Below are 115,343 nucleotides of genomic sequence, written 5' to 3' on the forward strand. Positions count from 1 at the left end.
CGACCCTGGCCCGCCGCCGCGGAATGACGCGATGCCGCTGCTGTTCCAGCCGTTCGTCCCGGGGCTGGTCCAGCGCCCGCCGACATGGGAGTGGTAGCGGTTGTAGCCGCCGGACGGGGTGTCCACGGTGATCCGGCTGCCCGCCCCGTCCGGTAGGACACCGACCACGAGCTTGGGGTAGCGCATGAAAATGCCGCCGAGGGCGCCCAAGGCCACCATGTCGTCCACCCGGTCGATCGCCTTGTGCTTCTTGTTGATCTCAGCGGCGACGGCCGGCGGCGCCTTCGGCGACCGGTAGGTGTCCAGCCCGATCCGCGAGTACTTCTTGGATATCCACTTCTGTGGCGAACCGTCGTCCTTCAGGACGGCCACCAGCACGATCGCGGCGATCACCGCGGCCGAGATGCCGCCGATCACCCAGAACTTCTTGCTCACGACGGCCTCACCAGCCGGCTCCGCGTCATCACGATCTCCCGCGTCTGGGGATAGGCGTGCCAGGTCCGCCAGCCGATCCCGATGTCGGTGTCCTCCACTGCCAGTGCGGTCACGGCGTGCCGGGAGCCGGGGAAGTCCCCGGTCAGGGCGTCGCCGCGGTCCGCCAGCCGCGCGCACACCACCTCGACGGCCCGGCCGAACGCCGCGGCGTCCCCGTGGACGGCCGTCGTGGCGGTGAACTCATAGACCCAGGCGGGGTGCGCCCCGTCCGCCGGGAGGTCGGTGAACGCCCGGCCGGGCAACGGCTCGGCGGCGCCGGGCAGGCACGCCACCGTCTCACTGAGCGGCCCGGCGATGACCTGGTGCGACGCGCCGAGCAGGCGCAGCTGCACGGTCAGGCCCGCACGCTCGACCGGCAGGACGGCGAGGGCGTCCAGCGGCGGCAGTCCGAGCGCGAACGACAGCGCGTCGGCGCGGGCGTCCAGGTAGGGGGTGTCGAGGGTGGTCCGCAAGATCAGCTGCCCGGGTAGATCGTAAGGGTGCCGGTGGGGACGCGCTCCCCGAGCCCGGCCTCCCATTGCCCGCCGCCGTACTGCTCGAACGACAGGTAGCGCCCGCGCGGGCCCTCGTAGTCGACGTACTCGACCCGGCCCTGGAGACCGACGCCGGTCGTCCCCTCGCTGGTGTAGTCGGCCGTGCCGTGCTCGTCGCGGCGGTACTCCACCCCGTCCACGACGATCGTCTTCTCGCCGGGGGTGAGGTCGCCGATGTCGTGGCCGGTCCACCAGACGACCTCCAGGTCCGGGTCCTCCTCGACGGAGAGCCACACCTTGGTGCCCTCGATGGTGTCGGCGTCCAAGAGGTGCTCGCTCCAGGTGAAGCCGCCCTCGCGAAGCCGCACCGAGCCGCGCACGAAGTAGCGGGTGCCGAGGTACTCGACCATGTCGCCCGCCTTGAGCGTCCGGGGGTCACCGGCCACCTCGTCCTCCGCCGCGAACGGGTCGCGCGGCGCCGCCGGGGCCGGGCCGCCGGGGGGCGTGGACTGACGACGGCGCAGCAGCACCACGATGAGCACGATCAAGGCGACCAAGATCAGCGCCAGCAGAATCACGATCGCGGTTCCACCCACGGGCACCTCCGTCTTTTCGCCGGCAATAGGGCACGGACCTGCGGGATCATATCGATTCTGACCCGTCGAACCCATACCGCCGTCAGACGTCACAAAGACACCACTCGTTCCATAACGAATGGCCCCGTATCCGGGGACGCGCGGGTCGGAAACGCCCGGTGGCCGTGGCCTGCGGATCAGAGGCGTTCGACGGCGGCGGCGACGCGCTCGTCCGTGGCGGTGAAGGCGACGCGGACGTGCCGGGCGCCGGCCGGGCCGTAGAACTCGCCGGGCCCGGCGAGGACGCCCAGGGAGGCCAGGTGCGCGACGGTGTCCCAGCACGGTTCGTCCCGGGTGGCCCACAGGTAGAGGGACGCCTCGGAGTGGTCGACGCGGAACCCGTGCCCCTCGAACGCGGCGCGCAGTGCCGCGCGACGGCGCCCGTACCGCTCCCGCTGCTCGTCCACATGCGCGTCGTCGTCGAACGCGACGGCCATCGCGGCCTGCACCGGCGCCGGGACGATCATCCCGGCGTGCTTGCGGACCTCCAGCAGACGCTTCACGAGCGCGAGATCGCCGGTGAGGAAGCCGGCGCGGTAGCCCGCCATGTTGGAGCGCTTGGACAGCGAATTGATCGCCAGCAGCCCCTCGTGGGACCCCTCGCACACGTCCGGGTGCAGGACCGAGACCGGCGGGTTGTCCGGATCCCAGCCGAACTCCAGGTAGCACTCGTCGCTGATCACGATCGAGCCGCGCTCACGCGCCCACGCGACGACCTTGCGCAGGTGCTCGGCGGGCAGCACCTTGCCGGTCGGGTTGGACGGCGAGTTCACCCAGACGATCTTCGGCGTGACCGGGCCGAGAGAGAGCAGGCCGTCGGTGCGGACCGGCTGCGCGCCGGCGAGCCGGACGCCCACGTCATAGGTCGGATAGGCGAGCTCGGGGAAGACGACGCGGTCGTCCGGCCCGGCGCCGAGCAGCGTCGGCAGCCACGCCACCAGCTCTTTCGTGCCGATCACCGGGAGCACCGCGTCCGGGTCGGCGCCCGTCACGCCCGCGCGGCGCCGCAGCCAGCCCGCGACGGACTCGCGCAGCCGGGGAGTCCCGTACGTCGCGGGGTAGCCGGGCGCGTCGGCGGCTCCGGCCAGCGCGGCCCTGATCGGCTCGGGTGTGGGGTCCACGGGGGTTCCCACCGACAGATCGACGATGCCGCCCGCGTGCTCCGAGGCGCGCCGCTTGTACGGCTCCAGCCGATCCCACGGAAAGTCCGGCAGGGTGAACACGAGCCACTCCTCGAAGACAACGGTAGGAAAACGAGCACGAGGCCGTGGCCCCCACGAACGCGGGAGACCACGGCCCGACCGTACGAACCCCAGATGAAGGGCTTACGGGACCGCGCCAGGGCGCGGTATCCCGCAGGCCTGCCTCTCAGTCGTCCTGGCTCTGTGGGGGCAGCGCGGCGACGATCGGGTGGTCCTTGTCGATCTTGCCGACCTTGGAGGCGCCACCGGGCGAGCCGAGGTCGTCGAAGAACTCCACGTTGGCCTTGTAGAAGTCCTTCCACTGCTCAGGCGTGTCGTCCTCGTAGTAGATCGCCTCTACCGGGCAGACCGGCTCGCACGCACCACAGTCGACGCACTCATCCGGGTGGATGTAGAGCATGCGCTTGCCTTCGTAGATGCAGTCGACCGGGCACTCCTCGATGCATGCCTTGTCGAGCAGGTCCACGCAGGGCTGCGCAATGACGTAGGTCACGTCAATGACTCCTCTCGGGTTACCGGCCCCGCCGCACGTCACGGCTCACCGCAAGCTCGCTGTGAATAGTATGGCCACCAGAGCGCAGTCGATTCGACACGGGGGTCCCTCACATGCCTGGCCGCTTTGCCGCGCGGCTGGTGGTCTCCATCAGTGGCGCGGACGTGGGTCAGCGGGTCTCGCTGCGCCGCCGTCTGCCAACGGGAGAGTACAGCGACGTGGTCGGCGTCCTCGAATCCTGGTCCGGCGGGACGCTGCGCGTGCGGCGCCGCGACGGCGAGGTGGTCGAGGTCCCCGAGGGCATCGTCGTCGCGGGCAAGGTCGTCCCGCCGCAGCCCCCACCGCGCCGCAGGCCGCGTACCGGCGAGCCCGGCTGACCGCCACGCCCCTGTGGCGCGCCGGAGACCGTCCGCTATCTGCCTGACGGGGCGGGTACCCCCGGCGCGAGCGGGCCGGGGGCGGGAGAGCCCGGCAGCGGCGAACCCGGTCCGGGTACTTCGGGAACGGGCGACCCCGGCGCGGGAGACCCGGGTTCAGGCGATTCCGGGCCGGACGACGACGAAGGCGACGCTCCGGGAGCTCGCGGAGGCGCCGGCGGCTTGGGGACGACGGCCTCGGTATAGGTCTGGCCCGGCTTGAGCGGCTTGCCCTGGAACATCTCCGAGACGGTGACGAACGTGAACCCGCGCTTCCGCAACCCGTCCAGCACTTTCGGGACGGAGTCGACGGTCGGCTTGTGGATATCGTGGAACAGCACGATGCCGCCGCGCCTGGGCGCGGTGATCCCGACCCGGGTGTCGCGGCTGACGCTGCGGTAGCGCCAGTCCAGCGTGTCCACGCTCCAGAGGATCATGGGGAGCCCGGCGGCGCGCCCGACCTTCGCGTTCGTGGATCCGTACGGCGGGCGCAGCAGCGTGGGCCGCACCCCGCCGGACGCCGCCGCGATGGCGTGCTGCGTGCGCTGCACCTGCGACCGCACCTCGGCCGGCGACAGCGCCGTGAGGTTCGGGTGCGACCAGCTGTGGTTGGCGAGTTCGTGACCGTCCAGCGCCATCTTCCGCACGACCCCGGGGAAGCCGTGCACGTTCTGGCCCAGCATGAAGAACGTGGCGCGCGCGCGGGCCACCCGCAGCGTGTTCAGCAGCCGGTCGGTGTACGGCCCGGGGCCGTCGTCGAACGTGAGGGCGACGCACCTGATCTTGTCGCAGTCGATGCGCCGCGGAGGCGGCGGCTTGGACACCGCCTTGCGGGGCTGCCCGGCGGCAGCCTTGTCGCCCGCCGTCCGCGCCTTCTTCTCCGGTGTGTGGCCGCATCCCGTGACGAGTAGGAGACCGGCCCCGGCCATGGCGAGTACGCCAAATCTGATAGATCGCACCACGCACCCCCGAAACGTGTTGCCTCGGGCGCCTTCATACCCTCCGCCACTCTGGTAACACACGTCACCAAGGTCCAGAAACGCCAAGATCATCACCTTGACCCGCGGCACGGGGGCACTGCTTCATAATGCTTCCCCACACCGGGCCCGGTCTCACCGGCCCCGGGTCACCGGAGGGGCCAGTCGGGGACGGACGGGGGCAGGTCCCTGCTGACGCGCATGGGGAAGTCAGGGGCGCGCTTCTCCAGGAAGGACGTGACGCCCTCGGCGGCGTCGGGGGCACCGCCGAGCGCGGCCATGAGGCGCGAGTCGGCGGCGTGGGCGTCCCACGGGGACGGGGCGGACAGACCCGACCACATGAGGCGCCGGATGGCGGCGACCGCGACCGGGGAGGTGTTGCCGGCGATCTCGCGGGCGAGGTCGTAGGCGGCGGGGAGGAGGCCGTCCGGCGGGTAGAGGCGGGAGACCAGACGCCCGGCGAGGGCCTCCCGCGCGTCGAAGACACGGCCGGTCGCGGCCCACTCCATGGCCTGCGCGATGCCGACCAGGCGGGGCAGGAACCAGCTCGACGCGGCCTCGGTGACGATGCCGCGGCGGGCGAACACGAAGCCGAACCTGGCCGTCTCGCTGGCGAGCCGCACGTCCATCGGGAGGGTCATGGTGACGCCGATGCCGACCGCGGCGCCGTTGAACGCGCCGATCACCGGCTTGAGACAGCGGGCGATGCGCAGCGCGACGGTCCCGCCGCCATCGCGCGGGGTGCCGTCGTCCAGGAAGTTGGCCTCCCCCGCGAACATGGCCCTGGATCGCGTGTTGTCGAAGGTTCCCCCACCGCCGCTGAGGTCGGCCCCGGCGCAGAACGCGCGGCCCGCGCCGGTGACGACGACCGCCCGCACCTCGTCGTCCGCGTCGATCGTGTCGAAGGCCCGGAGCATCTCGTCGCGCATGGTGAACGTGTAGGCGTTCATCTTCTGCGGCCGGTTCAGGGTGACCGTGGCGACCCCGTCCTGAACCCCGTACTCGATCTGGGTGTACGACACGTGCGGCCCTTCTCGCGCGCAGCTGACTCGAACCTGATTCGAGAACGGCGGGTGCCGGACGGCCGGGGGCGCCGGACGGGGCGCGAGGATCAGGCTCGGGCCTCGGGGAAGAGGCGGACGAGAACGTCGCGGCGCCACTCGCCGACGTCGCGACCGGGCGGCGGCCCGGGAGTCAGCGTGCCATCGGCGGCAGGCGTGAGACGGATCACCACGTCCGGCGCCAGGACAAGTTCACCGGGGATCTCCCCGGCGGCCGCCAGGCGTTCCGCCAGCGCCGCGAGGACACGCGCCCATCCCTGCCCCAGATAGGGCGGGAGCCCGTCGGCGCGTAGTTCGGGCAGGCCGCGTGCGGACAGGCCACCGGTGCGCAGGATCAGCCCGCCCGGACCCTCCGCGCCCAAGATCCGGACCTCGCCAGTGATGCCCGCCATCGACAACGCCGCCTCCGCCCGCTCATTGTCCGATAAATTATGACAGTGAATTGGGCCGTGACGACGTACGACTCCGCCTTCGGGTACGTCTCCGCACACGGCGCGCCCTTGGTCGACCTGCTCGATCCGCAGCCCGGCGAGCGTGTCATCGACCTCGGGTGCGGCACCGGGACGTTCAGCGCGGAGATCGCCGAGCGGGGCGCCGAGGTGCTGGGCATCGACGGCAACCCGGACATGGTCGCGCAGGCGACCGCCACGCATCCCGGGCTGTCGTTCATCCTCGGTGACGCGCACGACTTCACCATCAGCGAGTCGTTCGACGCGGTCGCCTCCAACGCGGCGCTGCACTGGATGACCCGCGACCCCGACCAGGTGATCGGCCAGGTGCACGCGGCGCTGCGGCCCGGCGGACGGTTCGTCGGGGAGCTGGGCGGCGCCGGCAACTGCGCCGAGCTGATCGCCGCGATGCAGACGGCGTGGCGCGTGTTCGGCCTCGGTGAGCCCGAGCTGCCCTGGTACTTCCCCAGCCCCGCCGAGTACGCGACCAAGCTGGAGGAGGGCGGGTTCACGCTGCGCCTGCTGGAGCACGCCGACCGGCCGACCCGCATGACGGAGGGCCCGGGCGGCGCCGCCGACTGGGTCCGCGCCTACGCCGGCCGCGCGCTATCCGACGTCCCACCGGAGCTGGTCGAGCCGCTGCTGGACCGGGTGAACGACCTGGCCGCGCCGGCGCTGCGCCGCGAGTCGGGCTGGGTCGCCGACTACGTGCGGCTGCGGTTCGCGGCCGTCCGGAAGCCGGACGGCGCGGCCCCGATGCCGGTCGGCCCGATGCTGCCGGACCTGCCGCTCGGTTGACCGCGGTCGCCCATGGGCGACCGCTCCACCAGGCCGTCGCTCCGTTGAGCGCCCGACGCGCGCCTGCGGCGCCCGAGGTCATTTGGCGGACGCCCTAGTGTGGGGCTCATGCTGCGCTTGCACGACCCTCGGACCGGACGGCTTGAGGCGTTGCCGGGCGGCCGCGTGCTGCACGTCCACGTGCTGGACGGGGCCGGCCTCCGCACGCTGATCGTCGCCGACCTGCTGAGGCGGGTCGCGGGACGGGCCGGGCGGCACGTCCGGATCACGGCGTCCGCGGACCTCGGAGACGGCGGCCGGCAGCGGTTCGGGGAGTACAACGTCCAGCCGTTCGAGGTGGCCGAAGCGGAATCACCGGATCTGTACGTGTCCGGCGAGCGCGATCCGCGGGTGGACGGATTCTGCCTGACCGTGCCGCACGAGACGGGCGACCGGCGGCCGGCCGGCGCGACCGAGGCCCCGGGCGCGCGGCTCGCGATGCTTGAGGTGCCCTACCAGGAGGCGCTGGTGCTGTCGGAGGCGCGGCTCGTCCGCGCCCGTGACCGCCTGGACGGATGGCGGGCCGAGGTGGCCGCCTGGGCGGCGAGCCCGGGGCGCCCGCTGGACCGCGGGTACGCGGCCAAGGCCGAGGCGGCGCTGGCCAACGATCTCGACAGCCCGTCCGCGCTGGCCGTGCTGGAGGAACTGGCGCACGACCCGGACGTGCCGCCCGGCGCGAAGCTGGAGACGTTCATCCACCTCGACCTGCTCTTCGGCCTCGACCTGGTGGCCGCGATCGGACGCCCTGACCGGCAGGGGTGACCGCCGATCACGGCCGGCGGTCACGACCGGCGGTCAGCGCTCGCCGATCTCGGTGAGCGTGCCGTCCACGAGCAGATCGGCGATCGAACGCCGGAACACGTACGCGGTGCCGCCGCCCGGCTGGTCGAACCAGGGCACCGCCGTCCCCGTCAGTGCCTCCACCGGCCTCTGCACCCGGTAGGAGTGGTACGGGCGATTGCGCCAGTCCGGCGGGAGCGATCGCTGCTCGAACGGTGTGCGCGCCGCGTAGACGACGTTTCCGCCAGGGCCTCCGTAGCGGTCCACCGTCGTTCCCTCTGCGAGTTCCGTGGCGCGACGGTCGCGCAGGAGGCTGAGTGGAGGTTCGCCTTCGAGCGGCTCGATCGCACCGGTCTGATTCGGGCCGGTCTGGCGCGAATCCAGAAGCACGCTGCCGAGAAGGTACGCGGCGGCCTGATCGGCGTTGTCGAAGCCGATCGTCTTGCCGCGCTCACCGTCCCGCGTCTGGAACACCGTCCACTTCGGCCCGTCTTCCAGGACCGACCAGGCGCCCTCGGCGGTCGCCAGGATCCGGTAGGCGGCGGGATCCACCTTCAGGTCGCGCAGACGATTTCGGAGGTCGGCGAAACGGTCAGGCTCACGCACGGGAGGCGGTCCGGGCGACGGGCGGGTTTCGGCCGCGGGCCGCGGATCCGCGCGCACACGTTCAGGAGCGTCCCGTCCGGTCACCGAGGCGCTCGCGGCGTCCATCGCGTCGTCGTCGACGGCCGGGACCTCGAAGCCCTGGGCGCGGATGTGCGCGACCAGTTCGGGCTCCGGCGGGATTCCGTGCTCGCGCAGGTAGTAGCCGACCGCGCCCGACCACACCCAGGTGCCGTCCGTGTGGAAGGTGAGCGGGACGCGGGCGCCACGCGCGGGATCGAGCTGGTCGGGCGCGCTCGACCGCGCGGCCAGCACGACGGGCGCCTGCCGCAGGTACCCGGCCACCCGCTCGGCCTCGCCCGGCGGGACGGGCGGGCGCGACACCGCCGGTCGGTCGCCGTCCGGGCCGGCGTGGTCGAACACGCGGGCCTTCCGTATCCCCGCCCGCGGCGCCCCCAGGGCGGCCCGCGGCGGTGGGGCGGATCCGAGCCGCCGCGTCATCCACTCGGGGACGTCGTCGAGCGGAAACCGTTCGAGGTCCAGCCGGACGTCCTCGGCGGACGGCTCACGGTTCCACTTCGGCTCACCGTCATAGGCGAAGCTCGCCCGGCAGCGCGCCTTCCCGTCCTCGTACAGCACCTCGAAATCGATCCGGGACCAGGTGGAGCCCTGGAACGCGTGCGTCCCCGCGCGAAGCCGGTCCAGGAGGCCGGCGATCTCGGCGGGCGGCGTCCAGACCGTCATGGAGCCGTCGGACTTGTAGAGCATCATCGGAGGGAACTCCACGTGCTCGCCCACGGCCTGGTAGTACCCGAAGACCTTCTGCCACAGCTGCGGCGCGCGGTCGGCGACCAGGATCGTGACCTTGTCGGACAGCAGCTCCATCTGCTCGATCGGGTTCATCGGCCCGGGGTCGGGCGCGGGACGCGGGACGGGGTCGCGGTCCTCCATCCGGTCACGCAGCCAGCCGGGCATGTGCGCGCCGTCGCGCGGCATGACGATCTGGTCGCGGCGCCAGGCGTCCGGCGGGATGGGCGGCTCCCATCCCGGATCGAAGTCGTAGTTGTAGAGGGGACGCGCGACATTGGGCTCGATGATGAACGTCATCGAGAACCAGGTGCCCTGCTCCGACAGGTAGTGGGCACGGCGCAGCTCCACGAGCATGGCCGTCAGCTCCTCCGGGATCTGCCCGGCCACCTGGATCTTCCCCTCGCCCGTCAGGACGGCCAGCGCGATGTCGCTGACCACCACGGTCGCCTTGACGTGCAGGTCCACGCGCCGCCATCCGGGCGCGGCCGTCCCCCGGACATAGCGGACGACGCGTCCCTCGATCTCCGCGATCCGCTCGTTCTGACCCGTCACCCGCAACCCCCTGACCTCCTGCGCCCCATCGGCGGCTGCCCGGCAGGGTATCCACCCGGAAACCCTGTTGCGGTCGAACCGGACGTTCGGCTCGGCTGAGCGGGTTCCACCAGGTGGAATCCCGCCCGAAGTGGGTTACCGTCACATCTGTGACGACCCGCGTCCCCGAGTCGCCCGCCCCGGCGACACCCGAGCCATCACGCCCACCGCGCCCTCGCCGCGCCCGCAGACTGGTGTCCGCGTTCCTCGCCGTCGTAGTGCTGCTGTGCGCGGCGGTCGGCGGCATCGGCTGGTACTTCGCGGGAATGGCGGCCCAGGTCGACCACTCGGCGGAGTACCCGCTCACGGTCACCGACGCCGCGCCCGGCACGGTGACCCTGCCCCGCGATCCGGACACCGAGCGTCCGGGCACGTGGGCGCTGGTCTGGAAGGGCGGGCGCGCCATGCTCGGCCCGATCGTGGGCGGCGACGGCGAGCACGTCGTCCGGCAGGTGACGTCGGTCCCCCAGGGACGCCTGGCGAAGGGCGCCAAGGTCGCCATCGACCACTGGCTGTACGACGGGGACCCGAAGACCGCACTCGGACTGGACTTCCAGGCCGTCACCTATCCGTCACAGGTCGGGCCCATGCCCGCCTGGCTGGTGCCCGGCGCGTCCCCCAAGAGCACATGGGTCATCGCCGTCCATGGACGGAACGCCGACAAGGCCGAGACGTTCCGCTCCATGAAGGCCGTGCACGCGACCGGCCTGCCCCTGCTGTCCATCGCGTACCGCAATGACGTGGGTGCGCCGAAGTCCGCCGACCACAAGAACCACCTGGGCGACACCGAGTGGAACGATCTTGCGTCCGCCATCGTCTACGCCCGCTCCCAAGGCGCCACCGGGGTCGTCCTGTACGGCTGGTCGATGGGCGGCGCGATGGCGCTGACGGTGCTCCGCAAGGACCCGTCGTTCGTCCGCGGCGTCGTTCTGGACTCGCCCGTCATGGACTGGAGCGCCACCCTCGACAAGCAGGGCGATGCCCGCCATCTGCCGCGCTTCATCACGGCGGTGGCGAAACGCGTCCTGAGCCACCGCATCGGCATCGATCTGCGCGACTTCGACCAGCGCCGGTACGCGCCCCGCCTGCGGACGCCGACGCTCATGTTCACCACGGCCGACGACGCCACCGTCGCCAACCGCCCGGCCTTCGCCTTCGCCAAGGCCGCCCCGCCCGGCATGGTCACCCACATCGCCGCGCAGGGCGACCACACCGAGGCGTGGAACACCGACCCGGCCGGCTATGAGCGCGCCCTCACGGCCTTCCTCAGCCGGGTCGGCCGGCCTTAGCCCCGTCGCGGCCCGGTCATCGGCGCCGGACCTCCAGGAGCGTCTTGCCCACGCTGCCGCGCGACTCGATCGCCGCGTGCGCGTCGGAGGCACCGTCCAAGGGGAAACGCTGCCCGATCACCGCGCGCAGCCGTCCGGCCGCCGCCTCGCCGAGCGCGCTGAGGGTGAACTCCCGCAACTCCTCCGGCGACGCCGTCGGCCGGACGAGGCGGACATCCCGTCCGGCCGCCGCCTCGTCCGGGATGTCGGCCCACTCCCCGCTCGCCAACCCGAAGCTGACCATCCGCCCACCCGGCCGCAGCAGCGTGAACGCCTCCCGCGCCACGTCTCCGCCGACACCGTCGAAGACCACGTCCACCTCTGCGACCGACTCGCTCCACCCGGGCTCCCGGTAGTCCACGACCTCGTCGGCACCGACCCCGCGCGCCACCTCCAGCTTCGGCCCGCTCCCCGCCGCCGCGACCACCACCGCGCCCGCCGCCTTCGCGAGCTGGACGAGCAGCGTCCCCACCCCGCCCGCCGCCGCCTCCACCAGGACCCGCTCACCGGGACCCGGTGCCGCCGCGCGCAGCATCATCGTCGCCGTCCGCCCATCGGCGAGCAGCGCCACCGCGTCGTCGAGGGCCAGACCGTCCGGCACCTCGAACAGCGCCGCCGCGTCCACCACCGCACGCTCCGCATACCCGCCCGAGCCACCGGTGCCGCTCACCACCCGCCGCCCGACCAACGCCGGATCGGCCCCCGCGCCGACCTCCGTCACCACGCCCCCGACCCCGTTCCCCAGGATCACCGGCAGTTGCGGCCTGAACGGTGCCGGCCCACCCGCCCGGACCTGTGTCTCCACGAACGTGATGTTGGCGAACTCCACGTCCACCAGTGCCTGCCCGTCCCCGACGACCGGATCGGGCGCGTCCCCCGGCACCAGCGCCTTGGGCCCGCCGAACTCCTTCAACCACACCGCACGCATGACGTCCTCCTTCCGTAGGCCGCCAGCCTGCAACCTCAAGCACAGTCGAGGTCAATCGATGCGCAACGAATCCCTTTTCTCGCCCCACCCGCCTCTGTAAGCTTTCGCGCGTATATATCGCCCGCTGTCGGTCGACGCTCAGGGATGACCATGCGCGCCCGGTTGGTACGTCCCCCCTCGCAGGGGATCCGCCGCGCCGCCCCGGTACCGGCGACGCTGCTGTTGCTGGCGCCGCTGCTCGCGGGGTGCGGCTCGTCCCACCCGTCCTCCGGCGCCCTGAAGCCCGAAGGCTCCTTCGACACCGGCGCGGCGGCCGCTCCCACGTCCACCGCCGTGGCCCCCTCGACACAGCCCGCCGAGCAGCTCTACAAGACGGTCCTGAATCGGTACCGCGAGTACCTGGCCGTCTACAAGCGCGTCTACGAGAAGAACGACCCCGCCGAACTCGCCACCGTCGCCGTCGACCCGCTCCTCGCCCAAGTGACGCAGGACGTCGAGAAGACCAAGGCCAAGGGCGAGATCTGGCGCTTCGCCAACACCCACAACCCTCGCATCTACGCCCGCTCGACCGACAGCACCAAGGTCTACGTCATCGACTGCGTGCACACCCTCAGCGGCTACCGCTTCTCGGCCAGGACGGGCAAGCGCACGGGCGGCGGCAACGGCGGCGCCTACGTCTACCGCAGCACCGTCCTCTATGACTCCGGCACCTGGAAGGTCGCCGACACCGTCCAGGACCGCCCATGCTGACGGCCCTCAGCAAAGGACACGCGATGCCTGCCCACACCCCCGCGCGACGCCGGAGCGCCGTGATCACGGCGACCGCCGTGGCGGTTCCCCTCATCACCTGCGTGCCGTTCGCCGCGCCCGCTCAGGCGGCCCCGTGCAGGAGCTCAAGCGATCTGATCTGCGCCCCGAGGAGCACCACGCCCGGCTCCGGCGGCGGCTCTGGCGGGCCGGCGACCGGAGGCGGAGGCTCCGGTCCCGTGGCGCCTCCCCCGCCCGAGGGGCTGAACGACAACGAGGCCGTCGGCGTCGTCCCCGTCAACGGCGGACCCCCACCCGCGGTCGCCCCGCCCAGCACCGCTGAGCTCGTGGAACAGGCCCTGAGCACGAAGGCGTTCCCCGTGCCCGTCGTCCACACCGCGCCGAACGGCAAGACCTACGTGCGCGTGCGGACGTCGCTGTGGGTCGACGGTTTCGCGCCCGTCCAGACCGAACCGGTCAGCGCGGGCGCCCAGACCGTGCAGGCGACGGCGCAGCCCGCCTCCGTCGAGTGGGACCTGGGCGAGAAGAAGGTGACCTGCGCCGACGGGGGCAGCAAGGACGGCAAGACCTGCCACTACGTCTACAAGCGGTCGTCCACTGGCCAGCCGGGTGGCTCATACAAGATCACGGCGACGGTCAGGTGGCACGTCAGCTGGACGTGTGCCGGCGCCGAATGCGACGCCGGCGGCGGCAACCTCGCAGACCGCACCGAGACCTCCCAGCCCGTCCCCCTGGTCGTGAGCGAGATCCAGACCAACACAGGCCAGTAGATGCCGCACGGCTGGAGCTTGCCGGGGTTCGTCGAGCCGGCGGAACGGGGCACGGACGCCCGCGTCTGAGTCCGGTCACCTGCGGTGGAGGGGGGACGGGTGACCGGGGCACGCTGCTATGATCGCCGCCATTGCGTGGGCGGATGCGGCGACGATCCTCGGAATTCTCGCCAGGCGGACAGGCGACCCGCACCTCCCCGGCTCCCCCGCGCCGCCGTCGTAGCCGACAACCGCATAGGAGACCGGTCACCCGCGGCGGTCCGCGCCGGCCTCTGTCCCGCCGCACGTCCACAGTGAGGTTCCCGGTGTTGCTAACCCCTCCCAAGGCCAGATGGCCGAAGGGCGAGTCCGCATGGGCCGCCATCAGGGGCAACCGGTCGTTCGCGGTGCTCCTGCTCGCCGGCGTCCTGCTCCGGCTGATCGCGATGCTGGGCTACCCTCCGGCGCTCTGGTTCAACGACAGCTACGACTTCCTGCGGATCGCCAACTCGCCGTTCCCGCACCCGCTGCGGTCGGAGGGGTACGGGCTCTTCCTGTGGATGCTCAAGCCGTTCCACAGTCTGTACCTGGTGACGGGGTTGCAGCACGCGGCGGTCGTCGGCCTGGCCGTGTTCGGGTACCGGACGCTCGTCCGGGACTTCCGGGTGCGGCGGCACTGGGCGGCGTTGGCGCTCGCGCCGCTGCTGCTGGACGGCTACCAGATCGAACTCGAACACCTCCTGCTGTCGGACACCCTGTTCACCGCCCTGGTGTTCGGGGCGGTACTGCTCCTCGCGCGGCCCGGGACGACGGGGTGGCGACGGGCCGGCCTCGCGGGGGTGCTGCTCGGGACGGCGGCGGTCACCCGGACCGTGGGGGTGCCGCTGATCGCGGTCGCCGTCCTGTACCTGCTCGTCCGACGGACGCGGTGGCCCGCGTACGCGGCGCTCGCGACCGCGTTCGTGGTGCCGCTCGGCGGGTACGCGGCGTGGTTCCACCACGACCACGGCCGCTTCGCGATGACCGGGGCGGACGGCATCTACCTGTGGGGGCGGGCGTCGGCGTTCGCGGACTGCGACAGGTTCGCGCCGCCTCCCGACCTCGCGGCGCTGTGCCCGTACGGCGCGCCCGGAGACCGGCCCGCCTCGTCCCACCAGATCTGGGAGGCCAACTCGCCGACCGGCTGGAAGGACGGGCATCCGTTCGACCCGGAGACCAACGACAAGGCCCAGCGGTTCGCGATGTGGGCGATCAAGAACCAGCCGCTCGACTACGCGCAGGTCGTCGCCTACGACTTCTTCGGCCGGACGTTCACCTGGGACCGCAGCCCGTATCCGCAGCCCGGAACCGAGAACAAGTACCGCTTCCCGGAACGTCCCGACCGGATGCGACCGCTCCCCGTGATCGGCGGCGGGGACCGGCTATCGGTGGTGCGGGAGTACGAGCACGGGTCCGGGCGGACGCGGGTCGTGAGCCCGTTCGCCGACATGATCCGCGGCTACCAGTCCGTCGTGAACGTGCGCGGGACGATGCTCGGCGCCGTCCTGCTGGTGGGGGCGGCCGGGATCCTGCTGCGGCGGGCGCGGCGGGGTGCCGGGCTGTTCTGGCTGACGGGGACGGCGCTGCTGGCCGTCCCGCCCCTCACCGCGGACTTCGACTACCGGTACCTGCTGCCCGCCCTGCCCTTCGCCTGCCTCGCCGCCGTCACCGCGTGGGGACGGCGGCCGGACGCGGGGCCAGAGCCCGAGCCGGTCGAACCCGGGCCCACCGAGCGCACGGCCGAGGTGCAGCCGGCGGTCCGCTGACCCGGGCCGGCGCGCGACGTCGTTGACGGGTCCGCGCCCCTCTCAGGATCCGAGACGGGCGGCGGCGACCTTCTTCGGGACGACCATGCGCCACGCCTCGATGACGAGTTCGCGCATCTCGGGTTCGTCGAGCGCGGCGGTCCAGGCGTGCACCCAGTTGAACCTCAGGTCGGACTCGCCCGGCAGGTGGAACACGGTGGGCTCGGAGGCGACGAGCGCGTCCCGCTCCTCCTTGGGGAACGCGAAGCCCATCACCGTCTCGTCCTGGGAGAACGCGACGTAGACGATGGAACCGACACGGAACTTCACCCGGTCCCTGATCAGATGCTCGGAGGTGCGGGGCAGGGTCAGCGCCAGCCCGCGCACCTGCTCGACCGTGATCATCATGTCCTCCTGTGGCCGAGGTCCGCCATGGCACGCTACCCGAATCAGGTGATCTTGGTACATTGACGACGGACAGGGGGTCGTGAGTGAGCGGACTGGGACGGACCTGGGGCACGCCGGGTTCCGGGACCACGGGCGGGGAGTAGCCGCACGGTGGACGACTGGCAGTGGCGCGCCTGGGTCGGCCATCCGGTGGGCCGCAAGCTCGGCGCCGCGTTCCTGGTGACCCCTACCCAGCTGGTGACCTGCGCGCACACCCTCAAGGGCCTGGACGAGGCGCGCGTCGGTTTCCCCGGGCTGCTGGAGGATCTGCGCGCCTCGGTCGTCCACCGCGGGAGCTGGAGCCGGCCGGGCGACCTCGGGGACGTCGCCGTCCTCGAACTGGACGAGCCCGTCCCGTACGGGCCCGCGCGGCTGGCCGACCCGGAGGACCTGCCCGCCCTGACGAGCGGCGGCCGCGCGTTCACCGCCTGCGGGTTCCCGAGCCGCAAGGACGACAGCGAACGCTACGCGGCGGTGACGACGAGCCCGCACCAGCGGATGCGGCGGGAGTGGTGGGAACTGCGGACCCTGCCCGGCCACTGGCTGGAGGAGGGCTTCAGCGGGTCGGCCGTCCACGACGAGGCCACCGGCGAGGTCATCGGCATGGTCACCAACGCCGAGCTCGGCGCCGACCGCCGCACCACCCTCGGCTGGATGCTGCCGATCTCCCGCATCCGGCTGTACTGGGAGGACCTGGACGACCTTCTGCCGCTCGGCTGGCTCACTCCCCCGGCGCGGCACGAGCTGCGGCGGCTGCTGGACGGCGTCCGGTTCACCGACCCGCTGGCCCGTGACCTCGACGACATCACCGGCCGTCCGCTGGTGGAGACACCCCGCTCGGCCTGGGACTCGATACGGCACATCGCCGAGGGCTGGCCGGCGGACCGGCTCGTCCGCTATCTCGGCACGCTCGGACGGCACCTGCCCGAGCCCCGGCGCCACCGCCTCACCGCCTGGACGGCACGCCACCTGCACGCCGCCGACCCGCCGCGCGCGCAACCCGCGCCCGAGCCGGCCTCGGTGATCGTCCGGTTGGAGCGGGTGACGTTCGGCAACGCCTTCGACGTCACCGTGCACACCTGGATCGACGGCGCCGAAGGCCCGTCCCAGCGGACCGAGCGCGTGCCGGAGCGGCGGGTGCGGACCGCGGTCGAGGCGAGCGTGGCCCGGTCCGTGCACGCCGTCGTCGGACGCGACTGGATGATCGAGTTCGCCGTCCCGGAGACCTGGCTCAGCAAGCCGTTCGAGGAGTGGTACGTCGACCGCGACCACAAGATCCCGATGCGCCGGTACCCGGTCGTCGTCCGGGACGTGGAGCGGCTGCGGCCCGACTCGATCCGCCGCGACCAGGCCCGGCAGCGCTGGCGGCTGCTGCACGAGCGCGGGCGCAGCGACCCGCAGCGGATCGGCTGCGACGACACGCGCAAGGGCACCGAGTTCCAGAACTGGCTGGAGGCCAACGACGACTTCTGCGTCCTCGTCTACGGGTGCCGCCCGGTCCGGAGCAGGCTCGCCGCCGCGCTCAACAACGGCGTCCCGGTGATGCTGTGGACGCGCACCGCCTGCGACGCGCCCGACCACCGCACCTGCCGGAACCACCGCCTCCTGGACGACCTGGCCGCCGCGGTCGAGCGCGAGCATCCCGGCGACCTGCCGAGGGTCGCGCTGACGCTCCGCAAGAAGGCCCTCGCCGCACCCCTGGACCAGCCGCACTGCGGGCGCGATCTCACCCTGCTGTGGGACGATCCGTCGCGGCTCCCCGACCCCCCGCTCGCCATGGAGGTATAGGTGCCCGACTGGCTGCTCTACACCGGGAGCCGTCGCCCGCACGACGGCGTCGACCGGCTGCCGCCTCCCCCGCCCTGGCGCGCGTTCGACGGCGGTCCCGTCCTGCCGGTGCCGCCCGGCCCGTCGGGGAACGCCCACCAGGCGACGACGTACCGCCCGTCCGACGACGCCGTCCAGCAGGTCAACGCTGCCCTGTACCTGCGCCGCCCGCTGCTGGTGACGGGCCCGCCCGGCACGGGCAAGTCCACCCTCGCCTACGCGGTCGCCCATGAGCTGGGCCTCGGGCCCGTCCTGCACTGGCCGATCACCAGCCGGACGACGCTCCGCGATGGCCTCTACCAGTACGACCCGCTGACCCGCCTGTACGCGGCCGGCCGCGAGAACGCCCCGACCGACGAGGACATCGGCCGCTACATCCGTCTCGGCCCGCTCGGCACCGCCCTGCTGCCCCACCGCCGTCCCCGCGTCCTGCTGGTCGACGAGATCGACAAGAGCGACATCGACCTGCCCAACGACCTTCTGACGATCTTCGAGAAGGGCGAGTACGAGATCCCCGAGCTGACCCGCCGCGCCGACCCGGCCGCCGAGGTGATGACCGCCGACGGCCCGCGCGTCGCGGTGACCGGCGGCGGCGTCCGCTGCCGCGCGTTCCCGCTCGTGGTGCTGACCAGCAACGGCGAGCGCGAGTTCCCCCCGGCGTTCCTGCGCCGCTGCGTCAGCGTCGAGCTGCGGCAGCCCGCGGGCGAGGCCGAGCTGTCGGCCATCGTCCGCGAGCATCTCGGCCCGCTCGCCGACCAGAGCGACGACCTCGTCCGCCGCTTCTTCGAGCGCTCCTCGTCCGGCACGCTGGCCACGGACCAGCTCCTCAACGCCGTCTACCTGTGCCGCCACGCCGACACCGACGACCGCCGCGCGCTGGCCGACCGCATCATGCCCTACCTGACCGGGCCCATCGATGACGATTGACCGGTTGCGGGACGTGCTCGGCGCCGTCGGGCCGCGTGCGCCGGACGCGCTGGAGATGAGCGAGATGCTGTGGCTGGCGTGCCACATCTCCCCCGCGGCAAGGACACCGGAAGCCGTCCTGCCAGCGCCTGCGCCGCCCACGGTGACACCCGAGGCCCCAGTCCCCCCACCCCCGGCACCGGCCGTCCCGGGACCGATGCCGGCCCCCGAGCCGCGGGCGGGGCTGCACCCGCGTCCCGCCGCCGGGGCCGAACCGGTCGGCACGGCCACCGAGGTCCTCGTCCCGACGGCGCCGATGCTGGCCGATCCGCTGGGCGTGCAGCGCGCACTGCGTCCGCTGAAGCGACGCGTCCCCTCCCGGCACCACCTGGAACTGGACGAGGACGCCACCGCCGCGCGCATCGCCGACACCGGCAACCGGACGCCCGTCCTCGTACCGGCGCCCGAACGGTGGCTGACACTCAGCCTCGTCGTGGACGGCGGCCCCACCATGGCCCTCTGGCGTCCTCTCGCCCGCGAACTGGCCGAGGCGCTCGTCCGGCAGGGCGCGTTCGGCGATGTGCACGTCCGCCACCTGAACGTCGCCGGGCGGATCTCCTCCGCCCCTGAGGCACCGCCCCGGGACCCGGGAACGCTCCTGGACGCGTCCGGTCGCCATGCCGTCCTCGTGCTCAGCGACTGCTCCGGCCCGCACTGGTGGGACGGCAGCGCGGCCCGCGCCGTCCGCCGCTGGGCGCTGGCCGGGCCGACCGCGATCCTCCAGCCGCTCCCCGAACGCCTCTGGCGCCGCACCGCGGCCCCGGCCACGCCCGGTCTCGCCGTCCTGCCGCGCCCCGGCGCCCCCAACACCGACCTGCGCTTCACCCCGTACGACGGCCTGCTCCCCGCGGGCGTCCCCGTCCCGGTGCTGGAGGTCGCTCCGCACTGGTTCGCCGCCTGGGCCCGCCTGGTGTCCGGCGCGGGCCCGCAGCCCGCCGCCGTCACCGCGCTGCCGTCCCGGCCGTCCGGCGCCGTGCCCGTCCACCGCGAGCGGGACCTGCCGATCGCCGAACGCGTCCGCCGCTTCCTTTCCACGGCCTCCCCGACCGCCGCCGAACTCGCCGCGCACGTCGCCGTGTCCGTCCCGTCCCTGCCGGTCATGCGCCTCATCCAGCACCGCGTCCTCGGCGGTTCCGGCCCGGGCCAGCTCGCCGAGGTCCTGCTGAGCGGGCTGCTCCGCCCGGCGGGCGGCGTCCACTACGAGTTCGTCCCGGGCGCCCGCGAGGCCCTCCTCGACACCCTCCCGCGCCCCGAGGCCCAGCACACCCGGCATGTCCTCGAAGCCGTCTCCGCCGAGATCGAGCGCCGCGCGGGGACGGCCGCCGAGACCTTCCGCGCCCTCCTGCCCACCGACGGCGGACCGGTGACGCTCACCGCCGGCACCGACCACTTCGCCCTGGTCACCACCAAGACCCGCGCCGCCCTCACCTCCACCGGCGCCGGCCCCCCGCACCTCCTCGACCTCTACGGCCAGACGGTCGAGGAACTGATCGGCGACGGCTGGGACCGCCCGCCGCACCCCACGCCCATCGGTGTGGACGAGGAGGGCGACACGGTCTGGGTCGACATCCTGCGCGGCGGCACGTCCGCTCCACACGGCCTCATCGTGGACGCCACGCACAGCGGCCGCTACAGGGTCATGGAGACGCTCGTCTTCAGCCTGGCGCTCAACCACTCACCGAACATGGTCAGGCTCGCGTTCATCGACCCCCACGGCCCTCACCCCTACTTCCGGTATCCGCTGGACGAACTGCCCCACGCCACGAACGCCCTGAGTGACCTCTCGGCGCTCCGGAGCGAGCGCGAGCACCGCCGGTCCGTCCTGCGCGAGGCGGGCACCCCCGACTGGGACCACTACCAGGCGGCCGTCGCCGGAGGGCTGGAGCTCGCCCCCCTTCCGGCGCTGGTGGTTTTCGTGGAGGCCAGCGGACGGCTGCCGCGTGTCAGCCGCGAACTGCACGAATTCACCCTCGGTCTCGGCGAGGAGGACACAGAGCTCGGCCTGAGATTCGTCTTCCTGTCCTCCGTCCGGACGGACATGCCGCCTCCGCGGTGGGAGTTCACGTTCCTCAGCGACGGCTACGCGCTGCTCAAGCACGAGGGCGTGAACGAACCGACCCGCTTCCGGCCGGCGCAGAGCCGGTCCGACGACCTCCGCACCCTCCAGCGCATGATGGCGGAGCGCTGGACGCGTGCACGCGAGCTCCCATCCCCGGTCTGCGTCATCGGGTCCGACGCCGGTGGGAACGACGTCACGCTGAACCCGCTCGACCCGTCCGCGAACATCCCGCACGGTCTGGTCGTGGGCGAACCCGCGGCCCGCCAACGCGTGGTGCGGACGATCGTCGAGGCACTCGCGGACGCCTACCCGTCGTCCGAGCTGGAGATCGTCTTCGCCGGCCTGGGCGAACACCCTCTCGGCGAGGGCATCGACCTCCCCCATCACCGGCTCAACTATGAAGAACTTCTCGGACGGCCGGATCGGCTCCGCGAGTTCACCGCCTTCCTGGAGGACGAGCTGAGGTTGCGCTCCCAGGTCCGGACGGTGCGGCTGCTCCTGGTCTTCGATGTCTCACTGACGTTCCCGTCCAGCAGACCGGAGGCGGTCGAGGCGGTCCTCGCGCTGGCGCAACGGGGCGAGCCCCTCGGCATCCACCTGCTTCTCGCCTCCACGACCGTCGAGAAGACCACGATCTGGAGCCGGTTCCTCCCGCTGTTGCGCTGGCGCATCGCCGCGAGCCGCCTGACGCCTGCCGAACACCTACAGGTCGTCGGCCAGGGTGCCCTCGCCTTCCCCGACGACCGCACGGCCTATCTGAGGATCCCGGGGAACGACCCGCGCCGGTTCGAGGTGACCGCGGAGCCCTCCGGAGAGGCGCGGTTCGCGGAGACGCCCGCCGAGGAGCAGGCGCCACCTGCCGAGCGGGCTCCCGGCGACGCGCCGGACGCTCTCGCGCTCACCACCCTGTGGTGGGACGTGGAGAACAACTCCGAACCCGAGTGGGTCAAGAACATCCTCCGCGGCCTGCTGTCAACGGAGGAGGAGATCATCCGGGGGCGGCGTTCGGCGGAACCGCGTCACCTCGTCTTCTACGGACCTCCCGCACCGGAGACGAGGCGGACGGCACAACTCTACGGGCAGATGCTCGCTGACCTCGGGGTCCTGACCCACGGGGCCGTGACCGACCTCTCGTGGCCGGTTCTCACCAGGCCCGGAGCCGGCGACGCGGTGTCGGAGATCGCCGACATCCTCGGGTTGGCGGGTGGCGGAATGCTCCTGATCTACGGTGCCGACGCCATCGCCCCGCCCCTCGTCGATCGGCTGATCCGGCTGATCGAACAGCACGGACACGACACGGTCGTCGTCCTCAGCGGTGAACGCGCCGGGCTGGACGAGCTCCTTTCCTCCGACCCCAGGCTCAATGCGCTCTTCCCCCGCGTCGTCGGCCTCGTCCCACCCCCCGCCGCTCCCGAGCCGGCCGGCCTTCCCGAGACGCTGCACGCGAGCGAGCTCCCGTCCGCCGGTCCACGCATCGCGATCGGAGTCGAGAACCACACCCATCGTCCTGTGCTCCTGGACTTCGATGTCGATCCCCATCTCCTGGTCATCGGCCACAGCGGTGCCGGGCGGGCCAACCTGATCCATCTGATCATCGAAGGGATCCTGGCACGGCGGACCGGGCCACCAGAGGTGTACGTCCTGGACCCCGACCGGTACCTGCGCGGCCTCGCCAACGAGTTCGGGCTCGACTCGCCGGTCCGGCGCGGCGTTCACTACACCTATTTCGCCACCGAGTTCAGAATGTTCCTGGAGCGGTGGCTCCGGCGGAGGCAGGCCAAGGAGAGCTTCTTCGTCTCGATCGACGCCCGGTCACCGGAGGACGACCCGCTCGCCGGCCTCGGCGACCTGGCGCTGCGGAACCTGCATCTCATCGTCGTCCGGCGCCCGACGGTTCCCGGGCGGGAACCCGACCCGGTGGTCACAGCGCTGCACGATTTCGGGGCACCGGCGCTGCTGATGGGACGCGCCCACGGGCAGGAGGCGGAACGCTATGCGGTCCGCCTTCCCGAGGATGCCGCACCGCCCGGCCGGGGCGTCCTGGTCCACCGCGAGACGCAGCGGCTGATCCAGGTCGCGCACGCCGCGCCACGCACGGGCGACTGACCCGTTTTGTATCGACCAGTCCATAACGTGCTACCGTGACGACATGGCAAGGCCGCGGAAGTTCGAGGAGGCGCGGGCCGTGGACGCCGCCATGCGGGCGTTCTGGACGGCCGGGTACGAGGCGACGTCCACGCAGGACCTCTGCGAGGCCACCGGCCTCGGGCGCAGCAGCATCTACAACACCTTCAAGAGCAAGCACGACCTGTTCGAGCGGGCTCTCGACCGCTACACCGACGAGCGGACGGCGGGGCTGCTCGAACTGCTGGACGGCGATCGGCCCGTCCGCGAGAGGCTGCGGACGCTGCTGGAGCAGACCGCCGACACCGAGACCGGCGACCCCGCCGGCTGCCTGGTCGTCAACGCGATCGTGGAGATGGCGCCGCGCGATCCGGAGATCGCCGAGCGGATCTCCAGGGACCAGGCGCGGCGGCTCGCGGCGCTGCGGGCGACGATCGAGTCCGGGATGCGGGCGGGCGAGATCGACGCGGGCAAGGACGCGCTCGCGCTCGCGCATTTCGTCGTCGCGACCGTGAGCGGGATGCGGGTCGCGGCCCGAGGAGGCGCGGACCGGGCGACGCTGTCGGCGATCGCGGAGACGGCGATGAGCGCGATCTGAGGTCCGGCGGGCGGCACCACGCCACTTTTTTTAAGCCACATTTTGAACTGATCCATCCAAAACAAGGAGGCGATGGCCGATGCCACGGGCCGTCTACGTGCTGGGGCTCGCGATCTTCGCGCAGGGCACCTCGGAGCTGATGCTCGCGGGACTGCTGCCGGAGATGGCCGCCGACCTCGGCGTGTCCGTCCCACGGGCCGGGCTGCTGATCTCGGCGTTCGCGATCGGGATGCTCGCGGGCGCGCCCGTCCTCGCCGTGCTGACGCTGCGGTGGCCGCGCCGGCGGTCGCTGCTGGTCTTCCTCGCGCTCTTCGCCCTCACGCATGTCGTCGGCGCGCTGACGCCCGGCTACGGGGTGCTGTTCGCCACCCGGGTCGCGGGCGCGTTCGTGTACGCGGGGTTCTGGGCGGTCGCCGCCGTCGTGGCGGTCGGCCTGGTCCCGGACGGCGCGCGCGGCAAGGCGATGGGGATCGTCGCGGGCGGCCTCACGCTGGCGACCATCGTCGGGCTCCCGGCGGGGACGGTCATCGGCCAGCACCTCGGCTGGCGTGCGGCGTTCTGGACGGTGGCGGCGATGTCGGCCCTCGCGATGGCCGGGGTGGCCGCGACGGTCCCGCCGGGCCGCCCCCAGGGCCGGGTTCCGCGCGTCCGGGACGAGCTGCGAGCCCTGACCCTGCCCCGGGTGTGGCTCACGTACGCGACGACGTCGCTGGCCACGGGGGCGCTGCTCGTCACCTTCAGCTATCTCGGCGCCATGCTCACCGGCACGACCGGCCTCGCGGAACGGTGGGTCCCGGCCGTGCTCGCGCTGTACGGGGTGGGCGCGCTCATCGGCATCGCGATCGGCGGACGGACGGCCGACACGCGCGCCCTCCCCACCCTCTACACCGGGATCGCCGGCCTGGCCGCCGTCTCGGCGGCGCTGGCCCTGACGGCGGGCTCAACGGTGCCGGTGATCGTCCTGGTGTTCCTGCTGGGCACGTTCGGGTTCGCGACCAACCCGACCCTGAACACGCGGGTCTTCACGCTGACGGACGGCGCCCCGACGCTCGCCGCCGCGGGGAACGTCGCGGCGTTCAACGTCGGCATCACGGCCGGCCCCTGGCTCGGCGGACTGGCCCTGGACGCCGGGGCCGGTTACCGCGCCACGGCATGGATCGGCGCCGCCCTGGCCGTCACCGCCCTCGCCCCCGTCGCGCTGGGACAGGTGGCGGGGCGCCGTCCCACGGCCGACGAGGCGGAGGGAGCGGGAGGGCACACCCGACTGCCTGCCGCGGCCGGTCAGTAGCAGGAGCGGGCGGGCAGGCCCCAGAGCGCCCGCTTGTGGGCGTGCTCGGCCACCGTCCAGATCCGGCGCTGTCCGCGGTAGCAGGACAGGTCCTCGGGACCGTGGGAGATCGTCTGCCTCCGAACGCCTCCCCAGTCGTCCCAGCCGCGGTAGGTCGACAGGAGCTGGCCGCGCTGCGTGCCGCGATTGTGCGTGAACCACCAGGAGCCGTGCGTCCGAACCCCACCCTGGATCTTGTTCTCGGGCAGGGCCGCGACCCAGTCGGCGCGGACGCGGTCGCTCCAGCCGGTCAGCTCGCTGAGCGGCCAGGTGACGACGCGGCCTCGCGGCGCCGATGGACGGCAGTACTCGCCGGCGATGAGCACCGGCCGGTAGGTCGTCCGATCGATGGAGAGCCAGGAGGTGCGCAGGGGCCCGGCGCCCCTGCACTTCGGACCGGCGCTGCCCCGGACGTAGTGCCAGCTTCCCGTCTGCGCCATGACGTAGCGGAAGCCGTGCCCGTAGTACTTCTTGCCGTGCAGGCCGATCCAGTCGTTGTTCTTCGTGGACCCCGCCTTGCTGGCGCCGAGGTCGTAGATCTGCCGCATGTCGAACTCGCGCACCCCCCGACGCGTGTCCGCGACGTACAGCTTGTTCCCGTACCAGGCGATCCCCCCGGCGTGGATGTCGATGTCGCCGTACGTCGCGCGCCCGCCCCGCGTCTCCGGCTCGACCAGCAGGACGTGCCGGTACGTGCGCCGGTCGGGGTTGACGAACGTGATCCGGGTGCTGCCCTTGTCGTGCCAGGACACCAGCATCGGCCGGCCGCCGCCGGTCCACCGCTCGCCCGCCACGGCGTCGGAGATTCCCGTCACGCCCTGCGGGACCCACGTGCGGGTGGCGGAGTCCTCGCGGTCCCAGCAGTAGACGAGGGAGTGGGGCGGGACGCCCGCCGCCTTGCCGCAGCCGCCGCCGAGCCTGCGCTGGCCCTGAGCGGTGATCAACGCGTCGACGCCGCTGCGCTGGAGCCTGCCGTCGAGCCCGCGGAGCGGCGCGCTCAGGTCGGGGCCCCGGCGCAGGTCGAGATCGGAGAGCCGGGGAGCGGCGATCGACCCGGCACCGGAGTACGCGCGAGCGGGCTCCGCGCGCAGGACGTCCGGGACTCCGGCGACCAGGGCGGCCACGGGGAATCCGGCCGCCAGGACCACCAGGCCCGGCCGGCGGACGCCGGTCGCTCTCAGCTGCGAGATCATCACGGTTCGCAACGTAGCCCAGGTCATGACCCCTGGACGGCGCCGACATCACCGTGGAAACGCAACGATAGTTTCGCTCGACCATTACGTCGCGCGTGTCAACCCGCCGCGTCGTCCACGCGTCTGCGACGTCGGCCGACGACGAGTCGTCGTCAAGGCACGTCCTTGACGACGACTCGCCGCGAACCGGCAGGTCAGGGAAGGCGGCAGGTGCTGGAGGCGGACTTGGACGGGTCGCTCTCCGAGGTGCCGGTCAGCCGGAGCTCGGCGTTCCGGCGGGCGTTCGGCGACGCCTTGACCCAGACGTCGACCGTCGTGGCGCCCTGCGCCGGAGCGGTGGCCAGTTCGTTCGGGAGCCAGGTCGTCCAGCCCTGGGCGGCCACGTCCGCCTTGAGGCGGAACACGTCGGAGCCGTAGTGGCCGGTCCCGCCCGTGCCCTGGTTGTGCAGCCGCACCGTGCACTTCGTCCAGCCGCCGTCCGACGGGCTCGCCTGGCCGGCGTCCAGCTTCACACCGCGGGTCTGCGAACCCGCACCGTCCAGGGAGCGAATCGCGACCGTGTACGACAGCACGCCCTTGCTGTCACGCTCAAGATTCAGGACGTAGAAGTGCAGCCGGTTCTCCTTGTCGACGTACTCGTACTGGCTGCCGGAGTTCGTGCCCGCGTGGTACAGCGCGTCGGACAGCTGCCGGTAGTCGCCGATCGTCATCTTCTGCGGCGTCCCGTCCGGACGGACGAAGTCCACCTTGTCGATGTCCTGCGGGTTGGCGTCCTTGACCCAGATGAACGGCGCGTTGTCCGCGTTCTTGGTCTTGGCGAGCAGGACGCCGGAGTCGGTGGTGAAGGAGTCGAAGCCCATCCGGTCGACCACCTCGACCGTGTAGTTGTCGTACTTCTGGCCCGCGGCACCGTCGCACATCGGGTCGCTGTTGGGGTTGCAGCCCGGGCTCTTGTCACCGCCCGTGCCGAACTTCAGGTTGATGCCCGCCAGCTCGTTGCGGCCCGGCGCGGCGGAGCGCGCCGCGATCTTCGCGACGAGCGTGCCGTCCTTCGGGAGCGTGCCGCGGTCGAGTTGGAGCACCTTGCTCGTGTCCACGATGCCGAGCTTGAGCTTGTTGCGCAGCATGTGCTGCGCGCCCATCGAGGCGCCGCCCGTCGCCGGGATCGTCCAGCGAGTGTGCGGGCCGCCAGGGCCGTTGAAGGTGCCGCGGCTCAGCATCTCCCACACCCCGCTGTAGTCCCGGCGCGCCGGGACGCTGTACGGGTTGTTGTAGTTGTCGCCGATGCCCAGGATGTGGCTGAACTCGTGGGCGAAGACGCCCATGCCCGAGCTCTCGGCCTGGATGGAGCTGCCGGAGACGGCGTCCGGCCAGAGGGTGGAGCCCGCCTGCCAGGACGTCCAGGGCACGTACCGGGTCTTCACCCAGTTGGGCAGCCTGGAGTCGCCGGAACCCCAGGGCGCGGTCACGTCCTGCTGGTTGGTGAACTTCATCTGGCCGAACTCCTGCCAGGTGGACGATTCGTCCTGCCCGGCACTGAGGTAGAAGACGAAGTCGTACTTCTTGGCCTCCGCCTCACCGACGGCGGCGACCCAGGCGGCCCGCGCGTCCCGGCGGAGGTCGCGCTGGCAGGTGTCGCCGCTGGGGCAGCCCGAACCGCCCTGCATACCGTCCACGCCGTACTCGTGGTCCTTGGCGGGCATCTTGTACGCGCCGAATCCGGTGAGGTCCACCCCGTACCGGCCGCCGGAGTCCTCCATCCAATATTCGTGGATTGTGTGACCGTTATTCAGTTTCCCGGGCTTGTTCAGGAAGTCCTGGTAGAACTTGGCGACCTCGGCGCGCGGCACGTCGCCGGTCACGGTGGGGTTGCCGAAAATCGTGGAGTTCTTTGGCTGTGTCACCACGAACGGCTGGTTGGAGTAGTCGACCAGGACGAGCGCGCCCTTGAAGTTCTTGACCGACCCCTTGCGGGACGGGTCGGACCAGTTCGTGTCGGGGATCGGCTTGTAGTCGTCCCACGTCATCGTGTCAGGGAGCTCGTAGTTCTGGGGGTCGATCGGACGCGGCGCGTCCTTCGGGAGCACCCGTGCCTGCTGGCTGCGCTGCCAGGGCTGCGTCTGCGGCCAGTGCCGCATCTGCCACGGGTTCGCTGTGGGTTTGGGAATCGGAGGTCTCGCCTGCGCGGCGGCCGGGCTGACCGCGAGTCCCGCGACCAGCGTCATTGCCGCCGCGGGCACCAACAGAGTCTTCTTGGCGCGCATGTCTCCCCTGTCTCAGTCGTTGCCCGAGAACGTAGAGACAAGGCGTTCTGCCGTTCAACGGCCGACTTATACGAGCTTGGGCGGATTGTGCTGGCATGTACCGCCCAGACGGGGAGAATCACCCCATTTCCGGGCGTCTTTAGGCCACGTTCCGACCAGCGACGACGATGCCGTCCTCGTCGCTGTAGAGCCACTCGCCAGGCCGGAACTCCACACCTCCGAACGAAACCGGGACGTCCACCTCCCCGGCCCCGTCCTTGGCGCTCTTGCGCGGGTTCGAGCCGAGCGCCTTCACACCGAGGTCCATCGTGCGCAGCGCCGCCACGTCCCGGACCACGCCGTGGATCACGACACCGGCCCAGCCGTGCGCCACCGCCGAGGCCGCGATCATGTCGCCCAGCAGCGCGGACGCCAGCGACCCCGCACCGTCCACGACCAGGACGCGACCGTCGCCGGAGGTGGTGAGCAACCGTTTGACGAGCCCGTTGTCGCGGAGGCAGCGCACGGTGGAGACCGGCCCGGCGAACGAGACGCGCCCCCCGTACTGCCGGAACTGCGTCTCGCAGCTGCGCAGCTCGTCCCCGAAGTCGTCGATGAGGTCAGCGGTGGCGAAGTCCATGGGCATGCAGCCTACGATCCGGTAACACGAAGCGGACGGGCACCCCGCGCACCGCCCGGACGTTAGGCTGCTTTACAAGATCCCGACCCAAGGGCTCGCCTGTCTCCCAGGAGGCCGCCCATGCAGTCCCCCGCCGCCCCGCCCGCGTACGAACCGCTCCGACCGGGCGATCCCGCGCTGATCGGCGGATACCGCGTGCTCGCCCGGCTCCGCGGGGGCACCCCCCGGACGTACCTGGCCACGACGCAGAGCGGGCGGCGGCTCGCGATCACGCGCCTGCCGTCGCAGCTCGCGGACGACCCTGGCCTGCGGAGCCGCTTCAAGGCGCGGATCTCCGCCGCGCGGCTGGTCCAGGGGCCCTACCTCGCCGCGGTGTTCGACGGACACGCCGACGAGACCGGCGCCTGGGCCGCGCTCGACTACGCGCCCGGTCCCACGCTGGAGCGAGCGGTGGCCGAGACCGGCCCGCTGACCGTGCAGGCGGTGCGGACGCTCATCGGCGCGCTCGCCGAGGCGATCCTGACCGTCCACGATGCCGGTCTCGCTCACGGCGACCTCGCGGCGCACACCGTGCACCTGTGCGAGGACGGACCGCGCGTCTCCGCACTCGGGTGGAGCGCGGTGGGAACCGAGCCCGTCCCGTCTGGTGACGTGCCGCTTCTCGGGGGCATCGCCCACTTCGCGGCGACCGGCCGGAGCCCTTTCCGCGGGGGGACGACCGACCTGACCGGGTGCCCTGACGAGCTGCGCGAGTTCGTCGGACGCTGCCTGGCGGGAGATCCGGACGATCAGCCCGGACTCCGCACCCTCCTCGCCGGGGTTGCGGAGGAGCCGCCCGCGCCGGGGTGGCTGCCGCCCGACATCGCCGCGCTCCTGCCCGCCTACCGGGCCGAACCGCCGAGCCGGGTCGTTCCACGAGGACCAGGCGAGCGGCGGCGTCCCGTCATCCTCCCCCCGACCGCGCCGCCGCCCTGGTTCGGCCCGGTGCAGGGAACGCCCGGCCGGCAGGGAGCCGCGGGACCGCGTCCGGTGGCGCCCGCCACCCGGCCGGACACGCGGCGTCCGTCACGCTGACATCCGGCGCGCTGACATCCGGCCCCCGCCGGGCGGGTGGCGTCAACCTGACGGCGCGTCGATGGGGCGGCCGATCAGGCGCGACAGCACGATCGCCGTCTTCGTCGCGGTGATGTTGTCCTCGCGCCGCAGCCGTTCGAGGGCCTGTTCGAGATGCTGGATGTCGCGGGCCCGCACGTGCACGAGGGCGCTGGCGTCACCGCTGATCGTGTACGCGGCGACGACCTCGGGGTGACCGCGGACGCTGGAGTAGATCTGCTCCGGGGACGTCGCGCCGGTGCAGAAGATCTCGATGAACGCCTCGGTCGTCCAGCCGAGCGCGGCGGGGTCCACCACCGCGGCGAAGCCGTTGATCACACCGTCCGAGCGGAGTCGGTCGACGCGCCGCTTGACCGCCGGGGCCGACAGCCCGACCCTGTCACCGATCTGCGCGTACGAGGCGCGGCCGTCCTCCAGGAGCCGCGCAACGATTCGACGGTCCAAGTCGTCAAGACGCAACAAATAACACCCCCCAAGTCGGCTTTCGTCATTGGTCGCCGGTTGATGCCGAACATACGCTGGGAAGCGGACCGGCGGCCACCCCGTTCCGGTTTCCTCCCCCTCGGCACCGGGCCGACGTCCGGTGTCCCAGCGATGCCCGGCCGGCGGCCGGGCCGAGCCGCGAAGGAGCGTCGTGACGCTGACCGACCAGCTGCGGGTGTTGTCCGAGGAGCACAGCGCGCACAACTACCACCCCCTTCCGATCGTGGTCGCCGATGCCGAGGGCGCGTGGCTGACCGATGTCGAGGGGCGCCGCTACCTGGACATGCTGGCCGCCTACTCCGCCGTCAACTTCGGGCACCGCAACCCCCGCCTCACCGAGGCCGCCCGGCGTCAACTCGACCGGGTGACGCTGGTCAGCCGGGCGTTCGACCACGACCAGTTCGGGCCGTTCGTCACCGAGCTCGCCGAGCTGTGCGGCAAGGACATGGTGCTGCCGATGAACAGCGGCGCCGAGGCCGTGGAGTCGGCGCTGAAGACCGCCCGCAAATGGGGATACGAGGTCCGCGGCGTCCCGGCCGACCAGGCGAACATCATCACCTTCGAGGGCAACTTCCACGGCCGGACGACCACGATCATCAGCTTCTCCACCGACCCGGACGCCAAGGACTCCTACGGCCCGTACACGCCGGGTTTCCGGACCGTCCCCTACGGTGACGTGGACGCGCTCAAAGCCGCCATGGACGGCTCCACCGTCGGCGTGCTGATCGAGCCGATCCAGGGCGAGGCAGGGGTGAACGTCCCGCCGAGCGGGTTCCTGCGGGCGGTGCGGGAACTGTGCACGGCCAACGGCTCCCTCATGATCGCGGACGAGATCCAGTCGGGGCTCGGCCGCACCGGCACCACGTTCGCGGTCGAGCACGAGGATGTCGTCCCCGACGTCTACATTCTCGGCAAGGCGCTCGGCGGCGGCATCATGCCGGTCTCCGCGGTCGTCGCCGACCGCGACATCCTCGGGGTGTTCAAGCCGGGCCAGCACGGCTCGACGTTCGGCGGCAACCCGCTGGCCTGCGCGATCGGTCGCGAGGTCGTCGCGATGCTGCGCACCGGCGAGTTCCAGGAACGTTCCCGGACGCTGGGCGCGCACATGCACGAGCGGCTCGGCGCGCTGCCCGGCGGAACGGTCCGCGAGGTGCGCGGGCGCGGGCTGTGGGCGGGCGTGGAGCTGACCGGCAAGGCACGCCCGGTCAGCGAGCGGCTGATGGAGCTCGGCGTGCTCGCCAAGGAGACGCACGAGACCACGATCCGGCTGGCACCGCCCCTGGTCATCAGCCGCGAAGACCTCGACTGGGCGCTGGACCGGTTGGAGATCGCCCTCGCCGGCTGACGCGTCCGCCCCGCCAGCAGGGACCCCTTCGGCAGGGACGCCGCCGGCCAATGACGCCCGGCGGCGTCCCCATATATCGCCATCAAACGGTGCGACACACTCGTTCCGGACTCAGCGGGTTCGCGCGGTCCAGCTCCGAGAATGTGTCGTATGTCACCCGAAACCACCGGGCCGCGGATCGCGGTGGTCATCACCACGATCGGCAGGCCCCGGCTGCTGGACCGCCTGCTGCTCTCGCTGGCCGGCCAGACCCGTCCCCCCGACGAGGTCGTGGTCGTCGACCAGGGCGACGAGCCCGGCACGGCGGCGGTCGTCGAGCGCCGTTCCGACCGGCTCGCGATCCGCCGCATCACCTCCCCACGCGGCGCGTCCGCGGGCCGCAATGCCGGCCTCGCCGCTCTCGGCCTCCTCCCCGCGCCCGCTGGCCACCGGCCCACCACGGCGGCACCCTCTGACGGTCCGCTCCAGACATCGAGCGGGAGCGGACCGGCCTCCACTGCCCTGCTGTCCCCCCCGGCGGAGATCGTGGCCTTTCCCGATGACGACACCTGGTACCCGCCGGACGCCTTGGCCCGGGCGGCACGCGCCCTCGCCGACGGCCCCGACGTCGTCTCCGGCAGGCTGCTCGCCAGCGACGGTGACCGGGCCCAATGGCGGTTCGCCGACGAGCCGCGCCCCATCGACGCCCGCACGGTCTGGTCACACGCGCGCATCGAGACCTGCTTCTTCCAAGCGCCGGTCCTGCGCACGACCGGCGGCTTCGACGAGGACCTCGGGGTCGGCTGCGGCACTCCCTGGCAATCGGGTGCGGAGACCGAACTCCTCCTGCGTGCGCTGAAGCGAGGACGGACGCTCACCTACGACCCGGACATCCGCGTGTACGAACACGACCCGGACGAGCCGCATGCTTCCGACCCCGTCCACCGGGCGAAGGCCAGGCACACGGCGCGCGGTGCCGGGCACGTCTACCGGCGGCACTATGGCGCCGCCACGTGCGCCAAGATCGTGGCTCGCCCCCTGGGCGCCGCCGTTCTGAGCCTGGCACGGGGCCGCATCCCGGACGCCCGCAGGCACCTGCACAAGGCCATCGGACGCGTCGAGGGCATGACCGGCATCCTGTTCAGGGCTCCGGGGCCGGTCGCCCCCCAGCCGAGAGGTTCCGCCCAAGGTGGCGGTTCTGCGTAAGCGGTCAACGGCAAACCCGGGGTTCGTCAAAGACTCGCCGCCGCCCTGCCTGGCGCGCCCTTCGGGAAAGCACGTGCGGGCAGGCTGAACGGATGTTGGAGAGCGGGAGAAGGCGCCGGGTCATGATCGGCTGCGGCGGGCTGGTGCTGGGCGTCCTGCTACTGCTGGGCGGCGGCGCCTACCTGCTGCAACGCGCCTACGACGGGCAGGTCAGGCGTATCGCGGGCGCGCTGCCCGGCACGGCGGGGCGACCGGCGTCGGGACGCGGCGAGAACTGGCTGCTGATCGGCTCCGACCGGCGCGCCGACCAGCCCTCGATGGGCGCCCGCGCGGACACGATCATGCTCGTCCACCTGTCCGGACGCGGCGACCGGGTGTCGGTGATCGCGATCCCCCGGGACGGCTGGGTCGCCGTCCCCGGACACGGCACCACGAAGATCAACGCCGCGTTCGCCTACGGTGGCCCCCCGCTGCTGATCCGGACGATCGAGCAGCTCACCGGCGTGCGCGTCGATCACTACGCGGCGTTGGACTTCGGCGGCTTCGTGAAGATGACGGACGCACTCGGCGGCGTGGACGTGACCGTGACCAAACGCACACACGATCCGATGCACGACCGCACCTGGCCCGCCGGGCACCAGCACCTGAACGGCGTGGAGGCGCTGGACTTCGTCCGGCAACGCTGGAACCTGCCCGCCGGCGACCTCGACCGCATCAAGCGCCAGCAGGCGTTCCTGCACGCCCTCGCCGACAAGGCCATGGACACCCGCAACCCGATCAAGCTCGACCGGTTCGTCCGCGCGACGACCCGCTCGGTGACCGTGGACGACTCGGTCTCGTCCGGCACGCTGCGCGGCCTCGCCGGGCGGTTGGCACAGATCTCGCTGATGGAGTATCTCACCGCCCCGGTCGACAAGCCCGCCATGAAGGACGGGCAGAGCGTGGTCCTCCTGGACGCCGGACGGCTACAGCAGCTGTTCACCGCCGTCCGTGACGACCGGATCGGCGACTACGTGGCCCGCAACGGGGCGGCCAACGCGGTGGAGACCGTCCGCTGACCTGTCCAAACATGTCGGACATCTAGGCGATGTTCTAACAGCGGTCTGAATGGATTAGTCTAAGTGGACTAATCGACGTCGACTAAGAGGCCGCTGTCATGTCCCGACCCCTCACGCCGCTCGCGCTGGCCGTCCTGCGCATGCTGTGCGACGGGCCCATGCACCCGTACGAGATGCAGCAACGCATCCGCGACCACGCCTACGACATCGCCGTAAAGATCACCCACGGCTCGCTCTACCACTCGGTGGAGCGGCTCGCGGCGGCCGGGCTCATCGAGCCGCTGGAGACGAGCCGTGAGGGCCGCCGGCCCGAGCGCACCGTCTACGCGGTCACGAGCGCCGGACGAGACGCCGCCCACGACCGGCTCGCCGAGCTGCTCGCCAAGCCCGTCGAGGAGTTCCCGCTGCTCGGTGCGGGTCTGGCCTTCCTCAACCTGCTGCCCGAGGCAGAGGTCGCCCGGCAGCTGCGGACCCGGGCGATCTTCCTGGAGGCGCAGCTCGCCGGGAACCGGACCGCCCACGAGTCACTCCGCAAACAGGGCGTGGAACGCTACAAGCTGATCGACCACGAATGGACGCTCGCGCGGGCGCGCGCCGAGCTGGACTTCGTCCGGAGCCTGGCCGACGACCTGGAGTCCGGGCTGCTCGCCTGGAAGGACGACGAGCACGGGCGTGCACACCACTCCCATGAGCACGGCACTGACCTGCACAGCACTGACCTGCACGGCACTGGCAAGGGGACCTCATGAGTAGATGGCGCGGAAACCCGTGGGCGATCCTGCTCACCCTCTCCCTCGGGTTCTTCATGACGTTGCTGGACCTGACGATCGTGAACATCGCGATCCCCAGCATGATCGACAAGTTGGACGCCTCGCTCGACGAGGTGCTGTGGGTCGTCAACGCCTACATCCTGGTGCTGGCGGTGCTGCTGATCACCGCCGGCCGGCTCGGCGACCTGTGGGGCAAGAAGAACCTGTTCATCGGCGGCGTGGCCCTGTTCACGCTGGCCAGCCTGGCATGCGGGATCTCCCAGGACCCGACGCAGCTCATCGCCGCGCGTGCCGTCCAGGGGCTCGGCGCCGCGCTGCTGATGCCGCAGACCATGTCGATCATCATCGGCGTGTTCCCGGCGGAGCGCCGCGGCGCCGCCCTCGGCGTCTGGGGCGCGGTGGCGGGCCTGTCCACCATCGCGGGCCCCACGGTCGGCGGCCTGCTCGTCACCACCCTCGACTGGCGGTGGATCTTCTTCGTGAACCTGCCGATCGGCATCCTGGTGCTGGTGATGGCCGTGCCGATCCTGCCCGGCCACACCCCGACCGTCCGGCACCGCTTCGACGTCCTCGGCGTGCTGCTGGCCTCGGCCGCGCTGTTCTGCCTGACGTTCGCCCTCACCGAGGGCCAGAAGTACGACTGGGACGAGGGCATCTGGGGGCTCATCGCCGCCGGCGTCGCGCTGTTCGTCATCTTCGGCGTCCACCAGCGCACCCAGCAGAAGGGCGAGCCGCTGGTGCCGTTCTCGCTGTTCAGGGACCGCAACTTCACGATCCTGAACCTGGTCGGCGCGGCGGTCTCGATCGGCATGATCGGGCTGATGCTGCCGATGACCATCTACATGCAGTCGGTGCTCGGCTACAGCGCCCTCAAGGCCGGTCTCGTCATGGCGCCGGCCTCGGCGGTGTCGATGTTCCTCGCACCCGTGGCCGGCAAGCTGTCGGACCGCATCGGCGGCAAGTTCATCCTGATGACCGGCCTCACCCTCTACGGCCTCGGCATGCTGTGGCTCATCGCCATCACCGGCGTCGGGACGGACTGGACCGCGTTCATGGCCCCCTTCGCCGTCTGCGGCCTCGGCATCGGCGGCGTGTTCGCCCCGATGGCCACCGAGGCGACCCGCAACGTCCCGGCGCACCTCGCGGGCGCCGCGTCCGGCGTCAACAACACGATCCGGCAGGTCGGCTCGGTGCTCGGCAGCGCGGCCGTCGGCGCCGTCCTGCAGAACCAGCTCGCGTCCTCGCTGAAGGACGAGGCGACCACCCGCTCGGCGGCCCTCCCGCCGAACGTGCGGGGCGGCTTCGTCGACGGCTTCGCCGGCGCCGCCAAGGGCGGCCTGGAGGTCGGCGCGGGCCAGACCGGCGCCCAGCAGCACCTCCCGCCCGGCGTTCCCCCGAACGTGGCGCACCGCGTCCAGGAGCTGGCCGGCCAGGTCTTCTCCCACGGCTTCGTCCACGCGATGAAGCCGACGATGGCGCTCCCCCTGGCCATCATCCTCATGGCCGCCGCCGCCTGCCTGGGCGTCAAGGGCTACCGCTCCGACACCCGCAGCAACTCCCAGCCAGAACCCGCCCCACTACCCGGCTGAGGCCCAGCCAGGCCCTACAGAGATCTGTATTCGCCCTTGTAGTAGATGAGGGGGGCGGCGTGGGGGGCGGGGGTTTCCAGAGCGAGGACCTCGCCCACCACGATGCTGTGGTCGCCGCCGTCGTGGACGGCGTGGGTGCGGCACTCCAGGGTGGCGATGGCGCCGGTGAAGGTGGCGGCGCCCGTGGCGGGGCCGCGGGTGTGGGGCCAGCCCTGGAGTTGCCCGTCCAGCGCGCGGCCGCGGGTGGCGAACCATTCGGAGGCGTCCCGCATGTCGTCGGGGAGGATGGAGACCGCCCAGCGGCCTGTGTCCAAGACCACATCGTGGAAACGCGCGACCTTCTCCGCGCAGAACAGGACGAGCAGCGGCTCCAGCGACACCGAGGTGAAGGCGTTGACCGTCATCGCGTGGTCTTCGCCGTCCACGACGGTCGTGACGATGGCCACACCGGTCGCGAATCTGCCGGCCACCTCCCGGAACAGCGCGGGGTCGATGTCGGGGCGGGCGGAGAGGGGGTCACTGGTCACAACGCGCTCACTCTACCCGCGCGCCTACCCGCGGGTACGCGCCGCCCTCCCCAGCAGCCATTGGCCGGGCGGCCCGGTCGCGGGGACGCGCACCACTCCGAGGACGGCGGCGACCATGCCCCCGATGATGTACACGTAGCCGGCGAGCGTCGCCTGCACGACGAGGTCGCCTTCGGGCCGCTGCATCGACATGACGAACACCACGATGCCCCAGACGACCGCGGGGATCGTCGCGCCGAGCCGTCCGCCCATGCCCCAGCCGGAGAGCCGCACCATCGCGAACACCAGCGCGACGAGGACGATCGCCACCGCGGGGACCCCGCCGGGCGTCCAGTCCTGCGCGAAGGAGCCGAGCAGGCCGACGACGCCGCCAAGGAGACCGAGCGCCGCGTAGGCGGCGCCGGACACGAACGCGTCCACGGTGCCCTCGCCGGCGCCGGGGGCGTCCTCGGCCGCGCCGGGCGGCGGCACCGGTGCCTCGTCGTCCTCTTCCACGGACGCCAGCGTATCCATCGGCTCAGTCACGCGCGTCCGACAACCCGGCGAACAGGTCGCGTTCCCGCCGTCCCGGGCCGACCGGCCCGAGCTCGCCGTCCTGGAGGATGAAGTACTCGGTGCCGAACGCCTGCTGGCCGAGGTTGTTCGACAGGGCGAAGAACGGCCCGACCCGCTCGGGGGCCACGACGATCTGGGTGCGGTGGGCGCGCAGCGCGTTGAGCTTGGCGGGCAGGTGGGCGCGGGCGTCCACGGCGGTGGTGACCTCGTCGTCGGCGACGCCGCTGCCCAGCTCGTCCAGCCCGGCGACGCGCGCGAACGGCAGCTTGGCCTCGCGCATCACCGCGATGGCGCGGGCGAGCACGATGCGCGGCGTGGCATAGGCGTAGAACTTGGCGGCGCGCCACGGCTGGGCACCGTCGTCGTGGGACGGGTCGGCCGCGAGCTCGAAGGCCCGCCGCGTGACGCGGTGCGCCTGGATGTGGTCGGGGTGCCCGTAGTTGCCCCGGTCGTCGTAGGTGACGATCACCTGCGGCCTGACCTCGCGGATGACCGCCGCGAGGTCGGGTGCGGCGGCGGCCGGATCCGCCTGCCAGAAGCAGCGCGGGTCGTCGTTGGTCGCGGCGCCCATCATGCCGGAGTCGCGCCAGCGGCCCGGCCCGCCGAGGAAGCGGTGATCACGGACGCCGAGCGCCGCGCACGCCGCCTCCAGCTCCCCGATCCGGTACGCGCCGAGCCTGTCCTCCTTGTCGGAGGCCAGGTGGCGCAGCTCGTCGGGGATGACCTCACCCTCCTCGCCCAGCGTGCAGGTGACGAGACAGACGTGGGCGCCCTCGGCGGCGTACTTGGCCATGGTCGCCCCGGTCCCGATGGACTCGTCGTCCGGATGGGCGTGGACGAACAGGATCCGCGGCTCCTTCATAGACAACGAGCCTACTCAGGACGAGAACCCCCGGCGTTCGCCGCCCTACTCGGACCGTCCTAATCGTCGCTGTTCGACCCACCGTCTCCGCCGCCACCACCACCGCCGCCACCGCCGGAGGTGGGGGTAGTCGCGGGTGTGGTCGGCGGAGTCGGCGTGTCCGTGGGCTCGCTGGTCGGCGTGGTGTCGGGAGTGGTGGGCTCGGTCGTCGGGGTCGTGGGCGACTGCGTGTCGGGCCTGCGGGTGCGGGACCGCGTCGGCTCCGGCTCCTGGGACTGTTCTTCGGACGGGGTCTCCGATGCCGATTCGGACTCGGAGACCGACGGGGAGACGGGCGTGGTCGGGTCGTTGTTGTTACGGTTCGCCATGAACAGGCCCACGACGAGCGCGAGTACCGCGATGGCGGCGACGGCGGCGATGATCGGCAGCTTGGACTTGCGCTCGGGCTCGAAGCCGTCGTAGCCGGTGCCGCGGGTACGGCCGCCGTACGGCGGCTGCTGGACCGGCGGCAGCGTCCCGGTGTACGCGGCGGGCGACACGCGCCGCGTCGCCCCGCCGGGCGCACCGGCTCCGGGCATCATCGCGGCCGCCCCGGCGCCCGCGGCGAGCGTCGAGCCCTCCGCCAGCATCGTGGTGGCCTGCGCCGGGTCGTCCATGCGGGTCTGCCCGGCACCGCCCGGCCCGCTGCCGATCAGGGCCATCATGAGCTGCTGCGCGGTCGGGCGCCGCTCGGGTTCCTTGACCAGGCACGCGGCGATGAGCCGGTGCAGGTCGGCCGGGACGCCCTCCAGCGACGGCGGCTCATGCATCACCCGGTTGATCACGGCGACGACGGTGTCGTCACCGAACGGCGGGCGGCCGGTCGCGGCGAACACCAGCGTGGTCGCCCACGCCCACACGTCCACCGCCTCGGTGAGCGTGGCGCCCGCCACCTGCTCGGGTGCCATGTAGGACGGGGTGCCGATCGCCTTGGTCGCTGCGGTCTGCCCGGTGTCCAGGGCCCGCGCGATACCGAAGTCGATCACTCGCGGCCCGTCCGGCGCCATGATCACGTTGTGCGGCTTGAAGTCGCGGTGCACGATCCCGGCCTGGTGGATCGCCACCATCGCGGTCGCGGTACCGATCGCGAGCCGGTCCAGCGGGGCTCCGGTGATCGGGCCGGCGTCGGTGACCTGCTTGTACAGCGACGGGCCCGGCACGTACTCGCTGGCGATGTAGGGCTGATCGCCCGCGACGTCGGCCTCCAGGACCTGCGCGGTGCAGAACCGCGCGACCTGCTTGGCCGCCTGCGCCTCGCGCACGAACCGGTTGCGCGCGGACGCGTCACCGGCCAGATCGGCGCGCAGCAGCTTGATCGCGGCCCGGTTCCCGGAGGCGTCGAGGCCCGCGTAGACGACCCCCTGGCCGCCCTCGCCGAGCCGTTCGACGATCTCGTACGAGCCAAGCCGCCGGGGATCTCCCGGCTGCAGCTCCGGCATGGACCACTCCTTTAGCACCCGCGACGACAACGTGGTTGGGGAGGCTTTGAGCTTACGCGAGCGCGGACCGGACCACGGGTCGTTCCCGCCCGCACGGCGACGACCCGTGATCATACGGGCACGCGCAAGCCGTGCGCCGTACATCCGGGGCGTTGCGGGGCTGGCAGACTCAGATGCCATGAGCATCAGCTATCCGCGGCAGAGCGCCCGCACCCGCCGGTTCACCCTCGGCGTCCCGCGCGCCTTCCAGATCGCGCCGGACGGGACGCGCGTGGCCTTCCTGCGCACGAGGGCGGGCGACGACCCGGTCACCTGCCTGTGGACGCTGGACACGGCCACCGGCGAGGAGCACCTCGTCGCCGACCCGTCCGCGCTGGACGTGCCGGGCGAGGAGAACCTGCCCGCCGAGGAGCGGGCACGGCGCGAGCGCGCCCGCGAACAGGCCGGCGGCATCGTCGGGTACGCGACCGACCGCGGGATGCGGCAGGCCGTTTTCACCCTGGGCGGGCGGCTGTACGTCGCCGACCTCGACTCGGGCCGGGTCCGGGACCTGCCCGCACAGTCACCGGTCTTCGACCCCCGTCCCGACCCGGCCGGGCGCCGCGTCGCCTACGTGTCGGGCCGGACGCTGCGGATCATCGAGATGGACGGCACCGGCGACCGGGAACTCGTCCGGCCCGAGACCGACCAGGTGTCCTACGGCCTCGCCGAGTTCGTCGCGGCCGAGGAGATGGGCCGCATGCGCGGCTACTGGTGGTCGCCGGACGGTGCGACGCTGCTGGCCGCGCGGGTCGATGAGACGCCCGTGCACCGCTGGCACATCGCCGACCCCGCCAACCCCGACCGGACGCCCGCCGAGATCGCCTACCCGGCGGCCGGCACGCCCAACGCGCTGGTCTCCCTGGTGCTGTTGAAGGTGGACGGCGGGCGGACCGCCGTCGCCTGGGACCGCGGCGAGTTCCCCTACGTGGTGACGTCCGTGTGGGACCGGCACGGCCTGATGATCGTCGTGCAGCCGCGCGACCAGCGGTCCCAGCGGGTGCTGAGAGTGGACCCGTCCAACGGCGAGACGGCGCAGCTGCACAACGAGCACGACCCGGTCTGGACGGACATCGTCCCCGGGATCCCCGCCCGGACGAACGGCGGCGACCTCGTCTGGATCACCGAGGACCGCGAGACCGACACCCGCCGGCTCACGATCGGCGGGAAACCGGTCACGCCCGGCGGCCTGCAGATCCGGTCGGTCCTCGCGGTGGAGGACGAGTCGGTCCTGTTCACCGCCTCCGAGGAGCCCACCGAGATCCACGTCTACTCCTACGACACGGGCGAGGTCTCGCGGCTCACCGAGGGGCAGGGCGTGTTCGGGGGCACCCGCTCCGGCGGCGTCACGGTGATCACCGGCTCCCGCCTCGACCAGACGGGCGCGCAGGCCGAGGTGCGCGGCCCGTCCGGCACGCACCCGGTCGCGTCCTTCGCTGAGACACCGGTGATCACACCGCGGGTGGAGCTGCTGCGCACGGGTGACCGCGAGATCCGCACCGCCGTGCTCCTGCCGGACGGCTGGGAGCCGGGCCACGGCCGCCTGCCCGTCCTGCTCGACCCGTACGGCGGGCCGCACGCGCAGCGGGTCCTCGCCGTACGGCGGATGTACTGCGAGGCGCAGTGGCTGGCCGACCAGGGCTTCGCCGTCGTGATCGCCGACGGCCGCGGTACCCCCGGGCGCGGCCCGGTATGGGAGCGCGCGGTGCGCGGCGACTTCGTGGGCCCCGTCCTGGAGGACCAGATCACCGCGCTGATCGAGGCGGCCCGCCTGCACCCCGATGCGTTCGACCTCGACCGCGTCGGCATCCGCGGCTGGTCGTTCGGGGGCTGGCTCGCGGGGCTGGCCGTCCTGCGCCGTCCGGACGTGTTCCACGCGGGCATCGCCGGCGCGCCCGTCACCGACTGGCGGCTGTACGACACGCACTACACCGAGCGGTACCTCGGCCACCCCGACGAGGAGCCGGAGGGCTACGCCGCCAACTCGCTGATCGAGATGGCCGGCGGCCTGGAGCGGCCGCTGATGATCATCCACGGGCTGGCCGACGACAACGTGGTCGCGGCACACACGCTGCGCCTGTCGTCGGCGCTCGTGGCGGCGGGACGCCCGCACACCGTCCTGCCCCTGTCGGGCGTGACCCACATGACCCCGCAGGAGGTGGTGGCCGAGAACCTGCTGCTGATGCAGGTCGACTACCTGAAGACGGCGCTCGCCCGCTGACCGCGGCGCGGGTCAGCGGCCGCCGTGCCAGGACGACCAGAGCGCGGCGTACGAGCCGTCCTCGGCGATCAGCTCGTCATGGGTGCCCAGCTCGGTGATCCGTCCGTCCTCCACCACGGCGACGCGGTCGGCGTCGTGGGCGGTGTGAAGGCGGTGGGCTATCGCCACGACGGTCCGGCCCTCCAGGACGGCGGCCAGCGAGCGCTCCAGGCGGCGGGCGGCGCGCGGGTCGAGCAACGACGTCGCCTCGTCCAGCACCAGCGTGTGCGGGTCGGCCAGGACCAGCCGGGCCAGCGCGAGTTGCTGCGCCTGCGCGGGCGACAGCGTCTCGCCGCCGGAGCCGACGACGGTGTCCAGGCCGGGACCGTCCCATTCGACCGCCTCCAGGACCTGCGTGATCTCGGCGTCGGACGCCCCGGGCCGGGCCATGACGAGGTTCTGGCGGAGCGTGCCGCGGAACACGTGGTGCTCCTGCGTGACCAGGGCGACGTGGCCGCGCAGCTCGTCCAGCGGCAGCCCGGTCAGCGGGACGGCCTCGCCGGCGCCGACCGTCACCGAGCCGGAGCGCGGGCCGTCCACCCCGGCGAGCAGCCGGCCGAGTGTGGACTTGCCCGCACCACTCGGCCCGACCATGGCCAGCCGCTCCCCCGGCCGCAGATCCAGGTCCACCCCGTGGAGCACGTCCAGGCCGGGACGGTAGGAGTAGCGTACGTCGCGTGCGGTGAGCCGTTCGCCGTCGGGTCGCCGGTCGTCCGGCCTCCGGTCGGGCGGGACATCGCCCACGCCGAGCAGCCGGGCCAGGGACGCGCCGCCGAGCTGGAGCTCGTCCAGCCAGGACAGCATCGTGTCCACCGGCTCGATGAGCTGCTGCGCGTACAGTGTCGCCGCGGTCACCTGCGCGAGAGACGCCATGCCGTTCATGTAGAGCAGGCCGCCGACCAGCAGCGTCGTCACGACGGGCAGCACGAACCCCATCTCGGCCACGGGGTACAGGACCATGCGCAGGCGCAGGGTGTACCGCTCGGCCTTGTAGGAGTTCCGGATATCGTCGTCGCCGCGCGCATGCCGGCGCTGTTCCAGGCCGAGGGCCTCGACCGTCCGGGCGCCCTGGACGGTCTCGGTCAGCCCGTCCGCGATCCGCGACCACGACGCGTTCTCCCGCAGGTAGCCGCCGTGGGCGCGGGGCAGGTACCAGCGCATCACCACCACCAGCATCGGGACGGCGACCAGCGCGGGCAGGGCGACCAGCGGGCCGTTGAGCAGCAGCGCGCCGACCGTGAACCCGCCCACCACGACGGCCACGAGCGTCTCGGGCATGGCGTAGCGGACGGACGTGCTCAGCGTGTCCACGTCCCGGGACGCGCGGGTGACCAGGTCACCGGTGCCCGCGCGCTCGACCCGCGACAGCGGCAGCGCCAGCACCCGGTCGACGAACTCCTCCCGCAGCTCGGCCAGCACCCGCTCGCCGAGCGACGCCGACGCGAGGTAGGCGTACCGGGCCAGCACCGCCTGGACGATCACGAACCCCGCGATGGCCAGGCCGGTCGTGTCGATGGCCGCGCTGCCGTCGCGGACGTTCTCGACGAGCTCGCCGAGCAGCCGCGGCGTCACCAGGCCCGTCACGGCGGCCAGCGCGTGCAGGGCCAGCACCGCGGCGAGGTACCGCGGATGCCGCAGGACGAGCCGCCGCGCGTACGCGCGCACCTGCGCGGGTGTCGCGACCGGCAGTGTCTCGGCGCTCACGTTCCCGTCTCCGCACTCACGATCTTCGTCCTCTCGGTGGCCTCTCCCCGCGTGACGGTGGCCGCGTAGCGTTGCTCGGTTGCCAGCAGTTCGCGATGCGTCCCTTCCGCGACGACACGGCCGCCCTGGACGAAGACCACGTGGTCGGCCTGGTCCAGAAGCAGCGGGCTCGTCGTGCACACCACGGTGGTGCGACCCGCGCGCGCTTGGCCGAGCCTCTCGGCGATCCGTGCCTCGGTATGGGCGTCGACCGCGCTGGTGGGCTCCACCAGGATGAGGACGTCGGGGTCCGCGGCGAGCGCGCGCGCCAAGCGCAGGCGCTGCTGCTGGCCGCCGGAGAACTCCCGTCCCGCCTCGGCGACGTAGGTGTCCAGTCCGGCGGACTCGATGACGTCCTCGGCGCAGGCGGCCCGGATCGCGGCGCGCAGCGCAGCCGGATCGCCATCCGGCTCGTCCGCCGGTGCGAGGCTCTCGGCGAGGGGACCGGAGAAGAGGCGGTCCTCGTTCACCGCGACCAGGATCCGCTTCCGGACGTCCGCGACCCTGTCCAGCGGCACGCCCCCGAAGTCCACCTCACCCTCGGTGTACCGCCCGAGCCGGTCGGCGACGGCCTGCGCGTCGCGCGGGTCGGCCGCCGCGATCGCGGTGACCCGATTCGGCCGCACGACCAGCCCGGACGCGATGTCGACCAGGTCCGCGGAGGCGGCCGGGCGGGCCGAGCCGGTGGCCGGCAACGCGGGATCGATCGCCAGCAGCTCGGTGACCCGTCCCGCCGCCACCAGCCCCTTGGTGATCTTGCCCGCGGCCTCGCCGAGGGTCTTCAGCGGCACGATCAGGAACACGGCGTAGCCGTAGAAGGTGACGAGCTGGCCGACACCGATCGTCCCGTCGGCGGCGAACCGGGCGCCGACCCAGGTGACCAGCGCGATCAGCAGGCCGGGCAGCAAAACCTCGGCTCCGTTCAACCGCGTCTCGGCCCGCGCCGCCGCCACGCCCGCCGCGCGGACCCGCTGCGAGTCGGCGTGGTAGCGGCGGGAGAACAGCGGCTCGCCGCCGATGCCGCGCAGCACCCGCAGTCCCGCGACCAGGTCGGTGGCGTGCGTGCTCAGCTCGCCGACCAGCTCGCGGTGCTCCATCTCGCGGTCGCGGTAGGGGCGCAACAGCGGCGCCGCGACGAGCAGGATCAGCGGGACGCCCACCAGCACGATCAGGCCCAGCGGCAGCGACGCCGTCAGCAGGATGCCCGCCACGACGACGATCGCGACCACGGCCCCCGAGCCGCGGGACACGATGTCCAGGGTCTCCCCGATGTGGGCGACGTCCGACAGGCCGATGCTGACCACCTCACCGGCGCTCAGCCGCTTCGGCAGCGTCCCGCCGAGCCGGGTGGCCTGCCGGGTGACGAGCTGGATCGTCCGGTAGGCGGCCGCCAGGAAGTTGAACACCGAGTAGCGGTGCCGGACGGCGCCGGTCACCGCCTGGACGAGCCCGAGGCCGAGCAGGACACCGGACCATGTCACCAGGGCGCCCTCGTCCCGGGCCACGACGCCGTCGCCGATGGCGCGGCCGATCGCGGCCGGCATCAGGGCCTGGCTGAGCATCCAGAGCACCCCGAGCGCCGCGCCGGCGGCGCAGGTGCGCCACTGGACGCGGACCAACCACAGCAGGTACCGAGCGGGTGATCTTCGATCGGGGCTGCCTGGATCTTTTTCCGGCAACGGTTTCACCGGACGAAGATACGCATCAGATCCGGCGAAGTTCGAACAGTTTTCCCGGAGCGGGCCAGAACGGTAAGACCTGTGGTCACGCCGTGCGCGGGACCTGTGCGACGTCTCCGGATGGCAGTCCCGGGGGGTGCGTCGGGCCGAGCGGAGGCGCTAAGGTCGGTCTGTACGGAGCGAAGCCTCACCGCTCCTTGAGCCGGGAACCTGGCGGCTAGGCAGACGCCGCTGCCCCGGCGCGGTCCGGTCCTCCCATTCCTGCGCGCTGGAATAAACCGGAACGGTCCGGCCGTTGCCAGTGCCGTTGCCATGCCGTCGCCAGCCCCGACTTCCGGAAGCCTTGTGAGCACAACGAGTCACCAGACGCATTCCCTCGCGCCAGGGGCAGAGGACATGATCGACCTGCTCCTCATCGACGACGACCCCGCCGACGTCCTCATGGTCGAGAAAATGCTCGCCGACAGCGGCCTGGACATCCAGATCACCGTTGCGAGCGACCTCACCGCCGCCCGGCGCAGGCTGACCCGACGCACCCAGTGCATCATCGTGGACCTGTCCACCCCCGGCATCGACCGGTTGGACGGGCTGCGGAACGTGCTGGCCCTGTCCGGACCCGCCGCCGTCGTCGTGCTGACCGGGCTGGACGACGCGCACCTCGGTGTGCGGGCGGTCGCCGCGGGCGCCGAGGACTACCTGGTCAAACAGGAGGTGGACGGCCCCCTGCTGGCCCGTGCCATCCGCTACTCCATCGAGCGCAAGCGCGCCGAGGAGACCGAACGGCGGCTGGTCGAAGCCCGCATCCTCGGCCGGGAGAACGCACGGCTGGAGCGCGGGCTGCTGCCCGTCCCGCTGATCGACGACCCGTCGCTGCGGCACCACACCCGCTACCGGCCCGGCCGGCGGCGGGCACTGCTCGGCGGCGACTTCTACGACACCGTGCAGACCGAGGGCGGCGCCATCCACCTGATGATCGGCGACGTGTGCGGCCACGGCCCGGACGAGGCGGCCCTCGGCGTCCAGCTCCGGATGGCGTGGCGGACGCTCGTGCTGGCCGGGCACACCGGCGAACAGCTGCTCGGTACCCTCGACACCGTCCTCGGCCACGAGCGGCGCAGCGAGGAGATCTTCACCACCCTCTGCATGATCACCATCGCGCCGTCGCGGCGGACGGCCCGGATGCACCTGGCCGGCCACCCGGCGCCGCTGCTGTTCCGGGAGCCTCCCGGCAACGGCGGCCCCGAGGTCGCGGCACTCCCCGAGTACGCGCACGGCCCGGCGCTCGGCCTGATGCCCGCCGCCGAATGGCCGACGACCGAGATCGACCTCGGCGATTCCTGGGGGCTGATGCTCTACACCGACGGCCTGATCGAGGGACGCGTCGGCGAGGGCTCCGCCCGGCTCGGCACCGACGGCCTGGTCGAACTCGCGCGCGGCGCCCGCCGCAAGGGCGCGACCGGCCGGTCCCTCATCGACGAACTGGTCACCGAGGTCGAGCGTCTCAACGGCGACGCCCTGACCGACGACCTCGCCGTCCTGCTGCTGTCGAGACGGCAGCGTTAATTTCAATCCCGACCCAAGGGACTCGCCTAGCGGCTCGCCCCTTGATCGTGCTTGGGCGAGCGCGTCATCGCTTCGCGATCTTCCCGGCGGGGGCTCGCCTTCGGCTTTGCCCCCGCCGGTCAGCCATCGCGCTCGCGTGACGGCTTAGGTCGTCGTGGACAACCTTCGACGCCTCCTTGTGGGGATCGACGTCTCCATGCGGGGGGCCAATGTCGGGTGCGTCACGGGATGGATGGGTTCCCTGGTCCGGTATGAGGTCACTCACCTTCGTGTTCGGTTCGTGACGGGTCATCGGGCCTGGTCGCTCGCTTCATAGCCAGAGGCTATCGAAACGAGTGCTCTGATGACTTGGAACTCTTTCCCCAGGCAGACGTACCGTGCGCGGTGTGGCTATAGCGATACCTGCGATCTACCGATCGACCGTCGGCAAGAAGGCCGTCATGGCCGTGACCGGCGGCATCCTCGTGCTGTACCTGGTCGCGCACATGATCGGGAACCTGAAGATCTTCCTGGGCGCGGAGGACTTCAACCACTACGCGCACTGGCTTCGGACGATCGGGGAGCCCGCGGTTCCGCACCGCACCGTCCTGACGCTCGTCGAGGTGGTGCTGGGGGTCTCGGTCATCCTGCACATGTGGTCGGCCGTGTCGCTCGCCCGCCGCGCCTCCGCCGCCCGTCCGGTGAAGTACAAGGCGAAGAAGAAGTCGCACGCGCAGGGCTATGCCACCCACACGATGCGGTACGGCGGCGTCATCATCGCGATCTACGTCGTCTGGCACCTGCTGGACCTCACCTTCTTCGTGGTGAACCCCAAGGGCTCCGACGCCACCCCGTATGACCGGATGGTCGCCGACTTCGACCCGTCCCGCTGGTACATCACGCTCTGGTACGTCGTCGCGCTCCTGCTCGTCGGTCTGCACCTCAGACACGGCATCTGGAGCGCGTTCCAGACGCTCGGGCTGCGCACTCCGCGCAGCGAGCGGGCCCTGCGGGGCCTCGCCGGGACCGTTGCCACCGTGGTGACGCTCGGCTTCATCTCCGTCCCCCTGTCCATCACGTTCGGGTGGGTGAGCTGAACATGACCGACGGCTTCTACAAGTCCGGCGAGCCGATCGCCGACACCAAGGCCCCCGCCGGTCCCATCGAGGACCGCTGGAAGACGCGCAAGTTCGAGGCCAAGCTCGTCAACCCGGCCAACAAGCGCAAGAAGAAGATCATCATCATCGGCACCGGGCTGGCGGGCGGTTCGGCCGGCGCGACCCTCGGCGAGGCCGGCTACCAGGTTCAGCAGTTCTGCTTCCAGGACAGCCCGCGCCGCGCCCATTCGATCGCCGCGCAGGGCGGCATCAACGCCGCCAAGAACTACCGCAACGACGGCGACAGCGTGCAGCGGCTGTTCTACGACACGGTCAAGGGCGGCGACTTCCGCGCCCGCGAGTCCAACGTGCACCGGCTCGCCGAGATCTCCACGCAGATCATCGACCAGTGCGTCGCGCAGGGCGTCCCGTTCGCCCGCGAGTACGGCGGCCTCCTCGACAACCGTTCCTTCGGCGGGACGCAGGTCTCCCGTACTTTCTACGCCCGCGGCCAGACCGGCCAGCAGCTCCTGCTCGGCGCCTACCAGGCCCTGATGCGGCAGGTGGAGGCCGGCAACGTCGAGCTGTACCCGCGGCACGAGATGCTCGACCTGATCATGGAGGACGGCCGGGCCCGCGGCGTCGTCGTCCGGAACCTGATCGACGGCGAGATCAAGCACTACACCGCGGACGCCGTCGTCCTGGCGTCCGGCGGCTACGGCAACGTGTACTTCCTGTCCACGAACGCGATGGGGTCGAACGTCACCGCGTCGTGGCGCGCGCACCGGCACGGTGCCCTGTTCGCCAACCCGTGCTACACCCAGATCCATCCGACCTGCATCCCGGTCAGCGGCGACCACCAGTCCAAGCTGACCCTGATGTCGGAGTCGCTGCGCAACGACGGCCGCGTGTGGGTGCCGAAGAAGGGCGGCGACGAGCGGCGCCCGTCCGACATCCCCGAGGACGAGCGCGACTACTACCTGGAGCGCATCTACCCGTCCTTCGGCAACCTCGTCCCCCGCGACATCGCCTCCCGCGCCGCCAAGAACGTCTGCGACGAGGGGCGCGGCGTCGGACCCGGCGGCCTCGGCGTCTACCTGGACTTCGCCGACGCGATCGGACGGCTCGGCCGCGACACGGTCGAGGCCAAGTACGGCAACCTCTTCGAGATGTACGAGCGCATCACCGGCGAGAACCCCTACGACACGCCGATGCGCATCTACCCCGCCGTCCACTACACGATGGGCGGGCTGTGGGTGGACTACGATCTCCAGTCCAACATCCCCGGCCTGTTCGTGATCGGCGAGGCGAACTTCTCCGACCACGGGGCGAACCGGCTCGGCGCGTCCGCGCTGATGCAGGGGCTCGCGGACGGCTACTTCGTCCTGCCGAACACCGTCGGCGACTACATCGCCCGCACCGAGCTCCCCCCGGTGACCAGCACCGCGATCACCGAGGCCGAGACCCGGGTCTCCGCGCAGATCGAGCGGCTCCTGTCCATCGACGGCGACCGCTCCGTCGACTCCTTCCACCGCGAACTCGGCCACCTCATGTGGGAGTACTGCGGCATGGAGCGTACCGAGGAGGGCCTGCGCAAGGCCCTCGACCTCATCCCCGCGCTGCGCGCCGAGTTCTGGGCGCGCGTCAAGGTGACCGGCAAGGGCGAGGAGCTCAACCAGCAGCTGGAGAAGGCCGGCCGCGTCGCCGACTTCCTGGAGCTGGGCGAGCTGATGGTCATCGACGCGCTGCACCGCACCGAGTCCTGCGGCGGTCACTTCCGCGCCGAGAGCCAGGACGAGGACGGCGAGGCCCAGCGCGACGACGTCAACTTCGGCTACGTCGCCGCCTGGGAATGGGCCGGGGAGGGCGCGCAGCCCGTCCTCCACAAGGAGGCCCTCGAGTTTGAACACGTCAAGCCGACTCAGAGGTCGTACAAGTAATCATGAAGCTCACACTGCGCGTCTGGCGCCAGAGCGGTCCCCGGGACAAGGGCGGGATGGTCGAGTACAAGCTCGCCGACATCTCCCCCGACGCCTCGTTCCTGGAGATGCTGGACGTCCTCAACGAGAAGCTCATCGCCGCGGGCGAGGAGCCGGTGGCCTTCGACCACGACTGCCGCGAGGGCATCTGCGGCATGTGCTCCCTCGTCATCAACGGCACCCCGCACGGCCCCGAGCGCGCGACCACCACCTGCCAGCTCCACATGCGCAAGTTCAAGGACGGCGAGGTCATCGACGTCGAGCCGTGGCGGGCCCGCGCGTTCCCGGTCGTCAAGGACCTGGTCGTGGACCGCTCGGCGTTCGACCGGATCATCCAGTCGGGCGGCTTCATCAGCGCCCCGACCGGCACCGCCCCGGAGGCGCACTCCACGCCCGTCCCGAAACCTGATGCCGACGCCGCCTTCGAGGCCGCCGAGTGCATCGGCTGCGGCGCGTGCGTCGCGGCCTGCCCGAACGGCTCCGCCGCCCTGTTCCTCGGCGCCAAGGTCACCCACCTCGGCCTGGTGCCCCAGGGCCAGCCGGAACGCTGGGACCGCGTCGTGTCCATGCTCGACACCCACGACGGTGAGGGCTTCGGCGGCTGCACCAACACCGGCGAGTGCACCGTCGCCTGCCCGAAGGGCATCCCGCTGGACGTCATCGGGCGCCTGAACCACGACTATCTGAAGGCCACCGCGGGCGGCAAGAAGAAGTAGTCCTCTCACGCCCGATCCCCGCCCGGTCATCGTCTTCCGGGCGGGGCCTTCTCCGGGTCAGCCGCTGAGGAAGCCTTCGTAGTTGCGTTGCTGAAGCTGGCTCTCGATCTGCTTGACGGTGTCGAGGCCGACGCCGACGACGATGAGGATGGCCGTTCCGCCGAAGGGGAACTGGTCGCCGACGTCCAGCAGCGCCAGGGACACCATGGGGATGAGGGCGACGAGACCGAGGTACACGGCGCCCGGCGTGGTGATCCGGGTGAGGACATGGTCCAGGTACTCGACGGTCGGCCGGCCCGGGCGGACACCCGGCACGAACCCGCCGTACTTCCTCATGTTGTCGGAGACCTCCGTGGGGTTGAACGTGATCGCCACGTAGAAGTACGTGAAGAAGACGATCAGGACGAAGAACACCGCCATGTGCCAGGGGTTGGCCTGCTGGAGATAGGGCTGCACTCTCTGGAGCCACTTCACGTCCGGCCACAGTTGCGTGGCCAGGACAGGCAGGTACAGCAGCGACGAGGCGAAGATGACGGGGATGATGCCCGCCTGGTTGACCTTCAGCGGGATGTAGGTGGACGTGCCGCCGTACATGCGGCGCCCCACCATCCTCTTGGCGTACTGGACGGGGATGCGGCGCTGGGCCTGCTCCACGAACACGACACCGGCCATGATGGCCAGGCCCACGATGATGACCAGCGTGAAGACGAAGCCGTGCTTGGTCTTGTAGATGCCCCACAGCTGGCCGGGGAAGACGGCGACCACCTGGGTGAAGATCAGGATGGACATGCCGTTGCCGACGCCGCGCTCGGTGACCAGTTCGCCCAGCCACATGGTGACGGCCGTGCCGGCGACCATGCAGACCACCATCGTGGCGATCGGGAGAATGCCCTCGTCATGGAGGACGTCCCCGGACGACCGGAACAGCTGACCGCTGGACGCCATGGCGACGATGCTGGCGGCCTGCAGGATCGCCAGCCCGACGGTCAGGTAGCGGGTGTACTGGGTGATCTTTGTGGTGCCGGACTGCCCCTCCTTCTTGAGCGCCTCCAGGCGCGGGATCACGACCGTCAGCAGTTGCAGGATGATGCTCGCGGTGATGTACGGGTAGACGCCGAGCGCGAACACCGAGAGCTTCAGCAGCGCGCCCCCGCTGAACAGGTCGAGCAGGCCGTAGAGCTCGTTGCCCTCCTTGGCCGCGTCCGACGCCTCCTTGACGGCCCGTACGTTCACGTTCGGCGCGGGCAGGTTCTGGCCCACGCGGAACACCACGACGATGAACAGGGTGAACAGCAGTTTCTTGCGCAGATCGGGCGTCCGTACGGTCCGCGCGAACGCGGTCAGCACGCCGCGTCCACGGCCGGTCGTTTCTGGGCAGGGCGATTCTGGGCAAGCGTCGGGAACGCTCGCCGCATGGCGATGCGGTTGATGACAAGCCTCCATACGGGTACGCCGCAGCGTCCGCAGGGCACTGCGGCGGATGACTGTGAGCGTCAGAAACCCGTGCTGGTGGGAGGCCCTCGTACCTGGACGGCCGACAGGTGAGCGGACGGCAACGCCATCGTGCGCGATGCGATGGCACCGGCCGGATACGTTCCTGGACGGGCAGCCGCGATCTCCGAGGGCAGGGCGGCGTGCTGGGCATGTGCCCCTGTTTGGAAGAACGGCTCGGTGTGGAAGAACGGCTTCGTGCCGGCGGACGGCCGGTACCGGTGCCACCGGTAGGCCGCGTCCGCCGTGGCGAAACGGTTCCAGACGGCCGTCGAGCGGCGGTCCCGGTTCGCGGCCGCCGTCCTGGCGGCGTCCCTGCTGCCTGCGCTGTTGGCCGCGGCGGCGGTGCCGGCGCGGATCACCTCGGCGACGCCGGAGCCGGGGACGATCGAGAGCGTCGCGGTGACGGCGAACCCGAAGAAGCCCGCCAGCAGCATCAGCAGACGCTGATGCCGGGAGGTGTGGCCGTTCACACCCACCCTCCCCTCGGCCGTCCCGTCCTACGAACCGTACATCGCGTCCGGGGCGAGATCACCATGAACGGCGCCATCCCGCCGTGTCGACCTTTTCCGTCTTCGGATGCGATGGCCAGATCCTCACGAAGGTTGACATCCAGCGCACTTTCTCCAGGCCGGCCCGTCCCGCAGAGTGACCGGGTGATCAGAATCTCTCACCTGCACAGGGCCTGGCCGGTGGCGGCGGTCGCGTTCATCGCGCTGGTCGGCGCGGCGGGGTTTCGGGCGACGCCCGGCGTTCTCATGGTGCCGCTCCAGGACGAGTTCGGCTGGTCGCGCGCCACGACGTCGGCGGCGGTGTCGGTCAACCTCGTCCTGTACGGGCTGACCGCGCCGTTCGCGGCGGCCCTGATGGACCGGTTCGGCGTCCGCCGGATCACCGCCGCGGCGCTGACGCTCGTGGCGGCGGGCAGCGGGCTGACCGTGTTCATGTCGGCGAGCTGGCAGCTCGTCCTGTGCTGGGGCGTGCTGGTGGGCCTCGGGACGGGCTCCATGGCGATGGTGTTCGCCGCGACCGTGGCGGGCCGCTGGTTCGTACGGCACCGCGGCCTCGTCATCGGCGTCCTGACCGCGGGCGGCGCCGCCGGACAGCTCGTCTTCCTCCCGGTGCTGGCGTGGCTCGTGGAGGCGCACGGCTGGCGGTCGGCCTCGCTCACGGTGGCGGCGGCCGCGCTGCTGGTGGTGCCGCTGGTCGTGCTGGTCCTGCGCGAGCGTCCATCGGACGTGGGGCTCCTGCCCTACGGCGCCACCACCGAGGAACCCGACCCGCCACGGACCGGTGACGCCGCCCGTACGGCCCTCCGCGCGCTCTCCGGGGCATGGCGGACGAAGGCGTTCTGGCTCCTTGCCGGCGGGTTCTTCATCTGCGGGGCCTCGACGAACGGCCTCGTCGGCACCCACTTCATTCCCGCCGCGCACGACCACGGCATGACCGAGACCACGGCCGCCGGCCTGCTTGCCCTGGTCGGTGTGTTCGACATCGTCGGGACGGTGGCGTCCGGATGGTTCACCGACCGGCTCGACAGCCGCGTCCTGCTCGGCTGGTACTACGCGCTGCGCGGCCTGTCGCTGCTCGTCCTGCCCGTACTGTTCGCCGACTCGCCGCATCCGAGCATGCTCGTCTTCGTCATCTTCTACGGCCTGGACTGGGTCGCGACGGTCCCGCCCACGATCGCGTTGGCACGTGAGGTGTTCGGGCCGTCCGCGGGCACGATCGTGTTCGGATGGATCTTCGCGTCCCACCAGCTGGGCGCCGCGGCCGCCGCGGCGGTGGCGGGACTCCTTCGCACGTCGCTCGGCTCGTACACGCTCGCGTGGTGGGGTGCGGGCGTGCTGTGCCTGTTCGCCGCGGGAATGTCGATGTCCATAGCGCGCAGCCCGGTGGCACGTGCGAAGGTGCCCGAGCCCGCCGGCACCTGATCGGCTCAGTCGTTGACGAGGTTCTCGACCCCGGCCGGAAGGCTGCCCGCGAGACCCGCCTCGATGAGGAACGTCTCCAAGGTGTCCTGGAAGGCGCGCGCCGCGTGGGTCAGTTCGACATCCTTGCGGTGGGCCAGCGCGATCGTCCGGAGGAGACCCGGGCCATGGTGGCCGCGCCTGGGATGCTCGTCGTCCTCGTCCAGGACGAGCGGGGTCCCGCGCAGGCCAGGCCGTCCGGCGAGCACCATGCTGGGGACGACCGCGACCCCGAGGCCCGCCTCGACGAACCGCAGCACGGCGTCCATCTCACCGCCCTCCACGGCGAACTTGGGCTCGAACCCGGCCGCTCTGCACGCGCTGATCGTCGCCTCACGCAGGTCGTACCCGGACCGGAACATCACCAGAGGACGGTTCCGCAGATCCTCGATCCGCAGGAACGACCGGCGCGGCATGTGCGCGGCCTTGGCCGGACGCTCGCTCGTCCCCGGACCGGCGGGTGAGGCGACCACCAGGTATTCGCGCAGTATCGGAGTGGTGTCCAGCGGCGGATCGCCGTGCAGCGGCAGGATCACCAGGGCCATGTCCAGGGACCCGCGGGTCAGCTCCCGGACGAGGTCGCGCGACCCGCCCTCCTCCACCAGCAGCTGGATGCCCGGGTAGGCGTCGTGGAAGCGGCGCAGGACGTCCGCGAGCAGGCCCGCGCAAAGGGACGGCGTCGCGCCGAGGCGCACCCGTCCCCGCCGGAGCCCGGCCAGCTCCTGCACCTCCACCCGCGCGGTATCGACGTCGGCGAGGATGCGCTTGGCCAGCGGCAACAACGCCTCGCCCGCGGGGGTCAGCGTGATGTTCCCCCGGGCGCGGCTGAACAGCGAGACGTTCAGCTCGGTCTCCAGAGCACGGATCTGCTTGGACAGTGACGGCTGTGCCACATGCAGCAGCTCGGCGGCCTGGGTGAAGTGGCGTACCTCCGCGACCGCGACGAAGTAGGCGAGCTGCTGCAACTGCATCCTGCACAGAGTACGGGTCACACTCCAGAGCGCTCGTAGGCGCCCGCCCCATCCCGGCTGTTCAGCCCCTTGCCCGGGTCACTTGGCGTGTCGCCGGAGGGCCTGAAGGTCGTGGACGATGACACGCCGCCGTCCCGTCTCGATCCACCCGTGGCGGCGGAGCGTGCGCAGCGCCTTGCTGACGGCCTCCCGCGAAGCCCCCACCCAGCCCGCCAGCTCCTCCTGCGACAGGTTCAGCGTAATGCGGACGCTCTGGCCGCCCGGGCCCATCCCCGCGGCGCCCGCCTCCCCGTTCGGGCCGCTGCCCGCCGTCCCGGCACGGCGCTCGTACGGCACGCCGAATCGCTCGGCCAGTTCGACAAGACGCTGCGCCACCCGGCCGGTCGCGTCGAACATCCCGAATTCGACCCGTTTGCGGTCAGCGTCACGCCATCGCTGACACAGCGTCCGCATGATGAGAATGGACACGCGGCCATGCGCCTGAAGGAACGCCATGAACTCCTCCGCCGTCACGGCGAGCGCCTGCGCGGGTTCCAGCGCCGCGACCGTCGCCGAACGGGGAAAACCGTCGATCGCGGCGACCTCCCCCAACAGCGCGCCTGGCCCGCGCACCGCCAGCAGGGCCTCACCCCCATGCTCGCGGTAGGAGAACGCCTTGACCCGCCCTTTCAGCAAGACGGCGACCCAACTCGACTGCTCCCCCTCGATGAACAGTGTCTCCCCCCGGTCGAAGTCACGGACGCGACCGCGTGATTCCAGCTCGACGCGTTCCGCCGCGGTGAGTTCGGCAAGGAACGAGCCCGGTTCAAGGGCGCTCATGCCCCCCACGCTAAAGGGAACGGGGTTCCATATGTCACCCAGTCAAGAATCACGAATGCGTCACGCGTTGTGTGCACTTCTCCCTATTCGGTGTCCTGGGGGTACGCGAGGGTTGGACCCGGCGTGTGCGGCCGGGAGGCCGCCCTACGGCCACGGCGTTCATTGGGGAACGGCGGTACGGCGGGCGGCGGTCCGGGGGCGCGCCGCCCGCTGTGTTGTCCCCCATGCCGTCCGCGGCGCTATGCGCCCTGGTCAACCCCACGAATGGGCTGGCCGACACCGTGCAGGTTCCCCTCGCTGTCACGGAACCACGCGGCCCGCTCGCCGCGTCCACCGGCGGACGGATAGTTCCCGGTGACCTCGGTGATCCCGTCCACGGTGCGCAGACCGGGAACGTCCACGTCGTCGAAGACCACCCCACGCTGCCGCAACTCGGCGACCACCGCATCGATGTCGTCGACCCGCCAAGCCATCTGGGTGTGCTCCCCGGACGGGCGGCCCGCCGACTGGAAGACCGAGAAGCCGCCGCTGCGGGTCTCGTAACGCAACCCGCCGGGACGGGTCTCCACCGGCTCCAGCCCGAGCTTCTCGGCGTAGAACCGTCTCGCCCGGTCGAGATCCTGCGCAGGCAACCTGCAGGAGACGGACGCGTCCGCGAGCGACCAGGCGGCCCGCTCCTGACCACCAGCCCGTTCGGCGCGCTCCCGGCGGGCCGCCCAGTAGGCGTCCGTCAACTCGATGATCTGGACGTGGTTGCCGTCCGGGTCGATCGCGGTCCCGAACCAGGCCCCCACCTGATCGCGGTACTCCAGCGGAGCCAGCCACGTCACGTCCATGCCGTCCAGGTGCCGTGCCACCGCGCGCGCATCGTCGACATGCACGTTCAGGATCACGCGCGACGGCTCCACCGCCTTGCCCGCCACGTCGTCCCGTCCGTCCACGAGTAGCCCGACCCCGCCCAGATGGAGGAACCCGTCCGTGTCGGCGGCCACCCCGAACGCCTCCTCGTACCAGGCGCGCAACTGGTCGGGCTCCGTACTGGCCAAGAGCACGCTGCCGATCTCGGGCACCGATCGCCCCGTCGTTCGTGTCACTGCTCCCCCTCGGGTCGTTGACGTCCCATCACCGTGCAGACCCTTCGTCCCCCCAGAACTCATCGCGCCCCACCCGCCAAACGACGAACACCCCCCGACGCAGCGCGTCGGGGGGTGTTCTGCCGAGCATCAGGCGGACGGGGTGTCCTGGCCCTTCTTCACGATGCCGAGCTTGCTGCCGAGCCAGATCACCGGGTCGTACCGGCGGCCCACCACCCGTTCCTTCATCGGGATCAGGGCATTGTCGGTGATCTTGATGTGCTCGGGGCAGACCTCGGTGCAGCACTTGGTGATGTTGCAGAAGCCGAGGCCGTGGTCCTGCTGGGCGATCTCACGCCGGTCGGCGGCGTCCGCCGGGTGCATCTCCAGCTCCGCGATCCGCATGAGGAAGCGCGGGCCCGCGAAGTCGGGCTTGTTCTCCTCGTGGTCGCGGATGACGTGACAGACGTTGTTGCACAGGAAGCACTCGATGCACTTGCGGAACTCCTGCGAGCGCTCGACGTCCACCTGCTGCATGCGGAAATCGCCCGGCTGCACGTCACCGGGGTCGAACGAGGGGATCTGCCGCGCCTTCTCGTAGTTGAAGGACACGTCCGTGACGAGGTCGCGGATGACCGGGAACGTCCGGACGGGCGTCACCGTGATGGTCTCGTCCGGCTCGAACGTCGACATCCGCGTCATGCACAGCAGCCGCGGCATCCCGTTGATCTCCGCCGAACACGATCCGCACTTGCCCGCCTTGCAGTTCCACCGGACGGCGAGGTCGGGCGCCTGCGTGGCCTGCAGCCGGTGGATGATGTCGAGAACGACCTCGCCCTCGTTCACCTCGACGGTGTAGTCCGTGAGCTCGCCGTCGCCGTCGTCGCCGCGCCAGACCCGGAACTTGGCCTCGTAGCTCATCGGTCGCCCTCCTGCTTCTGCTCCCCGGCCCCCGGCTTCCCGACGCCCGGCTCCGGCGCCGCGCCTCCGGGCAGTTCCGCGGCGGTGAGGTACTTCTTCAGCTCGTCGGTCTCGAACAACCCGATCAGGTCGTCCCGCATGGGCTCCAGGGGCTGCCGCCTGAGCTCGACCCGCGGGGAGGAGGGGTCACCGGTCAGCCGGCAGACGAGGTTGACCTTGCGCCAGTCCGGCGACATCCTCGGATGGTCGTCGCGGGTGTGGCCGCCGCGGCTCTCCTGCCGCTCCAGCGCCGCCTTGGCGATGGCCTCCGACACGAGGAGCATGTTGCGCAGGTCGAGCGCGAGGTGCCAGCCCGGGTGGTAGCCGCGGCCGTCGTTCACCGCGACCGGCTCGACGCCGACGTTGGCGACGCGGTCGCGGAGCTTGTCCAGCGACTCCAGGGCCTGCTCCAGCTCCTCCTCCTTGCGGATGATGCCGACCAGGTCGTTCATCGTCTGCTGAAGCTCGGCGTGGACCGCGTAGGGGTTCTCGCCGCCCTTGCGCTCGAACGGTGCGAGCGCCTCGCTCACCGCGGCCGCGACCGCCGCGTCCGACACGACGGGACGGTCGGGCAGCGCGTCGACGTACTCGGACGCGCCGAGACCGGCCCGCCGCCCGAAAACGAGCAGGTCGGTCAGCGAGTTGCCGCCGAGCCGGTTCGAGCCGTGCATGCCGCCCGCGACCTCGCCCGCGGCGAACAGGCCCGGCACCAGCGCCGCCGCGGTGTCGGGGTCGACCTCGACGCCGCCCATCACGTAGTGGCAGGTCGGGCCGACCTCCATGGCCTCCTTGGTGATGTCGACGTCCGCCAGCTCCTTGAACTGGTGGTGCATCGACGGCAGCCGCTGGACGATCTCGGCGGCGCCACCCGGCATCCGGTCGACGACGGTCAGGAACACCCCGCCGTGCGGCGATCCGCGTCCGGCCTTGACCTCGGAGTTGATCGCCCGCGCGACCTCGTCGCGGGGCAGCAGCTCAGGGGGCCGCTTGTTGTTGTCCGGGTCGTCGTACCAGCGGTCGCCCTCTTCCTCGGAGGTCGCGTACTGGGCCTTGAACACCTCGGGGATGTACTCGAACATGAACCGCTTGCCCTCGGAGTTCTTGAGGACGCCGCGGTCACCGCGCACCGACTCGGTCACCAGGATGCCCTTGACGGAGGGCGGCCAGACCATGCCCGTGGGGTGGAACTGCACGAACTCCATGTTCAGCAACGTCGCGCCGGCCAGCATGGCCAGCGAGTGCCCGTCGCCGGTGTACTCCCAGGAGTTCGACGTGACCTTGAACGCCTTGCCGATGCCGCCGGTCGCCAGCACCACCGCCGGCGCCTCGAACACCACGAACTTGCCGGTCTCGCGGACGTAGGCGAACGCGCCGCAGATGCGGTCGCCGTCCTTCAGCAGCCGCGTGACCGTCGTCTCCGCCCACACCTTGAGGCGGGCGTCGTAGTCGCCGTGGTCGCGGTGGTCCTCCTGCTGCAGGGCGACGATCTTCTGCTGCGCGGTGCGGATCAGCTCCAGGCCCGTCCGGTCGCCGACGTGCGCCAGCCGGGGGTACTCGTGCCCGCCGAAGTTGCGCTGGCTGATCTTGCCTTCCTTGGTGCGGTCGAACAGCGCGCCCCAGTGCTCCAGCTCCCAGACGCGGTCCGGCGCCTCCTTGGCGTGCAGCTCGGCCATCCGCCAGTTGTTCAGGAACTTGCCGCCGCGCATGGTGTCGCGGAAGTGCACCTGCCAGTTGTCGTTGGGGTTGACGTTCCCCATCGCCGCCGCGGCGCCGCCTTCGGCCATCACCGTGTGCGCCTTGCCGAACAGCGACTTGGAGATGACCGCCGTCTTCTTGCCCTGGAGGCGGGCCTCGATCGCCGCCCGCAGCCCGGCGCCGCCGGCGCCGATCACCACGACGTCGTAGGCGTGCCTCTCGATCTCAGTCATGATCCCTTGGCCTCAGTTGAAGATGCGCAGGTCGGAGATGGTGCCGCTGGCCACCAGCGCGACGTACAGGTCGGCCGCCACCAGCGATCCCAGCGTGATCAGGGCGTACGTGCCGTGCCGCTGGTTGATCTTGGACACCCATCCCCACATCCGGTACCGGACGGGGTGCTTGGAGAAGTTCTTCAACCGTCCGCCGACGATGTGCCGGCACGAGTGGCATGACAGCGTGTACAGCCAGAGCAGCACCACGTTCGCCACCAGGATGATGGTGCCGAGCCCGATGCCGAACCCACCGTCCTTGCCGTGGAAGGCGCGGACCGCGTCCCAGGTGTTGACGAGGGAGATGAGGAAGGCCGCCATCCAGAAGTAGCGGTGCAGGTTCTGGCCGATCAGCGGGAAGCGGCGCTCCCCGGTGTACTTGCTGTGCGGCTCCCGCACCGCGCACGCGCTGGGCGCCGCCCAGAACGACCTGTAGTACGCCTTGCGGTAGTAGTAGCAGGTCAGCCGGAACAGCAGCAGGAACGGCAGCGAGATCGCCGCGAACGGGATCCAGCCCCTCGTCCCGGCCGGGAGGAACGTCCCGAACTCCGCCGCGTCGCCCGTGTGCCCGTCCACCGTGACGTTGTTGCATATCTCGTTCAGGCAGGGCGAGTAGAACGGCGTCAGGTAGTGGTACTCCGGGACGTAGAAGGCGGATCCCCAGAACGCCCGGACGGTCGCGTACACCACCCACGCCGTGAAGATCACGAATGTGGTGATGGGGTAAAGGCGCCAATTATCCTTCCGGAGCGTACGTTCCTTGATCTGGGCGCGCGATTTGGCCGGCGCCTCCACAGTGCTCATCGATCGCTCTCCTGAGCTCGGGTCGTCGTGTCCCCGTACCACGGGTCCGAGCGCACCCATGCGGCCGTCGCGCCTCGGCCAGGGCCTGCCGCATGCGGGCGGTGACGCCTCGTGTGCGCTTCCAGCGAAGCGACCTTACGCCACCCGCCGGGCGCTGTGACATACATAACAAGCAGACCCGCATGTGACCCTGACCACAGACTTTAGACCCGAAACCATCCCCCGCACCGACCGGCTTCCATAACCAGTTGTTATGGCGGAACGGAATCGAGACGAGTGTTCCACGGCATGACCCTCGCCGTCTCTCCGCCCGCTCCTCACCAGTCACGCACAGTGATTTCCCGCGGCACCGCCGCAACGAACGCGAGCCACCCGGCCTCGCGATCGGAGCGAGGCCGGGTGGCGGTGGACGTCGGTTCAGTAGGCGTCGGGGTAGCCGACGTCGAGGTGGGCCGAGACCAGAGAGGTCCAGGTACTGCCGTCGGAGGTGTCGCAGCGAACCTGATCGCCAGGTACGCCGACGCGGCGGCAGAACGACACGGTGCCGTTGGTGTTGGTGAGCCAGGCGCGATCGGAGTCGTAGCCCCAGTCACCCGCGGGCGCGTTCGTGGTGGTCCAGCCACCGCCGGTCAGGACGTGGCACACCAACGTCTGCGAGGACGGGACACCGGATCGGGCGCACATCGCCGGCCCATCGTCGGTCGCCAGGTAGGCCCGGTTGTCGGGATAGCCGACGTCGAGGTGGGCGGACGTCAGCGACGTCCAGCCCGAACCGTCGAACGTGTCACAGCGAACCTGATCGCCGGGCATGCCGACGCGGCGGCAAAAGGCCACCGTGCCGTTGGTGTTGGCCACCCAAGCCCGGTCGAGGGCATAGCCCCAGTCGCCGCCGGGCGCGTTCGTGGTGGTCCAGCCACCACCGGTCAGGACGTGGCACACCAACGTCTGCGACGACTCGACGCCCGCACGCGCACACAACGCCGGACCATTACCCGTAGGCAAGAAGACGCGATTATCCGGATAACCCACATCCAGATGCGACGACGTCACCGAAGCCCAACCCGACCCATTGAACGTGTCACAACGAACCTGGTCACCCGGACTCCCCACACGACGACAGTAAGACACACTGCCATCAGCATTCGCGACCCACGAACGATCAGACTCATAACCCCAATCACCCGCCGGCGCGTTCGACGTGACCCACCCACCACCGGTCAGCACATGACACACCAACGTCTGCGACGACTGGACACCCGCACGCGCACACAACGCCGGACCCTGAGCGGTGCGCAGGTAAGCCCGGTCCCCGGACTCCGTGGTCGTCCGCACCTGGAGACTCGTCGGAGGGGCGACTCCGTGCTGGTTCCGTGTGATGACGGCATAGGTGTAGGTCTGGTTGGGCGAAGCCTGAGAGTCCAGGTAGCTCGTCCCCGTGACGTTGGCCAGGAGCACGCCGTTGCGCGTCACCTGATAGTCGGTCGCGTTCGCTCCGGCGCCCCAGCGAAGGCTCACGCGCGAGCCGTGCTGCAGCGCGGAGATGGCACCGGCCGAACCGGGGAGGGTGACTTCGATCGGTGTCGGTACGTCCCGAACATGGATGAACTCCGCCGAAGCGAACCTGCCGCTGGATCGCTCGATGCGCCGCCGCGATGAGTACCCGTAGGTGTCGGTGATGTAGGAGTCCTCCCCTATCTCGATGTACGCGGGGGTGACCACCTCGACGTACGCCACGTGGCCGTAGCCACCGTCCCACTGCGCGATGGCCCCCACCACAGGGTTGGTGTCGACGGTGATGCCGACGGCACGAGCCTTCTCGTCCCATTCGTGGGCGTTGCCGATCGCCCCCGACCATGGCTTGGACGCGCCGTTCGCCGACAGCCGGTATGCGGCGTAGCTGACGCAGTTATGGCCGGGTCCCCACGAACCCCATACGCTCTGCCCGCTGTAACCCGTGCCCGCCAGGCAGTTGTAGCCGCCCGACTGGCACAGGACCGTCTCTCCACTCGCGGCCAGCGCGCGACCAGGGACGGCCATACCCACGGCCGTTATGAAAAGGACGACGAGCAGGGCTCTCGCTAACAGTGAGCTCCCAGACGGTCCGCGCGATCCGGCGAGAGAAGCCGGGAGGCCGAGCGTGAAGATCGAATTCGAATGCTTTCCGGATACGCGCATCAAGCTCTCCCTCGCCGCGGTTTCCGCCTGACCGAGGCCAGTGTAAGAACAGATATCCGATAATTGGCAAGAAAACATTGATTTCGAGAAAGTCCAGGCTTGCGGCTGGCCGAGAGTGGCCCATTCAGCGACCCTCCGGACGGCTTCGCAGGTCGCCGCCGGAAGGTGATCTCCCTCAGAATCCTTCAGCCCGCAGAACGGAAGCCGGCCTCTATTCGGCCCAGTGCCTCAGCGGCGCAGAGCGCGGTAGGCGCCCGGTGCCGCTCCCCGTCCGGGCCTCGCGCGGAGGGTGATGGTGGCGGGCACGACCCGGTGACAATCAAGACGACGAATTCGGGGGCACGTGTCAACACAACGGGCTCACCGCGCATCCAACGATAGGGAGATCCCCCGGCAGAAGACGCTGACAGACGACGTGCCCTCGACAGGGCCAGCCCGAGACAGGACCGGATGAGCGACAAAGACCCCGGCCGCGACGACCTCGCGGGGGACACCGCCGCCGACGAGCCGACGGTCACCTCCGGCGACGAGCAGCCCGTCACCTCCGCCGCCCCGGAGGAGACGGTCATCGCCGCCGAGGAGGAGACGACCACCCGGCGCCCCCGGCGCCGCAAGATCCTGCGCCGCACCGCGGTCGGCATGACCGCCGTGGTGCTGCTCGCGGGCGCCGGAGCGGTCGGGCTCTACTACGACCTGGTCGGCGGCATCGACCAGAAACACGTCGGCGGGCAACTCGGCGCCAACCGCCCCAAGAAGCTCAACAAGAGCCTCAACGTCCTGCTCATCGGATCGGACACCCGCGAGGGCGACAACGCCCGGTACGGCGCGGCCGCCGGGATGTCCGGGGCCCGGTCCGACACGGCGATCCTGCTGCACCTGTCCCCGAACCGCGACCAGGCGGTGGGGATCAGCTTTCCCCGCGACTCGATGGTGAAGATCCCCCAGTGCGAGAAGGAGAAGGGCGGCACCGTCCCCGCGCAGTTCGGGATGCTGAACGCCGCGTTCGCCTACGCCGGTCCGACCTGCACCTGGAAGACGCTGGAGTCGCTGACCGGCATCCACATCGACCACTTCGTCCAGATCGACTTCTCCGGTTTCAAACGGATGGTGGACGCCCTGGGAGGCGTGGAGATCTGCCTCGACCGGCCCGTCGACGACCCTCGCGCGGAACTGCACCTGAAGGCGGGGAAGCAGACGGTCAAGGGTGAGGACGCCCTCGGGTACGTCCGCGCCCGCTACTCCCTCGGCAACGGCTCCGACCTCGAACGCATCGAGCGGCAGCAGAGGTTCATGGCGGCGGTCGTCGACAAGGCCACCAGCGGTTCGATGCTCACCGACCCGACCAAGTCCTACAAGTTCCTGAAGGCCGCGACGAAGTCGATGACGACCGACGACGAACTCGACCTGTCCACCATGCGCAAGCTCGCGGACGGCCTCAAGGGCATGAGCGCCGGCCAGGTCCGGTTCATCACGGTGCCGGTCGAGGGCTACGCACCCGACCCCAACCGCGTCCAGTGGGACATGGAGCGCGCCAAGCCGCTCTTCGCGGCGATCCAGCACGACAACGACCTGCCCGCCGAACCGGCCGCCCAGAAGCAGAAGCCCCTCGCCCCGGCCCAGGTCAAGGTGACGGTGGTGGACGCGGGGGGTGACACGAAGCTGATCGAACGGACCGTTCGGCAACTCGACCGGCGCGGCTTCGACGTCGCCGGAAAGGTCGAGAAGAAGCCCCCCGCGGCCGAGAGCCGCATCACCTACGCCCCCTCCGCCGAGGCACAGGCGTCCGCGCTGGCCCGGATCGTCCCGAACGCCCTCCTCGCCGCGGACGCCGGCGCACCGAAGGACGGCGTGCGGCTGACCATAGGCAAGAGCGGAATCCGGCTCGTCCCGCCCGCCCTCAAGATCACTGGAGGCGTCAAGGCCGGCGGGCGAAGCCCCTGTGCCTGACCGACCGCACCCGAGACGGCGCGCCGCAACGGCATCGCCGGCTGGCCGCGCCGGGCGCGGTCCAGGCTCTAGAGTCTTCCTGTAGGCGGCCCCACCCTGGAGACGGCGATGACGCACCCATCGGACCCCGGTCACCCACCGCGCCCTCCCAGGCTCGGCCCCCAGGGAGACCCGTACGTCCCTCAGCAACAGCCGGCCCCCGGCCCCCGGCCCCCGAGTTTCCATCCGGGACCGGGACCGGGACCTCAAGGTCAGCCCCGGGAGTGGGTCCCGGTAGAGCGAACGGACAAGGGACTCTTCGGCGCTCTACTCGATGCCAACTTCAACCACCTGGTGACCCTGAAACTCGCCAAGGTCTCTTATGTCCTCTCGTTGATGCTGATCAGCCTGCAGTGCCTCCTCTTCCTCGGCCTCGGGGCGTGGATCGCCACCTGGGACGACTTCTGGGCATGGGGGATCTTCCTGCTCATCGCCACACCGCTGGTCTGGCTGTCGGAACTGCTGCTCGTTCGCCTGTTCATGGAGGCGGTGGTCGTCCGGTTCAAGACGGCCGAGCATCTGCGGGTCATCAAGGACAAGATCTAGACGGGCGGGCAGGTGGGCGAATTCGACGGGACGGGGGACGGCGGAAAGACTCCCCCGCGCGAGACACGACGCGATCCCGGGGTGACACGGCGGGACCCGCCGGTGCCCGGGCCCCGACCGGCGCCTTCCGGCGGGACGGGGGACACCCGTCGCGACGGGGCGGCGGCGGCCGACCCGCTCATGCGGTTGCCGGCGGCGCTCGCCGAGCGGTACGAGGCGGTCGCGGAACTGCCGGTTCAGGGCGCGGAGTCCGATCTGCTCCTGGTGCGGGACGCGGGCGGCACGGACGAGTACGTGGCGAAGATCTTCCGCCGCGGGTACCGCGCCGACCGGGAGGTGTGGGAGAAGCTGCCCACGCTCGACTCCCCGCACGTCCTGCGGATCCTAGAGACCGGGCACGCGGACGGCCGGGACTACGAGGTCACCGCGTACGCGCCGGACGGCAACCTGCGGGCGTTGATGACCGGGCCGATGCCGGCGGCGCGGGTCGCCGAGATCGCGGCGCAGCTCGCGGCGGGTCTGGCGGCGCTGCACCGGGCGGGCATCGTGCACCGTGACCTCAAGCCCGAGAACGTGCTCGTCCTGACCACGGCGCCGCTGCGTCTGGTGATCGCCGACTTCGGGCTGAGCAAGGTGCTCGACCAGAGCGTGGTGTTCGCCTCGTCCTCGCGCACGCTGGCCTACGCCGCGCCGGAGTCGCTGTCCGGCCAGGTGTCGCCGGCGCGTGACTGGTGGTCGCTGGGCATGATCGTCCGGGAATTGGCGACGGGGCGGGCGCCGTTCCTCGGGCTCAGCGAGACCGTGGTGGTCGATCACCTCGCGACGCGGCCGGTGTCGGCGGACGATGTCGCCGATCCGCGGTTGCGGCTGCTGTGCCGGGGGCTGCTCGCGCGCGATCCGCGCCGGAGATGGACCGGCGAGCAGGTCACGGAGTGGCTGGACGGGGGGTCACCGCCGGTCGTCGAGGAGACCCAGGCGCCTCCCGGAACCGGGCTGCCGTTCAAGGGGCGCCGTTACGCGGACCGCGCCGAGTTGGCGCGCGCGCTGGTCGAGGAGTGGGAGCACGCGGCGCTCTACTTCTTCGGACGTGGGGAGTCCGGTGAGGCGTGGCGGAGCCTGCGGGAGTGGCTCGCGGACGTCGAGGACGACGGCCGGATCGAGCTGATCGACGGCCATTTGACCGCCCGGCTTTCACCCGATGTGAAGCTGCTGCATCTGGTGCGGTGGCTGGACCCGACGCTGCCCCCGCATTATCTGGGCTGGCGCGTGACCGCGGGGGATCTCCCGGGCCTCGCCGCGCTGGCGGCCGATCCCGGACATCCCGACCATCGCACCGCGTGCCTGTTGGGCCGGGAACTGTGGACGCACGATCTGTTGCGGATTCTGGCCGGGTTCGAGGACGGGCACGACCTGGCCCGGGTCGGTGACCAGTGGCGCGCCCACGTGGCGGCCTGGAACGACCTGGCCCGGTGGCTGCGGGGCCAGGAGGCCGCGCCGCCGGGGTTGGCTATGCGGCTACCCGACGCGGGTACGGACGGGCCGGGGACGCGGGTCGCAGGGCCGTCCGGTCCTGTCGATGAGCCGCCGGTCGTGCTTCTTACCCTGCTCGCTTTGGCGGCTCGTCCCGCCGAGACCCACAGGTTGCTCGCAGACGCGGCCGCCAGCGCGCGCGCCGCTGTCTCTGATCCCGTGCCATGGTTCGTCTGGTTGGCGGACGGGGCGGGCGACGATCCGCTGCGACTACTCGCCGTGGTCCGGGCCGCGCCTGAGGCCGTTCTGGAGACCGAGTCGCGGGCTCGGGACCGGTATGCCGCCGAGCAGCGTGACGAGGCGCTGCGCGCGCAGTGGGCGGAACGGGAGAGGCAACGGCTTGCGGGGCGCGGCGCGGCGATGACCCGCGCCGTTCTCTGGACGCTCCCGCTGCTGGCCGTGTGGCTGCTCGGAAGCGCGGTGGTCGACGCGCTGTTCGGTGGCGGGGGTGGCCAGCGGACCACGTCGGCCGGCTTTCACCTCCAAAAGACACCGTGGGTGTCGTTCAGCCTTCTCGCCGTTCCCTCCGTCCTCGCATGGGCGGTGCATTGCGGCACCGAAGTGCTGGTGGCACGCGCGCAGGGCAAGGACTATCTGCCCTTGGGGCCGTGGTCGTGGCTGTCCAAGGTGCTGGGTGCGGGTGGACGGGGCCTGTCCAAGGCGTCCCAGACGATGTCGGGGGCCGCACAGCGCACCGGACGGCGGGGCTGCGGCGTGGTCCTCCTCGCCGGGACGGTCCCGCTGCTGATCATTTTGTTGCTTCTCGGGGCCGTGACGTCCGTCGCCGCCCTGCTGTGGATCCTCCTGCTCGTCGCGGTTCCCGCCGCGCACGCCGTCGCCGCGGGGCTGCGGCTGCACCGGTGGCGGGAGGGCCGCGCCGCCGAGGGCCCGGGCATCCGTCCGGGAGACCTGACCGACCGCCCCGCACATCCGACCGACCGCCCCGGAGGGACAGTATGAGCAGCGGCGTCGAGGCCGACATCGCCCTGGACGCGGCCGTGATCCTCACCTTGGGGATGAACCGCGTCCTCGGCCGGGGCGCGGGCCTCGCCGGACGGGGCGCGGAGGCCCTTGCGGCCCTCGCCGCGGGACGGGCCGAGGCGCGGGCCACCGCCCTCGCCGAGGTGAGGACGCACGAGCGCGCGCTCCGCGAGACCGTCGAGCGCAACGCGCGCATCGCCGCGCTCGCCGAGACCCGAGCGAAGATCGGCGCTGACGTCGCGCTGCCCGCGCCGCTCCGGCCGGACGAGGAGTCCGCGGCGGAGCTCGCCGCCTGGTGCGCCGCGACCGATCCCGTCCTGGACGAGGCCGAGCGGCACCTGTCGGAGCACCTCGCGGCCCAGATCACCGCGCAGGTGTTCGCCGTCCCCGACGGCGGGTTGCAGACCGACACCGGCCACGGCGCATCACCCGCCCCACGCGTCCAAGACGATGTGCAAGGAACTTTGGAACGCCTCATGGCTCGTCTGCTGCCCGACGCGGCCGAGGAGGAGCGGCGTGCGGTCGCGGAGGCGGCCGGGCTCCTCGCGGGCACGGGAACCCCCGACGAGGCGGAGGGCGTCCTGCAGGAGGTGCGGCTGCGGATCCAGGCCGCCAACCGCCGAACCGAGGAGCATCGGGCGCAGGAGCGCAAAAGCGCGGCCGAGCGGGACGCCGCCGAGCAGGCCGAGGCCGAGCGCCGCTACGTCCTCGACTCGATCACCACGGCGTTCGAGGATCTGGGGTATGAGGTCCAGGCCGGGTTCGAGACGCTGACGGCCGACGGCGGCGCGCTCGTCCTGACCCGGGGGGGCTGGCCCGATCACAGCGTGAAGATGCGGGTCGACGACGCGGCCCATGTGCGGGCCTCGATGGTGCGCGAGAAGCCCGCCGAGAGCGAGGACGACCGGCGCGTGGACGTCGAGCGCGAACGGGAGTGGTGCGAGGCGTTCGAGGCCGCGCGGGAGCGGCTGGCCGCGGCCGGGATCAGCTCCGAGGTGGCCTGGCGGCTGGACCCCGGAGTGCGTGAACTGCCGGTTTCGGACGGTTCACGGCAGACTAGGGGGCGCGCCGGACGGCGCGAACGTCACCGGGAACGTGGCCAGTGACGGTTCGGGGGCCCTGCGGGGGCAGGGGCGGAACGGAGTGGAGCGAGCCTGATGAGCATTGATTCGCCGACCCTTGGCGGGCGGCTGCAGGGCTGGCCGCCGTTCATCCGCGAGCTGGACGCGACCTTGTCCGTGCACTCCCAGTACGTCCTGTCGGGCAACCTCTACGACAGCTTCCTCGCGCCGCCGCTGGAAGGCGGCGGCCCGGCCCGGTTGCTGCCGCTGCGCGGTCTGCTGTGGGAGACCCTGCGCTCCAGCGGCGCGTCCTGCATGATCGTGTACGACCCGGTGGACGGCCTGCAGGTCTACCCCGACACCGGCGACGAGATCGCGGACGAGGCGGTCCGGGCGGCCGACCAGCTGCTGGGCAAGCGCAAGCCGGACGAGAAGCCGTCGCTGGAGGGGCTGACACGGCAGCTGGCCGCGGTGGCGCGGCCCGCGGAGAACATCCGCGCCGCGTTCGTGATCGACTCGGCGTCCCGGATCGCGCGGACGCCCACCGACCTGGAACCGGCCGAGCGGGACTTCTTCCGGTTCTGCGCGAAGCTGTCGCGCAACGCCCGTCCGGTCCGGGTGGTGGGCGCACGGCCCAAGCCGCTCTACAACCCGATCCTGTGGCTGGTGGAGCGGCCGGGCGACCTTCCTCCGTGGCTGACCACCGACAACGAGAACATCCGCGAGATCACCATCCCGCGGCCGCACCTCGGCGACCGGCAGGAGACCGCCCGGTTGCTGGCCCGCGCGTTCGGTGTGAGCGACGTCGGCGGGGACGAGGCGGCCGCCGCGGCGTGCGACGCGTTCGCCGAGCAGGCGGACGGGCTGACCCTCCAGTCGATGATCGAGGTGACGCGGCTCGCCAAGGAGCGCAACGTCGACCTGGCCGACCTGCCCGACGCCGTCCGGACGTACAAGCTGGGCGTGCTCGACAACCCGTGGAGCCGCGGACATCTGCGGCGCCGCGTGCTGGAGGGCGAGAAGCGCGTCCCGGAGCGGGTGATCGGGCAGCCGCAGGCCGTCACCAAGACCCTGGACATCCTCAAGCGGGCGGTGCTCGGGCTGTCGGGCGCGCAGGCGATCCGGTCGGGCAGCAGGCCGCGGGGCGTGCTGTTCTTCGCCGGGCCGACCGGCACCGGTAAGACCGAGCTGGCGAAGGCGATCACCGAGCTGGTGTTCGGGGACGAGTCCGCCTACCTGCGCTTCGACATGAGCGAGTTCTCCGGCGAGGGCTCGGGCGACCGGCTGATCGGCTCGCCGCCCGGGTATGTGGGGCACGAGGCGGGCGGCGAGCTGACCAACGCCGTCCGCGAGGACCCGTTCCGGGTGATGCTGTTCGACGAGATCGAGAAGGCGCACCCGCGGATCCTCGACAAGTTCCTGCAGATCCTGGAGGACGGCCGGCTCACCGACGGGCGCGGCAACACCGTCCACTTCTCCGAGTCGATCCTGATCTTCACGTCGAACCTGGGAATGTACGTCCCGGGGCGGGACCTGACGACCCGCGACAGCGCCGCGTACGCGCCCGCCGCGCGGGTGCAGAACATCATGCCCGGGATGACCTACGACGAGGTCGAGCAGCGGATCAAGGGCGCCGTCGCCGATCACTTCACCGAGGTCCTCAACCGGCCCGAGCTGCTCAACCGGTTCGGCGACAACATCGTGGTGTTCGATTTCATCTCCGACGAGGCGGCGCACAAGATCTTCGACCTCCAGTTCGCGAACATCTGCAAGCGGGTCGCCGAGGAGCACCGGCTCATCCTGGCGGTGAAGGGCGACGCGCTGCAGACGCTCCGCGGGTGGTGCACGGACGAGCTGGACAAGGGCGGTCGGGGCATCGGCATGGCCCTGGAATCCCATTTCGTCAACCCGCTGGCACGCGCGCTGTTCGACCGGGAGCTCGTCCCGGACGAGAGGATCACCGTGTCCGGTATCCGCCGTGAGGGCAGCATCGTGCACCTGGACGTCCAGTGACCGGCGGTTCCGGGCGGGACGGCCCCGCGGAGCACCTGCTCCTCGCCAAGGCCCACTATCCGGTGACGACGCTCGGCCCGGGCACGCGCGCGGGGATCTGGACGCAGGGGTGCACGCTGCACTGCCACGGCTGCCTCTCGCGTGACACCTGGGACGCCGACCCGGGCAAGGCCGTCCCGGTCAAGGCCATCCTGGGCTGGCTGGAATCGCTCCCCGGGCCGGTCGACGGCGTGACGATCTCGGGCGGCGAACCGTTCCAGCAGCCGGCCGCGCTGGCGGCGCTGCTCCAAGGGATAGCCGCATGGCGGGACGGCCGCCAGCATGAGACGATTGGGTTGGACATATTGGTCTACAGCGGATATGTCTACTCTCGACTCTCGCGGACGGAAGCGATGCGGGAGATCCTGAACATGTGTGACGCCGTGATCACGGGGCCGTACGTCGACCGGCTCAACCCGGGGGGACGACACTCCGAGAGTGGCTCTCTACTCTGGAAGGGGTCTGCCAATCAGCGCGTCGTGCCGCTGTCCCCGCTGGGACGCGAACGGTACGGGGCACTGGCCGACATCGGAGACACTAGGGAAGATGCAGAGTCTGGAGTAGCGGCAGAGTCTGGAAAAGCGGCAGGGCCCCGAGTGCAGGTGTCCGTGGACGAGGGGCCGGAGGGAAGGCGGGTGTACTACATCGGGATCCCGCGAAGGGGTGACATGGATCACCTCACGTCGAGGCTCGAACGCGCCGGGGTGCGCGCGGGGGATGTGTCATGGCGACCTTGAACTGTCCTGTCTGTGACGAACCGTTCCAGCCGGGCGATCTGCTCTGCCTGAGCTGCGGGGCCAATCTGGCGCGCGCCGGGAGCGCTCACCAGCATGGCCAGGGCGGGTACGGCGACCAGCAGCAGCCACGGATCCCGACGGCCCCGCCACCTCAGCACGGTGCCCCCCAGCATGGTGCCCCCCAGCATGGCGGCCCTCAGCATGGTGGCCCCCAGCACGGGGCTCCCCCATATGGCGGCCCGCAGCACGGCGGTCCGCAATACGGCGGTCCCCAGCACGGTGCGCCTCAGCACGGCGGTCCCCAGCACGGCGCTCCGCAGGGCGGCGCTCAGCACGGCCAGCCGTACCAGCAGCAGCCCCAGCACGCCCCGGGCGACCCCTATCAGCAGGCTCCCCAGCAGCAGGCGCCGCAGGACCCGTACCAGCAGGCGCCTCAGCAGCAGGGCCCGCCACCGCAGGATCCATGGGGCGCACCGCAGCAGCAACAGCAGCAAGACCCGTGGGGTGCCCCCATGCCCCAGCAGTCGCAACAGCCTCCCGGCCCTCCGCAGCAGCAGGGCCCGCAGGACTACCGGCAGCAGGACTACGGGCAGCAGGATTACCGGCAGCAGGACTACGGGCAGCAGGACTACGGACAACAGGACTACGGACAACAGGGGCAGCACGGCGGCCAGCCACCGGCGCAGAACCAGCAGCCGTCCCCCGACCCGTGGGCCGCGCCGCCCCAACAGCAGCAGCAACAGCCCGACCAGTGGGGCGCACCACCCCAGCAGCAGCCGGATCAGTACCAGCAGCAGAACCAGTACGGCGCTCCGCAGCCCGGCCCTGTCGACCACGATTTCGGTGCGCCACCGCCCCCTCAGCGCGAGAGCCGTCCGGTGGTGCCGCCGCCGCATGGCCGTGAGGCGACGCTGCTGCCGGCGGACCACCAGAGCCCGTCCCGGTCACAGCCGCCGAGCGACAGCACGGCGTTCATGTGCCCGTACTGCGAGGCGGTCCTGACGAATCCGGGCGCCGCGCAGTGCGATTCGTGCCTGCGCGCGCTGCCGCAGAAGGGGACGCCGGTCCTGAAGGTGCAGTTCCCCACGGGTGAGCTGAAGATCTCGGTGGGGCAGCACCTCGTGCTCGGCCGGGACGCGGGCCAGTCCCCGGTGGCGGCGACGTTCACGCAGTACGACAACGTGTCCCGGCGGCACTCGACGCTCTGGCTCGATCCGTCCGGTACCGCCTGGGTCCGTGACGAGGGCTCCACCAACGGCACGTTCGTCAACGGCGAGCGGCTCCCCCGCGGCGTGGAGGCCCCCCTCCGCGACGGCGACCAGCTCCGGCTCGCCGCCGACGTCACGGGGACCGTCCAGCTCAACTGACGCGAAGCGAGAACGGCGGTGGCCCAGGGGAGCTCCCCTGGGCCACCGCCGTTTTCGGCCCGCACATAACTCACGGGCAGAGAGGCGGGGGCCGCCCTCAGGACGGCCCCCGCTCCCTTTCAGCGCTCGGTCGGCCGGGAAGGCTCGGCCGCCGCGGTCGGCCGCAGCGCTCGGTCCGCCGGAACGCTTGGTCTGGCTGGGCTGCGTCGGGCTGGTCTTGCCCTTCTTGAACCCGGCTAATCCGGCAAGTCAGCCGGCGCGCTTGGTGCGGGCGCGGGTGCGCTCGCGCTCCTTGGCGTCCAGGACGACCTTGCGGATGCGGACGGCGGCCGGGGTGACCTCGACGCACTCGTCCTCGCGGCAGAACTCCAGTGCCTCCTCCAGCGACAGCAGGCGCGCCGGGGTGAGCCGCTCCAACTCGTCGCCGGTCGAGGAGCGCATGTTCGTCAGCTTCTTCTCCTTGGTGATGTTGACGTCCATGTCGTCGGACCGGGAGTTCTCCCCGACGATCATGCCCTCGTACACCTCGGTGGTCGGCCCGACGAAGAACGTTCCGCGCTCCTGCAGGTTCGTGATCGCGTAGGCGGTGGCGGCGCCCGCGCGGTCGGCGACGAGGGAGCCGGACGGGCGGGTGCGCAGCTCGCCGAACCAGGGCTCGTAGTCCTCGAAGACGTGGTGGGCCATGCCGGTGCCGCGCGTCTCGGTCATGAACTCGGTACGGAACCCGATCAGGGCGCGCGCCGGGACGAGGAACTCCATCCGGATCCAGCCGGTGCCGTGGTTGGTCATGTGCTCCATACGGCCCTTGCGGACCGCCAGGAGCTGCGTGATCGCGCCCAGGTGCTCCTCGGGGATGTCGACGGTGAGACGTTCGACCGGCTCGTGCTTCTTCCCGTCGATCTGCTTGGCGACGACCTGCGGCTTGCCGACGGTGAGCTCGTAGCCCTCCCGGCGCATGTTCTCGACGAGGATCGCGAGGGCCAGCTCACCGCGGCCCTGCACCTCCCAGGTGTCGGGCCGCTCGGTCGGCAGGACGCGGATCGACACGTTGCCGACCAGCTCCCGGTCCAGACGGTCCTTGACCATCCGGGCGGTGACCTTGGTGCCCTTCTCGCGGCCCGCCATCGGCCCGGTGTTGGTGCCGATCGTCATCGAGATCGCGGGCTCGTCCACGGTGATCAGCGGCAGCGCGCGGGGGTCGTCCGGGTCGGCGATGGTGTCGCCGATCATGATGTCGGGGATGCCGGAGATGGCGATGATGTCGCCGGGGCCCGCCTCGTCGGCGGGCTTGCGGGCGAGCGCCTCGGTCATCAGCAGCTCGGTGATCTTCACCTTCTCGACACTGCCGTCATGCCGGCACCAGGCGACCTGCTGGCCCTTCTTGATCGTCCCGGCGTGCACCCGGCACAGCGCGATCCGGCCGAGGTAGCTGGAGGCGTCCAGGTTCGTGACGTGCGCCTGGAGCGCCGCGTCCGGGTCGTAGGACGGCGCCGGGATCGTCTCGGTGATGACCGTGAACAGGGGCTCCAGGTCCGCGCTGTCCGGCATCTCACCGTCGGCGGGCTTGTTCAGCGAGGCCCGCCCGGCGCGGCCGGACGCGTACACGATCGGGAAGTCGATCTGGCCCTCTTCGGCGTCGAGGTCCATGAACAGCTCGTACGTCTCGTCCACGACCTCGTCGATACGGGCGTCGGGACGGTCGGTCTTGTTGACGACGAGGATCACCGGCAGCCGCGCGGACAGCGCCTTGCGCAGGACGAACCGGGTCTGCGGCAGGGGACCTTCACTGGCGTCCACGAGCAGCACGACGCCGTCCACCATGGACAGCCCGCGCTCGACCTCGCCACCGAAGTCGGCGTGGCCGGGGGTGTCGATGATGTTGATGGTCAGGCCGTTGTGCCGGACGGCGGTGTTCTTGGCGAGAATGGTGATGCCCTTCTCGCGCTCCAGGTCGTTGGAATCCATGACGCGGTCGTCGACGTCCTGGTTCTCGCGGAAGGCACCGGACTGCCAGAGCATGGCGTCGACCAGCGTCGTCTTGCCGTGGTCGACATGGGCGACGATCGCGACGTTCCGGAGGTCGTCTCGCGTGGAGATGGGCATGCGGGCTCGCCTTGCGTGAGAGTTCGGGAGTCGCCGCAGACGCGCGGCAAGCCCCATTCTACTTGGCCGAGCGCCCGACCCCGCCCTAGCGGGACGTACCGCCCGTCACATGATTTTCGGATTGGCCAACTTTGCCCATCCTTTGTAATCTCCTCGAGATCCGGTCGTCCCGAGGCCCCACCCCCCGGGGCTTGCGGCCGGAGCGCCGAATCTCCGACCGCGGAGAACCGGGGACCCAAGATCCCCTGGGGTGAATCGACGCACGTCGTAGGGCGCCTCCTGGCCCGAACCCGTCAGCTAACCCGGTAGGCGCGCAGGGAGAGGAGAACACCGGCTTGGCCCCGGATTCCCACCGGCGGCGCCGCCGCGCCACCGCCGCCACCGTCATCCTGATCGCCCTCGGCACCACCGCGCCCATCGCCGCGCACGCCGCCCAGCCGTTCGGGGCACCCTCCCCGCAACCGCTGCCCACCTCGGAGAACGGCCTGCGCAAGAGCCTCGACGAGCTCAACACCGAGGCCGAGAAGCTCACGGAGAAGTACAACAAGTCCCGTGTCGACCTGGGCAGGGCCCGCAAGGCCGAGCAGGCCGCCGCACAGGCCGCCGCCGCCCTGGAGGCGCAGGCGGCGCCCGCCCGCGAGCGCCTCGGCCGGCTGGCCGCCGCGAACTACATGAGCGGCGGACCGGACGCGATCTTCGGTACGGGGGGCTCCACCGACGGCCTGTCCGACAGGGCCTACCTCGCGCAGAATCAGGCCGCGGCCGTCGCGGTACTGCAACGGCAGATCGACCAGGCGAACCAGGCCAAGCGTGCCGCCGCGGCCAGGACCGCCCAGGTCCAACAGGCAGCCGCTCAAGCGGAGACCGCCCGCAAGGCCGCCAAAGCGAAAGTGACGGAAGTCACCAGGCGGCTGGACAAGCTGACCACCACCCACATCAAGGACCCCCGCACCGGGCTCTCAGCGACGATCAAGGGTTCCGACCTGCCCGCCAAGATGGCCCGCAAGGCACTCACCAAGCTCGGCTCCCCCTATGTGTGGGCCGCCGCCGGCCCCAGCAGCTTCGACTGCTCCGGCCTGGTCGTCTGGGCCTACGCCCAGGTCGGCAAGCCGGGCCTGCCGCACTACACCGGCGATCTGCTCGCCCTGGGCCACCGCGTCTCACGCGGCTCGCTGCGCTCCGGCGACCTCGTGTACTTCGGCAGCAGCATCCACCACATGGGCATCTACCTCGGCGAGGGCAAGTTCCTGCACGCTCCCCAGACCGGTGATGTGGTGAAGATCTCCAAACTGTCCGAACGCTCCGACTTCGCCGGCGCCAACCGAATCGGCTAGGAAGCTGGCCGGGGGCTGGGCTTCGACCGGTGCGACCTGTTGGGCCGGGTCAGGGGTGCCAGGGGCGGGACTGACGTAGTTCGTCGATGACGGGGCGGTCTCCGGGGAGCCAGTCGACGTCGTCGAGCTCGTCCGGGGCGAGCCAGCGCAGGTCGAGGTGTTCGAGTGCGCGTGGCTCGCCCTGGACGATCTCAGCCGTCCACACCCTGAGGCACGCGCTCTCGCTCAGTCGCCAGTCGCCGCCGATGCGGCGGCCCAGGCGGACCTTGATCGCGAGTTCTTCATGGCACTCGCGGACGAGGGCGTCCTCGTCCGACTCCCCCGGATCCACCTTGCCGCCGGGCAGTTCCCAGCCGCCCGCCATGTGCGGCGGCTCGGCGCGCTGGGCGCTGAGCAGCCGGCCGTCCGAGATGATCGCGGCACCCACCACGACGAGGTCGATCGCCACCAGCTCCTTAACTCTCTTCCCGCATCATCGTTCACTCTGAGACGGTCGCGCGGGCCTGGCCGGTTCCGTTCGGCCGGGCCTCCGCCACGACGCGCGCCGCATCCCGGACGATCTCCTCCAGATGGTCGCCGTGCGCGCCGCGCCAGTAGACCTGCCCGCAGTCGGCGCAGCGGCCGTAGACGTCGTAGCTGCGGCGGGTGCCGATCTCCAGTTCCCGTTCGATGTCGCGTTTGTCGACCGGGACGAGCGGTCCGTTGCAGGCGGTGCACCGCGTCCACGGCTCCAGGGCGGGCGCGAAACGCTCCAGCAGGTCGCGGAGTTGGTCGTCGGGTCGCGAGCCCCGCACGTACGCGCCGAACCACAGCGCGCGGCGGCGGAGCAGGCCACGGTCCTGGGTGAGCAGCACGCGGCGCTCCGCGTTCGCCTGGACGACCAGCGCCGGGTCGTCCATGTCGTTGTGGTAGGCGGTGTCGAGCCCGAGGAGGCGCATCCGCCGCGCCAGGGTGCCGAGGTGGACGTCCAGCAAGAATCGGGGGGCGGCCTGCCCGGTTTCCAGTGGAACGGGCTGCGGGCGCGGGATCGCCGCCACCAGCACCTCGTCCCCGGCGGCGGGACGGGACGACGGCTCCACCGGCTCGCCGCGGATCGTCATCGGACCGGCCTCGGGCAGCGGCACGCCGAGCGACTCCACGAGGTGCCCCAGCGTCGAGGTCCCGTCGTAGGCCACCCGGCGTGCGGGCTCCCGCCGCGCGGCGGGCAGGAACATCAGCAGTTCGTCGGCGATCCGGATGTGTATCTCGGGCTCCACGCCGTCAGCATGACACGCGACCCCGCCGATGCCCTCCGGATTATCCGACCAGGCGCTCTGCCGAAGCCGCCAGGGACTCCAGGAGGGCTGGGACGTCCTGCCCGACGAGGACGCCGTCGCGCTTCACCGTGCGTCCGCCGACGAGGACGGTGTCGACGTTGCGGGTCTCGGCGTGCAGGACCACCGCGGCGATCGGGTCGTGCGCCGAAGCCATGCCCAGCGTGTCGGTGCGCAGGACGAGCAGGTCCGCCTGCTTGCCGGGCGTGAGCGACCCGGTGAGGTCTGCGAGCCCGGCGGTCTCGGCGCCGCCGATCGTCGCCGCCCGGAGCGCGTCGGACGTGCTGAACGCGAGGCCCGCGGAGTCCGGGCGTCCGCGTTCGAGGACGTAGGCGGCGCGCATGACGCTGAACATGTCGCCGGGGCCGCTCACCACGGTGTCGGCGCCGAGCCCGGTGGGGACGCCGGCCGCGAGGGCGCGCCCGGTGGCCGCCGGGCCGAGGTCGAGGGCCGCCTCGATGGCCGGCGTGGCCGAGACCGTCCCGCCGGTCCCGGCGATTCGCTTGAACTCCTCGCCGGTGTAGAAGTTCGCGTGGACGTACATGGTCGGATGGTCCATCAGCCCATGGCGCTCCAGGAAGGCCAGGCCCCGCGCGGCGCTCTCCGCACCGTGACCGCCCATGTGCGTGGTGATGGTCAGGTCGAGGTCGCGAGCCAGCCGCCACTCACGCAGCGCGCGCTCCCCGTCGGCGATCTCCGGGCCGAGCGCGCCCATCGCCATGGAGACGGTTCCGGTGGTGTCGAACAGTTCGCGGCGGACGCGGGTCGTCTCGGCGGCGAACGCGTCGAGATCGTCGCCGCCGAGGTAGCAGTAGCCGAACACTGCCCGGACGCCGGATGCGCGCAGTGCCGCGACACTCGCGTCCGTGTGGGCTGGTCCGAACTGGATGTGCGACCAGTCGACCAGGGTCGTGATGCCCGAGTCGAGACTTTCCAGCGCTCCGGCGAGGGTGCCGGTGTGCACGTCGTCGGGCGTGTAGCCAGGGGCGATCTCACCGAGGATGCGCTGAAGGTAGCCGCCGAGCGTGCCGTCGGGCAGCAGGGCGCGGATCCCGGCCTGCCAGGTGTGCCGGTGGGTGTCGACGAAGCCGGGCAGGACGATCCGGCCCGTCGCGTCGATCACCTCGGCGCCCGGCGGGACGGGCAGGCCGGAGCCGACGGCGGCGATACGTCCGTCCTCGACGAGCACGTCGGCCCGGTCGAGGACGGTGGGCTCCGGTGCGGTGTCGATGACCACGCCGTTGCGGAGAAGGGTCGATGTCATGCCTTAAAGGTTAGAGAGAAGCTTTTTGAAAAGCAACAAGGTGAGTGAGTATTCTCAGCGTGTGCAGGACGATGGCGGCAACCCTCGGGACGAGGTCGACGTGCTGGCGGCGGCATGGCGGCGGGACGGGGTCTCCGAACCCCTGATCGCGATGCTGGAGGTCGGCAAGCGGGCGCAACGGGTCGGACTGCTCCTCCAGCAGGCCCTACGCGGCGGCCTCGCCGAGTACGGCCTGACCTACGCCGAGCTGGAGGTGCTGACCATCCTGCGCCGCGCCGGGGAGCCGTACCGGCTGCGTCCGAGCGAGCTCACCAAGTCGGCACTGCTCACCTCGGGCGGGACGAGCAACGTCCTGCAACGGCTCCAGAAGGCCGGCTACGTCGAGCGCGAGGCCGACACCGGCGACGCGCGCAGCCGATTCGTCCAGCTCACGAGCGAGGGCCTGCGCATCAGCGAGCAGGCCGCGAAGATGGCCGGGCGGGTGCACGAGGAGGTCATGGCGGGGCTGCCGCCCGAGGTCGTGCGGGAGGCCGCCGACGCGCTCCGCGAGATACTCGTGGTGATCGGCCGGCGACGCTTCCTCTGACCCCCTGGTGACACTAGCCGCACATTCCGCTGAATTGCCGGTTCGGGGGCGTGACGGCCGGGGCCGTGCCGGGTGACACTCACTCCATGAACGCCCCCCGCTACTCCAGGTTCCGCCGCATACTCCTCCTCACACCCCTGCTCGTCGGCGGGCTCGTGGGCCCCGGCGCGCAGGCCGCCACCGTCCCCGCGCCGCCCGGCGTCGCCGCCGTCACCTCCGCGACCGGCGCCCACACCCGGGCGATCTCCCCGATCTGCGAGACACGGCTTCCCGATCAGGCCGACGACACCATCGCCCTGATCGACCAGGGCGGCCCCTACCCGTACCCACAGGACGGCACGGTCTTCCAGAACCGCGAGGGCCTGCTCCCGCAGCAGCCTCGCGGTTTCTACCACGAGTTCACGGTCAGGACCCCCGGCAGCCCGGACCGCGGCGCGCGCCGCATCATCACGTCCGGCAACGAAGGCCACGACGGGATGTACTGGACACCCGATCACTACCGCACGTTCTACGACATCGACTTCGGCTGCTGAGCCCTACTGGGCCGCCAGTTCTGAAAGCTTCTTCTGGAGGTCCTTGCGCGCCAGGGGACGCGTGGTCCCCACCCAGTCCGGGCGCTTGTACGGCTTCACACCGATGTTCGGCACGCATGTCGAGCAGCTCGCCACGACCATCTTCCCGCCGCCGATCACCATGCCCACATGGCCCGGGTTGTTGGACGAGGTGCCGGGTCCGGAGTTGAAGAACACCAGGTCGCCGGGCTGCTCCTTGCCCTTGTCGATCTTCACGCCGTACGGCCACTGCTCGAACGTGGTGCGCGGGATCGACATGCCGGCGGAGCGGTAGGCCGCCTGCAACAGGCTGGAGCAGTCCCACGCGTCCGGCCCGTTCGCGCCGAAGATGTACCGCTTGCCGCGCTGCGCCATCGCGAAGGCGATGATCTTCTGGACGAGCTCGCTCGCGTTCGCCGGGAGCTGGTTGTCCTGGCACTCGACCCCGTTGGACTGGACGACCTCGAAGTCGCCGCCGACATACTTCTTCGCCCAGTCCAGTACGAGGTTCACGTAGTCCCACGAGTGGTTGTACATGAAGATCGCGGTGCGCATCCGCCGCGGTGCGCCGTTGTGCTTGAGGTAGGCGGCGGCGGTGGGGACGGCGTCCGCGGGGTCGTAACGGTCCTTGTGCCCGTCCTTGTTGCCGTCCACCGCGAACGCCTTGAAGGTGGGAGCCAGGAACTGCATGGGGCCGCCCGCGCCGGCGTAGTTCTCGCCGTTCTTGACGCCCGGGAGGTTGGACGTGCCGTGCCCCGTCTCGACCTTGCCGATGCCCGCGAGGACGTTCCACGGGATCCCGTACTGGTCGCCCGCCTTCTTGTAGAGGTCCAGGTAGTTGGCGGGGATCGCCTTGGCGTCCGTCGCCGCGGCGGGCTGCGCGTTCGCCTGCGACACGTCCACGCAGCCACCGCCCACACCACCGCCGAACACGAACTGGCTGGCGCCGAACAGGACCGGAACGAAGATCATCGCTATGAAGAGCGCCGCCGCGACGCCGAGGCCCCCCGCGAGCATGAGCCGCCGGGGGGTCATCCCGGATCACCCGTGTCGCCCGCCTGGCCCGCGTCGGCGGGCTGGAAGGAGTAGACCTTCAACGAGCCGCCGTCCCGCGCGACCGTCACGGCGTACTGCTTGCTGTCGCCACTGCTCCTACCGCCCTTGGTGAGCTGCTGCTTGCCGGTCACCAGAAAGATGATCGAGTTGTCCTCGATATCGCGGACCCGGTCCAGCGTGGAGGACCCTTCCGCGACGATCTGCTGCTGCCGGCGCTCGTCCAGGATGCCGGGCGCCGCCGCGCCCCGGGCGAGCTCGCCGCGCAGCTCATCGGTGACGTATCCCGACAACCGTCCGATGTACGCCTGCGGGTTCTCGTCGAAGCGGTACGTCCCGTACGCGGCGACGAACCGCTGCGCCAGGTCGGCGGCCGTCGCGAACTCCTGCCGGGAGAACGGCAGCAGCCGGTACACATCGAAGTCACTCGGGTTCACGGCGCCGGGGATTCCCGCGGGAGGCGACGCCGGGCCGGTCGGGCCCGCGGTCGCCGACGCGGCGGCGCTCGGACGGTCGGCGGGCCCGTCCGAATCGTCGTCGGGCGCGGCGATCGTCAGATAGACGCCGACGAGCGCCAGCACCACCACGAGCCCGGCAAACAGGAGCTTGCGCTGCCGGTCGTTCAGGTTCATCACTCGTCCCGATCCGCCTCACCGGACCGGCCGTCCACCGGACGGAGCCAGAACGGGATCGGGGGTCCCTCCTGCGATCCGCGCCGCCCACCCCACAGCGGCGGGGGCTGCTGCCGTCCACCCGGCCCGGGACCCGCGGACGGGGCCTGCTCCCCGCCACCCGCGCCCCCACGCGGCCTCGGCACGTTGGACGCCGGGTCGGCCGCGGGCGCGCCGCCCCCGGAACCGCCGCCGGAACCGCCACCGGAACCGCCACCGGCGCCGCCGGAGTCCGAGCCGCCGCCCGAGAACCAGCCGCCACCGGAACCCTGGTCGCCACCGGAACCGCCACCGGCTCGTCCGCGTCCTCGCTCGGCAGAACCGGAGGACCGTCCGCCGCCGGCGAACCAGCCGCCACCGCCTCCCGATCCGTTACCGGACCCGTTGCCCCCGCCTTCGCCTCCGCCAGCGCCCCCAGAACCGCCAGAGCCACCGCTGGAGCCGTTGCCACCCGAGCCGCCTCCCGCTCCGGCGGACACGTCGCCGCTCCCGCCGCGTCCCGCCCAGGACGTGGGACGAACGGTGCCCGTGCCCGAACCCGCGCCGGACGATGGCTTGCCACCGCCGGCCGCCGCGGGAGCCGCACCGGCGCCACCGTTAGCGCGCGCGCCCGCGACACCAGCGGGACGCGCCGTCGCGGTGTCGCTCGCGTCCGGACGTGCCTCACCAAGGGCGCCCGCACGGGACGGCAGGTTCAGCGGAGGTGCACCCCGCCGGGAACGTCCCTGCGCGGCCGCGGCACCGGCCGTCCGCGGCTTGGCCGCGAGCACCGGCGCCTCCTCGGGCGAGGCACCCTCGCCCGCCCCGGCCACCGCGACACCCGCCCGCCGGTCGGCGGTCACACCGCTGCCCGGCACATCGGACTGCCCCCCCGCCGCGGCGGACTCGGACGTCGCCTCGCGCTTGGCCCAGCGACCGAGCCGGTACCCGGCCGTCCCGGGCACCACCGCGCCGGCGACCGCCGTCGTGCTGCGGCGCGCCTCGGCAACCGATTTGTCGAGCTGTGCCTCGCTCTTCTCACGCGCCCCGACCGCCGAGTACCCGACGGCGGAGAACAGGTGCTGGAACGGCTTGCGGTAGATGAACGCCGCGAACGTCACCAGCGCGATGAGCAGGATCTGCAGGCCCCAGGGCAATGTCTCGCCGAGGATCAGCCCGTACGCCCACAACAGCAGTGACAGCACCCCGATGAGCGCCGCCTGTTTCAGCAGCATCGACAGCAGCAACTCCAGCCATCGGATGGCGATCACCCGTCCGATGCCCGGATGTATCCCGATGCCGAGGAAGATCGGCCCGGCGACCAGCAGCAGCAGGAACGCGATCTTCACCACGATCAACGCGATCGCGATCACCATGATCAGCAGCCCGGCGACCAGCGCCGCGAACAGCCCCCCGAACGCCACCGCCAGCCTGTTCTGCCAGTTCTTGCCCTGGAAGAGCGAATAGCTCCCCGGATGGTTGTCCTTGATGTCCTTGGTGACGTCCTTGTAGGCGTCCGACTTCTTGCCGAGATCGACCTTCTGGCCGCCGTACGTCTCCGGCATGTCCACGGCCTGCGACCACAACAGCTTGTCCGCGTTGTCCTTGACGATCTTCGCATTGGGGTCGGTGGTCCCGAACTCGCCCTGCAGCCACGGCTTGCAGACCAGGGCCACCCACAGCCCGTTCGCGTTGCGCGTCGTCGCGTCCAGGTTCGCCGACGCGGCCGGATCCTGCTTCCCGGCGGGCGGCGGGACACAGGTGCCGCCCTTGGTGTCGCTCTGCGGCAGCGCCGCGTTGAACGCCGCGCTCGTCGCCTCCGACACCTTCGTCCCGAGCGTGGTGAAGTCCGCGGGCCGCGCGACCAGCCAGATCAGCGCCACCATCGCCGCGACCATCCAGATCACGCCCTCGGTGACCTTGCTCGCCCGCCTCCGGACGAGCCCCCACCAGGCGAGCCACATCGCGCCGAGGATGACCACCCATGACCAGTAGCGCGCGTTGAACGTCTTGCCCATGCCGCTGATGACGCCGTCGACGGTGTCCTTCAGCCAGCTCAGCAGCGACTCCGAGGCCGCCGCCTGGTAGACGCTGATCGTCGTCCGGTCGATCGCCCGGACGAGGGTGAACGTGGTGTTGGCGAGGGCGTTGCCCATCATCGCCATCGCGTCCGAGCAGCCCATGTCGACCGCGTACCAGCTCTGCCCGGCCGTCCCGTACCGGTCGTAGTAGGTCAGCTGCTCGACCGGCGTCTTGCGCAGCTTCTCGTCGGGGTAGTCGGGCGGCTTGATGAGCCCGTCCGTCCCCGACCCGTACTGCTCCGGCGACGGGCTGTCGGCCGGACGGCACGGGTCCGACCCGAACGGCCCGGCGCCCGCCATCGGCGACAGGCCGACCATGAACAGGGCCAGGACCATGACGAAGAGGACGGAGCGACGTCGGGCCCGGCGGGATCTGCGGGCTCGGCGGCGGGTGCCGGAGAGACTGCTGAGATCGAGCCCTTCACCGGGTGAGCGCTGCAGGCGCGCCATCCGGTCGCGGGGACCTCTCATCGACGGACCTCCTCGACCTCGGCCCCCGCGGTGGTGAGTTCGGACGGACCCGGATGAGGCCGGGTCGGGTTGGTGTCCAGCCAACGCTGCAGTTCCTCGGAGATCAGGTCGACGCCGATCCGTCCCGCCCGGCCGTCGAGGTCACGGAAGATGCATTCGCCGTTGCCGAGGTTGCGCAGCACGGCCTTGTGCTCGTCGGACGTCTCGACCCCCAGAAGAGACATGACGTTGCCGACCTCGACGCGTTCGGTGGAGCGGAAGGAGAAAACCGACGACAGGCAGTTGGTCACCTGTTCATTCAAGAGGTCGCCGGCGTTCTGCGAGACCAGGATCAACGCAGTGTTGCGGGATCGCCCCATACGCGACACTTCCGGCACCAGCTTGGCGCCTTCCGGTGTCGATGTGATGGCCCACGCCTCGTCCAGGAAGATCGCCTTGGGCAGCCGCCGGTCGAGCCCGTGCATGAGCCGCCGCGCGAACTGCGACACCAGGTACATCAGGGCGACGGAGAGCCGCTGCTCGTAGGAGTAGTCCTCGCGCGAGATCGCGACGTCCGGCAAGGTCAGGCCGCCGAGCGTGAACACCGTCGTCCAGCCGGCGCTGTCGATGCGCTCGCCGCCGGACGGGTCGAAGCACAGCCGCGCGAGCCGCATCTCCGACATCGAGCGCAGCACCGCGCCGAGGTTCTTGGACGCGGGGTCGGCGGCGGCCTCCAGGAAGTCGACGACCCGTCCGAGGGACGGCCGCTCGGCGTTGGCGACCGCACCGACCGCCTGGATCATCGCGGACTCGCGCTCCTCCGACATCCTCGGCAGCAGCAACCGCAGCGTCTCGGTGGCCATGGTCTTCTTGGCCGCGAGGTCGTCGCCGAACGAGAACGGGTCCAGCAGGCCGGGCGCCGCCGACCCGAGCGGCAGGATGCGCGCCCTGCGGCCCCGCGCCTTCAGCAGCTCCACCAGCGACTCGGCGTCGCCCTTGGGATCGATCGCGGCGACCGTGACGCCCCGCAACGCCATCTGGTAGATCAGCAGCAGCGCGAGCGTCGTCTTGCCTCCGCCCGGTTCACCCGTGATCGCCACCGCCGTCGGACGGTTGCGCGCCGCGGCGACCAGCGGGTCGAAGTGGACGATGGACCGGGCCCGCCCCAGCGTCTCGCCGATGTAGGGGCCGATCCAGCCCTCGGAGTTCTCGTCGGGACGGTCACCGAGGTCGACGGTCGCGACGGGCATCCCGCCGGCGATCGTGCGGAGCGGCTGCCGCTGCGCGTAGGCGTTCAACCGGATCCGGTCACCGGGCAGCGACTCCAGGAACAGGGAGAACTGGTCGCCGGTGGAGTTGACCACGTCGATGCCGATGTCGCGGTAGTGCTCCACCACCGCGTCCACCCGCTGGGCCAGCAGTTCCTCCGTGGGCGCGGACACGATCAGCCGGTGCCATCCGTACACGAACGGGAGCCGTTCCTTGGTGATGCCGTGCTCCAGCATCCGTGCCGCGTCGATCTGCTCCGCCAGGGCGATGGGCGCCTCCGCGCCCGCCTCCCGGATGTGCTGGTCCATGTCTCGCGCGTGCGCCAGTTTCCGCGAGACGTCCTTGGACGCCTTGGCGGGCGGGATCAGCTTCATCCGCGCGCTGATCTCTACGGGGAAGGGGAGCGCGTCGGCGTAGTGGAACCACGGCTCGCCGTCGGGGAACGGCATGACGTCGGGGAACCGCGCGAACGACAGGTACGCCACGTAGGACGCGGCCGTCGCACCGCCGCCCGCGCCCGTGAAGTTCGGCTGCTCCACCCGCAGGTACGAACGACCGTTGTGGATCGCGCCCTCCACCAGCGACTCGATCTCGCCCTTGCCCCACGTCCTGCGCGGCACGGCCGACGGCGGCGGATCGGCCAGCGACCCCGTCACCGCGTGCTGGAACAGCCACGCCACCTCGGTCGAGGTGGCGTGCCTGGCGTACAGGGCCGACGCCCCCAGGGCACGGCCGATGCGCTCGGCCTGCTCCGTCCAGCGGCCGATCTCCTTCTTGTCGACCGCGTCGTCGCTCACGCCGAGGACGTTCTCGCTGCGCTTGTAGAACCCGAGCAGCTGGGCCAGGACCCCGCCGGACAGGTGGGCTCCCATCCCGCGCGGCCCGAGCCGCACACCGAGGTAGACCTCCTTCGTCCAGAAGTCCTTGGCCCACACGTGCGCGTAGGTCTCCTCCAGGTACTCCCGCCACCCGGCTCCGGCGTCGGACGTACGGTCCAGTGCCAGCGCCCATTCCGCCGCCGGATACGTTCGGTGCGCGATCCGCAGATGCACCTCGGCGTCCTGCATGCGGATGCCGGCGAGCGCGATGGTGATGTTGGTCGCGAGCGCCTCGCGCTCCTCACCGGTGGTGAACTCGTACGACACCGTGGGCAGCCGGAAATACGCCCAGGCGGCGTTGTCGGTGAGCAGCACGCGGTCGTCGAAGTACCGCACCGCCAGCCGGCTGGACTTGCTCATGCCGTCCTCCCGACCACTGATTCTCCCGATGCGCGTTGGCCGGTGAAGGGTTGGCCGGGGAAGTGTTTGACTTCCGGATGGTCAGCAACGTCAGGCGCGGCGGCCAGGTATGCCTGCACCGTGCCGGTCCGCTCCGCTCGATGCCCGCGAGGGGCGTTCATCGGGTGGCCTCCTGCTCCTGCTGAAGCTCCTGGTAACGCTCGGGCACGACGGTGAAGCCGCCGGCGACCACACCGGCGAGGGCAAGATAGGCACGCCGCGTCGGCGCGCGCAACGACTTCAGCTCGTTGCGCGGCGCGCGGTCCATGCTGAGGTGATCGTCCCACGGGATGCGGACGAGGGCGCGGCAGCGGCCGCGAGCCACGGCCTCGGCCTGCTCGACGTCGTCCATGCTGCGGCGGCTGACCCCGTTGATGACCGTCACGGCACGGGACCGCAGTTCCTCGTACCCGTGCCCGTCCAGCCATTCGAACGTCATCGCCACCGCGCGCGGCGCGTCGGAGCTGGCGGGGGCGACCAGCACGATCTGGTCGGCGTACGGCAGCACCCGCGCGACCACGGCCGCCGCCGCGTCCAGCAGCGTCACCGAGTAGAAGCGGTCGATGGTGCGGATCGCCAGGGCGTAGTCCCGGTCGTCCAGCGCCTGTAGGGGGTTCTTGCCCGCCGCGACCACGTCGAGGCCCGACTTGGCCTGCGAGGTGTACCGGCGCATCGCGGTCAGGCTGCCCACCTGGTCCGCCCGGGTGATGAGCCCGGTCAGCGTCTCGTTGGTCTCGCTGCGCGTCCGCCGCGCCAGCGCGCCGGGCCCGGGGTTCACGTCGATCGCGACGACGGGCTCGCCGTTGTGCTGGGCGAACGTGTGGCCCAGCATGAGCGCCGTCACGGTCTGCCCGGCGCCGCCCGTGCAGCCCAGCACGACGATGTGGCGCGTGCCGTGGAACGGCTGCTGCAAGCGCATCTGGTACTCGGCGTCGATGTCCCCGTGCCCGCCTCCGACGGCCTGGATGAGCCGCCGCAGCCCGCCGGTCGTGACCTCGTGCTCGGGGTCCGGCGGCGTGATCGCGGGGCCGGACGGAGGCGGTGCGGGCGGTGGCGGGAGCGGTCGTGGCCGCACCGGTGACGCCGGGCCCGACCGCACCTCCCGTGGTGGTGCCGGCTCCTCCGCCGGAGGCGGAACCGGCATCCCTCGCACAGGCGTCCGCTGGGCCGGGGTGCCCTGTGGGGGGATTCCTTGCGGCGGCGGCCCGGGCGGGGGCACCGCCGGCTGAGGCGTCGCCTGCGGGTGTGTCGCCTGCTGGTGTGCCGCCTGCTGGTGTGCCGCCTGCTGGGGCGCTGCTTGCGACGGCACCCCCTGCGGGGAGGCCTGTTGCGGCGGCGTCGGCTGCGGGAGCACCGGCTCCGGCGCGGACGGGCGCCCCGCGACAGGGGTGGGACGTGCCGGATTGGACAGCCCCTTGGACCACGGCTTCGGCGGCTCCTTGCGGTGCGGCGCGGAAGGCTGTGCGGGGGGCTGGGCAGAGGGCTGTGAGGGGGGCAGGGCGGGGGCCTGCGGCTGTTCGGCGGGCGGCCGGGCCCCGAACGCCCCGGGGACCATCGGGACGTCCGGCCGTGTGACCGGCGCCGGCGTGGTCGGCCGCCGCTCCGCCGCTGGCGTGCTGGGCTGGCGCTCCGGCTGCGGCGTGCCGGGGCCGCGCTGCGGGCGGATCCGCCGCACCGACTCGTCCGGGACGATCGACGGCTGCGGGCGTGCGGGCGGCAGGGGATTTTCGGCCCCCGCCACCTTCCGGTCCCCCGGTTCTCCTCCTGCGCGCGGCGATGGAGATCGCGATGGCGACGGCGGGAGAGGCACCTCCCGCTGCTGAGCCGCTCCGCGAGCGGCCGGCGGGTCGACAGGCCAGGCCGCCTCCTCCTCGGTCTCGCTCTCGGCCTCCACGGGCTCCTGCGGGGCGGGACCTTCCTGCGCGGCAGTGGCGGCAGGGGTTGCCGCCGCGGGCGCTTGAGGCACGTCCTGACGCGGGCTCTCGGCCGTGCCCGCGGCGGCAGCGGCGGCCTGGGGCTCGGGCGTGTCCTCGGCAGGGACCGCGGACTCCGGCGGCGCCTCCTGACGCGCCCCCTCGCCGGCGGACGCGTCCTGTTCACCGGCCGACGGCGACGGGGACACGATCGGGACGCCCAGCGGTGGTGTGTTCTCACCGTCACCCGGGATGGAGTGCGGCTGGGGCTCGTCCTGACGCCGAGGCGCTTCCTGACGCTGCGCCTCGGCGGGAGCCGACGCGGGCTCGGGAGTCGGGGCGGAGGGTTCTTCCTCCCTCGCCGCTTCGGGCGTGGCAAGGACAGCGGATGGCCGTGGCGCATCCTGCGACGGCTCGGCGCTTTGGGATCCCGAGGGGGCCGAGGGGGCCGGGGGCTGCTGGGGAATGTCAGGGCGAGTGGGAGGCGGGGTGATGGCCTCCCAGAACTCGGGGGCAGCACCAGGGCGGCGGACGCCCGACGCAAGGGCACGCTTGCCGGAGCCCGGGGACTCCAGATGTGGCGTCGCGGGAGGACGTTCCAACTCCGGCTGCCCCACGATGACGTCGTCCTCGTGGGAGATGTCGCGGGTGGTGCGGCGCCAGGGCTTGGGCTGGCGGGCCGGGACGCGCCGCTCGGGACCCGCGACACGCTCCGGTCCTGCGACGCGGGGTTCGGGACTCACGACGCGGTGTTCGGGACCCGCGACACGGACGTCCGGGCTCGCGACCTGGACGTCGGCGTCGACGCTGGGGGTGTCGGCTGCCACGACGTGCAGCTCGACGCCCACGGCAGGGACGTCGGGGGGCGCGCTGCGCGCGACGGGCACCGCCGGAGCGCGGGCCGGGGCGGGGACCGCCGGAGCCGTCTGGGGGGCGCGCTGGGCCGCGTATTCGGCCAAGGGCTGGGGGGCGGAGGCCACGGCGGGGCCTGGAACGAGAACGGCGGGCACCCGCTCGTGGGCAGACACCGGCTCGGGGACGGGCACCGCCTCGGCGGCCCTGCGCTTGCGGCGGGACTTGATCGCGGCGCGTTCGGAGGCGGCGACGGGGGCCGGGGCCCCGGGCCGGCGCCACACGCGGGCGACGATGACGACCTCGCGGGGTTCGCGGATCGGGGTGAGGCGGCACCAGGTACGGGGCTCGGCGAAGTAGCGGCTCTGGGAGAGCAGTAGCTCGGTGAGGCGCTTGCCCTCGATGACCGGACGGGTGGCCAGCCAGGTGAGAACGCCCGGCGGGACGATGTAGAGGACGTGCCAGGGTGACTCGAAGGGGATCCCGGCGACCTTCAGCAGGACGATCCAGGGGACGAACACGCCCGCGAACACACCGATCTGGACCAACGGCAGTGGCATCGGGAGCCGCAGGTCGTACAGCTTGTAGAGCCGCTTCTCGATGCGCCAGATGTTCGTGTACGTGCGTAGATCCACGCCCCTACTCCCCTAACTGTGCAAGCACAGTGTCGACTTCCGGGCCCCGCCCGGGGGCCCTCCGACCTCGGTGTCCGCCGGTACGGAGATCAGGTGATGTCCACTCCCAGTGCCTTGGCTATGGCCTTGGCCGTCGTCTCGATGATGTTCGGTACGTAGAAGACCACTCCGATCCCGATCGCCAGCACGATGAACTGAACGAAGCGCGTGATCTCGCGCGTGAAGAGAAAGAAGATCGCCACAATGGAGACGATCACCAGGAAAAGGGGACCGAATATCTGGCGGAGCCAGTCCGCGAGCTGGTCGGTCTGGAGTTCGTCGTTCTCCGCGGGCGCCGCCAGGATCTCGTGCGGAATCGACGCCATGATGTGGTGCAGCATCGACTGGTTACCTTCCTTGGTCGGCGGGGGTTGATCTGTGTGGTCGGGTCACGTCGCGGCCTCTCATGATGCGTTCGGTTCCGTGGTGCCGCGAATGTCTCGGACGAGCCACTTCGTGCCCCTCTTCACCATGGCGAGCTGGTAGGTCTGCTCCAGCTGGCCGCCACCGCCCACGGTGAGCTGCCACACGACCGTGGCGGTGACGGTGCGCTCGCCCGCGGACCCCTTCGCCGCGACGACCTCCTTGACCTGGACGAACGTCACGGAGCCGGCCAGCCCGGTGATGGTCGTCCCGTCGGAGAACAGCGACAGGGCCGCCTGGTTGCCGGTCGCGTACTGCTGGAAGAAGGTGCCGAGGAAGGGCTGGAGTTCGGCTTCGAGGGCGGCGTCGCGGTCTTGGACGCCGCCTTGCGGCAGCTGCGCCTTCGTGGGCGGGGGAAGGAGGGCGGGACGGGCGGAGACGACCAGGGAACCGCCGCTGTCCGCGTAGACGGGAACGGCCAGGCGCAGCCATTTGTCGGCCGTGCGGGCGAGCAGCGTCACGGTGGCGTTGTTGGCGTCGCGCGCGTCGACACCGGCGACCTGGACGGACTGGACCTGCAGCGTTCCGACGCCGTCCCAGCCGAATTGGGCGTCGGCCCCGTCAGGGAGGAAGGTGCGCAATTGCGCTTCGCGGGCGGGCGCGTTCTTCTGGTCGTAGTTGAGGTAGACGTTGGCGAACTGGAGCGCGAACGCGCTGGCGGCACTGCTCGGGAACTGCGCGTTCTTCGCGGGCTTCGCACCGGTGCTGGGGGACGCGGTGTCCTTCGCGGTGAAGCGCTCGAACGGCGCGCGGATGCCGTTGACGAGGATGACGAGGATGACGGCCCAGAGGACGGCGCGCCCGACCCAGATCCACCAGCGTCCGCCGGAACCGCCCCAGCGCCCGCCGCCGCGCGAGCCGCCATCGCCGGAGCGTCCGCGCCGGCGGTCGCGCTCCACCATGTCCCACGGGTCGGCGGACGAGGCGAGCGCCCGGCCGGGCGCCGCCGTCTCCTCGACTGCGGCCGTGTCACGGCCGCGTGCAACGGCCGACCTGCGAGCCATCCTGCCTCCGCTCGCGCCTCGCCCCCGGTCGGCGCGGTCATGTGTGCCTGGTCCTGTGCCGGTGGCTGTTTCTGAACCCACCTCGGGCCCAGCGTAACCACGAGCGTCAATTGTTCCAGCGCATCGCAGCGAAGCACAGCCCCGGCACGCGGTTGTGGATAATGCAATCCACCTCAGCAGGAACAGGGAAGATTGCCAAACGGTGACGATCCCCTACCTGGGCCTCCGAACAGGGCGCGTTACGACGTTCCAGACAAGCAACCCGGATCAGAAGGTGCTTGGTGACGTGATGGCGAACACGACCGCAATCTCTTCCCGAAAGAAACCGGCAAAGTGTCTTCCATGGGACATATCACCGTGGAACCCAGCTCTTGGGCGCCATCCGGCACCACATGTAACACGCGTCACAGTCACCGCACAACCCTCGGCACGCCGATCCCCGAAAACGTCCGCCGCCGTCCCCTCGCATCCGTCACCGGCCCGACACGCAGCGCGTCGGCCATGACCGTGAGCGGAGCACGTCAGACGTTGAAGCGGAACTCCACCACGTCGCCGTCCTGCATGACGTAGTCCTTGCCCTCCATGCGGACCTTCCCGGCGGTGCGGGCGACCGCCATGGAGCCGGCGACGGTGAGGTCGTCGAACGAGACGACCTCGGCCTTGATGAAGCCGCGCTGGAAGTCGGTGTGGATGACGCCGGCGGCCTCGGGCGCGGTGGCGCCCTTGCGGATCGTCCAGGCCCGCGACTCCTTGGGGCCCGCGGTCAGGTACGTCTGGAGGCCGAGCGTGGCGAACCCGATCCGGACGAGCTGCGACAGGCCGGATTCCTCCTGGCCCATTCCCTGGAGCAATTCCAGAGCCTCGTCGTCGGGCAGCTCGATCAGCTCGGCCTCGATCTTGGCGTCCAGGAAGATCGCCTCGGCGGGTGCGACGAGGTCGCGGAGCCGGGCGCGGACGGTCTCGTCGGGCAGCTCCTCCTCGTCCAGGTTGAAGACGTAGAGGAACGGCTTGGCGGTGAGCAGGTGCAGCTCGCGCAGCAACGCCAGGTCGATCCCGGCACCCTCAGCGCCCGCGAAGAGCGTGACACCCTCGTTCAGCAGCTTCTGGGCGGCGTTGACGGCGTCGACGACGGCCAGCTTGTCCTTGTCCTTCTTGGTCCGGGCCTCCTTGTCGAGGCGTGGCAGCGCCTTCTCGATCGTCTGGAGGTCGGCCAGGATCAGCTCGGTGTTGATCGTCTCGATGTCGCGGGACGGGACGACGTCGCCGTCCACGTGGGTGACGTCGGCGTCCTCGAACACCCGGATGACCTGGCAGATCGCGCTGGTCTCCCGGATGTTGGCGAGGAACTTGTTGCCGAGTCCCTGGCCCTCGGACGCGCCCTTGACGATGCCGGCGATGTCCACGAACTCCATCGTCGCCGGAATGATCTTCTGCGAGCCGAAGATCTCCGCGAGCACCTCCAGCCGCGGATCGGGCACCCCGACCACGCCGACGTTGGGGTCGATGGTCGCGAACGGGTAGTTCGCGGCCAGCGCGTCGTTCTTGGTCAGCGCGTTGAACAGCGTGGACTTGCCGACATTGGGCAGCCCGACGATTCCGATGGAGAGGCTCACGGCCGCCAAGTTTATGGGCCCGGCGTGCCTACTCCCGACGGCGACCGGGTGAACCTTTCCCGCATGCCAGGGCGAAGCGGACGTACGCCTGGGAGCACTGGGGCCAATTGTCCGGTCCGGTGGTCGTTTCCGGCGCGTCGCGGTCACGGTTCGCGCGTCCGCTGTCACGATGAACGGATGGATCTCGCGCTGTTCGCCGGACTCCTCGTCGGCGCCGTCTTCGGCGCCGTCGCCGGGTACGCGCTGGCGACGGGCCGGCAGGGCGCGCTGATCGCCCGGGCCCGGGCGGCCGAGGAGAAGCTCGCCTACGCCGAGGGACGGATGGCCGAGCACTTCGAGACCCTGTCGGCCAAGGCACTGGACGCCAGCAACCAGCGCTTCCTGGAGCTGGCGGACACGCGGCTCAAGGCCGCCGGCGTCGAGGCCGCGGGCGAGCTCCAGCGGCGGCAGCAGGCCGTCGAGCATCTCGTCGCGCCCCTGCGCGAGACCCTCGCCAAGGTGGAGGAGCAGCTCCGCGAGGTCGAGACGGGCCGCCGCGAGTCGCACGCGATGCTGGCCAAGCAGGTCGACTTCGTCCGGCAGAGCTCCGACCAGCTGCGCCGCGAGACCCAGACGCTGGTCCGGGCGCTGCAACGGCCGGAGGCGCGGGGGCGGTGGGGCGAGCTGCAACTGCGCCGCGTCGTGGAGATCGCCGGGATGGCGCACCACTGCGACTTCGACGAGCAGGCCAGCGCGGTCACCGCGGACGGGACGGTACGTCCCGACATGGTCGTCCGGCTGGTGGGCGGCAAGAGCGTCGTGGTCGACTCCAAGGTGTCGCTGGCCGCCTACCTCCAGGCGGCCGAGAGCGGCGACCCCGTGCGGCTGGACGCGCACGCCCGCCACCTGCGCGACCACGTCGACCGTCTCGCGGCCAAGTCGTACTGGCAGGCGTTCAGCCCGGCGCCGGAGTTCGTCATCCTGTTCATCCCGGGTGAGGCGTTCCTGGCCCCCGCGCTGGACCGCGATCCTGCGCTGCTGGAGTACGCGATGCGCCGGCGGGTCCACATCGCCACCCCGACCACCCTGATCACGATGTTGCGGACGGCGTCGTACGCCTGGCAGCAGGCGGCCCTTTCGCGCAACGCCCGAGCGGTCTTCGAGCTGGGCAGAGAACTGTACGAACGGCTCGGGACGATGGGTCAGCACGTCGACGAACTGGGACGCGCGCTGACCGGCGCCATCAAGTCCTACAACCGGACGGTCGGTTCTCTGGAGACGCGTGTGCTCGTCAGCGCCCGCCGCCTGAACGAGCTGGGCGTCGTGGAGAACTCTCTGGACGGCCCCCAGCCCGTCGAGGAGAGCCCGCGCGCGCTCTCGGCCGCCGAGTTGACCGCGCATGAGAAGCCGCCTTATGACCAGCAGCCCCACGACCACCGACTCGACCACCGGGACCCGGAGGTGCCGGCCCCCGGCGCTCCGTTCGACGAGGAGCCCCTCGACGAGCACGACGATGATCATGACGGCGAACCGGTAGGTTTCGGCGGACGGGCCATCCCTGATCAGCTCGATCAGCGAGAGAGGTGGCAATGAGCAACTCGACGGTGGACGACGCGCCGGGCGGCGCGTCTCCGGCCCCAGGGGGTCAAGTGCGACGTCAGCGCGGTACGTCCTCGCGGGCGCGCTCGGACGCCGCGTCGGCGACCCGCGGCCCGATGACGCCCGTCACCCTCACCGGCCGCGGCGGGATCGTGGTGATGTTCGCCACCGGGCTCGTCTGCGCGCTGCTGTCACGCTGGTTCGGCGTCGGTCTGCTCGCGGGCGGCGGCTTCGCGGTCGGCTGCGCGCTCGCCGCGTTCGCGACCCGTCCCGCCGACCTGCTGACGCTGGCCGTCAGCCCGCCGCTGGTGTTCTTCGCGGCGACGTTCACCGCGGTGCTCCTCGACACGCTCGGGGACGGGTCGCTGCTGCGCGGCCTGACCGTCGGGGTCCTGACGGCGCTGGCCTCGACCGCGCCCTGGCTGTTCTTCGGCACGCTGCTGGTGCTGGTGATCGGTCTCTTCCGAGGGCTTCCGGCGAACGTGCGGGAGCTGCGCGGCAAGCTCGTCGGAGTCCGTCTCTTCGAGAAGGAGGAGAACGCGGACCCGGTCCAGTGGGACGACTCGCCGTCCTCGGCGCGCGCCCGCCGCCTCCCCCACGGGGACGTCGACTGACCGACCGGACCCGCGACCGGCGATCAGACCGGGGTGATACGCAGGTCCCTGCGCAGCTCGTGCGGGAGCGCGAAACGCATGCTCTCCTGCACGGACTCGATCTCCTCCGCCTCCCCGAAACCGCGCTCGGACAGCCACCCCAGCACGCCCTGGACCAGCTCGTCCGGGACGGAGGCGCCGCTGGTGACGCCGACCGTGGTGACGCCCTCCAGCCAGGCCGGGTCGATGTGCTCGGCGTAGTCGACCAGGTAGGCGGCGTCGGCGCCGTGCTCCATGGCGACCTCGACGAGCCGCACCGAGTTCGAGGAGTTGGTCGAGCCGACCACGATGACGAGCTGCGAGCGGGCCGCCATCTCCTTGACGGCCGTCTGCCGGTTCTGCGTGGCGTAGCAGATGTCGTCGGACGGCGGGTCCATGAGCTTGGGGAACCGTTCGCGGAGCTTCTCGACGGTGGCGATCGTCTCGTCCACCGACAGGGTGGTCTGGGACAGCCAGGCCACCTTCTCAGGGTCGCGGACGGTCACGTTGGCGACGTCCCCCGGGCCGTCCACCAGGTGGATATGGTCGGGGGCCTCGCCGGTGGTGCCGATGACCTCCTCGTGGCCCTCGTGACCGATCAGCAGGATGTCGTAGTCCTGCGCGGCGAACCGGACGGCCTCCTTGTGGACCTTGGTCACCAGCGGGCAGGTCGCATCGATCGTGCGCAGGTCAAGGCTGCGGGCCTCGTCGTGGACGACGGGGGCGACGCCGTGGGCCGAGAAGACCACGATCGACCCCTCGGGGACCTGCTCGGTCTCGTCCACGAAGATCGCCCCGCGCTCCTCCAGCGTCTTGACGACGTGGACGTTGTGCACGATCTGCTTGCGGACGTAGATCGGCGCACCGTACTTCTCCAGGGCGATCTCGACCGTCTGCACGGCGCGGTCGACGCCCGCGCAGTAACCACGCGGCTTGGCGAGCAGGACACGGCGCTGGCTGTGGGTCATGGGTCTATCGTACGAGCCGTCCCCTCCGCCCCGTGCAGCACGGGAGGAAGGCGTCCAGCCCGGCGGGCCTCGGTGCCGCGGGGCTGAAAGCTCTGGTGAAGCCCGCTGTGTGACCCACTCCACGCGGTTCCTGGACGGAATCCGATAACCCGGGGTGACCGAAATCGCGCCCATGGGGCAGAGTGAAGTTCGACGAGACGATGCCGTGCGACCCACTCCCGCGTCAGGACGGCAGGAAGAGGAAAGACGATGACGAGATCGCCACGCCGCCTCAAACAGCAGGTCCAGGACACGGTGGGCGAGCAGGTCCGCGACCTCCCGCTGCACGCCGTCCGGCTCGCCATGTTCGGCGTGGGCCGTGCCCTGCTGCTCAGCGACCGGGTGACCCGCGACTACAAGGAGATCACCGAGGGCGGCGGCGTACGGCCGGTGATCGGCCGGCTGCGCACCGACGTCCAGAACACGGCCGAGAGGCTCGCCGGCCGCGTGGTGGAGCGGGTCCGCGGCGGCGAGGAGCCCGAGCCGGCCCCGCGGCCGAGGCCGACCGTCACCCGGACGGCGCCGAAGCATGCCGGCGGGCACAAGGACGACGGCGGCCACAAGGACGACGGCGAGATCTCGATCGGCAAGCCCGCCGCCCGGCCCGCCGAGTCCGGGCACTCGCCCAAGCACGCCCGCCCCGCGCCGCAGAACGCCAAGCCCGTGGCCAAGCCCGCTCCGCAGCCCGAGGGGGACGAGCCCGCACCGGAGCGCGCGGCCCAGGCGAAGCCCGCCCCCGAACCGGCCCCCGAACCCGCGCCGGAGCCCAAGGCGGAGCCGCGGCCGAAGGTCACGGGCAAAGAGGCAGACAAGGCCGCGGACAAGACGGCGGACAAGGCCGCGTTCGAACCGAAGCCCGAGGTGAAGCCCGCTGCTCCGGCGGAGGCCGGGCAGGCCGCGAAGGACCTTCCGGTGCCGAACTATGACGCGGCCACCCTGCCGCAGCTGCGCGCGCGCCTGCGGGGACTGTCCGCCGACCAGGTGAAGCTGCTGCGCGAGTACGAGCGCAAGCACGCCTCCCGCCCCGACGTGATCAAGATGTACGAGAACCGCATCGCCAAGCTGAACGGCCTCAACTGAGCGCGGGCACGGCGGAACGTTCGCACGGCCAGAGGGGGAAACGGCCCCCGGAATTCCGGGGGCCGCCGCCGGGGTCAGGGCGAGCCGAAGAGCTTGTCGAGGGCGGGCAGCGCCGCGGCGACCGCCGCGCGCTCCTCGTCCGTCAGCTCGGCGAACCGTTCGGCCAGGAAGTCGATCCGCCGCTTGCGTCCGGCGGCCAACTGCTCGCGTCCCGTCTCGGTGAGCCGGACGGTGACGACGCGGGCGTCCGCCCTCTCCCGGCCGCGCTCGATGAGACCGTCGCGCTCCAGCCGGTTGATCTGGGCAGTCATGGTCGGCAGCCGGACCCCGTGCTCAAGAGCCAGCTCGGTCATCCGGCGCGGGCCCTGCTCCAGCGAACTGAGCACCAACAGCTGCTGCGAGGTGATCGGCTGGTCGGCGCTGGCCTGGCGCAGCATCAGCACGACGTGGCGCAGACGCCGGTTGAGCTGTTCGGCCAGATCGCGCTCGGAAACGGTCACGGTCGCTTCTCCTCATTATTTAGCCAGTCTAAGTTAGTGCGTCTAAGTGCTGGCATGGTCCCGGGTGTCTCCGGTCACATCCCGCGCCACACCGTAGGCTTCCCGGCATGGCTATGGAGACCACGGCCGAGTCCCCCGTCCCGGTGCGGACCGTCCTGCAGGCGGTGGGCGGCTGGATCGGCAAGCTGGGACGGATCTGGGTCGAGGGCCAGATCACCGATCTCAACGCGCGCGGCGGAACGGTCTACCTGACGCTGCGCGACCCGGTCGCGAACATGTCGGTGCGGGTTGTCGGGCCCCGAGCGGTGGTCGAGGCCGCGGGCCCGGCGGTGACCGACGGCGCCCGCGTGGTCGTACACGCCAAACCCGACTTCTGGATCAACCGGGGGACGTTCTCGCTGAGCGTGCTGGAGATCCGTCCGGTCGGCGTCGGCGAACTGCTGGCCCGGCTGGAGCGGCTCAAGCAGGTGCTGGCGTCCGAGGGCCTGTTCCGGCCCGAGCGCAAGCGGCCGCTGCCCTTCCTGCCGGGCAGGATCGGGCTGATCTGCGGGCGCGACTCCGACGCCGAGCACGACGTGCTGCAGAACGCGCGGCGCCGCTGGCCCGCGGTCGCCTTCCAGGTGGAGAACACCGCCGTCCAGGGCTCCTACGCGGTCGGCGAGGTGATGGAGGCGCTGCGCAGGCTCGACGCCGACCCCGAGATCGAAGTGATCATCATCGCGCGCGGCGGCGGCGCGATGGAGGACCTGCTGCCCTTCTCGGACGAGGCGCTCGTGCGCGCGGTCTCCGCGGCCCGCACCCCGGTGGTCAGCGCGATCGGCCACGAACAGGACAGCCCGATCCTGGACCTCGTCGCGGACGTGCGGGCCTCCACCCCGACGGATGCGGCGAAGAAGACCGTCCCGGACGTGCGCGAGCAGCTCCAGCTCGTCCGGCAGCTCCGTGACCGGGGCCGCCGCTGCCTGACGGGCGGCGTGGAGCGGGAGCTGGCCTGGCTGAAGGCGGTCCGGTCACGGCCCGCGCTGGCCGATCCCATCCGCGAGGTGGAACGCCAGTCCGAGCAGGTGCTCGCCCTCCGGGACCGGACGCGCCGCTGCCTGGCCGGAGCGCTCGATCGCGCGGGCGACGAGCTTTCCCACACCCGCGCCCGCCTCCTGGCCCTCTCCCCCGCCGCGACGTTGCAGCGCGGGTACGCGATCGTCCAGCGCGAGGACGAGTCGGTCGTGCGGGAGCCCGCCGAGGTCAAGGACGGCGAGCGGCTCCAGGTCAGGCTTGCCGGCGGCCGTCTCGGGGTGAGCGTGTCCGACCGTGAGACGTCCTGAAGGTTTTTCCGGGGAGCCCAGGGGGGTCGTCCCCCCAGGATGAGAGGGTGGTGCGGGTGGCCGAAGAGAAGCTGTCGTACGAGCAGGCACGGGACGAGCTGACCGACGTCGTCAAGCGGCTGGAGGCCGGCGGGCTGACGCTGGAGGAATCCCTCGCCCTGTGGGAACGGGGCGAGAAGCTCTCCGCGATCTGCGAGGAGTGGCTGGAGGGCGCCCGCGCCCGCCTGGCCGCCGCCATGACCCCGCCCGACAACGGCGACCCGACCGCCCCCGCCCCCTTCTGACCCTGCACCGGCGACCCGATCCGCTCCACGGCGGCTCGCTGCCGCGAGCACGGCCGAGCGAGGCGATGCAGCGCCCGCAGCCATCCGGACGGTTGGCGAGCCCCAGGCGAGCAGACCGGGCCGAAAGGCCGTCTACACAGCCGTATCGAAGTTGATGGCGCTGTAGGCACGAAGCTTGTGGAGCTGGTGCTCGCTGGAGATGGTACGGATCGTCCCGCTGCGGGCGCGCATGACCAGGGAGTGCGTGACCGCGGTCCCCTTGCTGTAGCGGACGCCGTCCACCAGCTCGCCGTCGGTGATCCCCGTCGCGGCGAAGAAGACGTCATCGGAGGTCACGAGGTCGTCGGTGGTGAGCACGCGGCCGAGGTCGTGGCCCGCGTCGGTCGCCTTGCGCCGCTCCGCGTCGTCCTGTGGCCAGAGGCGACCCTGGATCACCCCGCCCAGCGCCTTGATCGCGCAGGCCGCGATGATGCCCTCGGGCGTGCCGCCGATGCCAAGAAGCAGGTCGACGCCCGTGCCGGGGCGGCACGCCATGATCGCGCCGGCGACGTCGCCGTCCAGGATGAACTTGATCCGGGCGCCGGCCTCGCGAACCTCCTTGACGATGCCCTCGTGCCGCGGCCGGTCCAGGATGCAGACGGTGACATCGTTCGGGGACGAGCCCTTGGCGCGCGCGATGGCGCGGATGTTGTCGGCGATCGGGCGCTCGATGTCGACGGAGTCGGCCGCCTCCGGTCCGGTGACCAGCTTCTCCATGTAGAAGACCGCCGACGGGTCGAACATCGACCCGCGCGGCGCCACCGACAGCACCGCGACGGCGTTGTTCATGCCGAGCGCGGTCAGCCGGGTCCCGTCCACGGGGTCGACCGCGACGTCGCACTCGGCGCCGCCGCCGTCCCCGACCTCCTCGCCGTTGTACAGCATGGGGGCGTTGTCCTTCTCGCCCTCGCCGATCACGACGACGCCCCGCATGGACACGGTGTTGATCAGCTGGCGCATGGCGTTCACGGCGGCCCCGTCGGCGCCGTTCTTGTCCCCGCGGCCGACCCAGCGGGCGGCGGCCATCGCGGCGGCCTCGGTCACCCGGACCAGTTCCATCGCGAGGTTGCGGTCCGGCGCGGCGGGCTCGGTCTCCAGCGGCGAGGAGACGGTGGTGTCGTCGGTCATGGCGGGGCGGCCCCTTAGGTCGGTGGTGACTCGGATTCTCTGCGGACCGGACGGCGGCCCACAAATTGGACCAGACCAGAGCCGACGCGCGGGGAACGCCGAGGCACCGCTGTGAGACGGGAATTCGGCGGTCACATGGGCAAGGGATCGTTTCCCCCGGGGAAGAGGGCGTAATCTCAAGCATCATGAGCAGCGACATCGACGTCTCGTCCGGCGGGGTGACACAGGGCGGTGCCGCGCGGACCGCCGACACCCCCGCGCGGACCTCCGACCGCGGGGCCGCGACGCGCAGCGCCCTGCTGGCCGCGGCCAGGGACGTCTTCTGCGAGTCCGGCTTCGCGCAGGCGGCGGTGACCGACATCGTCGCCAAGGCCGGGGCCAGCGTCGGGAGTCTTTACCACCACTTCAACGGCAAGGCCGACCTCTACCTGACGCTGTTCGAGGAGTTCCAGGCCGGCCAGCAGGAACGCACCCGCGAGGCGATCAACGCCGTCCGGGAGGCGGGTGAGAGCGACCCGATGCGGCAGTTCATCGCCGGGGCGGGCGCCTACCTCGACGGCTGCCTCGCCGAGCGCGACGTCGCCCGGCTGTTCATCTCCGGCGACGGCCCGCCCGGTTTCGACCGCGTGATGCGCCAGCGCCTCAACAAGTGGGCCCGCCGCAACGCCGCGCTGTTCCACACCGAGGACGGCGGGGTGGACGAGGCGCTGGTCATGGTGCTGACCGGTGCGATGGCGGGCGCGGTGTCGGAGGTCTCGCTGATGGACGACGAGGGCGCGGCGCGAAAGCTCGCCGGCGAGATCATGGCGATCCTGGGCACGATCAGGAACCCCGGTACGGAGCAGAGCTGACCGTGCGGGATCCTGGAGGGGTGACCGACAAGACCCCCGTCCCCGCCGAGGACGCCGAGGAGACCGCCGCACGACCCCGGGCCGAGCAGGGGCCGGAGGCCGAATCAGGGCGCGGCGGCGCGCCCGCGGCGATTCCGGTGAGCCCGGCCGTCCACAAGCGGCTGACCACGGGTCTCGGCGGCTTCACGATGGCGATGGGCGCCTGCCTGCTGCTCGTGCTGGCGATCTTCGTGATCACTCCGCGCAGCAACAAGGAGGTCCTGCCGACCGTCGACTACGGCTCGCAGCTGTGGGCGATGCGCAACGACGCGCCCTTCACCTCCTACGCGCCCGAGGGGCTCCCGCCGAGCTGGCGTCCGACCAGCTCCCGGCTGCACGGCCTGGACGAGGCCGGGGACAAGCCCGTCGCCTGGCATCTGGGGTTCCTGACGCCGAGCGACGAGTACGCGGCGCTGGAGCAGAGCAACGAGAAGGCCTCGGACTACGTCCCGCGTATGACGAACAACCGCAACCCGCTCGGAACACAGCAGGTCAACGGGGTCACCTGGACCAAGTACCACCGCAAGGACAAGAAGGCGAACTCCCTGGCGCGGACCCTGCCGGACGGTGTGAGCCTCGTGGTGACCGGCACCGCCTCTTACGAGGAGCTGGCGATCCTGGCGGCCTCCCTGAGGCCCCTGACCAAGCAGAGCGCGAGCCCGAGCCCGTCCACCTCGCCGAGGTCCTGAGGCCCGTCTAGCCCTGCCGTCCGCGACCGAGACGGCCGCGGACGCGGTCACGGAACGAGCGCCTGGGGGCCCGGGCGCGCACCGAACCGAAGATCAGCGTCCCGCCGACCTCGATCGTCGGCCCCTCGGGCGCCGGGCGGGTGCGCACCTCGCGTGTGCTGAAGACGGTGCGGCCCGTCACGTCCACGCGGACGCCCTCGGGGACCAGCAGCCGGATCCGGCCACCGAACACCAGCGAGTCCAGGACGATGTGCCGGCGCTGGAGGACGGCCTCACGCAGATCGAGCTCGACCGTCCCGAACAGGGCGAGCAGCGGCAGCTTCACGGGCACGACCCAGCGGCCCTCGCGCCGCGTCCGGCCGAAGAAGACCGAGACCGGGCGATCGTCCACCAGGATCGGCTGGGCCTCCTCGGGGCCGAGGTCGCCGGTGAGGCCCGTGAGCTCTCCCAGCGTGCGGGCCTCGTAGGCGTGGGAGGCGCGGTCGGCATGCTCCTCGACGGTCAGCCGCCCGTCGGCGAGGGCCTCGGCGAGCACGGCCGCGACGCGTTCCCGGTCGGCGTCGGAGGCGCGCAGGTCGCGGACGCGCGTCGGCTGTTCGGCGGCCGGGCGTCGGGGGATGTCCACACCTAGAGATTAGCGGCCGGACTGCCCGTCCCCAGAAAACCACTGGGGATCCGGCGGCGCCTCTACCTAGGGTGACGCCATGACGGTGCAATGGGACCGCCTCGCGGAGGCCGAGGGCGGCGGCGATGACGCGCCGGCGATCAGCCTGCGCGGTGTCGTCAAACGCTTCGGCGACTTCACCGCGGTGGACGGCCTCGACCTGGAAGTGCCCGCCGGAAGCTGCATGGGGCTGCTCGGGCCGAACGGGGCGGGCAAGTCCACCACGATGAAGATGCTGACCGCACAGGCCCTGGCGGACGAGGGCACCATCCGAGTACTGGGTTTCTCCATCCCCCGCGAGTCCAAGCGCGCGCGGGCGGCGATGGGGGTCGTCCCACAACAGGACAACCTCGATGAGGAGCTGACCGCCCAAGAGAACCTGGAGGTCTTCGCGCATCTGTACCGTGTGCCACGCCGGTCACGGCGCCAGGCGGTCGATGACGCCCTCACGCTCGCCCACCTCACCGAACGCCGCCTCACCAAGGTCGACGACCTGTCCGGCGGGATGCGGCGCAGGCTCCTGATCGCACGCGGCCTGGTGCACCGTCCGGCCCTCGTCCTGCTGGACGAGCCGACCGTGGGCCTCGATCCCCAGGTCCGCGCCGAGCTGTGGGGCCTGATCGACGGGTTGCGCGCCGGGGGGACGACCGTCCTGATGTCCACGCACTACATCGAGGAGGCCGAGCGCCTCGCCGACGAATGCGCGCTGATGTCGCACGGCAAGGTGATCGCCCGGGGCTCGCCCGCCCACCTGGTCGCCGAGCACGCCGGGGAACGGGTGGTCGAGCACTACGGCCCGCCGGACCGGCTCTCCGACGTCGAGCGGCTGGCACGCGGAGCCGGACTGCCCACCCGCCGCACCGGACCGTCGGTGTCGGTGCTGAAGGCCGAGACGATCCCGCCGTCCCTGGACGAGCAACTGGGCCCGGACGGGGTCCGCCGCCCGTCCAACCTGGAGGACGTGTTCGTCGTGCTGACCGGGGAGCGTGTGGAATGACCGTCCGGTCCGAACGCGCGCCGCGGCTGCGACGGTTCGAGCTGGCGCCCGTCCGGGGCATCTGGCGGCATGAGCTGGCCCTCTACAAGCGCTACTGGAAGTCGCAGTCGTTCGCGTCGATGGTCGAGCCGACGTTCTTCCTTCTCGCCTTCGGCTACGGGTTCGGCTCGATGGTCGCGGCGATCGGCGACTACCGCTACCTCGACTTCGTCGCGACGGGCGTCGTCGGCACGGCCGCGCTGTTCACGTCGGTGTTCCCAGGAATGTTCAACGGCTACATCAGGCGGGTCTTCCAGCACACCTACGACGCGATGCTGGCCGCCCCGGTGGACGTCCACGAACTGGTGACGGCCGAGGCCCTGTGGATCGCGGCCAAGTCGTCGGTCTACTCGTGCACACCGCTGGTCGTCGCGCTGTTCTTCGGGCTCGACCCGTCCTTCGGCATGCTCCTGGTCCCGGTCATCACGTTCTTCACCGCACTCGGGTTCGGGCTGTTCGGACTGTGGACATCCTCGGTCGTCCCGTCCATCAACTCGTTCGACTATGTGATCACCGGTGTGGTGACACCGCTGTTCCTGATCGCCGGGACGTTCTTCCCCGTCGGCACCTTGCCCGACTGGGCCCGATTCGCGGCGCAGGCGAACCCGCTCTTCCACTGCGTGGAACTGGTCCGGCATGCCGTGTTCGGAATCCGCCCGCTGACCGACCTCGGCCACCTGGGCGCCCTGATCCTCTTCGCCGCCCTCATGTGGCTCATAGCCGTCCGCGGAATGCGCAAGCGGCTCATCGATTAGTTTTCTTGGGGGGCGACCCCCAATCCCCCCGGCTGCGCGGCTCGCCACCTCCTCACTCGCCAGCACTCGCTCCGGGGGCGCGGCGCGCCGTGCATGCCCGCTGCGCTCGCTGGCGCTCGCTCCGCGTGCCTGTCCCGTAACTGGTGGCCGAGGCTCAACCTGCTGGGGTGCGGTTCAGGCCGGTGGCTGGGGTTCGATCCTGCCTGTAGGGGTTCGGGGTAGGGTGACGCGAATCTTCTTCATATTTGTGGAGGCTGGCCCATGGGCGAGGGGCTTGGGGGGCGGCAGGCCCGGTTCGCCATCTATGTGGCGTTCGCTGTGCAGGGGTTGTGCTTCGCGTCGCTGGTGACGCAGGTTCCGCAGATGCAGAAGGAGCACCATCTGAGCGATGCCACGCTGTCGCTGGTGTTGCTGATGGTGCCACTGGTCGCCGGCGCGGGCAGCGTCGTGTCGGGGGCGCTGTTCCAACGGGTCGGCAGCGGGGCGGTGCTGCGGGTGTCCCAGCCTGCGGTGGCGGTGACGATCGCGCTGATCGGGCTCACCGGGGACAACGATCTCGCTCTGTACGGGGCGGTCGCGCTGTTCGGGCTGTTCGTCGGCGCGGTGGACGCTTCGATGAACGCGCAGGCCGTCACCGTGGAGCGCCGGTACGGGGTCAGTCTGATCACCGGGTTCTACGCGGTGTGGAGCGTTGCCGGGATCCTCGGCGGGCTCTGGGCGTCGCTCACCAACAAGCTGGACCTGTCACTGTTCACCGGCTTCGCCATCGCCGCCACAGTGAGCACCGTCGTCTCGCTCGCTACCGGGCACCGTCTTTACGGGCGTGCGGAGGAGGATGACGGGCCGACCGCCGAGGAGCTCCGGGCCGCCGGGCGCAGCGTCCCGTGGCGGCCGATCCTGATCGTGGGCACGGCGATGGCCGTCGCCTATCTGGCGGATTCGGCGATCTCCAGTTACGGCGCCAAGTACGTGGACGACGAGTTGTCCGGCAGCGACTGGGTGGCACCGCTCGGCTACGTCGCCTACCAGGTCGCCATGGTGGCCAGCCGGGCGGTCGCCGATCTGGCCGTCCGCCGGTCGGGGCCGGTCCAGGTGGTGCGGCTCGGGGCGCTCGTCGGCGTCGTCGGGATGGCCGGGGTGGTGGCGGCCCCGAACGCGGCCGTCGCGATCATGGCCTTCGCGGTCGCCGGGCTCGGCCTCAGCGTGATCGCCCCGGTGTCCTTCTCCGCCGCCGGACGGGTGGACCCGACGGGGCTCGGCATCGCGGTCGCCCGCGTGAACATCTTCAACTACGTCGGCTTCGTGCTCGGCGCGGCCGTGGTCGGCGCCATCGCGCCTGTCAGTGCCGACCACGGCCTGCGCCTAGCCTTCATCGCGCCGACCGTGCTGATCCTCGTTGTCTTCGCGACGGCCAGGGGTTTTGCGCCGAGCCCTCAAGCGTCCTCCAGGGCGATGATGGCCCGCTCGCCCTCCAGCTGAGCCTGTTCCGGCGTCAGGTCCTCCAACGCGCGGCTCAGTGCGACCTCGGCGGCGTCGGCGGCGGCGCGGAGTGTGACGGCGTGCTCCTGCGCGCGTTCAAGATCACCGAGACCCACGCAGTCGAAGGCCACCTGTGCGTCGTGGCCAGCCATCTTGAGCTGCCGCGCGGCCTCTTCCAGACTCATCCATACCTCCTACACCGGGGAACGTGGTCTTACCCACGAGCACCGTGGACAATCGCTTGCCCTAGCAGTTCTGCCGCCTTGACCAGCCGGGCCTCACCCAGCCTGGCGTAACCGAGGACGAGGGCGGGGGCGGCGGCGTCCGCGCGGGCCGGGGAGCGCATGGGTCGGGCGCCGGCCACCGACACGCCGGCGCGGGCGGCGGCCTCCACCACCCGGTCCTCGTCGCATCCACGGGGAAGCTCCACGTACAGGTGGATGCCCGCTGAGACGCCTTGAACCACGGCGCCGGGGACGTGGGCGCGGATCGCGTCCGCCAGCGCGTCCCGCCGCGCCCGGTACCTGCGGCGCATCGTGCGCAGATGCCGGTCGTAGGCGCCGCCGCGAAGGAACTCGGCCAGCGCGTGCTGTTCCAGGACGGGCGCTCCGAGGTCGGTGTGCCCGCGGTGGACGCGCAGACGCTCCGCCAGCGCCGGCGGGGCGACCGCCCAGCCGAGCCGCAGTGCGGGCGCGAGGGACTTGCTGACCGAGCCGAGCAGGACCACCCGGTCGGGGTCGACGCCCTGGAGGCAGCCGACGGGCTCCCGGTCGTAGCGGAACTCGGCGTCGTAGTCGTCCTCGATCACGACACCGTCGACGGCGCGGGCCCAGGCGATGAGCTGGGCGCGGCGGGCGGGCGACAGGACCACGCCGGTCGGGTACTGGTGCGCGGGGGTGACCAGCACCGCGCGGGCGCCCGTGCGCGCCAGTTCCTCGACGATCAGTCCCTCGCGGTCGACCGGGACGCGGGCCATCCGCACGCCCCCGGCCGCCAGCATCGGCAGTTGCCGGACGCTGGTCGGGTCCTCGACCGCGAGCGTCGTGTACCCGTCCGCCTTGAGCAGGCCGACGAGGGCCGACAGGCCGTGCGCCACCCCGCTCATGATCACGACACGGCCGGGGTCGGCGTGCGCCGCGCGGACGCGGCACAGGTAGCCGGCGAGCTCGGCGCGCAGCGCGGGAACGCCCGCGGGGTCGGGGTAGGTGAACGCGTCGTGCGGCAGCGTGCGCAGCGCGGATCGGGCGGCGGCCAGCCAGCGGTCGCGGGGGAATCCCGACAGGTCGGGGTTGCCGGGTGACAGGTCGTAGGAGTGCGCGTCGTCCGCCCCGGCGCAGGGGAACGAGTTCGGAGAGGCCCCCGACTCCGGTGCGGGCAACGGCCCGGGGTCGTCGGGACGGGCGAGCGGTGCGATGCGCGTCCCGTCGCCGCGGCGGGCCACCAGGAACCCCTCGGCGGTGAGCTGCTCGTAGGCGGCGACGACGACGCCACGGGAGACGTCCATGTCACGTGCCAGGTCGCGGCTGGACGGCAGCCGTGTCCCGGCGGTCAACCGGCCGGATCGCACGGCCGCGCGGAATCCCGCGGCGATCTGGGCGGAAAGCCGGCCCGCGGCCCGGTCGAGGGGGAGATGAAGGTCGGTCACATCACGTTTAGCGTCCGGGAGGAGGGCAGGTGTCACGGTCCGTCGTTTTGGTCCACATCAGTACGAGGTGATTGGCCCTGTTTCAGGGTCCAAACAGCCTTTAACGTGCCATCTCATGGACTCGAACTCCAGCGCGCGCGGCATGGCCGGCGCCGGGACCGCCATGTTCCTCGTCGGTTCGCTGACCGCCGTGTCGGCGACGATCTCCGGCTACCCGGTGTTCGGCGGCCAGGCCGTCCGTTACGCGGTGGCCACGCTGATCCTCCTGCTGGCCACACGCCTGGCGGCCGGTCCCGGACGGTGGCCCACGGCGCGCGAGTGGGCGTTGCTGGCCGCCCTGGCGGCGACGGGGCTGGTGGCCTTCAACGTGTGCATCGTGGCGGCCACCCGGGACACGAGCCCGGCCACGATCGGCACGGTGATCGCGACGGTCCCGATCGTCCTGGCGCTGGTCGGGCCGCTGCTGGAGCGGCGGCGCCCGGCTCCGGCGGTGGTGCTGGCGGCGTGCGTGGTGGCCTCCGGCGCGGCGCTGGCGAACGGGCTGGGCGGCGGAAGCGTGCGAGGGCTGCTGTTGTCGCTCGGCGCGCTCGGCGGCGAGGTGTGCTTCTCGCTGCTGGCCGTCCCGCTCCTGCCCCGGCTCGGGCCGCTACGGGTGTCGGCGTACTCGGCGGGGCTGGCCGCCCCCATGCTGCTGGCGGTCGGGCTGGTCACCGACGGGACCGCCGTCCTGCGCAGGCCGACGGGCGGCGAGGCGGCGGGCCTTGCCTACCTCTCGGTGGTCGTCACGACGGTCGCCTTCCTGCTCTGGTACGACTCGCTCGGACGGCTCGGACCCGACCGGGCGGGCCTGTTCGCGGGCGTCATCCCGGTCAGCGCGGTGATCACGACGGTCGCGCTCGGCCTCGACCGGCCGGGGCCGGCCGACGTGGCGGGGGCGGTGCTCGTGGCGGTGGGGGTCGTCGTGGGGCTGCGCGCCCGGGTCGTACCCTGTGAGGCGGCCCCCATCGGAATCGCGCGAGGACCTGCCTGAGATGCCTGAATTCTCCTTTACCGACCTGCTGCCGCTCGGCCCGGACGAGACCGACTACCGGCTCCTCACCTCCGAGGGCGTGTCGACGTTCGAGGCCGGCGGACGGACGTTCCTCCAGGTCGAGCCGGAGGCGCTGCGGCTGCTCACCGAGACCGCGATCCGTGACATCTCCCACCTGCTGCGGCCCGCGCACCTGGCGCAGCTCCGCCGGATCCTGGACGATCCGGACGCCTCCCCGAACGACCGGTTCGTCGCACTGGACCTGTTGAAGAACGCGGGCATCTCCTCCGGCGGCGTCCTGCCCATGTGCCAGGACACCGGCACCGCGATCGTGATGGGCAAGCGGGGCCAGCACGTCCTGACCGACGGGCGCGACGAGCAGCACATCTCTCGCGGCGTGTACGACGCGTACACCAAGCTGAATCTGCGCTACTCGCAGATGGCGCCGGTGACGATGTGGGACGAGAAGAACACCGGCAGCAACCTGCCCGCGCAGATCGAGCTGTACGCGACGCCCGGCGAGGCGTACAAGTTCCTGTTCATGGCCAAGGGCGGCGGCAGCGCGAACAAGTCGTTCCTCTACCAGGAGACCAAGGCCGTCCTGAATCCGACGCGGATGATGACGTTCCTGGAGGAGAAGATCCGTTCGCTGGGAACCGCGGCGTGCCCGCCATACCACCTGGCGATCGTGGTGGGCGGCACGTCCGCCGAGTTCGCGCTGAAGACCGCCAAGTACGCCTCGGCGCACTATCTGGACGCGCTGCCGAGCGAGGGTTCCCCGCTCGGGCACGGTTTCCGCGACCTGGAGCTTGAGCTCCAGGTGTTCGAGCTGACGCAGCGGCTCGGGATCGGTGCGCAGTTCGGCGGCAAGTACTTCTGCCATGACGTGCGGGTGATCCGGCTGCCGCGGCACGGCGCGTCCTGCCCGGTGGCCGTCGCGGTGTCGTGCAGCGCCGACCGGCAGGCCCTCGCCAAGATCACGGCGGAGGGGGTGTTCCTGGAGCGGCTGGAGACCGACCCCGCGCAGTACCTGCCCGAGACGACCGGCGAGGATCTGGACAATTCGGTCGTCCATATCAACCTGAATCGTCCGATGGACGAGATCCGCGCGGAGCTCACCAAGTACCCGGTGAAGACGCGGCTGTCGCTGACCGGCCCGCTCGTCGTCGCCCGTGACATCGCCCACGCCAAGATCAAGGAGCGGCTGGACGCGGGCGAGCCGATGCCCCGGTATCTGCGCGATCACGCCGTGTACTACGCGGGGCCCGCCAAGACGCCGGAAGGATACGCGTCCGGATCGTTCGGCCCGACCACCGCGGGGCGGATGGACTCCTATGTCGAGCAGTTCCAGGCCGCGGGCGGTTCGCTGGTCATGCTGGCCAAGGGCAACCGCTCGCAGCAGGTCACCGACGCCTGCGCCGCGCACGGCGGCTTCTACCTCGGCTCGATCGGCGGACCCGCCGCGCGGCTCGCGCAGGACTGCATCAAGAAGGTCGAGGTCCTGGAGTACGCGGAGCTCGGCATGGAGGCGGTCTGGCGAATCGAGGTCGAGGACTTCCCGGCGTTCATCGTGGTCGACGACAAGGGCGAGGACTTCTTCGCCGACACCACCGGTCCCGTTCTGACGATTGGCAGAAGGGGATAACACCCGGTAGATCACACTTATTGGCCTAAAATCCAACTCGGTAGCGAGGTCTCACCGCTGACCGGCTGGCCACTCCGGTATCTTTTCCGCCATGTCTCAGTCTGAGCGCTTCGTGCTCGCGACGCGCTACCGGCTGGTCTCGGAGCTTGGTCAGGGTGCGAACGGCACCGTATGGAGAGGGCACGACGAACTCCTTGACCGGCCCGTCGCGATCAAGGAACTACGGCTCCCCCACGAGCTGTCCGAGGACGACCGGGTCGTCTTCTACCGTCGTACCCTGCGTGAGGCGCGCGCTCCCGCCCAGTTGCGCACGCACTCCATCGTCGAGGTGTACGACGTGGTCATCGAGCAGGGCCGGCCTTGGATCGTTATGGAGATGATCGAGGCGCCCAATCTCGAACAGCTCATCGTGCGGTCCGGGCCGCTGCCGCCCGACCGCGTCGCGCACATCGGCCGGGCCCTGCTGGACGCCCTCGGCACCGCGCACAAGGCCGGGATCGTGCACCGTGACCTCAAGCCGAGCAACGTCCTGCTGGACGGCGACCGGGTCGTCCTGACCGACTTCGGCCTGGCGTTCTCCTCGGGCTCGGCCAGCCTCACCAAGACGGGCCACTTCATGGGGTCGCCCGCGTACGTGGCGCCGGAGGTCGCCGCCGGGGAGAAGGCGACCCCCCGGTCGGACCTGTGGTCGCTCGGCGCGACCCTGTACGCGGCGCTGGAGGGCCGTCCGCCGTTCGAGCGCGAGAACGTGATGGCGACGCTCAGCGCGCTCGCGACCGAGTCCACGCCCGCCCCGCAGAACGCGGGCGCCCTCGCGCCGATCATCACCGGGCTGCTGGAGAAGAACCCCACCCGGCGGCTGAGCCACGCCCGCGCCGCCGACCGGCTCGAACGCGTGCTGGCCGGGCCACGGTCCGGCCGCCGCTCGCCGACGCCCCGCTACCGGATGATGGTCGTGATCGGGCTGATCGGCGCCACCGTGGCGTCCTGCGGTATCGGCGCCACCGCGCTCATCGTCGGGATGATGCGGGAGAAGCCCGGTTCCTCCGCCTCCTCGTCCTCGGCGAGCCCCGCCGACCCGCCCGTGCGCGGCAACCCGCCGCCCGGCGTCACGACCAGCACACTGGCGGTGCGCGCCCGCACCTCCGGTTGCCGGATCTTCGTGGCGATGCCGGGAGACGTCATCACAGTGCTCACCGACGCCACCCTCACCATCGGCGAGGTCCGCAAGTACGATCAGACGCTGCTCAACGCGGTCGTCTACGACGCGTCCGCCTGCGACATCTGGGTGAACGGGCGGCAGCAGCCCCTCGGCCGCTCGGGCGAGCGCAAGAACTACACCCTGAACAGGACCGGCGGAGGCTGACCATCCTGGAACGGGCCTTCCCGGGAATGGATTCGCGGGGAATGCGCAGGGCACCCACGGAGCTGCCACCGATGACGGCGTTAGATTCGTAGTCGGAGGTGGCTTGTCCATGACCGAGCAGGAGTTCCGGGTGGAGCACGACTCCATGGGCGAGGTCCGGGTGCCCGCGGCGGCCAGGTGGCGGGCGCAGACCCAGCGCGCGGTGGAGAACTTCCCGATCTCCGGCCGGACGCTGGAGCCCGCGCACATCGCCGCACTGGGCCAGATCAAGGCCGCCGCGGCGACGGTCAACGCCGAGCTGGGCATCCTGGACGACGATCTCGCCGCCGCGATCAGGGCGGCCGCCCTGGAGGTGGCCGAAGGAAAATGGGACGACCAGTTCCCCATCGACGTCTTCCAGACGGGGTCCGGGACGTCGTCCAACATGAACGCCAACGAGGTCGTCGCGACGCTGGCGCAGGAGCGGCTCGGCCGTCCGGTGCATCCGAACGACCATGTGAACGCCTCTCAGTCGTCCAACGACGTGTTCCCGTCCTCGATCCACGTCGCGGCCACCGGGGCGGTCCTGAACGACCTCGTCCCCGCGCTGAGGCACCTGGAGGCGGCGCTGGCGCGCAAGGCCGACGGGTTCGCGACGGTGGTGAAGTCCGGCCGTACCCACCTGATGGACGCCACACCCGTGACGCTGGGCCAGGAGTTCGGCGGGTACGCCGCGCAGGTCCGGTACGGCGTGGAGCGGCTGGAGGCCGTCCTGCCGCGGCTGGCGGAGCTGCCGCTCGGCGGTACCGCGGTCGGCACCGGGATCAACACGCCGGAGGGCTTCGGCGGGCGCGTCATCGCCGAGATCGCCCGCGTCACCGGCCTGCCGCTGACCGAGGCGCGTGACCACTTCGAGGCGCAGGGCGCGCGGGACGGCCTGGTGGAGGCCAGCGGCGCGCTCCGCACGATCGCGGTCAGCCTCACCAAGATCGCCAACGATCTGCGCTGGATGGGCTCGGGGCCGCGCGCCGGGCTCGCCGAGATCCGGCTGCCCGACCTGCAGCCCGGCTCGTCGAGCATGCCGGGGAAGGTGAACCCGGTGATCCCCGAAGCGGTCGCGCAGGTGGCGGCGCAGGTCATCGGGAACGACGCGGCGATCGCGTTCGGCGGCGCGTCCGGCAGCTTCGAGCTGAACGTGATGCTGCCGATGCTGGCCCGCAACGTCCTGGAGTCGATCGCGCTGCTGGCGAGCGTGTCGCGGCTGCTCGCCGACCGTTGCGTGGACGGCATCGAGGCGGACGTGGACAGGATGCGGGAGTACGCCGAGTCCTCGCCGGCGATCGTGACGCCGCTCAACCGCTACATCGGGTATGAGGAGGCGGCGAAGGTCGCCAAGCAGGCGCTGCGGGAACGCCGGACGATCCGCGAGGTCGTCCTGGAACGGGGCCACGTGGACGCGGGGCGGCTGACCGTCGAGCAGCTCGACGAGGCCCTGGACGTCCTCGGCATGACCAACGCGGCACGCGGCTGACGTCCGGACACCGGCGCTCCGCCACGATGCCGTTCGTCCGGCGCCCCCTGAGGCGTCTTGTCACACCTCCGGAGGCGCCGGACCCAGGGTCAGTACCAGCCCACCGACTCGGAGTGGTTCCAGGCGCCGCAGGGGCTTCCGTAGCGGTTCTTGATGTAGCCGAGTCCCCACTTGATCTGGGTGGTGGCGTTGTTCTGCCAATCCGGCCCGGCACTGGACATCTTGGAGCCGGGAAGCGCCTGCGGGATCCCGTACGCGCCGGACGGGTTGGCGGCGTGGGTGTTCCAGTGGCTCTCCTTGTTCCACAGGTTCACCAGGCAACCGAACTGGCCGCTGCTCCGGAAAGACGAGCCGTAGCCCGACATGAGGCGCTTGGCGATCGCCTGCGCCTGGCCCGCCGGGACGGGGTCGCCCTTCGGACCGCCGCCGCCACTGCCGCCACCACCGTCGCCCTTGTCGTCCTCGGGCTTCTTGGTGGGAAGCGGCTTGCCCTTGGGCTGGAGGGACGGGCCCTTGCCGGCGCCCTCGCGGGCGGCGCGGGAGGCCCGGTCGAGCGCCTGCTTGCGGCGCTGCTCCTCCATGACCTTCGGGTCGACCTCCGGGACCGCGGCGTCGGCCAGCGGCTTGGAGGCGACGGTGGCCTTGTCGCTGCCGCCGTCGCCGCCCGTCAGCGCGAGCGCGGCGACCGCGCCACCGCCGACCACGACGGCGGCACCCGCGACGACCGCGGCGATCCGGATGCCGTTGCGCCGCCCGGCGCCTGCGTTGCCCTTGGACCGGCCGGACGGTCCGCTTCCGTGCGAACCCGACCCGATCTCGTCAGGAGCACCGGCCGGCGCGCCCGTGTGCACGGGCGCCGGGGCGGAGCCGAGGGCCTGGAAGCCGAGCGTGTCACCCGCCGGAGCGGGCTGCCCGGACTGGGTGCCGGCGACCTTGACGTCGTCCTCGTTCGCCGAGGGAGGCGTGTAAGGCGAGGCCAGGGGCATGCCTGGCCCCTGGGGGGCACCGAAGTTCTGGGGGACGCCGGGGCTCTGCGTGGCGGGGTCCTGGGCGGGGGCCGGGGCCGAGGTGGCCCACGGCTCCTGGGGGGCAAAGCTCTGTCGATCGTCTCGCCTAGGGGACCCGGGACGGTCTCCGGACAAGGCGGTCCTTCCGACGGTCGCACGCGCATGGACGCGCGCACGAACTGTTTCCACCCCCGGCCTGGCCGGCCGCGGAGCGGGCGGTCACAGACCCCGCCCGGCACAGTTCCCGCGCACGAGTGTCAGGGGCGCACGCTGGTCGGGTACCGATCTGGGGGGTGCTTACGAGGGGACACAATGCCGGAATCCGGGGGATACC

General features: G+C 71.3%; 98 protein-coding genes and 1 riboswitch (1 of these 99 running past the window's edge). Of the genes, 48 read left to right on the forward strand and 50 right to left on the reverse strand.

The genetic code is table 11. From position 1 onward, the window contains the following. The 5 genes from AMA02S_RS10790 to fdxA all read right to left on the reverse strand — a co-directional run. Positions 1-435: the 5' portion of a DUF4247 domain-containing protein gene (locus AMA02S_RS10790; RefSeq protein ID WP_067455573.1), read on the reverse strand. Its footprint begins 9 nt before the window's first position; only the first 435 of its 444 coding nucleotides appear in the window; it begins with the start codon at positions 433-435; the stop codon falls past the left edge of the window. Beyond that, a complete protein-coding gene (locus AMA02S_RS10795; RefSeq protein WP_067455574.1) occupies positions 432-947 on the reverse strand; it encodes a DUF2617 family protein in 516 nt (171 codons plus the stop codon). Before AMA02S_RS10795 ends, AMA02S_RS10790 begins: the two co-directional genes overlap by 4 nt. A 2-nt stretch (positions 948-949) precedes the next feature. After that, the gene (locus AMA02S_RS10800; RefSeq protein WP_067455576.1) at positions 950-1,564 is read right to left on the reverse strand and encodes a DUF4178 domain-containing protein; all 615 of its coding nucleotides are present in this window, start codon (positions 1,562-1,564) and stop codon (positions 950-952) included. Between the two features lie 176 nt (positions 1,565-1,740). Further along, positions 1,741-2,826, reverse strand: a complete 1,086-nt coding sequence (dapC, locus tag AMA02S_RS10805; RefSeq protein ID WP_067455578.1) for a succinyldiaminopimelate transaminase — start codon at positions 2,824-2,826, stop codon at positions 1,741-1,743. A gap of 145 nt (positions 2,827-2,971) precedes the next feature. Then, the gene (gene fdxA, locus AMA02S_RS10810) at positions 2,972-3,298 is read right to left on the reverse strand and encodes a ferredoxin (protein ID WP_067455581.1); all 327 of its coding nucleotides are present in this window, start codon (positions 3,296-3,298) and stop codon (positions 2,972-2,974) included. 113 nt (positions 3,299-3,411) lie between these two features. Between fdxA and AMA02S_RS10815 the strand changes: the two genes are divergently transcribed. Next, positions 3,412-3,675 carry a putative acetyltransferase gene (locus tag AMA02S_RS10815; RefSeq protein ID WP_174550952.1) on the forward strand — a complete coding sequence of 88 codons (264 nt, stop codon included), beginning with the start codon at positions 3,412-3,414 and terminating at the stop codon, positions 3,673-3,675. 35 nt (positions 3,676-3,710) lie between these two features. On the opposite strand, the gene AMA02S_RS44640 is transcribed toward AMA02S_RS10815, so the two are convergent. The 3 genes from AMA02S_RS44640 to AMA02S_RS10830 all read right to left on the reverse strand — a co-directional run bounded on the left by AMA02S_RS44640 (position 3,711) and on the right by AMA02S_RS10830 (position 6,144). Next, the gene (locus tag AMA02S_RS44640; RefSeq protein WP_067455584.1) at positions 3,711-4,643 is read right to left on the reverse strand and encodes a polysaccharide deacetylase family protein; all 933 of its coding nucleotides are present in this window, start codon (positions 4,641-4,643) and stop codon (positions 3,711-3,713) included. Between the two features lie 197 nt (positions 4,644-4,840). Further along, the gene (locus AMA02S_RS10825; RefSeq protein WP_067455586.1) at positions 4,841-5,713 is read right to left on the reverse strand and encodes a crotonase/enoyl-CoA hydratase family protein; all 873 of its coding nucleotides are present in this window, start codon (positions 5,711-5,713) and stop codon (positions 4,841-4,843) included. An 89-nt stretch (positions 5,714-5,802) separates the two neighbouring features. Then, positions 5,803-6,144: a hypothetical protein gene (locus tag AMA02S_RS10830; protein WP_157430502.1), complete on the reverse strand. Its 342-nt coding sequence runs from the start codon at positions 6,142-6,144 to the stop codon at positions 5,803-5,805. A 45-nt stretch (positions 6,145-6,189) separates the two neighbouring features. Here AMA02S_RS10830 and AMA02S_RS10835 point away from each other — a divergent pair, with 45 nt between their 5' ends. Together AMA02S_RS10835 and AMA02S_RS10840 are read left to right on the forward strand one after the other, a co-directional pair. Then, positions 6,190-6,999, forward strand: a complete 810-nt coding sequence (locus AMA02S_RS10835) for a class I SAM-dependent methyltransferase (protein ID WP_245667446.1) — start codon at positions 6,190-6,192, stop codon at positions 6,997-6,999. Between the two features lie 108 nt (positions 7,000-7,107). Next, positions 7,108-7,800, forward strand: coding sequence for a hypothetical protein (locus tag AMA02S_RS10840; protein ID WP_067455597.1), 693 nt, complete (start codon positions 7,108-7,110; stop codon positions 7,798-7,800). Positions 7,801-7,833: 33 nt separating this feature from the next. On the opposite strand, the gene AMA02S_RS10845 is transcribed toward AMA02S_RS10840, so the two are convergent. Beyond that, positions 7,834-9,783: a TNT domain-containing protein gene (locus AMA02S_RS10845; protein ID WP_245667447.1), complete on the reverse strand. Its 1,950-nt coding sequence runs from the start codon at positions 9,781-9,783 to the stop codon at positions 7,834-7,836. A 149-nt stretch (positions 9,784-9,932) separates the two neighbouring features. Here AMA02S_RS10845 and AMA02S_RS10850 point away from each other — a divergent pair, with 149 nt between their 5' ends. Beyond that, a complete protein-coding gene (locus AMA02S_RS10850; RefSeq protein WP_157430503.1) occupies positions 9,933-11,111 on the forward strand; it encodes an alpha/beta hydrolase family protein in 1,179 nt (392 codons plus the stop codon). 16 nt (positions 11,112-11,127) lie between these two features. On the opposite strand, the gene AMA02S_RS10855 is transcribed toward AMA02S_RS10850, so the two are convergent. Then, complete coding sequence (locus tag AMA02S_RS10855) at positions 11,128-12,078, reverse strand: zinc-binding dehydrogenase (RefSeq protein ID WP_067455600.1); 951 nt, start codon at positions 12,076-12,078, stop codon at positions 11,128-11,130. 150 nt (positions 12,079-12,228) lie between these two features. Between AMA02S_RS10855 and AMA02S_RS10860 the strand changes: the two genes are divergently transcribed. The 3 genes from AMA02S_RS10860 (at position 12,229) to AMA02S_RS10870 (ending at position 15,400) form a co-directional block, all read left to right on the forward strand. Continuing rightward, complete coding sequence (locus tag AMA02S_RS10860) at positions 12,229-12,828, forward strand: hypothetical protein (RefSeq protein ID WP_067455602.1); 600 nt, start codon at positions 12,229-12,231, stop codon at positions 12,826-12,828. Between the two features lie 236 nt (positions 12,829-13,064). Next, positions 13,065-13,616, forward strand: coding sequence for a hypothetical protein (locus tag AMA02S_RS10865; RefSeq protein ID WP_157430504.1), 552 nt, complete (start codon positions 13,065-13,067; stop codon positions 13,614-13,616). Positions 13,617-13,921: 305 nt separating this feature from the next. Next, positions 13,922-15,400: a hypothetical protein gene (locus AMA02S_RS10870; protein ID WP_067455606.1), complete on the forward strand. Its 1,479-nt coding sequence runs from the start codon at positions 13,922-13,924 to the stop codon at positions 15,398-15,400. 42 nt (positions 15,401-15,442) lie between these two features. On the opposite strand, the gene AMA02S_RS10875 is transcribed toward AMA02S_RS10870, so the two are convergent. Continuing rightward, positions 15,443-15,787, reverse strand: coding sequence for an MmcQ/YjbR family DNA-binding protein (locus AMA02S_RS10875; RefSeq protein ID WP_245667448.1), 345 nt, complete (start codon positions 15,785-15,787; stop codon positions 15,443-15,445). 150 nt (positions 15,788-15,937) lie between these two features. Between AMA02S_RS10875 and AMA02S_RS10880 the strand changes: the two genes are divergently transcribed. The 5 genes from AMA02S_RS10880 (at position 15,938) to AMA02S_RS10900 (ending at position 24,688) form a co-directional block, all read left to right on the forward strand. Continuing rightward, the gene (locus AMA02S_RS10880; protein ID WP_067455609.1) at positions 15,938-17,614 is read left to right on the forward strand and encodes a VMAP-C domain-containing protein; all 1,677 of its coding nucleotides are present in this window, start codon (positions 15,938-15,940) and stop codon (positions 17,612-17,614) included. Further along, positions 17,615-18,580, forward strand: coding sequence for an AAA family ATPase (locus tag AMA02S_RS10885; RefSeq protein WP_067455621.1), 966 nt, complete (start codon positions 17,615-17,617; stop codon positions 18,578-18,580). Further along, positions 18,570-22,784, forward strand: a complete 4,215-nt coding sequence (locus AMA02S_RS10890) for an SAV_2336 N-terminal domain-related protein (RefSeq protein WP_157430506.1) — start codon at positions 18,570-18,572, stop codon at positions 22,782-22,784. The genes AMA02S_RS10885 and AMA02S_RS10890 overlap by 11 nt, the downstream gene beginning before the upstream one ends. A gap of 43 nt (positions 22,785-22,827) precedes the next feature. Then, a complete protein-coding gene (locus AMA02S_RS10895) occupies positions 22,828-23,400 on the forward strand; it encodes a TetR/AcrR family transcriptional regulator (protein WP_067455626.1) in 573 nt (190 codons plus the stop codon). 79 nt (positions 23,401-23,479) lie between these two features. Next, on the forward strand, positions 23,480-24,688 hold the full coding sequence (locus AMA02S_RS10900; protein ID WP_067455629.1) for a Cmx/CmrA family chloramphenicol efflux MFS transporter: 1,209 nt from the start codon (positions 23,480-23,482) through the stop codon (positions 24,686-24,688). Here AMA02S_RS10900 and AMA02S_RS10905 read toward each other — a convergent pair. The 3 genes from AMA02S_RS10905 to rraA all read right to left on the reverse strand — a co-directional run bounded on the left by AMA02S_RS10905 (position 24,682) and on the right by rraA (position 28,809). After that, positions 24,682-25,923, reverse strand: coding sequence for a hypothetical protein (locus tag AMA02S_RS10905; RefSeq protein WP_157430507.1), 1,242 nt, complete (start codon positions 25,921-25,923; stop codon positions 24,682-24,684). The two genes, AMA02S_RS10900 and AMA02S_RS10905, sit on opposite strands and share 7 nt — an antisense overlap. 191 nt (positions 25,924-26,114) lie before the next feature. Then, positions 26,115-28,184 (reverse strand): M6 family metalloprotease domain-containing protein, encoded by a 2,070-nt coding sequence (locus tag AMA02S_RS10910; protein WP_067455634.1) that lies wholly within the window; start codon positions 28,182-28,184, stop codon positions 26,115-26,117. A gap of 139 nt (positions 28,185-28,323) precedes the next feature. Further along, entirely contained in the window at positions 28,324-28,809 is a 486-nt protein-coding gene (rraA, locus tag AMA02S_RS10915; RefSeq protein WP_067455637.1) for a ribonuclease E activity regulator RraA, read from the reverse strand. Positions 28,810-28,923: 114 nt separating this feature from the next. Between rraA and AMA02S_RS10920 the strand changes: the two genes are divergently transcribed. Next, positions 28,924-29,877, forward strand: coding sequence for a protein kinase family protein (locus AMA02S_RS10920; RefSeq protein WP_067455640.1), 954 nt, complete (start codon positions 28,924-28,926; stop codon positions 29,875-29,877). Positions 29,878-29,919: 42 nt separating this feature from the next. Here AMA02S_RS10920 and AMA02S_RS10925 read toward each other — a convergent pair whose 3' ends face one another. Next, positions 29,920-30,375 carry an Lrp/AsnC family transcriptional regulator gene (locus AMA02S_RS10925; RefSeq protein ID WP_067455644.1) on the reverse strand — a complete coding sequence of 152 codons (456 nt, stop codon included), beginning with the start codon at positions 30,373-30,375 and terminating at the stop codon, positions 29,920-29,922. 175 nt (positions 30,376-30,550) lie between these two features. On the opposite strand from AMA02S_RS10925, the gene rocD reads away from it, so the two are divergent. From rocD to AMA02S_RS10950, 5 genes are all read left to right on the forward strand, one after another. Beyond that, positions 30,551-31,744 (forward strand): ornithine--oxo-acid transaminase, encoded by a 1,194-nt coding sequence (rocD, locus tag AMA02S_RS10930; RefSeq protein ID WP_067455650.1) that lies wholly within the window; start codon positions 30,551-30,553, stop codon positions 31,742-31,744. Between the two features lie 150 nt (positions 31,745-31,894). Then, the gene (locus tag AMA02S_RS10935) at positions 31,895-32,929 is read left to right on the forward strand and encodes a glycosyltransferase family 2 protein (protein ID WP_067455652.1); all 1,035 of its coding nucleotides are present in this window, start codon (positions 31,895-31,897) and stop codon (positions 32,927-32,929) included. Positions 32,930-33,051: 122 nt separating this feature from the next. Beyond that, positions 33,052-33,987 (forward strand): LCP family protein, encoded by a 936-nt coding sequence (locus AMA02S_RS10940; RefSeq protein WP_169806807.1) that lies wholly within the window; start codon positions 33,052-33,054, stop codon positions 33,985-33,987. Positions 33,988-34,085: 98 nt separating this feature from the next. Then, on the forward strand, positions 34,086-34,736 hold the full coding sequence (locus tag AMA02S_RS10945) for a PadR family transcriptional regulator (protein ID WP_067455656.1): 651 nt from the start codon (positions 34,086-34,088) through the stop codon (positions 34,734-34,736). After that, positions 34,733-36,346, forward strand: coding sequence for an MFS transporter (locus AMA02S_RS10950; RefSeq protein ID WP_067455658.1), 1,614 nt, complete (start codon positions 34,733-34,735; stop codon positions 36,344-36,346). Before AMA02S_RS10945 ends, AMA02S_RS10950 begins: the two co-directional genes overlap by 4 nt. 14 nt (positions 36,347-36,360) lie before the next feature. Here AMA02S_RS10950 and AMA02S_RS10955 read toward each other — a convergent pair whose 3' ends face one another. The 4 genes from AMA02S_RS10955 to AMA02S_RS10970 are packed head-to-tail and all read right to left on the reverse strand — an operon-like array spanning position 36,361 to position 39,768. Next, complete coding sequence (locus AMA02S_RS10955) at positions 36,361-36,873, reverse strand: flavin reductase family protein (RefSeq protein WP_084264975.1); 513 nt, start codon at positions 36,871-36,873, stop codon at positions 36,361-36,363. 24 nt (positions 36,874-36,897) lie between these two features. Next, entirely contained in the window at positions 36,898-37,368 is a 471-nt protein-coding gene (locus AMA02S_RS10960) for a DUF6113 family protein (RefSeq protein ID WP_157430508.1), read from the reverse strand. A gap of 22 nt (positions 37,369-37,390) precedes the next feature. Continuing rightward, a complete protein-coding gene (gene mshB, locus AMA02S_RS10965) occupies positions 37,391-38,290 on the reverse strand; it encodes an N-acetyl-1-D-myo-inositol-2-amino-2-deoxy-alpha-D-glucopyranoside deacetylase (protein WP_067455663.1) in 900 nt (299 codons plus the stop codon). 59 nt (positions 38,291-38,349) lie between these two features. Further along, positions 38,350-39,768, reverse strand: coding sequence for a serine/threonine-protein kinase (locus AMA02S_RS10970; RefSeq protein WP_067455665.1), 1,419 nt, complete (start codon positions 39,766-39,768; stop codon positions 38,350-38,352). A 178-nt stretch (positions 39,769-39,946) separates the two neighbouring features. Here AMA02S_RS10970 and AMA02S_RS10975 point away from each other — a divergent pair, with 178 nt between their 5' ends. After that, positions 39,947-42,028, forward strand: a complete 2,082-nt coding sequence (locus AMA02S_RS10975) for a S9 family peptidase (protein ID WP_067455668.1) — start codon at positions 39,947-39,949, stop codon at positions 42,026-42,028. A gap of 12 nt (positions 42,029-42,040) precedes the next feature. Here the strand turns inward: AMA02S_RS10975 and AMA02S_RS10980 are convergent, their stop codons facing one another. After that, positions 42,041-43,771 carry an ABC transporter ATP-binding protein gene (locus tag AMA02S_RS10980; protein WP_067455671.1) on the reverse strand — a complete coding sequence of 577 codons (1,731 nt, stop codon included), beginning with the start codon at positions 43,769-43,771 and terminating at the stop codon, positions 42,041-42,043. Then, a complete protein-coding gene (locus AMA02S_RS10985; RefSeq protein ID WP_067455674.1) occupies positions 43,768-45,498 on the reverse strand; it encodes an ABC transporter transmembrane domain-containing protein in 1,731 nt (576 codons plus the stop codon). Before AMA02S_RS10985 ends, AMA02S_RS10980 begins: the two co-directional genes overlap by 4 nt. A gap of 387 nt (positions 45,499-45,885) precedes the next feature. Between AMA02S_RS10985 and AMA02S_RS10990 the strand changes: the two genes are divergently transcribed. The 4 genes from AMA02S_RS10990 to AMA02S_RS11005 all read left to right on the forward strand — a co-directional run bounded on the left by AMA02S_RS10990 (position 45,886) and on the right by AMA02S_RS11005 (position 50,823). Further along, a complete protein-coding gene (locus tag AMA02S_RS10990; protein ID WP_245667449.1) occupies positions 45,886-47,052 on the forward strand; it encodes a PP2C family protein-serine/threonine phosphatase in 1,167 nt (388 codons plus the stop codon). Between the two features lie 386 nt (positions 47,053-47,438). After that, the gene (locus AMA02S_RS10995; RefSeq protein ID WP_084265084.1) at positions 47,439-48,128 is read left to right on the forward strand and encodes a succinate dehydrogenase cytochrome b subunit; all 690 of its coding nucleotides are present in this window, start codon (positions 47,439-47,441) and stop codon (positions 48,126-48,128) included. Between the two features lie 2 nt (positions 48,129-48,130). Further along, a complete protein-coding gene (locus AMA02S_RS11000) occupies positions 48,131-50,068 on the forward strand; it encodes a fumarate reductase/succinate dehydrogenase flavoprotein subunit (RefSeq protein WP_067455681.1) in 1,938 nt (645 codons plus the stop codon). A 2-nt stretch (positions 50,069-50,070) separates the two neighbouring features. Then, positions 50,071-50,823 (forward strand): succinate dehydrogenase/fumarate reductase iron-sulfur subunit, encoded by a 753-nt coding sequence (locus AMA02S_RS11005; protein ID WP_067455684.1) that lies wholly within the window; start codon positions 50,071-50,073, stop codon positions 50,821-50,823. A gap of 57 nt (positions 50,824-50,880) precedes the next feature. On the opposite strand, the gene secY is transcribed toward AMA02S_RS11005, so the two are convergent. Continuing rightward, entirely contained in the window at positions 50,881-52,170 is a 1,290-nt protein-coding gene (gene secY, locus AMA02S_RS11010) for a preprotein translocase subunit SecY (protein WP_084264977.1), read from the reverse strand. Positions 52,171-52,316: 146 nt separating this feature from the next. Continuing rightward, positions 52,317-52,787 (reverse strand): hypothetical protein, encoded by a 471-nt coding sequence (locus AMA02S_RS11015; RefSeq protein WP_067455687.1) that lies wholly within the window; start codon positions 52,785-52,787, stop codon positions 52,317-52,319. Positions 52,788-52,979: 192 nt separating this feature from the next. On the opposite strand from AMA02S_RS11015, the gene AMA02S_RS11020 reads away from it, so the two are divergent. Then, positions 52,980-54,248 (forward strand): MFS transporter, encoded by a 1,269-nt coding sequence (locus AMA02S_RS11020; RefSeq protein WP_067457003.1) that lies wholly within the window; start codon positions 52,980-52,982, stop codon positions 54,246-54,248. A gap of 5 nt (positions 54,249-54,253) precedes the next feature. Here AMA02S_RS11020 and AMA02S_RS11025 read toward each other — a convergent pair whose 3' ends face one another. From AMA02S_RS11025 to AMA02S_RS11055, 7 genes are all read right to left on the reverse strand, one after another. Beyond that, positions 54,254-55,255, reverse strand: a complete 1,002-nt coding sequence (locus AMA02S_RS11025; protein ID WP_067455690.1) for a LysR family transcriptional regulator — start codon at positions 55,253-55,255, stop codon at positions 54,254-54,256. 78 nt (positions 55,256-55,333) lie between these two features. Continuing rightward, the gene (locus tag AMA02S_RS11030; RefSeq protein ID WP_067455692.1) at positions 55,334-56,074 is read right to left on the reverse strand and encodes a Crp/Fnr family transcriptional regulator; all 741 of its coding nucleotides are present in this window, start codon (positions 56,072-56,074) and stop codon (positions 55,334-55,336) included. 239 nt (positions 56,075-56,313) lie between these two features. Next, positions 56,314-57,168, reverse strand: coding sequence for a VOC family protein (locus tag AMA02S_RS44965; protein ID WP_369688385.1), 855 nt, complete (start codon positions 57,166-57,168; stop codon positions 56,314-56,316). A 129-nt stretch (positions 57,169-57,297) separates the two neighbouring features. Further along, the gene (locus AMA02S_RS11040) at positions 57,298-58,068 is read right to left on the reverse strand and encodes a succinate dehydrogenase/fumarate reductase iron-sulfur subunit (protein WP_067455698.1); all 771 of its coding nucleotides are present in this window, start codon (positions 58,066-58,068) and stop codon (positions 57,298-57,300) included. Further along, positions 58,065-60,035 carry a fumarate reductase/succinate dehydrogenase flavoprotein subunit gene (locus tag AMA02S_RS11045; RefSeq protein WP_067455701.1) on the reverse strand — a complete coding sequence of 657 codons (1,971 nt, stop codon included), beginning with the start codon at positions 60,033-60,035 and terminating at the stop codon, positions 58,065-58,067. Before AMA02S_RS11045 ends, AMA02S_RS11040 begins: the two co-directional genes overlap by 4 nt. Positions 60,036-60,047: 12 nt before the next feature. Then, positions 60,048-60,878, reverse strand: a complete 831-nt coding sequence (gene sdhC, locus AMA02S_RS11050) for a succinate dehydrogenase subunit SdhC (protein ID WP_067455704.1) — start codon at positions 60,876-60,878, stop codon at positions 60,048-60,050. Between the two features lie 417 nt (positions 60,879-61,295). After that, positions 61,296-62,915, reverse strand: a complete 1,620-nt coding sequence (locus AMA02S_RS11055) for a CHAP domain-containing protein (protein WP_245667499.1) — start codon at positions 62,913-62,915, stop codon at positions 61,296-61,298. Positions 62,916-63,503: 588 nt separating this feature from the next. Between AMA02S_RS11055 and AMA02S_RS11060 the strand changes: the two genes are divergently transcribed. From AMA02S_RS11060 to AMA02S_RS11085, 6 genes are all read left to right on the forward strand, one after another. Continuing rightward, positions 63,504-65,000 carry an LCP family protein gene (locus tag AMA02S_RS11060; RefSeq protein ID WP_084264980.1) on the forward strand — a complete coding sequence of 499 codons (1,497 nt, stop codon included), beginning with the start codon at positions 63,504-63,506 and terminating at the stop codon, positions 64,998-65,000. A 108-nt stretch (positions 65,001-65,108) separates the two neighbouring features. After that, positions 65,109-65,585, forward strand: coding sequence for a DUF4282 domain-containing protein (locus AMA02S_RS44645; RefSeq protein WP_067455709.1), 477 nt, complete (start codon positions 65,109-65,111; stop codon positions 65,583-65,585). Between the two features lie 102 nt (positions 65,586-65,687). Next, the gene (locus tag AMA02S_RS11070; RefSeq protein ID WP_245667451.1) at positions 65,688-68,075 is read left to right on the forward strand and encodes a protein kinase domain-containing protein; all 2,388 of its coding nucleotides are present in this window, start codon (positions 65,688-65,690) and stop codon (positions 68,073-68,075) included. Then, positions 68,072-69,202 carry a DUF3523 domain-containing protein gene (locus AMA02S_RS11075; protein ID WP_067455715.1) on the forward strand — a complete coding sequence of 377 codons (1,131 nt, stop codon included), beginning with the start codon at positions 68,072-68,074 and terminating at the stop codon, positions 69,200-69,202. Before AMA02S_RS11070 ends, AMA02S_RS11075 begins: the two co-directional genes overlap by 4 nt. A 51-nt stretch (positions 69,203-69,253) precedes the next feature. Then, complete coding sequence (locus AMA02S_RS11080) at positions 69,254-71,170, forward strand: AAA family ATPase (RefSeq protein WP_067455716.1); 1,917 nt, start codon at positions 69,254-69,256, stop codon at positions 71,168-71,170. Further along, positions 71,167-71,946, forward strand: a complete 780-nt coding sequence (locus AMA02S_RS11085) for a 4Fe-4S single cluster domain-containing protein (protein WP_067455717.1) — start codon at positions 71,167-71,169, stop codon at positions 71,944-71,946. The genes AMA02S_RS11080 and AMA02S_RS11085 overlap by 4 nt, the downstream gene beginning before the upstream one ends. Here AMA02S_RS11085 and AMA02S_RS41580 read toward each other — a convergent pair. Next, on the reverse strand, positions 71,883-72,440 hold the full coding sequence (locus AMA02S_RS41580) for a hypothetical protein (RefSeq protein ID WP_218004910.1): 558 nt from the start codon (positions 72,438-72,440) through the stop codon (positions 71,883-71,885). The genes AMA02S_RS11085 and AMA02S_RS41580 overlap by 64 nt on opposite strands. An 18-nt stretch (positions 72,441-72,458) precedes the next feature. On the opposite strand from AMA02S_RS41580, the gene AMA02S_RS41585 reads away from it, so the two are divergent. Then, positions 72,459-73,313, forward strand: coding sequence for an FHA domain-containing protein (locus AMA02S_RS41585; RefSeq protein ID WP_157430510.1), 855 nt, complete (start codon positions 72,459-72,461; stop codon positions 73,311-73,313). Positions 73,314-73,562: 249 nt separating this feature from the next. Here AMA02S_RS41585 and typA read toward each other — a convergent pair whose 3' ends face one another. After that, positions 73,563-75,416 (reverse strand): translational GTPase TypA, encoded by a 1,854-nt coding sequence (typA, locus tag AMA02S_RS11100; protein WP_067455721.1) that lies wholly within the window; start codon positions 75,414-75,416, stop codon positions 73,563-73,565. 193 nt (positions 75,417-75,609) lie between these two features. Beyond that, a riboswitch (cyclic di-AMP (ydaO/yuaA leader) is annotated at positions 75,610-75,744 on the forward strand. A gap of 7 nt (positions 75,745-75,751) precedes the next feature. Here typA and AMA02S_RS11105 point away from each other — a divergent pair. Next, entirely contained in the window at positions 75,752-76,750 is a 999-nt protein-coding gene (locus tag AMA02S_RS11105) for a C40 family peptidase (RefSeq protein WP_067455723.1), read from the forward strand. Positions 76,751-76,799: 49 nt separating this feature from the next. Here the strand turns inward: AMA02S_RS11105 and AMA02S_RS11110 are convergent, their stop codons facing one another. From AMA02S_RS11110 to AMA02S_RS11120, 3 genes are read right to left on the reverse strand one after another with little or no spacing between them, the layout of a single operon-like run. Beyond that, the gene (locus AMA02S_RS11110; RefSeq protein WP_067457015.1) at positions 76,800-77,192 is read right to left on the reverse strand and encodes a (deoxy)nucleoside triphosphate pyrophosphohydrolase; all 393 of its coding nucleotides are present in this window, start codon (positions 77,190-77,192) and stop codon (positions 76,800-76,802) included. Between the two features lie 37 nt (positions 77,193-77,229). Beyond that, positions 77,230-78,006: a Mut7-C RNAse domain-containing protein gene (locus tag AMA02S_RS11115; RefSeq protein ID WP_218004911.1), complete on the reverse strand. Its 777-nt coding sequence runs from the start codon at positions 78,004-78,006 to the stop codon at positions 77,230-77,232. A gap of 40 nt (positions 78,007-78,046) precedes the next feature. After that, complete coding sequence (locus AMA02S_RS11120; protein ID WP_067455726.1) at positions 78,047-79,327, reverse strand: amidohydrolase family protein; 1,281 nt, start codon at positions 79,325-79,327, stop codon at positions 78,047-78,049. 61 nt (positions 79,328-79,388) lie between these two features. Between AMA02S_RS11120 and AMA02S_RS11125 the strand changes: the two genes are divergently transcribed. Both AMA02S_RS11125 and AMA02S_RS11130 read left to right on the forward strand, forming a co-directional pair. Next, positions 79,389-79,913 carry a MarR family winged helix-turn-helix transcriptional regulator gene (locus tag AMA02S_RS11125; RefSeq protein ID WP_067455729.1) on the forward strand — a complete coding sequence of 175 codons (525 nt, stop codon included), beginning with the start codon at positions 79,389-79,391 and terminating at the stop codon, positions 79,911-79,913. A gap of 86 nt (positions 79,914-79,999) precedes the next feature. After that, a complete protein-coding gene (locus AMA02S_RS11130; protein WP_067455733.1) occupies positions 80,000-80,446 on the forward strand; it encodes a guanyl-specific ribonuclease in 447 nt (148 codons plus the stop codon). A gap of 3 nt (positions 80,447-80,449) precedes the next feature. Here AMA02S_RS11130 and AMA02S_RS11135 read toward each other — a convergent pair whose 3' ends face one another. From AMA02S_RS11135 to ychF, 8 genes are all read right to left on the reverse strand, one after another. After that, positions 80,450-81,499, reverse strand: coding sequence for a C40 family peptidase (locus AMA02S_RS11135; RefSeq protein WP_067455736.1), 1,050 nt, complete (start codon positions 81,497-81,499; stop codon positions 80,450-80,452). Next, positions 81,496-82,149: a hypothetical protein gene (locus tag AMA02S_RS11140; RefSeq protein WP_067455738.1), complete on the reverse strand. Its 654-nt coding sequence runs from the start codon at positions 82,147-82,149 to the stop codon at positions 81,496-81,498. Before AMA02S_RS11140 ends, AMA02S_RS11135 begins: the two co-directional genes overlap by 4 nt. After that, on the reverse strand, positions 82,149-84,719 hold the full coding sequence (locus tag AMA02S_RS44650; protein ID WP_067455740.1) for a type IV secretion system protein: 2,571 nt from the start codon (positions 84,717-84,719) through the stop codon (positions 82,149-82,151). The genes AMA02S_RS11140 and AMA02S_RS44650 overlap by 1 nt, the downstream gene beginning before the upstream one ends. Then, a complete protein-coding gene (locus tag AMA02S_RS11150) occupies positions 84,716-87,205 on the reverse strand; it encodes an ATP-binding protein (protein WP_157430511.1) in 2,490 nt (829 codons plus the stop codon). Before AMA02S_RS11150 ends, AMA02S_RS44650 begins: the two co-directional genes overlap by 4 nt. A gap of 157 nt (positions 87,206-87,362) precedes the next feature. Further along, complete coding sequence (locus tag AMA02S_RS11155) at positions 87,363-90,644, reverse strand: conjugal transfer protein (protein WP_067455751.1); 3,282 nt, start codon at positions 90,642-90,644, stop codon at positions 87,363-87,365. 89 nt (positions 90,645-90,733) lie between these two features. Continuing rightward, positions 90,734-91,009, reverse strand: a complete 276-nt coding sequence (locus AMA02S_RS11160) for a hypothetical protein (RefSeq protein WP_439951592.1) — start codon at positions 91,007-91,009, stop codon at positions 90,734-90,736. Positions 91,010-91,087: 78 nt separating this feature from the next. Next, positions 91,088-92,110 (reverse strand): conjugal transfer protein, encoded by a 1,023-nt coding sequence (locus AMA02S_RS11165; protein WP_067455757.1) that lies wholly within the window; start codon positions 92,108-92,110, stop codon positions 91,088-91,090. Positions 92,111-92,631: 521 nt separating this feature from the next. After that, the gene (gene ychF / locus AMA02S_RS11170) at positions 92,632-93,723 is read right to left on the reverse strand and encodes a redox-regulated ATPase YchF (protein WP_067457020.1); all 1,092 of its coding nucleotides are present in this window, start codon (positions 93,721-93,723) and stop codon (positions 92,632-92,634) included. A gap of 177 nt (positions 93,724-93,900) precedes the next feature. Here ychF and AMA02S_RS11175 point away from each other — a divergent pair, with 177 nt between their 5' ends. Further along, positions 93,901-95,295 carry a DNA recombination protein RmuC gene (locus AMA02S_RS11175; RefSeq protein ID WP_084264983.1) on the forward strand — a complete coding sequence of 465 codons (1,395 nt, stop codon included), beginning with the start codon at positions 93,901-93,903 and terminating at the stop codon, positions 95,293-95,295. Continuing rightward, a complete protein-coding gene (locus AMA02S_RS11180) occupies positions 95,292-95,915 on the forward strand; it encodes a DUF6542 domain-containing protein (protein WP_084264984.1) in 624 nt (207 codons plus the stop codon). The genes AMA02S_RS11175 and AMA02S_RS11180 overlap by 4 nt, the downstream gene beginning before the upstream one ends. A 23-nt stretch (positions 95,916-95,938) precedes the next feature. On the opposite strand, the gene AMA02S_RS11185 is transcribed toward AMA02S_RS11180, so the two are convergent. After that, on the reverse strand, positions 95,939-96,901 hold the full coding sequence (locus tag AMA02S_RS11185; protein ID WP_067455765.1) for a 4-hydroxy-3-methylbut-2-enyl diphosphate reductase: 963 nt from the start codon (positions 96,899-96,901) through the stop codon (positions 95,939-95,941). 249 nt (positions 96,902-97,150) lie between these two features. Between AMA02S_RS11185 and AMA02S_RS11190 the strand changes: the two genes are divergently transcribed. Further along, the gene (locus tag AMA02S_RS11190; protein ID WP_067455769.1) at positions 97,151-98,020 is read left to right on the forward strand and encodes a DUF8129 domain-containing protein; all 870 of its coding nucleotides are present in this window, start codon (positions 97,151-97,153) and stop codon (positions 98,018-98,020) included. A 74-nt stretch (positions 98,021-98,094) separates the two neighbouring features. Here AMA02S_RS11190 and AMA02S_RS11195 read toward each other — a convergent pair whose 3' ends face one another. After that, positions 98,095-98,520 (reverse strand): MarR family winged helix-turn-helix transcriptional regulator, encoded by a 426-nt coding sequence (locus AMA02S_RS11195; RefSeq protein WP_369688386.1) that lies wholly within the window; start codon positions 98,518-98,520, stop codon positions 98,095-98,097. Between the two features lie 107 nt (positions 98,521-98,627). Between AMA02S_RS11195 and xseA the strand changes: the two genes are divergently transcribed. Next, positions 98,628-99,842, forward strand: a complete 1,215-nt coding sequence (xseA, locus tag AMA02S_RS11200) for an exodeoxyribonuclease VII large subunit (protein WP_067455772.1) — start codon at positions 98,628-98,630, stop codon at positions 99,840-99,842. Positions 99,843-99,898: 56 nt separating this feature from the next. Beyond that, positions 99,899-100,126: an exodeoxyribonuclease VII small subunit gene (locus AMA02S_RS11205; RefSeq protein ID WP_067457026.1), complete on the forward strand. Its 228-nt coding sequence runs from the start codon at positions 99,899-99,901 to the stop codon at positions 100,124-100,126. A 132-nt stretch (positions 100,127-100,258) separates the two neighbouring features. On the opposite strand, the gene glpX is transcribed toward AMA02S_RS11205, so the two are convergent. Then, a complete protein-coding gene (gene glpX, locus AMA02S_RS11210) occupies positions 100,259-101,293 on the reverse strand; it encodes a class II fructose-bisphosphatase (RefSeq protein ID WP_067455775.1) in 1,035 nt (344 codons plus the stop codon). A 185-nt stretch (positions 101,294-101,478) separates the two neighbouring features. Here glpX and AMA02S_RS11215 point away from each other — a divergent pair, with 185 nt between their 5' ends. Together AMA02S_RS11215 and AMA02S_RS11220 are read left to right on the forward strand one after the other, a co-directional pair. Beyond that, positions 101,479-102,144 carry a TetR/AcrR family transcriptional regulator gene (locus AMA02S_RS11215; protein WP_084264985.1) on the forward strand — a complete coding sequence of 222 codons (666 nt, stop codon included), beginning with the start codon at positions 101,479-101,481 and terminating at the stop codon, positions 102,142-102,144. Positions 102,145-102,164: 20 nt separating this feature from the next. Beyond that, positions 102,165-102,872 carry a DUF4245 domain-containing protein gene (locus tag AMA02S_RS11220; protein WP_245667452.1) on the forward strand — a complete coding sequence of 236 codons (708 nt, stop codon included), beginning with the start codon at positions 102,165-102,167 and terminating at the stop codon, positions 102,870-102,872. Between the two features lie 7 nt (positions 102,873-102,879). On the opposite strand, the gene AMA02S_RS11225 is transcribed toward AMA02S_RS11220, so the two are convergent. After that, a complete protein-coding gene (locus AMA02S_RS11225) occupies positions 102,880-103,497 on the reverse strand; it encodes a DUF1707 SHOCT-like domain-containing protein (RefSeq protein ID WP_084264986.1) in 618 nt (205 codons plus the stop codon). Between the two features lie 79 nt (positions 103,498-103,576). Here AMA02S_RS11225 and AMA02S_RS11230 point away from each other — a divergent pair, with 79 nt between their 5' ends. The 3 genes from AMA02S_RS11230 to AMA02S_RS11240 all read left to right on the forward strand — a co-directional run bounded on the left by AMA02S_RS11230 (position 103,577) and on the right by AMA02S_RS11240 (position 106,806). Then, entirely contained in the window at positions 103,577-104,533 is a 957-nt protein-coding gene (locus AMA02S_RS11230; protein ID WP_084264987.1) for an ABC transporter ATP-binding protein, read from the forward strand. Next, positions 104,530-105,327 (forward strand): ABC transporter permease, encoded by a 798-nt coding sequence (locus AMA02S_RS11235; protein ID WP_067455779.1) that lies wholly within the window; start codon positions 104,530-104,532, stop codon positions 105,325-105,327. Before AMA02S_RS11230 ends, AMA02S_RS11235 begins: the two co-directional genes overlap by 4 nt. A 261-nt stretch (positions 105,328-105,588) precedes the next feature. After that, positions 105,589-106,806, forward strand: a complete 1,218-nt coding sequence (locus tag AMA02S_RS11240; protein WP_067455780.1) for an MFS transporter — start codon at positions 105,589-105,591, stop codon at positions 106,804-106,806. Here AMA02S_RS11240 and AMA02S_RS11245 read toward each other — a convergent pair. Together AMA02S_RS11245 and pdxR are read right to left on the reverse strand one after the other, a co-directional pair. Further along, positions 106,761-106,991 (reverse strand): hypothetical protein, encoded by a 231-nt coding sequence (locus AMA02S_RS11245; protein ID WP_067455781.1) that lies wholly within the window; start codon positions 106,989-106,991, stop codon positions 106,761-106,763. The genes AMA02S_RS11240 and AMA02S_RS11245 overlap by 46 nt on opposite strands. A gap of 29 nt (positions 106,992-107,020) precedes the next feature. Next, positions 107,021-108,451, reverse strand: coding sequence for a MocR-like pyridoxine biosynthesis transcription factor PdxR (gene pdxR, locus AMA02S_RS11250; protein ID WP_067455782.1), 1,431 nt, complete (start codon positions 108,449-108,451; stop codon positions 107,021-107,023). 115 nt (positions 108,452-108,566) lie between these two features. Between pdxR and AMA02S_RS11255 the strand changes: the two genes are divergently transcribed. From AMA02S_RS11255 to AMA02S_RS11270, 4 genes are all read left to right on the forward strand, one after another. Next, entirely contained in the window at positions 108,567-109,481 is a 915-nt protein-coding gene (locus AMA02S_RS11255) for a DMT family transporter (RefSeq protein WP_067455784.1), read from the forward strand. Position 109,482: 1 nt separating this feature from the next. After that, positions 109,483-111,126: a fumarate hydratase gene (locus AMA02S_RS11260; protein WP_067455787.1), complete on the forward strand. Its 1,644-nt coding sequence runs from the start codon at positions 109,483-109,485 to the stop codon at positions 111,124-111,126. A gap of 91 nt (positions 111,127-111,217) precedes the next feature. After that, a complete protein-coding gene (locus AMA02S_RS11265; RefSeq protein ID WP_084264988.1) occupies positions 111,218-112,492 on the forward strand; it encodes a serine/threonine-protein kinase in 1,275 nt (424 codons plus the stop codon). A gap of 109 nt (positions 112,493-112,601) precedes the next feature. Further along, positions 112,602-114,002, forward strand: coding sequence for a class II fumarate hydratase (locus AMA02S_RS11270; RefSeq protein ID WP_067455791.1), 1,401 nt, complete (start codon positions 112,602-112,604; stop codon positions 114,000-114,002). An 89-nt stretch (positions 114,003-114,091) separates the two neighbouring features. On the opposite strand, the gene AMA02S_RS11275 is transcribed toward AMA02S_RS11270, so the two are convergent. After that, on the reverse strand, positions 114,092-114,988 hold the full coding sequence (locus AMA02S_RS11275; RefSeq protein ID WP_369688387.1) for an aggregation-promoting factor C-terminal-like domain-containing protein: 897 nt from the start codon (positions 114,986-114,988) through the stop codon (positions 114,092-114,094). Between the last annotated feature and the right edge of the window lie 355 nt (positions 114,989-115,343).

The organism is Actinomadura macra NBRC 14102 (genome assembly GCF_001552215.1).
Classification (GTDB): Bacteria; Actinomycetota; Actinomycetes; order Streptosporangiales; family Streptosporangiaceae; genus Spirillospora; species Spirillospora macra.

What these genes read in the sequence shown, in the direction of transcription:
- AMA02S_RS10895 (WP_067455626.1), top strand. Translation starts at nt 22,828, where the DNA reads ATGGCAAGGCCGCGGAAGTTCGAGGAGGCGCGGGCCGTGGACGCCGCC.
- AMA02S_RS11165 (WP_067455757.1), bottom strand. Translation starts at nt 92,110, where the DNA reads ATGGCTCGCAGGTCGGCCGTTGCACGCGGCCGTGACACGGCCGCAGTC.
- AMA02S_RS11260 (WP_067455787.1), top strand. Translation starts at nt 109,483, where the DNA reads ATGCCTGAATTCTCCTTTACCGACCTGCTGCCGCTCGGCCCGGACGAG.
- xseA (WP_067455772.1), top strand. Translation starts at nt 98,628, where the DNA reads ATGGCTATGGAGACCACGGCCGAGTCCCCCGTCCCGGTGCGGACCGTC.
- AMA02S_RS11245 (WP_067455781.1), bottom strand. Translation starts at nt 106,991, where the DNA reads ATGAGTCTGGAAGAGGCCGCGCGGCAGCTCAAGATGGCTGGCCACGAC.
- sdhC (WP_067455704.1), bottom strand. Translation starts at nt 60,878, where the DNA reads ATGAGCACTGTGGAGGCGCCGGCCAAATCGCGCGCCCAGATCAAGGAA.
- AMA02S_RS10920 (WP_067455640.1), top strand. Translation starts at nt 28,924, where the DNA reads ATGCAGTCCCCCGCCGCCCCGCCCGCGTACGAACCGCTCCGACCGGGC.
- rraA (WP_067455637.1), bottom strand. Translation starts at nt 28,809, where the DNA reads ATGCCCATGGACTTCGCCACCGCTGACCTCATCGACGACTTCGGGGAC.
- AMA02S_RS10900 (WP_067455629.1), top strand. Translation starts at nt 23,480, where the DNA reads ATGCCACGGGCCGTCTACGTGCTGGGGCTCGCGATCTTCGCGCAGGGC.
- AMA02S_RS11130 (WP_067455733.1), top strand. Translation starts at nt 80,000, where the DNA reads ATGAACGCCCCCCGCTACTCCAGGTTCCGCCGCATACTCCTCCTCACA.
- AMA02S_RS10990 (WP_245667449.1), top strand. Translation starts at nt 45,886, where the DNA reads ATGATCGACCTGCTCCTCATCGACGACGACCCCGCCGACGTCCTCATG.
- AMA02S_RS11045 (WP_067455701.1), bottom strand. Translation starts at nt 60,035, where the DNA reads ATGACTGAGATCGAGAGGCACGCCTACGACGTCGTGGTGATCGGCGCC.
- AMA02S_RS10950 (WP_067455658.1), top strand. Translation starts at nt 34,733, where the DNA reads ATGAGTAGATGGCGCGGAAACCCGTGGGCGATCCTGCTCACCCTCTCC.
- AMA02S_RS10855 (WP_067455600.1), bottom strand. Translation starts at nt 12,078, where the DNA reads ATGCGTGCGGTGTGGTTGAAGGAGTTCGGCGGGCCCAAGGCGCTGGTG.
- AMA02S_RS11075 (WP_067455715.1), top strand. Translation starts at nt 68,072, where the DNA reads ATGAGCAGCGGCGTCGAGGCCGACATCGCCCTGGACGCGGCCGTGATC.
- mshB (WP_067455663.1), bottom strand. Translation starts at nt 38,290, where the DNA reads ATGAAGGAGCCGCGGATCCTGTTCGTCCACGCCCATCCGGACGACGAG.
- AMA02S_RS11120 (WP_067455726.1), bottom strand. Translation starts at nt 79,327, where the DNA reads ATGACATCGACCCTTCTCCGCAACGGCGTGGTCATCGACACCGCACCG.
- AMA02S_RS11005 (WP_067455684.1), top strand. Translation starts at nt 50,071, where the DNA reads ATGAAGCTCACACTGCGCGTCTGGCGCCAGAGCGGTCCCCGGGACAAG.
- AMA02S_RS11240 (WP_067455780.1), top strand. Translation starts at nt 105,589, where the DNA reads ATGGGCGAGGGGCTTGGGGGGCGGCAGGCCCGGTTCGCCATCTATGTG.
- AMA02S_RS44650 (WP_067455740.1), bottom strand. Translation starts at nt 84,719, where the DNA reads ATGAGAGGTCCCCGCGACCGGATGGCGCGCCTGCAGCGCTCACCCGGT.
- glpX (WP_067455775.1), bottom strand. Translation starts at nt 101,293, where the DNA reads ATGACCGACGACACCACCGTCTCCTCGCCGCTGGAGACCGAGCCCGCC.
- AMA02S_RS11135 (WP_067455736.1), bottom strand. Translation starts at nt 81,499, where the DNA reads ATGACCCCCCGGCGGCTCATGCTCGCGGGGGGCCTCGGCGTCGCGGCG.
- AMA02S_RS11215 (WP_084264985.1), top strand. Translation starts at nt 101,479, where the DNA reads ATGAGCAGCGACATCGACGTCTCGTCCGGCGGGGTGACACAGGGCGGT.
- AMA02S_RS11150 (WP_157430511.1), bottom strand. Translation starts at nt 87,205, where the DNA reads ATGAGCAAGTCCAGCCGGCTGGCGGTGCGGTACTTCGACGACCGCGTG.
- AMA02S_RS11140 (WP_067455738.1), bottom strand. Translation starts at nt 82,149, where the DNA reads ATGAACCTGAACGACCGGCAGCGCAAGCTCCTGTTTGCCGGGCTCGTG.
- AMA02S_RS10975 (WP_067455668.1), top strand. Translation starts at nt 39,947, where the DNA reads ATGAGCATCAGCTATCCGCGGCAGAGCGCCCGCACCCGCCGGTTCACC.
- AMA02S_RS11080 (WP_067455716.1), top strand. Translation starts at nt 69,254, where the DNA reads ATGAGCATTGATTCGCCGACCCTTGGCGGGCGGCTGCAGGGCTGGCCG.
- AMA02S_RS11160 (WP_439951592.1), bottom strand. Translation starts at nt 91,009, where the DNA reads ATGGCGTCGATTCCGCACGAGATCCTGGCGGCGCCCGCGGAGAACGAC.
- typA (WP_067455721.1), bottom strand. Translation starts at nt 75,416, where the DNA reads ATGCCCATCTCCACGCGAGACGACCTCCGGAACGTCGCGATCGTCGCC.
- AMA02S_RS11230 (WP_084264987.1), top strand. Translation starts at nt 103,577, where the DNA reads ATGACGGTGCAATGGGACCGCCTCGCGGAGGCCGAGGGCGGCGGCGAT.
- AMA02S_RS44645 (WP_067455709.1), top strand. Translation starts at nt 65,109, where the DNA reads ATGACGCACCCATCGGACCCCGGTCACCCACCGCGCCCTCCCAGGCTC.
- AMA02S_RS11255 (WP_067455784.1), top strand. Translation starts at nt 108,567, where the DNA reads ATGGACTCGAACTCCAGCGCGCGCGGCATGGCCGGCGCCGGGACCGCC.
- AMA02S_RS11000 (WP_067455681.1), top strand. Translation starts at nt 48,131, where the DNA reads ATGACCGACGGCTTCTACAAGTCCGGCGAGCCGATCGCCGACACCAAG.
- AMA02S_RS10830 (WP_157430502.1), bottom strand. Translation starts at nt 6,144, where the DNA reads ATGGCGGGCATCACTGGCGAGGTCCGGATCTTGGGCGCGGAGGGTCCG.
- AMA02S_RS10970 (WP_067455665.1), bottom strand. Translation starts at nt 39,768, where the DNA reads ATGCCGGAGCTGCAGCCGGGAGATCCCCGGCGGCTTGGCTCGTACGAG.
- AMA02S_RS10840 (WP_067455597.1), top strand. Translation starts at nt 7,108, where the DNA reads ATGCTGCGCTTGCACGACCCTCGGACCGGACGGCTTGAGGCGTTGCCG.
- AMA02S_RS10935 (WP_067455652.1), top strand. Translation starts at nt 31,895, where the DNA reads ATGTCACCCGAAACCACCGGGCCGCGGATCGCGGTGGTCATCACCACG.
- AMA02S_RS11270 (WP_067455791.1), top strand. Translation starts at nt 112,602, where the DNA reads ATGACCGAGCAGGAGTTCCGGGTGGAGCACGACTCCATGGGCGAGGTC.
- AMA02S_RS10940 (WP_169806807.1), top strand. Translation starts at nt 33,052, where the DNA reads ATGATCGGCTGCGGCGGGCTGGTGCTGGGCGTCCTGCTACTGCTGGGC.
- AMA02S_RS10945 (WP_067455656.1), top strand. Translation starts at nt 34,086, where the DNA reads ATGTCCCGACCCCTCACGCCGCTCGCGCTGGCCGTCCTGCGCATGCTG.
- AMA02S_RS11060 (WP_084264980.1), top strand. Translation starts at nt 63,504, where the DNA reads ATGAGCGACAAAGACCCCGGCCGCGACGACCTCGCGGGGGACACCGCC.
- AMA02S_RS10890 (WP_157430506.1), top strand. Translation starts at nt 18,570, where the DNA reads ATGACGATTGACCGGTTGCGGGACGTGCTCGGCGCCGTCGGGCCGCGT.
- AMA02S_RS11040 (WP_067455698.1), bottom strand. Translation starts at nt 58,068, where the DNA reads ATGAGCTACGAGGCCAAGTTCCGGGTCTGGCGCGGCGACGACGGCGAC.
- AMA02S_RS11235 (WP_067455779.1), top strand. Translation starts at nt 104,530, where the DNA reads ATGACCGTCCGGTCCGAACGCGCGCCGCGGCTGCGACGGTTCGAGCTG.
- AMA02S_RS10815 (WP_174550952.1), top strand. Translation starts at nt 3,412, where the DNA reads ATGCCTGGCCGCTTTGCCGCGCGGCTGGTGGTCTCCATCAGTGGCGCG.
- AMA02S_RS11055 (WP_245667499.1), bottom strand. Translation starts at nt 62,915, where the DNA reads ATGGCCGTCCCTGGTCGCGCGCTGGCCGCGAGTGGAGAGACGGTCCTG.
- AMA02S_RS10860 (WP_067455602.1), top strand. Translation starts at nt 12,229, where the DNA reads ATGCGCGCCCGGTTGGTACGTCCCCCCTCGCAGGGGATCCGCCGCGCC.
- AMA02S_RS11025 (WP_067455690.1), bottom strand. Translation starts at nt 55,255, where the DNA reads ATGCAGTTGCAGCAGCTCGCCTACTTCGTCGCGGTCGCGGAGGTACGC.
- AMA02S_RS11030 (WP_067455692.1), bottom strand. Translation starts at nt 56,074, where the DNA reads ATGAGCGCCCTTGAACCGGGCTCGTTCCTTGCCGAACTCACCGCGGCG.
- AMA02S_RS10910 (WP_067455634.1), bottom strand. Translation starts at nt 28,184, where the DNA reads ATGCGCGCCAAGAAGACTCTGTTGGTGCCCGCGGCGGCAATGACGCTG.
- AMA02S_RS41585 (WP_157430510.1), top strand. Translation starts at nt 72,459, where the DNA reads ATGCCCCAGCAGTCGCAACAGCCTCCCGGCCCTCCGCAGCAGCAGGGC.
- AMA02S_RS11185 (WP_067455765.1), bottom strand. Translation starts at nt 96,901, where the DNA reads ATGACCCACAGCCAGCGCCGTGTCCTGCTCGCCAAGCCGCGTGGTTAC.
- AMA02S_RS11275 (WP_369688387.1), bottom strand. Translation starts at nt 114,988, where the DNA reads ATGCCCCTGGCCTCGCCTTACACGCCTCCCTCGGCGAACGAGGACGAC.
- AMA02S_RS11175 (WP_084264983.1), top strand. Translation starts at nt 93,901, where the DNA reads ATGGATCTCGCGCTGTTCGCCGGACTCCTCGTCGGCGCCGTCTTCGGC.
- AMA02S_RS10875 (WP_245667448.1), bottom strand. Translation starts at nt 15,787, where the DNA reads ATGATGATCACGGTCGAGCAGGTGCGCGGGCTGGCGCTGACCCTGCCC.
- AMA02S_RS11265 (WP_084264988.1), top strand. Translation starts at nt 111,218, where the DNA reads ATGTCTCAGTCTGAGCGCTTCGTGCTCGCGACGCGCTACCGGCTGGTC.
- AMA02S_RS11190 (WP_067455769.1), top strand. Translation starts at nt 97,151, where the DNA reads ATGACGAGATCGCCACGCCGCCTCAAACAGCAGGTCCAGGACACGGTG.
- AMA02S_RS44640 (WP_067455584.1), bottom strand. Translation starts at nt 4,643, where the DNA reads ATGGCCGGGGCCGGTCTCCTACTCGTCACGGGATGCGGCCACACACCG.
- AMA02S_RS11180 (WP_084264984.1), top strand. Translation starts at nt 95,292, where the DNA reads ATGAGCAACTCGACGGTGGACGACGCGCCGGGCGGCGCGTCTCCGGCC.